The sequence below is a fragment of the Nocardioides panzhihuensis genome (genome assembly GCF_013408335.1).
Lineage (GTDB): Bacteria > Actinomycetota > Actinomycetes > Propionibacteriales > Nocardioidaceae > Nocardioides > Nocardioides panzhihuensis.
This window is the reverse complement of the sequence record NZ_JACBZR010000001.1, coordinates 2,882,262-2,995,070: the sequence shown is the minus strand read 5'-3', so window position 1 is coordinate 2,995,070 and position 112,809 is coordinate 2,882,262. Positions and strand designations below refer to the sequence as shown.

The window sequence follows — 112,809 nt, the reverse complement described above, 5'->3', positions numbered from 1 at the left end:
AGCTGAGCGAGATGATCTACCCGCGCTACAAGAACCTGATCACCGTCCTGGCCGGCACCGGGATGCGCCGCGGCGAGATCCTCGGGCTAACCGTGGACAGGGTGTCGACAGATTTCAACACCATCCGCGTCGACCGCCAGCTGCGCACGACCGAGCCGACCTGGAAGCCGCCGAAGACCCCGTCGAGCGTGCGAACCATGGCCGTGCCCGACATCGTGCTCGAGGCCATCGAGGACCAGAAGAAGACCTTCGGAATCCATGAGAGCGGTCTGATCTTCACCAACTCCTCGGGCAACCCGATCGGCAAGAGCACCCTGTGGATGGCCTGGAACACCGCCGCCAAGAAGGTCAAGACCGACGCGACACCGCACGACCTGCGACACTACTTCGCCTCGATGCACATCCGTGCCGGCACCTCGATCAAGGCGCTCCAGGCACTTCTTGGACACAAGAACGCAGCCGAGACCTGGGACACCTACGGACACCTGATCGGCGACGAGGATGAGACCGTCCGGGCGGTTCTCCAGGCAGCGCTCGGAGGTGGACCGGTGCTCAAGTCCGTTCCCGGCATCTCGGGTGATCCGTGGGCGGCAGGTTCTTAGCGCCTACCAGACGAAGGTGATGTGGTCCTCGCGCTGCAGCAGCTTGTCGGCGGTGACGATGTCGGCGCCGAGCTCGATCGCCGTCGCCAGAATGACACGGTCACCCGGGTCGTTCGGGCCCGTGTCGCGGGCAAGCGCGCCGGTTCCGAGGTGAGCGATGATCGCCGCGGACATATCGGCCACGGTGAAGACTGACTCGTCACTCGTGATCTCGGCGACGATCGCGTCGTGGAGCTCGGGGGAGATGTGGCCCTTGCGGGTCGCCGGCTTCTCGGCGGCATAGCGAAGCTCGAGAAGCGAGTACGCGCTGACATGCAACGGCTGTCCGGCATCGATGGCCTCGCGCATCCGGCTAGCTGCAACCTCGGAAAGCCGGGGGCTGTCGAGCACCCACCAGAGCACGGCATGCGTGTCGATGACCAGCGGCTTGAGATCGATCACCGGGTCCACTCGGACTCGGCTGTCATCTCCTCGCGAATCGCGCGGACGTCGTCAGTGCCGAAGTCGTCGGCGAGATGCGCAAGGTGCGCGAGCGCGCCGCGCTCGCCCGGGCGGCTGGAACCACGGCTCTGGTCGTGGATGGCTCGGCGTACGGAAAGGTGGACGACGTCCCCGGGCCGCGGTTCGTGCCCGAGCTGCGCGGCGATCTTGGCGGCTGATGCGTCGGTCAGCTGCAGGTGGCCGCGATCGGTGAACGTCGCGTCCACCTCAACCGGATCAAGCGCTGATTCGCTCATTGATCGCTCGCCCCTTTCGTCGCAGAAACCCAAGTCACTAGTGACCCTGATGAGTCTACGGGACCGAGGTCCGTCGAGGGTGTCACCGATCCTGTTTTACTTCTAGACCGGACAGTAACCGGACAGTAGAGCACCTTGAAAAGTAAAATACCAGGTCACGCCTATAAAAACGGACGGGCTGGCCTGTAAGCCGGGTTTTGTAATCGGCGACCATCCATCTCGGGCCATCGTTGCCGATGGCCTCTAGCAACCTACCCGCGCACTCGGGCGGACCGCCCTCTCAGTGAACTAACACCGTCGTACGCTGTCTGGTCTTGCTCCGGGTGGGGTTTACCTAGCTCCTCGTGTCACCACGAGGACTGGTGGGCTCTTACCCCACCGTTTCACCCTTACCGCTACCTGGTGGGTAGCGGCGGTCTGTTCTCTGTGGCACTGTCCCGCGGGTCACCCCGGGTGGCCGTTAGCCACCACCCTGTCCTGTGGAGCCCGGACTTTCCTCGATGTCTCCCCGCAACAGCAAGGAGACGACGCGATCGCCCGGCCAGCCCGTCCGCAATCAAAAGTCTAGTGGTCGGCGGGCTCGATGTGGGCATCTGGACCGGGGAAGACCAGCGACTCATGGTCGTTGTCGCTCCAGCGTACGAGGTAGGGAGGGCTGCCGTCGGAGTGGCTGACCTCGATGATCTCGGCCTCTCGTGTGTGGTCTCCGACGTGCTGGCCGAGGACCACAAGCTGGTCACCAACTGATGCGTGCATGCGTGTTCACCTCCTCACCGTCACAATGGTGCTCCCGTGGAGGTGTCGATGGAATACCGCGCGGGGGTATCATGTTCGGAGGGTGTGATGACGGAGAACGAAGAGTTCGAGTACGTAGCCCCTGCAGTTCGCCCCAGTATCGAACTCGGTCCGGGCCAGGCCGCGCACGAGGTGGCCTATCGGACGGCGCACGACCTGCTCTCGCGGCGCTTCCCCGTGGAGGCGCTGGAGGTCCTGGAGCCGGCGCTTGCCGACGACCCGGACAACATCGGGCTGCGGAGCATGCGGGCATGGGCGTACATGCTCCGGGCGCAGCTCGCCAAGGCCGAGGCCGAGCTTCGCTGGCTCGTCGAGCGCGACCCGAGCGACGCCTGGAGCCAGCATTCGCTGGGTCGGGTCCTGGAGCGCCAGGACCGTCTCGAGGACGCGCTCGGGCCGCTGCGCCTGGCTGCGGCGATGAGCGACGACTACGACCATCACGCAGCCGTCTACCGCGTAAGCAACCGGCTCGCGCAACGCCAGGAGTGAGGGTCGGCGGTGAGCCGCGTGACGCGTCGGCCACGGCGATGGCAGGGTGGGGGCATGGAACCTGACACCACGACCCTCACCGCCGAGCAGGTCGCCCAGGAGCAGCTCGAGGGCTGGACGTACGAGACGAGCGACGAGGCCGACAGCATCGTCGCCCGCGTGGAGACCGGCGACTTCGTCACCGGTCTCGCGCTCGTCAACGCGATCGGGGCGAAGGCCGAGGAGGCCAACCATCATCCCGACATCGACCTGCGCTACCCGTACGTCGAGATCCGGCTCACCAGCCACGATGCCGGCGGCGTCACCAGCCGCGACGTCGCGATGGCGAAGGTGATCAACGCGCTCTCGGCGGAGAGCACGCTCTGATCGCTCAGGTCCGTCACCTCGACGGAGTTGTCCACCCGAGCGTCTTCGAGAACGGTAAGTTGGCAGCATGAGCGACGAGCACGCAGGCGAGTACTACTACTGCCTCAAGCACAAGACCGTCGAGCCGTACGACGGCTGCAAGGCCAAGGACCGTCTCGGCCCCTACACCTCCCACGCCGAGGCCTCCATGGCGCTCGACAAGGTGCAGGAGAACAACGAGCGCTGGGACAAGGAAGACAAGGCCTGGGAGGGAGACGCCGGCACCGAGTCCGAGTGAGCCGACTGAGCTGACCCTCAGCGAGGGGTGACGCGGAGCAGGACGTCCGCGCCGCCGCCGTTGTCGGTGGTGACGAGGAGGTCGCCGTCGGCCGTCGACGAGACCGTACGCAGTCGCCCGTGGTCCCTCATGACCTCGGGCGACCGGTCGTCGGTGAGCTTCCCGGACTCGTCGAAGGCGAGGATCCGCAGCTCCTGGTCCTTGAGCACGGCGACCGCGAGCGCCCCGCCGAAGGCACCCCACCGGTCCTGGACCGGGATGAAGGTGCCGCCGCCGGTGGCGATGGTCGGGTTGCCGGACTCCCAGGCCGCCTCGATCTGCTCGCCGGGCAGGTCCTGGTCGGTCATCGGCACCGACTCGTCATAGCCGGCGCCGGGGTTCCAGCCGTAGTCACCGCCGAGGGTGATCTCGTTGACCTCGTCGTCGCGGTCCGGGCCGTGCTCCATCGACCAGACCGTGCCGTCTGCCCGCTCCGCCAGCCCTTGCACGTTGCGGTGGCCGAACGAGGTGATGTAGCGCCGCGGACCCTCGTCCCCGGCCCACGGGTTGCCCGGCCACGGCTCGCCGGTCTCCGGGTCGAGCCGGAGCGTCTTCCCGCCGAGTGAGTCGAGGCTGCGCGGGTTCTTCTCGTTCGCCGCGTCGCCGGTGCCGACCCACAGCGCCCCGTCGGCGCTGATCAGCAGTCGGCAGCCGCCATGTCGGCCGGACGATGTCGGGAGTCCGTCGATCAGGGTCCGCTCCGGGGTCGCCCGGGTCAGTCCGGCGTCGAGGGTCCAGGAGACGACGCGTACGTCCTCACCGTCGTTCCACCCCTGACAGGTGTAGATGCGCCGGCTCTGCTCGAAGGCCGGGTCGACCTCGAGGCCCATCAGGCCGGTCTCGCCGGAGACCCAGATGTCGCTGTCTTCGAGCGGGATCTCGCGCCGCTCTCCGTCCTCGACCAGAGAGAGGACCGCACGTTCGCGCTCGGTGACCAGGAACCGGCCGGCGCCGATGTCGGCGACGTCCCAGGGATGGTCGAGCTCGTCGTTGACGACCTGGACATCGAGCTCCGGGACGCGGTCGGAGGTCGGCAGCACCGCAGCCGGCGTCGACGAGGTCGCGCTGGCGGACGGGCTCGCCGAACCCGACGGATTCAGCGGCGGGGGAGTGGAGGCCGGATCGGAGTCTCCGGCGCAAGCGGCGGTCGAGAGCCCGAGAACGACGACGGAGGCGAGGGCCATGGCAGCGCGCATGGTGCTGACGCTACTGGCCACCGAAAGGTGCGACGGGACGTTTGCGCCGTACTACTGGTGGGTAACCGACCAGAATGTCCCGTCGTACCTCGCCGGGAGCGCGGGCTACGACGCCCGCGACCGGCTACGTTCTAAGGTGTGCGCTTGTGATGAAGGTCTTCTGGGCGATGCGCGACCATCCCTCCGCGGTGCTGCTGCTCGGCCAGGTCGTGGCGATCCTGGCCTATCCCTTCCTCGACGACTCCACCGCCGGCCGCGCTGTGCTGGGCGTGCTGCAGCTGTTGCTCCTGCTGGCGGCGGTCGCGGCCGTACGCCTCACCCCGGCCTTCTCCTGGGCCGCCTGCATCTTCGGCGGTCCGGCGATGATCTTCGCGGTGTGGGAGTCCGTCGCTCCCAACGAGGGCTGGGTGGTGCTGGCCTCGGCCTTCTTCCACGTCCCGTTCTACATGTTCGTCTCCTACGCGATGATCCGCTATCTCTTCCACGACGACGTGGTGACCCGTGACGAGCTCTTCGCGACCGGGGCCGCATTCACCGTGGTCGCCTGGGCCTTCGCCTACCTGTACGCCGCGGTCCAGGTGATCTGGCCGGGCTCGTTCGGTGATCACCGGCAGTGGTTCGACCTGCTCTATCTCTCGTTCACGACGCTGACCTCGGTGGGGCTCTCCGACATCGTCCCGGTGCTCCCGAACGCCCGCGCGGTCGTGATGATCGAGCAGATCGCGGGAGTCTTCTATGTCGCGATGGTGGTCGCTCGCCTGGTCGGCCTCGCGGCCGCCCGGGCCCGACGCTTCTAGGCGTCTGCGAACGAGCAGGTCATTTCGCGGCTCCCGATGGGAGCAGGATCCGAGAAGTGGTCAATCTGGGTCCGACGGTGAGCCGCCGGACGGCCCAGATTGACCACTCTGTCGGAGCAGATCCTCAGAAGGTGTGCTCGGGGCCGGGGAAGGTCGAGCCCTTGACGTCGGAGATGTAGGCCTCGGCGCCCTCGGAGAGGACCGACTTCACGTCGGCGTACTGCTTCACGAAGCGCGCCATCTTGCCGCTGCGCATCCCGAAGGCGTCCTGCCAGACCAGCACCTGGCCGTCGCAGTCAGGGCCGGCCCCGATCCCGATCGTGGGGATGTCGAGCTCCTTGGTGATCTGCGCGGCGACGTCGCCGGGGACCATCTCCATGACGACCGCGAACGCGCCGGCCTCCTGGACGGCCTTGGCGTCGTCGATGATCCGGTCGGAGGTGTCGCCGCGGCCCTGGACGCGGTAGCCGCCGAGCACGTGCTCGGACTGCGGGGTGAAGCCGATGTGGGCCATGACCGGGATGCCGCCCTCGGTCAGCTTCTTGATCACCGGCGCCATCTCGGCGCCGCCCTCGAGCTTCACGCAGTGCGCGCCGGCCTCCTTCATGAACCGCACCGCGGTCAGGTAGCCCTGCTCCGGCGAGGCCTGGTAGGAGCCGAACGGCAGGTCGCCGACGACCATCGCCCGCTTCACGCTGCGCGAGACGGCGCGGGTCAGGGGCAGCAGCTCGTCCACGGTCACCGGAAGCGACGTCTCGTTGCCGAGGACGTTGTTGGAGGCCGAATCACCGACGAGGAGCAGGTCGACCCCGGCCTCGTCGAAGATCTGGGCGGAGTACATGTCGTAGGAGGTCAGCATCGTGATCTTGTCGCCACGCTGCTTCATCTCGCGAAGATGATGCGTGCGCACCATGCGTACGGGCTTGGCCGGCGCGTTGCCGGCGGCTCCGGTCCCGTAAGGGGCGGTCTCCTCAGCAGAGGGGTTCGTGCTCATCATCGAGCCTTTCTGGTGTCATCTCGCAGCTCCCTGATGGAGTCCACGGACTATCTCCAGCGTAGGTCCAGATGATCTCGCCGCGCTGTGGCGGTGATCACGTTCATCGCCCGCACGCGGTCACAGCCGGTCGAAGGGCGCCGCGTAGGTGAACTTCCCGCGGACCGACGGGTCGTACGCCGCCAGCGGCCGTGCCTGGAAGTAGTCGCCCCACGCGGGGTCGGGCGCCTCGATCCCGAGCCCCGCGGCGGGTACGAAGCCGAAACGGCTGTAGTAGTCGGGGGAGCCGAGGAGCACGACGACCGGCTCGCCCAGCGCGTCGGCGGCGCCGAGGACCGCGTGCATCAGCGCCGAGCCGACACCGGCCCGCTGCTTGGTCGGCGAGACGCTCACCGGCCCGAGGCCGAGCGCGGTCCTGCCGGCGAGCTCACCACGCGTACACACCAAATGACCGACCACCTCGCCGTCCATCTCGGCGACCAGCGACAGCTCCGGGACCCAGCCGGCGTCCGCACGCAGCCACCCCACCAGCGTCGCCTCGCCGGGAGCCCCGTCGGCCTCGACCGATGGAGCGGAGTGCTCCACGTCGGTGAAGGCTGCGGCGGTGACCGCTCGGATATCGGCTACGTCCTCGGGACGTTCACGTCGGATCAGCACAGGTCCACGCTAAACGGAACGACAGCGGCGGCGCTCCTGGTTATCGTCGCGTCCATGCAGGTACGAGAGGCGACGGCAGGCGACCTGGCCGCGGTGATCCATGTCGGCGTGACGACCTGGCGGGCGACGTACCCGCCGATCACCGGCGAGGCGTACGTAGAGGACGGAATCGCGAGATGGTGGACCCCTGAGGCGGTGCTCCCGGGGATCGAGGCCAGACGGGTCCTCGTCGCCGAGGTCGACGACCAGGTGGTGGCGATGGCCGCCTACTCGCCCCTCGAGGACCATCTGATGCTCTGGAAGCTGTACGTCATCCCCGAAGCCCAGGGCTCCGGCGCGGGTCGCGCGCTGCTGACCGAGGTGATCGCCCGGGCCGGCGACCTCCCCGTGCGTCTCACTCACCTCGTGGGGAACGACCGGGCGCACGCCGTCTACGAGCGGTTCGGTTTCGTCGACACCGGCAAGATCTCCAGCCCTCTCGACGGGGGCCCGGAGGAGGTCGTGATGGAGCGTCCGGCCAACCGACCTCGAGGCGCGGCCGGGATCATGGCAGTGGATGATCAGTGCCGTGAGTGAGACAGATGCTGGTTGGTTCGCCGAGAAGCCCACGCTCGTCGGAAGCGCGGTCGTCCTGCGGCCGTTCGTCGACGGCGACGTCGACACGATGGCGCGGATCCTCGCCGACCCCGAGGTGCTGAGGCTGACCGGCTCGATCAACGGCGACGAAGAGGCCGAGGAGACCGACCCCGCGAGCGCGGTTCCGGACGATCAGCTGCGGGAGTGGTACGCGACCCGCAACGACCAGCCCGATCGACTCGACCTCGCAATCGTCGACCAGGGCACCGGAAAGCTCGTCGGCGAGGCGGTCGTCAACGAGGTCGACACCAGCAACCGCTCGGCGAACTTCCGCATCCTCATCGGACCCGACGGCCGCAACCGCGGCCTCGGCACCGAGGCCACGCAGCTGATCGTCGACCACTGCTTCCGCACCACGGTGCTGAACCGGATCGAGCTGTGCGTCTACGCGTTCAACCCCCGGGCGAAGCGCATCTACGAGAAGGCCGGGTTCAGCGTCGAGGGCGTCCAGCGCGAGGCGCTTCGCTACGACGACGGCTACGTCGACGCCATCGTCATGTCCCGTCTGCGTTCGGAGCATCTCGGCAGTTGAAGGCGCCGCCCGGGCTGCCAACCAAGCACCACTTTCGAAGATTGTCCGCGAAAGTCGTTCAGGAACGGTTGAAAGTCGGCGGCAGGCGGCACTAGCATCCGGCGTGACGCCCATCACAATCCATTCGGCGTCCCGACGTTCGGAGTCTCGATGTCTCACTCTCTCCCCTCACGCCGCACGCGGACCCGGCTCGCCGTCGGGTCGGCCGTCCTCGGGATCACCGCCCTGTGCCTGGGCGGCCCGATCGGAGCCGCCTCCGCGACTCCAGCCGGAGCGCCCTCGACGACCATGACCTGTGCGGCGCCCGACGCCCGCTCGAGCGTGGTCTTCCTCGATCTCGACAGCGGCGTGGCCAACAGCACCCTGAGCTCCGGCTGCACCATCAACGACGTCATCGACGACGAGCGGACGTGGCCGACTCACGGAGCCTTCGTGACGCACGTACGCAGCGTCACCGCCGAGCTGGTCGCCACCGGTGAGGTGACGCGGGCAGAGGCGAGCCGGCTGCAGTCCGCCGCCGCCCGCTCGCAGGTCGGGAAGGTCGAGGGGTACGACTGGCTCTTCGACGGCTCGGCCGACTCCTTCGACGACTGGGCGTACGCCGGCGACGGCGGGTTCGACCTGGTGTCGGACGGCACCATCCGCAGCCGTGCCGGAGCCGGCGGCGGGTTCGGGACCCTGTGGTATCCGGAGAAGGAGTACGGCGACTTCTCGCTGCGACTGCAGTTCCGCGACGACGCGCCCGGTGTGACCCGTGGGAACAGCGGCGTCCAGGTGCGCTTTCCCGAGCTGTGGGGCCCGGTCGAGGGCTGCCCGACCACGTTCAACGGTGGCGAGACCGGCAACCTCTCCTGGATCGCGGTCAACTGTGGCCACGAGATCCAGGTCAACGACTCGCCGGAGGGCGGCAGCAACGACCCCCGCAAGACCGGGTCGATCTACGGCTTCGCCGACCTCGACCTGGCTCAGGCGCGACCGACCCCGAAGGGCACCTGGAACGAGCTCGAGATCCGCGTCGTCGGGCAGCAGTACACCGTGATCCGCAACGGCGTCGTGATCAACGAGTTCGAGAACCTGCCCGGGCTGCCGTTCCCCGGTCGTCCGAACGACCCCGACTCCAGCAGCCGCGGGCTGACCGGTCACGTCGGGATCCAGGCGCACGGCAGCACCCCGGACGTGGTGTCCTACCGGAACGTCCGCATCCGCGAGCTGTCCTGAGGTCGTAAGCGGTTGGCGGCGGGCATCGGGTGGCCAGATGGCTGGTCGCGCCTAGACTCCGGGGTGTGGACTTCTACTCCGCCTACTCCCATGGATTCGCACGGGTCGCGGCGTGCACCATCCCGATCTCCGTCGCCGACCCGGTGGCCAACGCGCGCGAGGTGATCGCGCAGGCGCGCGAGTGCTCCGACGAGGGGGTCGCGGTCGCGGTCTTCCCGGAGCTGTGCCTCTCGGGCTACTCGATCGACGACCTCGTCCTGCAGCGGACCCTCCTCGATGCCGTACGCGCCGCGATCAGCGCGATCGTGGTGGCCTCCGAGGAGCTGCTGTCGGTGATCATCGTCGGCGCGCCGCTGCGCCACGGCGACCGGGTGCTCAACACCGCGGTCGTGATCCACGGCGGCGAGGTGCTGGGGGTGGTGCCCAAGACCCACCTCCCGAACTACCGCGAGTTCTACGAGAAGCGCTGGTACGGAACCGGCCACGGCACCGACGGCACCATCATGCTCGGCGGCGAGGAGGTGCCGCTCAGCAACGAGCTGCTCTTCCGGTGCACCGACGTCAAGGACCTCGTCTTCCACGTCGAGATCTGCGAGGACATGTGGGTCCCGGTGCCGCCGAGCGCCAAGGCCGCGCTGGCCGGGGCGACCGTGCTGCTCAACCTCTCCGCGAGCCCGGTCACCGTCGGGCGCTCCGACGCGCGCCGCCTGCTGGTGCAGTCGGCGAGTGCGCGGTGCGCTGCTGCGTACGTCTACACCGCCGCCGGACCGGGTGAGTCGACGACCGACCTGTCCTGGGACGGGCAGACGATGGTCTACGAGCTCGGCGAGCTGCTGGGGGAGACCGAGCGGTTCCCGGACGGGCCGCGGCGCACCGTGGTCGACGTCGACCTGGAGCGGATCCGCGCCGAGCGGATCCGGCAGAGCACCTTCGACGACAACCGCCGGTCCGAGGGCGCCTACCACTCCGAGATCGAGTTCGAGCTCAGCCCACCGCTCACCGGCGGCGGGCTGCAGCGCAAGGTCGACCGGTTCCCGTTCGTCCCCGACGACCCCGACAAGCTCGCGCTGGAGTGCTACGAGGCCTACAACATCCAGGTCTCGGGGCTCGAGAAGCGGCTCCAGTCGATCGGTCCGGACACCAAGATCGTCATCGGCGTCTCGGGCGGGCTCGACTCCACCCATGCGCTGATCGTCGCGGCCAAGGCGATGGAGCGGCTCGGTCGTCCGGCGAGCGACATCCTGGCGTTCACCATGCCCGGCTTCGCGACCTCCGACGACACCAAGTCGAACGCGATCAAGCTGATGGAGGCGCTCGGCACGACCTACGAGACGCTCGACATCCGGCCGACGGCGACCCAGATGCTCAAGGAGATCGGCCACCCGGCAGGCGACGGCGAGCCGGTCTACGACGTGACGTTCGAGAACGTCCAGGCGGGGCTGCGTACGGACTTCCTCTTCCGCATCGCCAACCAGCGCGGCGGCATCGTGCTCGGCACCGGCGACCTCTCCGAGCTCGCGCTCGGCTGGGCGACGTACGGGGTCGGCGACCAGATGTCGCACTACAACGTCAACGCCGGTGTGCCGAAGACCCTGATCCAGCACCTGATCCGCTGGGTGATCACGACCGAGCAGTTCGACGGCACGGCCGACCAGGTCCTCCAGGAGATCCTCGACCAGGAGATCTCGCCCGAGCTCGTGCCGGGGGAGGAGCTGCAGTCGACCGAGCAGAAGATCGGCCCGTACGCCCTGCAGGACTTCACCCTCTTCCACACCGTCCGCAACGGCTTCACGCCCTCGAAGATCGCCTACCTGGCCTGGAACGCCTGGCACGACGTCGAGGCCGGCGAGTGGCCGCCGGGGTTCCCGGAGGAGAAGCGGACGGCGTACGAGATGAAGGAGATCCGGACCTGGCTCGAGGTCTTCGTGAAGCGCTTCTTCGCCAACCAGTTCAAGCGCTCGGCGCTGCCCAACGGCCCCAAGGTCTCCAACGGCGGCACCATGTCGCCCCGCGGCGACTGGCGGATGCCCTCCGATGCCTCGCCGGCGGCCTGGCTCGCCGAGATCGAGGCGCGAGTCCCGGTGGAGTAGTCGACCCGAGCAGCGGTAGCGTCCGGGCCATGTCGTCCAAGAGTGTGGTCTGGCCCGTGGTGCACGCGGAACGCGAGGCGCTGATCCGGGATCTCGAGACCGTCGCCCCGGAGCAGTGGGCGACCCCGTCGCTGTGCGCGGGCTGGACCGTCCACGACGTGCTCGCCCACATGATCGACGTCGCCACGACCACCCGGCTCGGGTTCGTACGCCGCATGGTCGCCGCTCGCGGCGACTTCGACCGCGACAACCAGACCGGCGTCGACCGGGGGCGTGCGCAGGACCCGACCGACACGCTGGCGGCGTTCCGGCGGGTCGCCGGACTGACCGCGACCCCGCCTGCTCCGCTCGCCACCCGCCTCGTCGAGGAGTTCGCCCACGGCGAGGACATCCGGCGGCCGCTGGGTCTCCATCGCGACTATCCGGTCGAGCACGTCGTGACGGCGCTGGGCTACCTGGCCAAGACCTCGCAGAGCTGGGGCGGCGGCAAGGAGCGAGCCCAGGGCGTACGTCTCCTCGCCACCGACGCCGACACGGCGATCGGGGACGGCCCGGAGGTGCGGGGGACCGCGATCGCGCTCGTGCTGGCGCTGTCCGGTCGTCCGGTGGGGCGGGGCGAGCTCACGGGGCCGGGGGCGGCCGTGATGACCGCTTCTTGACGCTGGGTTTTGCTTCACTTCCGCAGAATGAAGCTCATGTCTTCATCCGGTGAGAATGAAGGTATGATCTTCAGATGACCGCTGTAGCGACCGTCATCGGTGACCTCGTGGGCTCACGCACGACGTCCGACCGTGGGCAGGTCCATGAGGCGTTCGCCGACCACATCGAGGTGATCAACCGGGAGTGGCGGCCGGTCACGCCGCTGCGGATCACCGTGGGTGACGAGTTCCAGGGGGCCTTCGAGACGGTGGGAGCCGCGATTCAGGCGGCGTTCAGGCTGCGGATCGCGCTCGCCCCGGTCGTGGACATCCGTCACGGCATCGGCTGGGGCGAGACGAGCGTGCTCCGCGACGATCCTCGGGTCGAGGACGGGGAGGGCTGGTGGGTGGCGCGGGCTGCGATCGAGACGGCGGAGGACGCCGAGAGCAAGGCAGCCTCGCGCAGCGTACGGACCTGGTATCAGCCTGCGGAGGGGGCGGGCGGGCCGGATCCGGCTGCCGTCAACGCCGCGCTGATCTCGCGCGACGAGCTCTTCTCCCGCCTGGATCCGTCCTCGGTGTCGGTGCTTTCTGGCATGCTCTCCGCCATGTCTCAGAAGGCCATCGCCGCCGAGCTCGACATCACCCCCTCCGCGGTCTCCCAGCGCATCCGTCGCGACGGGATCGCCGTGATCGTGCGTGCCGATGAGCTTCTTGGAGGTGTCCGATGAGCGAGCGCAGGCGAGCGAGCAATCAGGTCATCATGCCGTCGCGTCCGTATCCTGGCGCTTGCGCTACGGAGGCGGCGGCATGAGTTGGATCGCCCTGCTGCTGATCGGAGTCGGCACGGTCGACTTCGCCCACTCCCTCCTGGACCCGCTCAAGCGGATCCGCTGGGTGCCCGAGGCGATCGGGGCGGTGGCGGTGATCGCCTTCGGCCTGCTCGCGGCCCTCTTCGGGGGTGACCTGGCGGCGGTGATCGTGATCGCCGGGATCGCCGTGCTGTGGGGCTTCCTGGCCCACCCGCCGCAAGGCGTCGACAAGAACCCTCGCCCCGGGGTCCCGTTGGCGCTGCTGGGCGTGGCGGTGTTCCTCGGGATCCTGCTGGCCCCGGTGGCCGGCGAGGTCGCCGGCCCGGTCGCCGCCTGGGCGGAGCAGGCGCCCTGGGTCTGGGTCGAGGCGGCGCGTCCCGAGGCGGTGCTGCTCGCCTTCGGTGGACTGCTGGTCCAGATCTCGACGGGCAACGTCGTGGTGCAGCTGGTCCTCGACGTCACCAAGGTCGCCAACCCGCTCGATGGTGTCGCCGGCAACAATCTCAAGGGCGGCCGGATCCTGGGGCCGCTCGAGCGGTTGACGATCTTCGGGCTCGGTCTCACCGGCAGTCTCGCCGCGGCTGGTCTGGTGGTTGCGGCGAAGAGCCTGATCCGCTGGCCCGAGCTGCAGTCGTTCCGCGCCGAGAGCGAGGGGCCGAGCATCAACGACGTGACCGAGTACTTCCTGGTCGGCAGCTTCGTCTCCTGGATGACCGCGCTGGTGACCCTCGCCCTGGTCATCACCTAGATTTCGTGTCATGACTGTCGGTAAGGCCATCGGGCTCGTCCTCGCAGCGGTGCTTCTCTTGGCCGGAGGAGCACTGGCGCTGACCGGCATGGGCTACCTCGGGGAAGGCGGCACGAGCACCGCCTGGTCGGTCATCGGGGCGGCGCTGGCAGGCTTCGGCGTGGCCCTGGTGATCTCCGTCTTCCGGGGTGCCGGACGCTGAGCCCGGACTGAGTAGGCGTGGCGATTCCGGCTGTCAGGCCAGAGCGTTAGTGTTCACGCATGGGCAAGCAACAGGACTTCGTGCTCCGGGCACTCGAAGAGCGGGACGTACGTTTCGTGCGACTGTGGTTCACCGACGTGCTCGGCTATCTGAAGTCGGTCGCGGTGGCTCCGGCCGAGCTCGAGAGCGCCTTCGCCGAGGGCATCGGCTTCGACGGCAGCGCGATCGAGGGGTTCGCCCGGGTGACCGAAGCCGACATGCTGGCGCTGCCGGATCCGAGCACGTTCCAGATCCTGCCGTGGCGTACGGACGGCCCGTCCACCGGGCGGATGTTCTGCGACATCGTGATGCCCGACGGGTCGCCGTCCTATGCGGACCCGCGCTATGTGCTCAAGCGGACCCTGTCGAACGCCGCGGAGAAGGGCTTCACCTTCTACACGCACCCCGAGATCGAGTTCTACCTCTTCAAGGACAAGCCGGTCGGTGGCGCCGAGCCGGTCCCGGTCGACTCCAGCGGATACTTCGACCACACCGCCCAGTCGATGGGCGCCGACTTCCGGCGTGAGGCGATCACGATGCTGGAGGCGATGGGGATCTCGGTGGAGTACAGCCACCACGAGGGCGGCCCGGGCCAGAACGAGATCGACCTGCGCTACGCCGACGCGCTCAGCACCGCCGACAACATCATGACCTTCCGCACGGTCGTCCGCGAGGTCGCGCTGAGCCAGGGCATCTGGGCGAGCTTCATGCCCAAGCCGTTCACCGAGCACCCGGGCTCGGGCATGCACACCCACGTGAGCCTGTTCGAGGGCGATGCCAACGCCTTCTACGAGCCGGGGGCCGAATACCAGCTCTCCAAGACCGGCCGCAGCTTCATCGGCGGCGTGCTGCGGCACGCCCCGGAGATCACCGCGGTCACCAACCAGTGGGTCAACTCCTACAAGCGCCTGATCGGCGGGGGAGAGGCACCGGCTCACGTCGCCTGGGGCCACAACAACCGCTCCGCGCTGGTCCGGGTGCCGATGTACAAGCCGCTCAAGGGCCAGTCGACCCGGATCGAGGTCAGGACCCTGGACGCCGCCTGCAACCCCTACCTCGCCTTCGCCGTGATCCTGGCGGCGGGCATGAAGGGGATCGAGGAGGGCTACGAGCTGCCTCGCGAGGCGGAGGACGACGTGTGGGCGCTCACCGAGCGTGAGCGCAAGAGCCTCGGCATCGACCCGCTGCCGGAGAACCTCGACGAGGCGATCGGGATGGCTGAAGACTCCGAGCTTCTCGCCGAGACGCTCGGCGAGCACGTCTTCGACTTCTTCCTGCGCAACAAGCGCGCCGAGTGGGCCGCCTACCGCGAACAGGTGACCGACTTCGAGCGCGCCAGGATGCTGCCGGTCATCTGAGCCCAGATCCGCGGCTCCTCGCGGATTCGGGCGAAAGAAGTTGCGCCGACAACCTCTTTAGGGGGCGATTCCACACTTCCGATCCGGTGCTGCCACACTGGATCGAACGGGAGAGTGGGAGTGATGTCGTTGAGTCTTCCCAGGGTGCTTGTGGTCCAGCACGAGGAGACAGTTCCGCCGACTTTGTTCGGTCATTGGCTGGCCGAGGCGGGCATGTGCGTCGACGTCTGCAAGGCGTACGCCGAACCGATTCCGCAGCTCTCGTCGCTCGACGCCTCCTACTCGGGGCTGCTCGTCATGGGTGGCTCGATGGACGCCGACGCCGACGACGAGCACCCCTGGCTGCAGGTCACCCGCGAGCGGATCGCTCAGGCCGCCGAGGCCGGCATCCCGACGCTCGGGATCTGCCTGGGCCACCAGCTGGCCGCGATGGCTCTCGGTGGGTCGGTGGAGCGCAGCCCGTTCGGCCTCACCGTCGGCGTTCGCCAGGTGACCTGGGAGCCCGAGGTGCTCTTCGACCCGCTGATGCGGCTGCTGGCGGGCGACGACCGCGCCATGCACTGGCACCGCGACATCGTTGGCGAGCTTCCCGAGGGCGCCGTCAAGCTGGCCAGCTCGATCGACGGGCAGGTCCAGGCGGCCCGGCTAGCGCCGACCGTGTGGGGCGTGCAGTTCCACCCCGAGGTCGACGCCGCCGGGGTCGCCGTGTGGGCCGGTGAGTCCGCCGACGAGCTCGAGCAGATCGGCCGAAGCGTCGACGACGTGGTCGCGACGGCCACTTTCGCCGAGAACGAGCTCATCAAGACCTGGCAGCCGTTGGCCTACGGCTTCGCCCGCCTGGTCCGCGAGCGCGCCGCCGCAGTCGCTCCGGGCGGCACCCGTGGCGGCGTCATCCCGGCTCCTCGGCCCTGGAGTGCGTGAGACGCGCCGCTAGCTAGCACCGCGCCTGCTGCGTGAGAACGTCGAGTGACAGAATCGGGTCCATGACGTTGCCAGGCAAGGGCGAGCTGCTCCGGCTCGGCTTCAACGACCCGGATGCGGCCTTGGCGGATCTGGCCGGTCTCGGCCCCGGCGCCCAGGAGCTGTTGGCGATCCTGAGCCATGCCGCCGACCCTGACGAGGCGTTGGCCGGTCTGGTCGTGCTCGCCGAGTCCCAGGGAGACGGCTTCGTCGAGGAGCTCGCCGCTGACGAAGGGACCGCGATGCGGCTGGTCTCGGTGCTCGGCGCCTCGCCGGCGCTGGCCGACCACCTGGCTCGCCACCCCGGTCACTGGCGCGAGCTCGCGGATCCGACCCTCGGCACGACCAGGCCCGCGGCGTACGTCTTCCGGGCGTCGCTGCTCGAGACGGTCGGTGCGAAGTCGGAGGACGAGTGCCCGGTGGCCACGGTCCCGGACGCGGAGGCGGTCGACGCGCTGCGGGTCGAGTACCGCCGCTGGCTGCTCCGGCTCGCCGCCCGCGACCTGGCCCACCAGCTCCCGGTCGACGATGTCGCCGCCGAGCTCTCCGACCTGGCCTGCGCCACCCTCGATGCCGCATTGGCGGTCTCCCGGGCACGAGTGGGGGAAGAGGACGCCCGGGCTGTCCGACTGGCTGTCATCGCGATGGGCAAGTGCGGTGGCCACGAGCTCAACTACGTCTCCGACGTCGACGTGATCTTCGTCCACGAGGCGGCCGACGGAGTCGGCGAAGACGTCTCGCTGCGGGTCGCCACCCAGCTCGCCAGCAACCTGATCCACGTCTGCTCTGCCCACACCGGCGAGGGCACGATCTGGCCCGTGGACGCGGCGCTGCGCCCCGAGGGCAAGGCGGGGGTGCTCTCGCGCACGATCACCGGCCACGTCGGCTACTACGAGCGATGGGCGAGCACCTGGGAGTTCCAGGCGCTGCTCAAGGCCCGTCCGGCCGCCGGCGACCTCGAGCTGGGCCAGGCATATGTCGACGCGGTCAACCCGTTCGTCTGGAAGGCCGCCGATCGTGACGGCTTCGTCACCGACACCCAGGCGATGCGACGCCGGGTCATCGCTCACATCCCGTCCAAGGAGGCCGACCGTGAGCTCAAGCTCGGTGCCGGCGGGCTGCGGGATGTGGAGTTCGCCGTCCAGCTGCTGCAACTGGTCCACGGCCGCGCTGACACCGGGATCCGCGAGCCGACCACGCTCTCCGCGCTCGCTGCGCTGACCCGCGCCGGCTACGTCGGCCGTGAGGACGGCGAGGCCATGCACGAGGCGTACGCGTTCCTGCGACGGATGGAGCACCGGCTTCAGCTCCGCCGGCTCCGGCGCACCCACGTCGTCCCCGACGACGAGGCGTCGCTTCGCTGGCTCGCGCGCTCGCTGGGCTACCTTCGCGATCCGGTGGTGCGGTTGAAGAAGGAGTGGGGCCACCAACGGATCGAGGTACGCCGCCTCCACGAGAAGCTCTTCTACCGCCCGCTCCTCGACGCGGTCGCCCGGATCCCGTCGGGGCAGGTCCACCTGTCGACGAAGGCCGCCGAGGAGCGGCTGACCGCGCTGGGCTACGCCGATCCCAAGGCGGCGCTGCGACACCTGGAAGCACTCACGACGGGCGTGTCCCGCCGGGCTGCGCTGCAGCGCGCGCTGCTGCCGGTGATGCTGCAATGGCTCTCCGAGGGTTCCGATCCCGACGCCGGGCTCTTCGGGTTCCGCCGTATCTCCGACGCGCTCGGGGTCACGCCCTGGTATCTGCGCTCCCTGCGCGACGAGGGCTCGGTCGCGCAGCACTTCGCCACGATCCTGTCCACCTCTCGCTACACCACCGCGCTGCTCGAACGAGAGCCCGAGGCCCTGCGCCTGCTGGGACACGACCTGGCGCCGCTGTCGGCGGAGGCACTGACCGACGAGATGGTCGCCCGCGCTGCGCGTCGACGCACCACCACCTCGGCGGAGGAGGCCGTACGCCACATCCGGGCCATCCGTCGGCGCGAGCTGTTCCGGATCTCGGCCGCCGAGCTCCTGGGCGAAGCCGGGATCGACACGATCGGCGCCGCCCTGTCCAGGCTGACCGATGCCACCCTCGAGGCGTCGTTGCGCACGGTCGTGGCCGACGAGGTCGCCCGGCGCGGGATAGACGGGCCGCCGACGCGGATCGCCATCGTCGCGATGGGCCGCTACGGCGGGTTCGAGCTCTCCTACGCCTCGGACGCCGACGTGCTCTTGGTCCATCAGCCGGTCGAAGGCGTGGATCCTGGAGAGGCGACCCAGTTCGCGCTCAAGGTCATCGCCGACCTTCGCCGGCTGCTCGCTCTCCCCGGTGCCGACCCGCCTCTGGAGATCGACGCGGACCTGCGCCCCGAGGGACGGCAGGGGGCGCTGGTGCGGACCCTCCCTGCGTACGCCGCCTACTACGCCAAGTGGTCGGGCATCTGGGAGTCGCAGGCGCTGCTACGCGCGGACGCGGTCGTCGGCGATCCGAAGGTGCGCGAGGCGTTCATCGAGATGATCGACCCGCTGCGCTATCCCGAGGGCGGGCTCAGCGAGGACGACATCATCGAGGTGCGTCGCATCAAGGGCCGCGTCGACCATGAGCGGCTACCGCGCGGCGCCGACCCCAACACCCATCTCAAGCTCGGGCGTGGCGGCCTCGCCGACATCGAGTGGACCGCCCAGCTGCTGCAGATGCGGCACGCCTATGCCGTCCCGGGGCTGCGCACACCACGCACCGTCGAGGCACTGCAGGCTGCCCGCGACGCCTCGTTGATCGAGGCGGACGACGCCGAGACCCTCATCGATGCGTGGCGGATGGTGAGCCGGGTGCGCAACGCCGTCACCCTCGCTCGCGGGCGCCCGGCGGACTCCCTGCCCGCGGGGCCGGTCGAGCAGCAGGCCGTGGCGGCCATCCTCGGCTACCCGGCTGGCGCCACCGACGAGCTGGTCAACGACTACCTGCGGATGACCCGGCTCGCCCATGGCGTGGTCGAGCGCGTCTTCTGGGAGTGAGCCGGAAGACGACCTCGTCGGGGTAGGGCGTCCGCCCCTACCCCGACGCGCGTCTACAGGTTGTTGTTGCGCGGCGGCAGCCAGCCTGGAGGGCGCTGCGGCCGCGGCTGCGGCTCGTTGCCGGCCTCGCCGCCGGGCTGGCCGGTTTGGCGGCTGAACAGGTCCGGCTGTGGCTCCGAGAGGCTCTCGGAGGCCTGCTGGGCGTAGGGCCGAGGCGTCCAGCGTCCGTTCTGCGGTCGCAGCTGGGTGGGCCGCTGGGTGGGCCGCTGGGGGCGCTGGGCGAACATGTTGCCGATGCCTTCGCCGACGGGCTGACCCGCCTGCGGGCTGCCGGAGGCGGCCGGCTGGCGCGTGGGGAGCCGCTGCAGCGGCTGCCGGGGCTGCTGGAGCAGGTCGTGCGGCTGGCCGGGGACGGCCGGCTGCCCCATGGCTGGCCCCTGCGCCATCATCTGAGGTGAACCGGCCTCGGCGCGGGCCCGCTGCTCCGGGGTCCAGGGGTCTTCGAGGTCGTCGTTGATGCCCGCGAACATGGTGCCGAAGCCGATCACGATCAGCATGCCGGCGGAGATCGCGAAGATCGGCATCGCCAGATAGACCGGGTCGGCGCCGCTCACGTGCCCGAGCTTGTCGTCGGGCGAGCTGTGGATCTCGAGGGCGAGCATGCCGGTGTAGTGCATGACGCACACACCGATGCCCATGATGAGGGCAGCGCCCACGCGCATGAGCCGCGTGGTGACGTTGAAGGCGAAGAAGAGCGCGAGCGCCGAGGCAACCAGCGCGATGACGATGGAGATGACGACGATCGTCGGCTTCCAGACCATCTTGGCGCTCATGTCCATGGCGTACATGCCGGTGTAGTGCATCGCTCCCACGCCGGCCCCGGTGACCAGACCACCGACGATGTAGCCCGCGTTACCGCGGAGCGCCGTCGCGATCAGCATGCCGACCATCGCAGCGGCGATGGCGACCACCAGCGAGATCAGCGTGGTGCCGACGTCCAGGGCGTACGCCACGTGGCTGTCGAAGGCCAGCATGCCGATGAAGTGCATCGACCAGATCGCGCCGCCGCCGATGGAGGCCGCCGCACCGAAGAGCCAGAGCCAGGACCCGGTGCCACCGTCCACGCGGCGGGCGCGGCTCGCACAGGTCAGACCGACCCATGAGCCGAGAACGGAGATGATGAACGACATCCCGACCAGGGGTTGGCTGAACGCCCCGATCGTGACTTCTTCGATGGTTGTCACGCTGTCTGACTTCCTCTCGTTCCTCGCCGGCTCGGGTGTGGGGGATCGGCGGAAGTGGATCTGGAGACGTGGAAAATGCCCCGGGGGGTATCTCGTTGGGTGGTCGTAACGGGCTATCGTTCCGCTGTAGCGCAGGTCACAATAGAGGAACAAGTCCCCCATTTCCACGCCGGGGTAGGGTATCTCAGCTATGCCCAGTGATGTATATGTGCTCGAGCTCGACGACATGCAGCAGTCGGCCGTCGATCTGGGCGACCCCACCCGCCTCGTCTTCGACTACATGAGGCGTGTCGGCGATGTTATCGACCGTCTGCCGCCAGGGCCAGTGCGGGTGTTGCACGTCGGCGGAGCCGCGATGACGCTGCCGCGCTACGTCCACGCGACCCGTCCACGCTCTTCCCAGATCGTGCTCGAGCCGTCGGTCGAGATCATCGAACGCGTACGCCGCGAGGCGCCGCTACCGCCGCGCAGCGGGATCAAGGTGCGCCCCGTCGACGGCAAGAGCGGTATCGGTGGCGTCCGCGACGGCTTCGCCGACATGGTGGTCCTCGATGCCTTCGACGGTGGACACACTCCGGCCGAGCTCACCTCCGCCGCCTTCGTCGAGGACGTACGCCGCGTGCTCGCCCCCTCCGGAGTCTTCGTCGCCAACCTGGTCGACCGCGCGCCGTTCGCGCGGGTGCGGGACTTCGTCGCGGCTGCCCGAGACCTCGGTGACATGGTCATCGGCGTCGAGCCGGCGACGATGAAGGGTCGCCGCTCGGGGAACCTGATCATCGCGTGCGGCGCGGTGCCGAGCTCGCCGTTCGGATCGCCGTCCCCGATGGAGTACCGCATCTTCGCCGACCGAGCGGTCACCGACTCCTTCGGTGGTGGGACGCGCCACTAGGCTGGGAGCATGTCGATCGAGCTGGCCCGAGCCCACCTGGACCGATTCGGACGCGGTGGGGAGATCATCGAGTCGGAGGACTCCAAGGCGACCGTCGAGCTCGCCGCGGCTGCGCTCGGCGTCTCGCCTGCGGAGATCGCCAAGACCATCAGTCTCTACACCGAGGACCGCTCTGCCGCGATCCTCGTCGTCGCGGCCGGTGACGCCAAGATCGCCAACGCGAAGTTCAAGGCCCACTTCGGCACCAAGGCACGGATGCTCGCGGCCGAGGACGTGGAGCCCATGACCGGACACGCGATCGGGGGCGTCTGCCCCTTCGGCAACCCGCCGACCGCAGAGGTCTGGCTCGACGCCTCCCTGAAGCGCTTCGACATGGTCTATCCCGCCGCCGGCGGTGCCAACACGACGATCGCGCTCACCCTCGGCGACCTCGAGACGATCAGCGAGGCCCGGGGCTGGGTCGACGTCACCAGGCTTCCCGAGCCGTCATGACGCCGTTTACGAGGGCAACCCCGCCCCTGCCGGAGCAGGAACGGGGTTGTCGTTGCAGTCGCTTGGGTCTCGACCCGCTTCGCGGCTTCGCAAGCTCAGCCGCTGCGCTCGCTCGACCTTCTCGCGTTGCGCCGCAGCTCGTTCCTCGCTGCGGCGCAGGCTCGAAAGTCAGACCGGACGGACGTTTTCGGCCTGCGGGCCCTTCGGGCCCTGGGTGACGTCGAACTCGACGCGCTGGTTCTCGTCCAGGGACTTGTAGCCCTGGGTCTGGATCGCGGAGAAGTGCACGAAGACGTCGTCGCCCCCGTCGTCCTGGGCGATGAAGCCGAAGCCCTTGTCGCCGTTGAACCACTTCACGGTTCCCTGAGTCATGAATCTAATCCTTGTGTAAACAGGGCGACTCCGTGCCGCCCTTTGGGCGTTGAATCCACGAGTCCTGATTTCTGCTTCCGCGGAAGACCAAGTGCTGCGCGAACGGTCACCGAGCAACCGTGAAGCGCGTGGGGACGCCTCCTTCAACGCTCATAAGCGTACATGCCAAAGACCGACTTCGGGCAGCCCCCTCTTCTCGGCGTTTCAGGCGTCGGATCCGGCGCGGCCGGCAGGGCTCGGACCGTGCGGATTGACAATCCCGAGCATCGCATCGACAAGATCGGGGTATGGGTAGCCAACCGACGAGAGTGGGACACGTGGACCAGCCATGGTGGCGCGAGGCCGTCGCATATCAGATCTACCCGCGATCGTTCGCGGACTCCAACGGCGACGGGCTCGGCGATCTGCAGGGCATCACCGACCATCTGGGCTATCTCGCCGCGCTGGGTGTCGATGCGGTCTGGATCTGCCCGTTCTACACCTCGCCGCAGAACGACCACGGCTACGACGTCGCCGACTACTGTGACGTCGACCCGATCTTCGGCACCCTCGAGGACGCCGACAGCCTGTTCGCCAGGGCTCATGAGGTGGGGCTGAAGGTGATCGTCGACCTGGTGCCCAACCACACCTCGTCGGCTCACCCTTGGTTCGCCGAAGCGCTCGCCGCGGAGCCGGGATCCGCGGCGCGAGACCGCTACATCTTCCGCGACGGCCGAGGCGAGAACGGCGAGGAGCCGCCGACCAACTGGCGCTCGGTCTTCGGCGGCCCCGCCTGGACGCGGGTCGAGACGACCGGAGCGAGGTCGAGCGGCGAGCTTGCTCGTCCGCTCGCGCCGAGCGAGGGAGTGACCGCGCGAAGCGCGGAGGGCGGGCAGTGGTATCTCCACCTCTTCGACGACGACCAGCCCGATCTCAACTGGCACAACCCCGAGGTCGTCGCTGAGTTCACCAAGATCCTCACCTTCTGGCTCGAGCGGGGCGTGGACGGGTTCCGGGTCGACATCGCCCACGGGCTCTTCAAGGACCTTCGCGACCAGGTCGTCCCCGAGGGCCTCGCGCTCACCTCCGACGCCGCGGTGATGTACCAGCGGGGCGTCACCGATGCGCCGATGTGGGACAACCCGGGCGTCCACGAGATCTATCGCGACTGGCGCAGGCTGATCGACTCCTTCGACGGCGACCGGATGATGGTCGCCGAGGCCTGGACCCCCGGCCCGGCGGAGCTGCGACGCTACGTACGCGCCGACGAGTTCAACCAGGCGTTCAACTTCTCCTGGCTGCAGGCGCAGTGGTCTGCCGAGGCGTTCACCGAGGTCATCGGGTCGACGTTGAAGGCCCTCGGCCCGTCGCGGGCGGCGCCGACCTGGGTCCTGTCGAACCACGACGTCGTACGCCACCGCTCACGCTACGGTGACGGGCTCCAGGCGCTGCACCGGGCGCGCGCGGCGACGCTGACGATGCTGGCGCTGCCGGGGTCCGCGTACCTCTACCAGGGCGAGGAGCTCGGTCTGCCGCAGGTCTATCTGCCGCCTGAGTATCAGGAGGACCCGTGGTCGGAGACCGGCGAAGGTGGTCGTGACGGCTGCCGGGTGCCGCTGCCGTGGAGCGGCTTCGAGCCGCCCTTCGGGTTCAGCCAGGTGCCCGAGGAGGAGCTGCCGATGCAGCCGTGGCTGCCGCAGCCGGCCGAGTGGGTGGACCTGACCGTGGCGGCTCAGAACGGGGTCAAGGACTCCACGCTGGAGTTCTACCGGGCGGCGCTGTCGGCGCGACGTACGTATGCGCTCGGGGCCGACGAGGATGTCGAGATCCTGGACGCCCCCGAGGGCGTCGTCTCGTTCCGTCGCGGCGGGGTCGGTGGTTCCGAGGGCGCGAGGCGCGAGCTGGTCGTCGTCCTCAACTGCGGGATGGAGCCGACGCCGCTGCCCGAGGGCGAGATCGTGATGTACAGCGGCGATCCGGTCGTGGGCGACCTGCCGACCGACGCCGCGGTCTGGATCCTCGCTCCCGCCGAGTGACCCTCCTACCGCTGGGCTCCCGGTCGGCCGTGGACGTGCTGGCAGGCGGGTGTCATCGCGTGGTGGTGACGGTGGTGCTTCTCGTGGCTGTGCTTGTTGTGAAACAGGAGCGCCCCGCCGCCGATCGCGGCGAAGATCCACCACGGCACGCCCATCGCGATCAGCCCGAATGCCACGAGCAGGAAGCAGGCGACCAGCGGGAGGGCCCGCGGACGGTTCCGGCGTGGGCGGCGGGCGGCTTGGGGCGGCTGCGGCACGGTTCTGGGCAGGTCGGTGAAGAGCATCTCCAGGTCGGATCCCACCCGAGCTGACCAGACCGCATCCAGGCGCTCGTAGTAGTCGTCGCCGGAGAGGCGGCCGGTCGAGTAGTGCTCGGCGAGCCTCGCCGAAGCCTCCTCTCGGTCGGCCTCGCTCACCCGCAGGTTGTCGAGGTTGCTCATGTCGTCTCCCTATGTGCGGCCGATCGACTGTCGGCGTAGTGTCCCGATATATCGCGAGGGTACGCCGGAAGAAGTGCGCTCGCAAGGGACTTTCGTCGGGTGCGCTAGGTGAGCAGCAGGACGACCAGCAGGATCGCCGGCACCGTGGCCAGCGTGCTGACGAAGATGACGTCTCGGGCCAGCAGGGTGGCACGGTCATAGCGTTGCGCGACGACGAACACGTTCTGGGCGGTCGGCAGCGCGGACAGCACGGTCACGGCCAGCAGCGCCTCGGCGTCCAGCCCGAGCACGAACCGCCCGACGAGATACGCCGCGACGGGCTGCACCACTTGCTTGGTCGCGACCACGGCCGCCAGGTCGAGCGCCGGGACACCGCGTCCGGGCAGCGGGCCGAGCCGGAGCGCGACGCCGTAGGCGATCAGCATCGACGGGACGGCCATCCCGGCCACCAGCTCCAGGGGCGCCAAGACCACCTCGGGCAGGTCGACGTCGCTCACCGAGAGGGCCACGCCTATCGCGGAGGCGACGGTGATCGGATTGGTCAGTGGGCGGCGGACCACGGCCCAGAACGACAGCCTCGTGGTGCTTGCGTCGACGTCGAGCAACATCAGCGCCAGCGGCTGGAGCACCAGCATCTGAAGCAGCAGCGTCGGCGCGACCAGGACCGGGTCACCGAGGACGTACGCCGCGATCGGCAGCCCGAGGTTGCCGGCGTTGGCGTAGGAGCCGCACAGGACCGCGACGACCGTGTTGCCCAGTCCGCGGCGGCGCAGCGTCTCGACGGTGGCCACGAGCGTGGCGGCGACCAGCACGCCGCTCGCGACCGCGACCAGGTTGCCGGAGAGCACGAAACCGAGATCGCTGTCGTCCATGACCGTGATCAGCAGCGCCGGGCTGGCGACGTAGAACGCGACGGTCGACACTGTCCGTTGCCCGCGCTCGTCGAGGACCCGCAGCTGGGCGAGCAGGGCGCCCAGCGCGATGAGGACGCTGATCGTTGCGAAGCCGGTGAAGACCCCTGCCACTAGATCTCGCGCCGCAGGTCGAGGAGGCCGCGTGCGGCGTGCTCGGTGACGATGCGCTCGGCTTCGACGGCGTCCCGGTTGCGCAGGGCGACCACGAGGGCTCGGTGCTCGGTGTAGCGGTCGGCGCCGAACTCGTCGCCGGCGAGGAGGTGTGAGCGGGTGATCTCTCGTTGCTGTGACGGTGTGAGCGAGCGGGACTGCTCCAGGAGGCGTAGCAGCACCGGGTTGTGGGCAGCTGCGTTGACCTGGTCGTTGAAGCGGCCGAGGACGTCGAGGAAGCGATCGGCGTGCTTCTCCACCGGCTTGCCGTCGCGGTGTCGCGCCCGCATCAGAACCACCAGGTCGTCGGCCTCGTCGAGCAGCCGGTCGAGCTCGTCGAGCTCGGCGGGGGTCACGTGCCTCGCGGCGAACCGGGCGGCGAGGCCCCGCAGCGCGACCTCGACCTCGGCCAGGTCGTGGCTCGCGTCCTCCTCGATCCGGGCCACCAGGGTCGTACGCGGCCCCACTCGCTCCACCAGGCCGTCGAGCTCGAGTCGTCGGATCGCCTCGCGGACCGGGGTGGGGCTCACGCCCATGCGCTCGGCCATGCCTCGCTCGGTCACCTTGGATCCGGGCTCGAGCTCGCCGGAGCCGATCTGGCTGCGTAGGGCCTGATAGACGCGCTCGGCGACGGTCGTGGTCTCCGGAGTGCTCTCGGGGGAGGAGATCGACATGATCGAGATCCTAGGCCAGTTCTCCGGGTCTGCCACCTCTTGACTGTTTTGCTGTAGCAAAACTACTGTGAGCGCCGCCACAGCCCTCAGAAGCCATGCGAGTCGCGCAGAGTCCAGGCAGAGACCACGGAGGTCCGTTTCGTGAGCACCACCATCCCCATCGCACCGCCACGGCAGCTCGGGCCTCGCCGGATCACCCTTCTCGTCGCGCTTGCGGTCTTCGCGCAGGAGTCGATGTGGAACTTCTACGACAGCCAGGTGCCACCGCTGCTGCGCGAGCACCTGGCCAGCGCCGCACTGGTCGGGTTCATCATGGGCATGGACAACCTGCTCGGCATCTTCATCCAGCCTTGGATGGCCAACCGGTCGGACCGGACCCGGACACGGTGGGGCCGGCGGATGCCCTACCTCGCCGTCGGCATGCCCCTGGCGGCGGTGCTGTTCGTGATCCTGCCGCACACGGCGGACACGCTTCCGCTGCTCATCGCCGTCATCGTCGCGTTCGCGCTGGTGTCGAACTCGTTCAAGCCGATCGGCGAGGCGCTGGTGCCCGATTTCATCGCCCCCGAGCGCCGCAGCCGCGCCAACGCCGCGGTCAAGATCGCCTCCAGCCTCACCGTCATCGTCGCGGCCGTGGTCAGCATCCTGCTGGTCGACGACCACCCGCACCTCGCCTTTGCGGTGATCGCGCTGATCACCCTCGTCTCGGTGACCGTGCTGTGCCTCTCGATCCGCGACAGCTCCTCGTCCGGCTACCGGGCAGCCGTGGCCGAGGATGTCGCGGAGGAGTCGACTCCGGTCGGGCAGGCGCGCATCCGCGACACGATCTGGGAGATCGTGCGAGACACCGACCGCAGCCGGCTGCTGCTGATGGTGGCCATCTTGGTCTTCGGTAGCGCTTGGGCCGGCTCCCGTGCTCTGGTCACGCCCTACGGCATGGAGACCCTCGGGATGTCGCGCGGCGATGCGGGCGGGCTCACCCTGCCGAGCGGGGTCGCGTTCCTGCTCGCCGCCTACCCGTCGGCGCTGCTCGCCGAGCGCTTCGGCCGGCTGCGCACGATGATCGGCGGCATGACGGTCTTCGCGTCCGCCATGGTCCTCGGCACGGTGGTGCAGACTCCGACAGGCACCGTCGTGGCGCTCTGCATCGGCGCAGCCGGTGCCTCGGCCTTCCTGGTCAACGCCGTCGTCGTGCTGTGGAACCTGGCGCCGTCGGCGCGGGTCTTCGGGACGTACGCCGCGCTCTATGCGGTGGCGTGGCAGAGCGGTGCCTTCCTCGGTCCGGCCCTGATCGGCGGAGCGGTCGACATCCTGGGCTGGCCGACGATGCTGCTCGACATCGCGGTCGTCGCGGCGGTCGCGGTCGCGATCGTGGTGTGGATCGACCGCAGCCAGCGGCGCGGCGACGCCGAGAGGGTGGTGTGAGGGCGATGGCGCGGATCCTGATCACGACCGACCATGTGCGGTCCGGAGTCGCGCTCGACGCGCTCGCGGGCCTACCGGAACTTGCCGTCAACGCCCACCTGATCGAGGAGAGAAACAGCAGATGACCAGCGACAACGTTGAATCCGTCAGCATCATGGTGCCCAGCGGGATGCTGGGTGCCGGATTCCCGGAGGAGACGATCACCCGCGGGATCGCGTTGGGGGCAGACGTGATCGCCGTCGACGGTGGCTCCACCGACTCGGGCCCTCACTACCTGGGGGCCTCGAAGCCGAAGACGACGGCTGCGGCGGTCTCTCGTGACCTGCGGCTGCTGCTCCGGGCAGCGGCCGGGGCCGGGATCCCGCTCATCGTCGGCTCCTGCGGCACGAGCGGCACCGACGACGGTGTCGACTGGGTTGCCGGGATCGTCGCCGACCTGCTCGCCGAGGAGGGTCTGTCGATGAAGGTCGCGCGGATCTACAGCGAGCAGCGCGCGGCCGACCTGAAGAACCCGCTCGAGGCCGGCCGGATCCGTCCGCTGCCGCCGCTGGGCGACCTGGACGTCGCGACCCTCGAGGACTGCACCCATATCGTCGCCATGATGGGTCACGAGCCGATCGCCGAAGCGCTCTCGTCCGGGGCTCAGGTGGTCTTGGCCGGGCGGGCCACCGACACGGCCAACGCCGCAGCGTACGCGTTGCTGAAGGGGATGCCCGCCGGGCCGACCTGGCATGCGGCCAAGATCGTCGAGTGCGGCGGCCAGTGCACGACCAACCCGAGGACGGGCGGAGTCTTCGCGACCATCGATCGGACCGGATTCACGATCGAGCCGCTCGACGAGAGTGCCGCGTGCACGCCGATCTCGGTGGCCGCCCACATGCTGTACGAGACGGCGAACCCGTTTCAGATGCGGGAGCCGGACGGCACTCTGGATGTGCGTGACGCCGTCTACACGGCGCTCGACGAGCGCCGGGTGCGTGTCGAGGGGTCGTTGTTCCACCACGCGGAGCAGCACACCATCAAGCTCGAGGGCGCCCGGATCACCGGCTACGAGACGATGTCGTTCTCCGCGATCCGAGACCCGCTGATCCTCGCGGACATCGAGGGCTGGGCCTCGCTGATGCATGCCGTCCTCACCCACCGGGTCGAGCAGACCCTCGGCCTGACCGGCGAGGACTACGCCTACGACCTGCGCCTCTACGGCTACAACGCCGTCCTCGGCGACCTGGACCCATCCACCGAGCCGCCGCGCGAGGTCGGGGTGATGCTGCTCGTCCGCGCCGCCGACCAGGCCTTGGCCACCGCGGTCGCCAAGGTCGCCAACCCGTTGATGCTGCACCTGCCGGCCCAGGACATGGACTACCTGCCCAGCCTGGCGTTCCCAGGCTCGCCCGCGGAGGTCGAGCGAGGGGCCGCGTACGAGTTCGTCCTCAACCACGCCGTCGACAGCCTGACACCGACCGCGATGTTCCGCACCGAGATGGGAGAGAAGCACCATGGCTGAGACCACCCTGGGGGACCTCGCGATCGAGGTCCGCTCCAAGAACGCCGGGCCGTTCTGGATCACGATGGAGCTGTTCATGCGCGACGCCGACGGCTACCGGATCGCCGCCGACGAGACGTTCCTGGACGAGACCGTCGTCGCCGATCTCTACCGGGTCGACGCCGGGTCGGTCCAGATCTTCCGGATCCCGTCGCTCAACGTCGTGAAGATCTCCTACCCGCGCCCCTTCTCGCAGGGTTCGCTGCGCGACCGCGACGTCCATGCGGGCCAGCACCATGTGCCGCTCGCACAGCTCGTGGTGCCGTGACATCGGTGTCGGTCGGTCACAGGTCGAGGTGGTCGCAGATCGCCTGGGCCCAGCGCTCATAGCCCGCCGGCGAGGCGTGAAAGCCGTCGGCGGCGAAGAAGGACGGCTCCGCGGGACCGAGGTCGGCGGAGCTCACCCACTGCACCGACGTACGTCCGGCGCAGACCAGACGCGCTGCCACGTCGAGCACCTTCCCGCGCTCGGCGAGGTAGCGCCGCAGCGTGCGGGGGAGTGACGGGAACGCGTCGAACTCAGGGATCCCTGGGAGCACGGTGTGCGCGGCGTGCTCCTGGAGGGTCTCGACGATCGCGGTCAGATCGCGTGTCCAGGCCTCGACCGAGCGGCGCGCCAGGATGTCGTTGACGCCGACCAGGAGCACGGCGAGGTCCCACTCGCCGGTGACCTTCGTCAGGATTCCGTGCCGGATCCGCTCGCTGGTCGCGCCGTACTTCCCGAACGCCCGCCACTCGACCGGACCCTCGGTCCGCTGCGCGATCGCGCGCGCCATCGAACCAGCGAAGGCGAGGTCGTGCGTGGGCGCGCCACGCCCCGACGCGGACGAATCGCCGATCACCAGCAGCCGCAGCGGGCTGGATCCGTCCTCGGCCGCCGGCCACGGCACGAAACCCTTCGTCGGACCCTCCGGGCGAGGCTCTTTTCCGATGATCCGGTTGACGTACGCGGCCTGTGCGGCGACCAGTGGGAGAAGCAGTGGATTCATCGTCTCTCCCCGGGCTTTCTGTCGTGACGTACGTGCTCCTCCGTCGTTCTACAGCGCGTGCTCCGGTGGGTCTCCGACGTTGGCTGAACGGTGGGCGAATGTCCCCGGAAGGTTTGACACAGGCACTCCTCATCCCGGACTCCGTTGGGGTACAAGACAAGGGAATCAAAGACACGTGACCCGACTCACTGCGTGCCAGCCCTAGCATCACGCCCAGTTGTGAGCGCTCGACCAACAACCCTCCCCTCACTCGAAGGAATGCGAAGCCATGTCCGACTTCATCAGCGGCATCTTCAACCGTCACAAGAACGAGCAGCCGAAGGCCGGGGAGGGCGAGTCGACCGACGTCTCCGCCCCCGGCTACGGCGAGAGCCTGGCTGCCCCCGAGGCCAGCGTGTACGTCACCGAGCCCCCGGCTTCGCCGGTCGCCGAACCGGTCGTCGAGCCGGTTGCTGAGGCCACCGCCGAGCCCGTCATCGAGCCCATCTCCGAGGCCCCCGCGGTCGACCCGCTCTCCGACCCCCAGCACGTCGTCACCGACACCGAGGAGGCCCCGGCTGCCGAGGTGGCCGAGCTCGCCGTCGAGACGGTCGAGATCAGTGGCGAGGTGGACAGCGACGTCGTCGGTGAGGTCGCCGTGACCGAGCCCGTCGAGGCTGTAGACGAGGCGCCGCTCGAGGGCGTCGACGCCGAAGCCGCCGTCGCCAAGACCACCGAGGAGGTCGAGGAGCCCGTTGTCGAGGAGCCCACTGCCGAGGAGCCCGCTGTCGAGGAGACGGCGGTCGACGAGGCGCCGGAGACCGAGGCCGTTGTCGACGCGATCGACGCCGAGGTGACGGACGCCGAGGTGACGGACGCCGAGGTGACGGACGCCGAGGTGACGGACGCCGAGGTGACGGACGCCGCGGACGAGGTCGTTGCCGAGGACGTTGCCGTCGAAGGTGCGACCGAGGACGTCGCTGAGATCACCGAGCCTGACGGGGTCGAGGTCGACGCCGAGGACACCTTCGTGCCCGCCGACGCGATCGAGTCCGACGAGGTCGTGGAGACCGTCGTCGAGCCGGAGGGTGCGGCGCTCGACGAGGAGGTCGCTGCCGAGGAGCCGACCGAGGTTGAGGATGCCGCGGTGACCGCGGACGAGGGTGAGTCGTCCGAGGTCGAGGTCATCGATTCCTTCGCGTCGGCCGACGCGACCGGAACGGTCGAGGCCGACGCCGAGGTGACCGAGGAGACCGTCGGTGAGGCGGAGGACGAGCTGGCCGACGTCGAGCCCGAGGAGACGGTCGAGTCGGCCGACCTGGCCGAGTCGGAGGAGCTCGACGCCGAGCCGGCCGACGAGGTTGTCGACGAGGCTGCTGACGTGGCCGAGTCGGTCGAGGGCGACGCGGAGATCGTCGACGTCGTCGAGGACGAGGCGCCGGCCGAGGAGGCTGCTGTCGTCGAGGAGACGCTGATGGAGACCGAGGACGTCGTCCTGGCTCCCGAGGCCGATGAGGCGACCGAAGTGGAGGCCGAGGACGCCGACATGACCGTTGAGGCTGTTGACGAGCCTGCCGAGGAGGTCGAGGAGGCCGAGACGGCTGGCGAACCGACCGACGTGGTCGAGGAGGCGCCCATGGAGACCGAGACCGAGGTCGAGGTCGACGACACCGAGGTGATCGTCGACGAGGCGCCGACCGAGGACGCCACCGAGGCGCCGACCGAGGACGCCACCGAGGCGCCCGCCGATGAGGTCGCCGACGCCGTCGACACCGTGACCGAGGAGATCGTGTCCGAGACCCCCGCGCCCGGCTTCGCGCCGGAGCCGGTCGTCGAGCCGGAGCCGACCGCCGACTCGACTCTGACCGGTGTCCTGCGCGCCGCCCGTGCCGCCCGCGAGGAGCGCGGCAAGTCGACCGTGAGCGAGGGTCTCGTCGAGCGCCTGGTCCACCACATCGTGGCCAAGGTCGAGGGCGTACACGCCATCGACGACGAGGGCACCGTGGTCGACATCGCCGACGATGTCGCCAACATCACCGTGTCCTACGTGATCACCTACGGCACCCAGGTCAAGGCCAACGCTGTCACCATCCGCACCAAGGTGATCGAGGCGGTCGAGGACTACTTCGACATCGACGTGGTGGCTGTGGATGTCAACGTGAGCGACTTCCACATCGACTGACTTCGGGGGTCGAGCTTGTCGAGACCTCCCTTGAGGAAACCTCGCTAAGCGACCGTTTCTTCGTTGCGGGGTTCGCCGCCGACCCTTTCTTCGAGTGTTTCTCGATCAGTCGCCGCGTCAAGGACGGGCCTTCGGCCCGCCGGCTTCGCCGGCCGCTTCGCGGTCCTTGACTCGGCACCTGATCGAGAAAGATTTCGCCATTATCGGGGCGGCGGCGAGAGTGTGGCGCGGGGTCCAGGGTACTTGTTCACGGACTGCGCAAATCGGGTCTGACCAGCAAAAACAGGTAGCGCTACGGTACTGTTCCGCATATAATGAGGCGTATGAACGAGACCGTCGACCAGCTCCTCACCGGGCCGCCCCTGGGTGCGTCCGAGGGCGAGCTCGTCGACTGGATCGCTCGGCTCGAAGAGATCAAGTGCGTCGCTGAGGCCGTGCAAGCAGAAGCAGCCGTACGCCTCGAGGAAGCCACCCGGGCACGCCAGGCCGAGGCCGGGGTCCCTTCCCGCAAGCTGAGCGAAGGCGTCGCCTCCCAGATCGCGCTCGCCCGGCGGGTCTCACCGGCCAAGGGCGCCAAACTGCTCGGGCTGGCGAAGATCTTGGTCGCCGAGATGCCCCACACCTTCGCGTTGATGAAAGCGGGCCTGTTCTCGCAGTGGCAAGCCACCATCCTCGCCCGCGAGACCGCCTGCCTCTCACTAGACGACCGCCGAGTCATCGACTACCAGCTCTGCGCCCTCGACCCCGACGGCGAACCGCCTGCGGCGGTGACCATGGGGCTGCGACAGCTCGAGAACGCGGCCAAGACACTCGCGATCACCCTCGACCAGGAATCCGTCGTCAAGCGAGCCGCGAACGCGGAGAAGGACCGCCGGGTCAGCGTCCGGCCGGCACCGGACACGATGACCTGGCTCGGTGTCCTGTTACCGATCAAGGACGGCGTCGCCGTCTACGCTGCACTCGACCAGGCAGCCAAGGCTGCCCAGGCTGCTGGGGATGAACGAACGAGGGGTCAGGTCATGGCCGACACCCTCGTCGACCGCGTCACCGGCCGCACCACCACCGACGGCGCCAAGCCTCGGATCGAGGTCAAGATCGTGATGACCGCCGACGCCCTCACCAACGACAGTGACGAGCCGGCCGTGGTCGAAGGCTATGGCCCCGTCCCTGCAGCATGGGCCCGTGAAGCACTCAACGACGCCGAGGTCTTCGTCCGCCGCCTGTTCACCGACCCGGCCGGACAGCTAGTGGCGATGGAGTCTCGCTCCCGCAAAGCCCCCGACGGCCTGGCCGAGTTCATCACCACCCGCGACGGCGGGATCTGCCGCACCAACGGCTGCGACGCACCCATCCGCAACATCGACCACGCCCAGCGCCACGCAGACGGAGGCGAAACCAAGGCCGCGAATCTTCAAGGCTTGTGCGAAAGATGCAATCAAGCCAAGGAAGCCCTCGGCTGGCAAGCCAGACCTGCACCCGACGGCAGCATCATCACCATCACACCCACCGGCCACACCTATGTGAGTCCACCACCCGACACCTGGCAACCAGACGCGCCGCCACTGTCCCGGGCCGAGTTCGTGCTGCGCGACGTACTCCTCGACCACAGGCTCGCGGCCTGAACCACGTCGGCGTGAGCGGAGAAGAGAGCGGAGAAGAGAGCGCTCCGAGATCAGCTGAGGGGGAGCAGACCGCGTTCGGCGAAAACCTTCTTGGCTGTGAAGGTGGCGTTCAGGGCGCGGGGGAAGCCGCAGTAGACCGCGGAGTGGAGGAAGGCCTCGATGATCTGTTCGGGCGTCAGTCCTACGTTGAGGGCTGCGTTGATGTGCACCTCGAGCTGGGGTTCGCAGCCACCCAGGGCGGTGAGCATGCCGAGAGTGACGAGCTGACGGTCCCGCGGCTCCAGGCCGGGGCGGGCATAGATCTCGCCGAACCCCCAGGCGACGATCTGGTGCCCCAGCTCCGGGGCGATGTCGGCGAGGGCGTCGATGACTCGGGCACCGGCCTCACCGTCGATCGCGTCGAGGATCTCACGACCGTGGTCTTGGCGAACTGCGCGGGAGGTGGGGTCCTGGGAAGGGTTCTCGAAGGTCATGCTGCGCACGCTAGGAGTTGGAGCGCACTCGAAGTCAACGGATCGGCGCGGCCGCTAGGAGGCGATCCCGACACAGCCCTGGGAATGCGCCACGACTGGTTGAGGTTTCAACCGACATGACTGAGATCGAGTTCGGACTGGACACCTTCGGTGGGGTCACCCACGACGCCGAGGGCAAGCCGCAGCACCATGCGCAGGTGATCCGCAACATCGTCGACGAGGGTGTGCTCGCCGATCGGGTCGGGCTCGACTTCTTCGGCGTGGGGGAGCACCACCGCCGCGACTTCGCGGTCTCCAGCCCGGAGATGGTGCTCGCCGCGGTGGCGGCCCGGACCGAGCGGCTGCGGCTCGGCTCCGCCGTGACCGTGCTGAGCTCCGATGACCCGGTGCGGGTCTACGAGCGGTTCGCCACCCTCGACGCGGTCTCCAACGGTCGCGCGGAGATCGTGGCCGGGCGCGGGTCGTTCACCGAGTCGTTCCCGTTGTTCGGCTTCGACCTCGCCGACTACGAGGAGCTCTTCGAGGAGCGGCTCGAGCTGCTCACCGCCCTCATGAAGGAGGAGAAGGTCACCTGGGAGGGTCGCACCCGCGCGGCGCTCACCGACCAGGAGGTCTTCCCCCGCACCGAGAACGGTCTGACCGCGTGGGTCGGGGTCGGCGGGAGCCCGGAGTCGGTCGTGCGCACCGCCCGTCACGGCCTCGGCCTCTTCCTGGCCATCATCGGCGGGCCCGCCGACCGGTTCGCGCCCTACATCGACCTCTTCGAGCGCGCCCAGGACGAGTTCGGCGTCCCGCGCCGACGCGTCGCCGTCCACTCACCCGGGTTCGTCGCGGAGACCGACGAGCAGGCCCGTGAGACGGTCTACGAAGGCTGGCTGGCCATGCGTACCCAGATCGGTCGCGAGCGTGGCTGGCCGCCGCCGGCGGCCGGCGACTTCGAGCGCGAGATCGAGGGCGGGTCGCTCTATGTCGGTTCGCCCGAGACGGTCGCCCGGAAGCTGGCCGGCACCATCAAGGTGCTCGGCGTCGACCGGTTCGACCTGAAGTACGACCAGGGCCGTGTGCGCCACGAGGACCTGATGGGCTCGATCGAGCTCTACGGCACCCGGGTCGTACCGCTCGTCAAGGACATGCTGGGCTGAACGGTCCAGCATCTGCCCGCAACCGTCAGCCCAGCCAGCTCGAGATCGGGTGGATCGCGAAGTAGACGGCGAACAGCACCGCCACCAGCCACATCAGCGGGTGCAGCTTCTTCGCCTCGCCGCGGACGATCTTGATGAGCACGTAGGCGAGGAAGCCGGCACCGATGCCGACCGAGATCGAGTAGGTGAACGGCATCAGCACGATCGTCAGGAACGCCGGGATGGCGATGCCCGGATCGCTCCAGTTGATGTCCTTGACCTGCTGCATCATCAAGAAGCCGACCAGCACCAGGGCGGGCACCGCCGCCTCCGACGGGATGACGGTGACGAGGGGAGCCAGGAAGGTGGTGAGCAGGAAGAGCACACCGGTGACGACCGCGGCCAGGCCGGTGCGGGCGCCCTCACCGACGCCAGAGGCGGACTCGACATAGGAGGTGTTGGAGGAGACACCGCCGGCACCGCCGGCCGCGGCGGCCAGCGAGTCGACGACCAGGATCGAGCGCGTACGCGGCGGGGTGCCGTCCTTCTGCAGCAGCCCGGCCTCGGAGCCGATCGCGGTCATCGTGCCCATCGTGTCGAAGAAGTCGGCGAGCATGAGCGTGAAGATCAGCAGCACCGCGGTCACGATGCCGACGTTCTCGAAGGAGCCGAGCAGATTGAACTCGCCCAGCGTGGCGAAGGAGGGCCAGTCGACGATCTTGTCCGGCAGCGCCGGGACGTTGAGCGACCATCCCGTCGGGTTCTCGGCGCTGCTCGCGCCGAGCTTGGCGATCGCCTCGACGATGATGGCCAGGACCGTGGTCACGGCGATCGAGATCAGGATCGCGCCACGCACCTTGCGCACCCACAGGGTGATGACCAGGGCGAGACCGATGACGAAGACCAGCACCGGCCAGCCCGCGAGCTGCCCGGCCGGGCCCAGCTGCACCGGGACCGTGGTGTTCGCGGCGTCGGGGATGCGGCGTACGAACCCAGCGTCCACGAAGCCGATCACCGCGATGAACAGGCCGATCCCGACCGAGATCGCGGTCTTGAGTTCGCGCGGCACGGCGTGGAAGACGGCCTCCCGGAAGCCGGTCAGGACCAGCACGAGGATCACCAGCCCCTCGATCACCACCAGCCCCATGGCATCGGCCCAGGTCATCTGCCCCGCGATCGAGAACGCGACGAACGCGTTGAGCCCGAGTCCGGTGGCCAGCGCCATCGGGTAGTTGGCGACAAGACCCATCAGGATGGTCATCACGCCCGCCACCAGCGCCGTCCCGGCCGCGATCGCGGCGATGTTGTCGCCGCCGTTGCCGCCGAGCAGGTCACCGTTGACGTCTTCCGCGAAGCCCAGGATCAACGGGTTCAGCGCCACGATGTAGGCCATCGTGACGAACGTGACCACGCCGCCCCGGACCTCGCGGCCGACCGTGGATCCGCGGGCACTGATCTGGAAGAACCGATCAACGACATTGGTACGTGACGGGGTCGAGATGCTCACGGCCGAATCATCGCAGATGTGAGCCGCTGGGCCTTCACCTCCCGGCCACTGCCAGCTCCACGTCGTTCGAGGCCGAGGTTCCTTCTGCGGTCGGACGTGAGCAGCCGGTGCGCTACCTTCGACCGAGACGGAAGGACCCGACGATGCGAACCGGCCAGAGCATGACCGCCGAGGAGATCGACTCCAAGGAGCCCGACTCCTTCGGCAACGGTGTGCTGACTCGACGTCACCCCGAGTTGATCGCGAAGGTGCGATCGAGCCTCCCGTACCCGCCGGCGGTCCAGCGCAATCTCGACCAGCTCGGTGGGGCGATCCGGGACGTTGTGCCGCCCTTCACCGAGCCGTCCGCGGACCGAAGCGCATGGGAGGCCTGGGTGGCCCCGTACGTCGGTCGCCCTTGGCTCGAGGTCCCGTTCCTGTGGGCGGAGTCGTACTTCTACCGGCTTCTGTTGCAGGCCACCGGCTACTTCGGCGACGGTCCGTGGGCTGGTGTCGACCCGTTCAAGTCGCAGAAGGATGCTGAACTCATCTCGGGCGAGCTGGACCGGGACCTGGACCAGGTCGCGGGCATCGTCACAGCCCCAGAAGAGGAGGGGCTGCACAGTGCTCTGCTCGCGTCGTTGTGGGGCAATCGATCCGACCTCGGGTTCCGGCTCTCCAAGCCGCAATCGGCCGACGCCGCGCAGGTCGACGATCTCATCGTCGACGACGCCGACGAGGTCTGGTCCCATCTGAGTGGGCACGACGCGGGCAGGGTGGATCTGATCGCAGACAACGCCGGCCGTGAGCTCGTCGCCGATCTGCTGCTCATCGACCGGCTCTTGAGCACACGTCGGGCGGCGCGAGTGGTCCTGCACCTGAAGCCGCAGCCCTACTTCGTCTCTGACGCCACCGTCCATGATCTGCTCACGATCCTCGGCCACCTCGGCGGGCACACCGGCGCGGTGGCCGCCATGGCAGCACGACTTGCGGCTGCGATCACCGACGGGCGGATCGCGGTCCAAGCCCACGCGTTCTGGTGTAGCCCGCTGACCTTCCACGACATCCCCGCCGGCCTCGCCGGTGCGCTCGAGGAGTCCGAGCTCGTGATCATCAAGGGCGACCTCAACTATCGTCGACTTGTCGGCGACCGACGCTGGCCGCCCACCTCGAGCTTCTCCGACCTCGTCGAGCACTTCCCAGCGCCGCTGGTGGCGCTACGGACACTGAAGTCCGACCTGGCCGTTGGTATCCCTGAAGATCGCCTCGCACGCCTGGAAGCGCACGAACCTGGCTGGCGCACCGACGGGACCCACGCGGTGATCCAGACACGTCTCCAGTAACCGCCGAATGACCGGCCGCGAGATGCGGGGTTCGGGTGAGCCCGGAATGAACTCAGGCGCTCCACTCCGGGTAGTCGGTGTAACCGGCCTCGCCGCCGCCGTAGAAGGTCGCCGGGTTCTGCTCGTTGAGGGGCAGCTGCTCCTGCAGGCGCCGGGGCAGGTCCGGGTTGGCGATGAAGGTGCGCCCGAAGGCGGCCGCGTCGATCAGGTCGGCCCCGAGGAGCCTTTCGGCCTTCTCCGAGGTGTAGGCGCCCGCGGCCACGATCGGACCGGGGTGTGCGGTGCGCAGCTGCTTGCGGTAGTCGTCGCTCAGCTCCGGGCCGCCGGCCCAGTCGGGCTCGGACAGGTGCAGGAACGCGATGCCGCGCTTGCCGATCTCGGTGGCGAGGTAGAGGCCCATCTCGGCGCCTTCGGGGTCCTCGACACCGTTGAACGAGCCGATCGGGGAGATCCGGATGGCGACGTGCTCGGGGTCCCACTCCGCTACGACCGCGTCCAGCACCTCGAGGGTGAGGCGGGCACGGTTCTCCAGGGAGCCGCCGTAGGGGTCGGTGCGCTCGTTGCTGCTCGCGCTGGAGAACTGGTGCAGCAGGTAGCCGTGGGCGGCGTGGACCTCGACCATGTCGAAGCCAGCCTCGCGGGCGTTGCGGGTGGCGCGACGGTAGTCGTCGACCACGCCCGCGATCTCCTCGGTCTCCAGGGCGCGCGGAGTGGGGCAGCTGACCCGGGTCGGGGTGCCGTCCTCGCCGCGTACGGTCGTGCGGTTGCGATAGGGGAGCGCGGAGGCGCTCACCGGGAGGCCGCCGTCGTGGAAGGACTCGTGGGAGACCCGGCCGGTGTGCCACAGCTGCGCCGCGATCCGTCCGCCGGCCTCGTGCACGACGTCGGTGACCTGTCGCCACCCCTCGACCTGCTCGGTCGAGTAGATGCCCGGGGTGTCCATGTAGCCCTTGCCCTGCGGCGAGATCTGGGTGCCCTCGGAGACGATCAGGCCCGCCGAGGCGCGCTGCCGGTAGTAGTCGGCCATCAGCGTGTTGGGTACGTCACCGGGCTGGCTGGCGCGCATCCGGGTCAGCGGTGCCATCAGGACTCGGTTGGGGAGGGTCGTCGAACCCAGGCTCAACGGTGAGAAGAGTGAAGTCATGTGTCGCTCAACTGAGCGGTTGCTCATATTGTTCCCGCCCGTGCCGGAGCGGCCGAGTTCGCCATGACGAGCGCGCCCATGACGCCCGCGTTCTCGCCGAGCTCGCTCGGCACCACGTCGAGCGCCGCGGCGGTGTCGGGTTGGGTGAAACGGTCGATGGAGTCCTTGATCCCGAGGACGAAGGACTCCGAGTCCCGCATCGTGTCGCCCACGACGATCAGCGCCGGGTTGAGGTGGTTGCAGAGATCGGCCAGCACGCGGCCGACGGCACGGCCGGCGTCGTCGAGGATCCGGTTGACCCGGATGTCGCCCTCCTGGGCGAGCTCGAGGAGCCGCTCGACGCTCAGCGTCTCGGCGTAGGCGGGCTGCAGCAGCTCGACGAGCCTGGACCCGCCGAACGCCTTCTCCAGGCAGCCGCGGTTGCCGCACCGGCAGATCGGGCCGTTCTCATCGAAACGTACGTGGCCGATCTCGCCCGCGATCCCGGTGACGCCCCGGAAGAGCTCGCCCGCCAGGATCAGCCCGGCTCCGATGCCGCTGGAGGCCTTGACGTAGATGACGTCGTCGACGTCGCGCGCGGCGCCGTGCGCGACCTCGGCGAGCGCGCCGAGATTGGCGTCGTTCTCGACGTGCACAGGCATGCCGAGGCGGCGGGCCAGCTCGTCACCCGGAGTCAGGTCGATCCAGTTGGCCAGGATGGGGGAGACGACGATCCCGCTGTGCGGGTCGACCGGGCCTGGGATCCCCATGCCGACGCCGAGGACCCGGTCCGTCCTGGGGTCGATGCCGGCCGTCGCCAGGCACTCGCGCACGAGCGCCGCGGCCCGGTCGATGGTCTCGATGGGGGAGTTGTCGGCGTCGAGCCGGATCTCGTGCTCGGCCAGGGGCTTCGCTGCCAGGTCGGCGACCGCGACCCGGACGTGCCGGTGGCCGATGTCGACGCCGACGAGCGTGCCGGGAGCGCCGTTGACGGTGAGGAGCGACGGCGGCCGCCCGCCCCCGCGGGGCAGGGCGGCGCCGGTGGTCTCGACGATCTGCTCGGAGGCGAGCAGCTCTTGGACGATGCTCGACACCGTGCTGCGAGACAGTCCGGTGCGCTGGGCGAGCTCGGCGCGGCTGACCGGCGCCGACCGTCCCAGGAGATCTAGAACCTGGGAGCGATTGGCGACACGCAGCCGCGACTCCGGAGTGGTCATGCCGAGACTGTAGGTGATTATGTCGAATTGCGACAGATATCAGGTTGGAAACGTCCTGCGTTATGCGTTGACTAGGCAGAAAGGAGAGGCGTACGTTGTCCCGGCACGCGGCCGGGAGTAACCCAGATCACTCACCGACGTAGCGGTCGCGCAACCGGAGGATCAAAGATGAACGCAACGCGTAAGGCCCTGGCCGCCGGCCTGGCCGCCCTGAGCCTGCTGGCGGTCTCCGCCTGCGGGAGCGACAGCGAGAGCGGCAGCACCGACGAGGTGGAGGTCTTCACCTGGTGGGCCGAGGGTAGTGAGAAGGCCGGGCTCGACGCCCTGGTCAAGGTGTTCGACGACCAGAACCCCGATCTGAAGTTCGTCAACGGGGCCGTCGCCGGTGGCGCCGGCAGCGACGCGAAGAACGTGCTCCAGTCCCGCCTGCAGAACGGTGAGCCGCCGGCCACCTTCCAGGCGCACGCGGGTGCCGAGCTGACCGACTACATCAACGCCGGCCAGATCGAGGACCTCACCGACCTCTACGAGGAGAAGGGCTGGAACGAGCGCTTCCCCGAGGGTCTCCTCGAGCGACTGAAGCAGGACGGCGGCATCTACTCCGTCCCCTCGAACATCCACCGCGCCAACGTGCTCTGGGCCAACCCGGCCGTCCTGGAGAAGGCCGGCATCGATGCCGGCAAGACCTACGACTCGCTCGACGCCTGGATCGCCGACCTGAAGAAGATCAAGGCCGAGGGCATCATCCCGCTCTCGATCGCGACCGACTGGACGCAGGTCCACCTGCTCGAGAGCGTGCTCCTCGCCGACCTCGGCGCTGAGGCGTACAACGGTCTCTGGGACGGCACCACGGACTGGAGCGGCAGCGAGGTCGAGGCCGCGCTGGCGAAGTACAGCACGCTCCTCTCGCTGACCAACACCGACCGCCAGGGACTCGACTGGCCGGACGCGACCCAGCTGGTCATCGACGGCCAGGCCGCGTTCAACGTCATGGGTGACTGGGCCGAGGCGGCCTTCCAGGAGCAGAAGAAGACACTCGGCACCGACTACACCGCGACCCCGGTCCCGGGCACCGACGGCGTCTTCGACTTCCTGGCCGACTCGTTCACCAAGCCGGTCGACGGCCCCAACCCGGCCGGCACCGAGGCCTGGCTCGAGACCATCGCCAGCGACGAGGGCCAGGTGGCCTTCAACAAGGCGAAGGGCTCGATCCCGGCCAGCACCACGGCCGACACGGCCGACTTCAACGAGTACCAGCAGACCGCGATCAAGTCGTGGGGCGAGGACGAGATCGTCTCCTCGCTCGCTCACGGTGCAGCGACCTCGGTCAACTGGCTGACCGACATCACCGCCGCCGTCGCGAAGTTCGGCAGCAACAACGACGTCGCCGAGCTCCAGGAGGGCCTCGTCGAGGCCGCCGAGGACAACAAGCCCGAGTGACCCAGGGCTCCTTCGAGCCCGATGACCCACCCGGTCCGAGGGGCTGCGGCAGGCAGCATCCGCCGCAGCTCCTCGGCCGCCCTTTGTGAAAGGACGGACACATGTCCTCCACGGTGCCCAGCGCCGTCAAGCGACCCGGACGGTCCCAGCGGCCCAGACGCCCCAGGGGCCGCCGCCCCGGCGGTCGCGGGTGGGTCGCGCCCGTACTCCTGATCCTGCCGACCGTCATCGTCATCGGCGTCTTCGTCTACGGCCTCATCGGATCCAACATCCACACCTCCCTGCAGGACCGGCACAACATCGGGCCGTCGCAGGGCTTCGCGGGGCTGGACAACTACCGCGACCTGTTCACCGACGACGACTTCATCTACTCCCTGCGCAACCTGTTGCTCTACACCGCGACGTTCCTCGTCGGCACGCTGTCCCTCGGGTTTCTGTGGGCATGGCTGCTCGAGCGCAAGGCCCGAGGCGAGTCGCTCTTCCGGGCGATCTACCTGTTCCCGATGGCGGTCTCGTTCGTCGCCTCGGGTGTGGTTTGGCGCTGGCTGCTCAACAACGCCGAGGGCGACCGTGCCTCCGGCCTGAACCGGCTCTTCGAGACGCTTCACCTCGACTTCCTGCAGAACCCGTGGTGGACCAACGAGCGCTGGGGCATCCTCGCGATCGCCGTCCCGGCGATCTGGCAGCTCAGCGGCTACGTGATGGCGCTCTTCCTGGCCGGCTTCCGCGGGATCCCCGAGGAGCTTCGCGAAGCGGCTCGGATCGACGGCGCCTCGGAGTGGCAGCTCTACCGGCACGTCATCTTCCCGCAGCTGAGTCCGGTCGCCCTCTCGGCGATCATCATCATCGGGCACATGTCGTTGAAGGTCTTCGACCTGATCATGGCGATCGCGGGCCAGACCAACTACACGACCCAGGTGCCGGCCACCCAGATGTGGGTCGAGTTCACCCGCGGTGACTACGCCAGGTCGGCCGCCATCGGGACGGTCCTGCTCCTGATCGTGGCCATCCTGATCGTGCCCTACCTCGTCTCCACCTATCGTCAGGAGCGTCGCCAATGACGACGACCGAAGCCATCCCGGCCGCTGTCGCCTCCCGGGTCCCCGGACAGCGTTCCCGCGGAGTCGCCCGCACGATCAAGTACGTCCTGCTGATCGGTTTCGCGCTGGTCGTCCTGCTCCCGGCGTACGTCCTGTTCGTCACCAGCTTCAAGGGGATCGGCGACGCCACCCCCACCAACGCCTGGAAGCTTCCCGAGTCCTGGGAGACCGCCGGCTGGGTACGTGCCTGGGAGCAGCTCGGGCCGGCCCTGGGGCGTACGTTCGCGATGGTCATCCCGGCCTCGATCATCTCCTCGGTGCTCGGCTCGATGAACGGGTTCGTGCTCTCCAAGTGGCGCTTCCCGGGCGCTGACGTGGTGTTCACGCTGATCCTGTTCGGGATGTTCATCCCCTACCAGGCCGTGATGGTGCCGCTGGTCCAGCTGATGGGCAACCTGGGCGTCCCCTCGGGCGTCCCGAGCCTGATCGTGCTGCACGTCGTCTACGGCCTGCCGATCACCACGCTGATCTTCCGCAACTACTACGCCGGGGTCCCGGTCGAGCTCGTCGAGGCGGCTCGGGTCGACGGCGCCGGCATGCTGCGGACGTACGCCTCGATCATCCTGCCGATCTCGGCGCCGGCGTTCGTGGTGGTGCTGATGTGGCAGTTCACCTCGGCGTGGAACGACTACCTGTTCGCGCTCTTCTTCTCGACCTCGCAGAACGGGCCGGTCACGATCGCGCTCAACTTCCTGGCGAGCGGTCAGCTGCAGGACTACTCCGCCAGCATGGCGGGCGCGCTGATCGCGTCCGTCCCGACGCTGATCATCTACATCCTGCTCGGCCGCTACTTCGTGGGCGGGCTGATGGCAGGTTCGGTCAAGGGATGATCGACGCGGACGCCGAGTGCCGCCGGCTGGCCGGGTTCGCCCGGCCGTCGGCGGCCTCGCCCGCCGGTTTCTGGTGGCTGGACGAGTCCGGTCACCCGGACCCGGCCGAGCCGGTGCACACCTGGATCACCGCCCGGATGACCCACGTCTTCGCGCTCGCGCACCTGCGCGGGGATCTGCCGGGCTCCGAGGCCGCCGAGCTCGCGGCCCACGGCATCCGGGCGATGTCGGGCGCGCTGCGCGACGACGAGCTCGGCGGTTGGTACGCCTCGGTCTCGACGGACGGCGAGCCGATCGACACCCTCAAGGAGGCCTACGCGCACGCCTTCGTGATCCTGGCGGCGAGCAGCGGGGTCGCGGCCGGGGTGCCCGGGGCCGACGCGCTGCTCGACGAAGCGCTGGGAGTGATGCAGCAGCACTTCCTCGACGACTCCGGCCGCGTGGTCGACAGCCTCGAGCGCGATCTCGGATCGGGGGAGGCCTACCGCGGGGCCAACTCCAGCATGCACACGGTGGAGGCGTTCCTGGCCGCGGGTGATGTCACCGGCGACGGCGCTTGGCACCAGCGGGCGCTGGCGATCGCCGAGCACCTGATCCACGATGTCGCCCGCTCGCACGGCTATGACCTGCCCGAGCACTTCGACCTCTCCTGGTCGCCGCTGCTCGACTACAACGCCGACCGGCCGGGTGATCCGTTCCGGCCCTACGGCTGCACCCCGGGGCACCTGCTGGAGTGGTCGCGGCTGCTGCTCCACCTGGACGCCTCGCTGCCGCAGCCTCCGTCGTGGCTGGTCGAGGACGCCCGGGCGCTCTTCGCCCGTGCTGTCGAGGTCGGCTGGTCCGCCGACGGCGAGACCGGCTTCGTCTACACGACCTCCTGGGACGGCAAGCCGGTCACCCGGCTGCGGCTGCACTGGGTGGCCGCGGAGGCGCTGGCCGCCGCCGGCGCGCTGCACACCCGGACCGGTGAGACGACCTACGACGACTGGCGACAGCGCTTCGAGGCGTACATCGAGACCCACCTCGTCGACCGCGAGCACGGCAACTGGCATCACGAGCTGGACGAGCACAACCGCCCCTCGCACGTGGTCTGGCACGGCAAACCGGACGTCTACCACGCCTACCAGGCCCTGCTGCTGGCCCGCCTGCCGCTCGCGCCAGTCCTCTCCGTACAACTCCGCCAGCCCCAGGAGCCCCCGCGAGAGGTCGGTTCTTGACGCCGAGAGGTCGGTTCTTGACCGCGAGAGGTCGATTCCCGGAGGCGAGGGACTGACTCTTCGGCGTCAGAAATCGACTTCTCAGCTTCGCGAACTGACCTTTCGGCGTCAGAAACTGACGTCTCGGGGTCAGGCGGCTTGGAAGGAGCGGCGGGAGAGGCCTAGGCCGTAGCCGTCCAGCGTCGTGGTGACCGGAGCGGTCGGGTCGGTGGCCGCGCCCAGGGTGACGAAGAGCGGGGTGAAGTGCTCGACGGTCGGATGGGCGTACGGCATCCCGGGGGCGGCGGTGCGGAACCTGGCCAGCTCGGCGACGTCGCCGCGATCAAGGGCGTCGGCGGCCCAGGCGTCGAAGTCGGCGGACCAGCCGGCCGGCTTGTTCTCGGTCATCATCTCGCGGGTGATGAACGGCAGCCCGTGGGTCATGTGGCCCGAGCCGACCACGAGCACGCCCTCCTCCCGCAGCGGCCGCAGACGCTCGCCGAGCGCGAGCAGCCTGTCGGGGTCCTCGGTGGGCAGGGAGAGCTGGACGACCGGGATGTCGGCAGCCGGGTACATGATCTTCAGCGGCACCCAGGCTCCGTGGTCGAGGCCGCGGCGGGTGTGCTGGTGAGCGGTCTCGGTGTCGGGCATCAGCGCCGCGGTGGTGCGAGCGAGCTCGCCGGCGTCCGGAGTGTCGTAGCGCACCGAGTGGTAGATCGGGTCGAAGCCGCCGAAGTCGTAGACCAGCTCGTCAGGACGGGTCGCGCTGATCGAGAGGGGCGCCGACTCCCAGTGCGCGGAGATGACCAGGATGGCCTTGGGACGGGGCAACGAGCGGGCCCAGGTGTGCAGCGGGTCGAGCCACTCGGGGCTCTGCAGGGGCAGCGGGCCGCCGCCGTGGGACAGGTAGAGGCTCGGTAGCGGGCCGTCCGCCGACGTCCAGGCGCGATGTGGGTCGGTCGCCTCGCGTGCCTCGACGGCTCGCAAGTGCTGGGCGAACGGATGCGTCCGGGGGAGACGGGCGTCCGCGGCGGCGGTCGTGCTCTGAGGTGCGGTGCTCATGATCGGTCTCCTGCGACGGTGCTCAATGGTTGTTGCTTGAACTAACTCTAGGCGACGTTTGTTTGTTCCGGGCAACTTTCTGCGGCACACTCCGTGGCGTGGAGGGCAACTGGCTGTCGCCGGAGGAGCGTGCGGCGTGGGTCCGCCTGATCGCCGTCCTCGAGCTGCTCCCCGGCGCCCTCGACTCCCAGCTGCGCCGCGACGCCGGTCTGACCCACTTCGACTACGGCGTGCTGGCCATGCTCTCCGAGGCTCCCGACCGGACCCTGCGGATGACCGAGCTGGCGGGCTACACCAACGCGACGCTGCCCAGGCTCTCCAACGTGGTCAAGCGCTTGGCGGACCGTGGCCTCATCGAGCGGCTCACCTGTCCTGGCGACCGCCGGGCTACCAACGTACGACTCACCGAGACCGGCCACGAGAAGATGGCCGCCTCCGCTCCCGGTCACGTGGACGCCGTGCGCGAGTACGTCTTCGACTCGCTGAGCCCCGACCAGGTGAGCCAGCTGGCCGAGATCGCCGGGACCATGCTCGAACGGCTCGACCCGACCGGCGTGAAGAGGCCGCCCATCGACCCGAAGGTGTGCTGAGGCGTGCGGTTCGACGAGCGCTACGTCGCTCGGATCACGCTCGACCCCAGGCATGACACCGGTCGGTATCCGTTCACTCTGCCCGCGGTCCGGGAGCTGGCCGGCGGGGAAGGCATCGACTTCGACCAACGGGTGACGTTCCTCGTCGGCGACAACGGGACCGGAAAGTCCACGATCATCGAGGCGATAGCGGTCGCGTCCGGGTTCAACGCCGAGGGCGGTTCCATCTCGTTCCGCTTCGCCACCCGTGCGACCGAGTCGTCCCTTGCGGACCACATCGTGATCGAGCGCGGACTGAAGCGACCGCGCACCGGCTTCTTCCTGCGGGCGGAGTCGTTCTACAACGTCGCCACCGAGATGGAGAGCCTCGGCCTGGACACTTCGGACGCCTACGGCGGGGTCTCGCCCCACGAGCGCTCACACGGGGAGTCGTTCCTCGACCTGGTGATGAACCGGTTCTGGCCCGGCGGTCTCTACATCCTCGACGAGCCCGAGGCTGCGCTCTCGGTGAAGGGCTGTCTGGCGCTGGTCGCACGCATCGTCGAGCTCGCCGACGAGCGATCCCAGTTCATCATCGCCACGCACTCTCCGATCCTGCTCTCGGTGCCCGGCGCGAGGATCCTGCAGTTCGACGACGAGGGGCGCATCGAGCAGGTCGCCTACGACGACGCCGAACCGGTCGCCCTGACCAGACGGTTCCTGGCGGACCCGGCGAGATATCTGCGGTACGTCCTGGAAGACTGAGGCCTAGTGCCCGCTACCCCTCGTGTCCGGTGACGGCGGCGCGGGTGTGCTCGAGGGCGTGGTCGCGCAGGGCGGTGCCGCCGCCGGTGACGATGCCGATGCTGAAGCCGTCCCACATCGCCCGCAGGCGCTCGGAGACCGCCTCGCGCTCAGGCACCTGGGGGAGGGCGGCGGCGAAGAGCCGGACCAGGTCGGCGTGCCACTCGTCGTCCATCGCGCGCTGCGCGGCGGCGAGCTCGCCGTCGTACGGCGCACGGGCCCACAGCTCGAGCCACAGGAGCCAGCGGGGGTCACGCTCGTCGAGGGCGAGGTAGACGGCGGTGAAGGAGAGCAGCGCGTCGACGCCCCCGGATCCGTCCTGCTCGACCTTCTCCAGGATTGGTGCCCGCTGCGCGGCGTACTCGCTCTCGCTCCACCGCAGGGTCTCCAGAAGCAGGCCGTTGCGGGTGCCGAAGTAGTAGAGGAGGTGGCCGCCGCTGGTGCCGAGCCGAGCGGCGAGGGACGCCATCGTGACCTTGGCGAGCCCCTCCTCCGCAACCATCTCCAGGGTGGTCGCGAGCACCTGCTCTCGCGGTCGTTCCAGGCGGCGGTTGGAGCGTGTGCGCGTCACTTCACCAGTGTCCCCTCGTGCTCGCTTCGCAAAATCTTCGGTCTGCCCCCTTGACTCTAGCGGTGATCTGAGTCACTTTGAACACCGTTCAAAGTTTTGTACGGCGTTCAAAACTCGCTGTACCCTCATCCCCAAGGAGACCGCGATGATCGAATCCATGCAGGTGGGCCCGGACGAGGTGACGCCGGCGCCGGATCGGCGCAAGCTCGCGCGGGTGCTCGGGCCCGGCGCAGCGATCCTCCTCGTGCTGTCGTGCATCACGCCCGCATCGAGCCTGTTCATCATCGTCCCCGAGCTGTTCGCGATGCAGGGGAGCGGTGCGGTGCTGGCGGTCGTGGCCGGCTTCGCGGTCTCGGTCGCGATCGCCGCCTGCTACGCCGAGCTGGGCACCCGCACCGCCAGCTCCGGCGGGGAGTACGCGATGGTCACCCAGACCCTCGGCAAGTCGATGGGCTGGCTGACGTTCTCGCTCGCGGGGGTGCTGCTCTGGCTCATCCCGCCGATCTTCGCCCTCGGCACCGCCGACTACCTGGCCGATCTCGTGGAGCTCCCGCGGGCCGCGACCGGCGCGATCGTGATGCTCCTCTCGACCGCCACGGCCATCCTCAACATCAAGGCCAACGCGGTCGTCACCGGCACCTTCCTCGCGCTCGAGATGATCGCCGCCGTGGTCGTCACCGTCCTCGGTCTCGGCCACATCCAGCGCGGCCCCGGCGAGCTGGTCTCCCCGCACGTCATCGGTGAGAACGGCCTGGAGCCGTTCACCCTGGCGATCCTCATTTCTGGCCTCGCGGTGAGCACGTTCCTGGTCAGCGGATTCGGCACCACCGTCTACCTGTCCGAGGAGATCGTCGACCCGCGCCGCAACGTCGCCCGCGTGATCTTCTGGACCCTCGGACTGGGCGGCCTCGTCATCCTCGTCCCGACCGTCACCACGGTCCTCGCGGTCGACGACCTCAGCGACCTCGCCTCCGGTAATTTCTCCCAGTGGGTGGCCGCGTGGGGCGGCGATCGCGTCGCCGTCGCGGTGAACGTCGCCATCGCCATCGCCATCCTCAACGCCGTCATCGTGATGGTGCTGCAGAACGCCCGGGTCGTCTACGCCTCCGCGCGCGACCGCTCCTGGCCGACACCGATCAACGGCGTCCTCACCAGGCTGCACCCCCGCTACGCCACCCCGTGGCTGGCCACCCTCGTGATCGGCATCCCGGGAGCCATCCTCGCCGGCGCCGTCGAGATCGAGGCGCTGCTCGGGGTCACCTCGGTGGTCATCTCCACGATGTACGTCGTCGTCGCGATCGCCGCGCTCCGTGCCCGCCGCCGGGGGCCGGCAGCCCAGGGCTGGCGGATGCCGTTGTGGCCGCTGCCGCCGCTGATCGTCATCGGCGCGATCGGCTACGCGCTGGCCGGCTCCGCGCTTCTGGACATCCTGATCACGGCCGGCGTCGTGGTCGCCGCCCTCATCTACTACCACCTGTTCCTCGCCCGCCGGCCCGGCGAGCGGTTCCTCGTCGTCGAACCGACCGAGGATTGAGCCCTGAGGAATGGGCGCAGCTGTCCACCACGAGAATCGAACGAGAGAGAAGAACGACATGGCTCGCTACGGAACCCAGTTCGGCCCTGACATCACCTTCCTGGGTGTCGACCGGTGTGACTGGGCCGACCCCACGACGTACGAGGGTGCCGACGTGGTCATTCTCGGCGCCCCCTTCGACGGAGGCACGTCACACCGGTCGGGCACCCGGTTCGGCCCGCAGTTCATCCGGCAGACCTGTTACCTGCCCCACGACGGCTCGCGGCCCTCGCTCGCGATGCGCGTCGACGCGCTGCGGGACCTGAAAGTGCTCGACGCCGGCGACGTCGAGATGTACTCCGGCGACGCGGAGCGCTCGGTGCGTGACCTCCAGGAGGCGGTCCACGCCGTGACGAGCAACGGCGCCATCCCGCTGGTGCTGGGCGGCGACCACACGATCGCCTGGCCCGACGCCGCCGGCGTCGCCCAGCACCTCGGTCAGGGACGGGTGTCGATGATCCACTTCGATGCCCACGCCGACACCGGGGACATCGAGTTCGGCTCGCTCGTCGGGCACGGCCAGCCGATGCGGCGGCTCATCGAGTCGGGTGCGCTGCGCGGCGACCGGTTCCTGCAGATGGGGCTGCGCGGCTACTGGCCCGAGCCCGAGACGCTCGACTGGATGGCCGAGCAGGGCATGCGGTCCTACGAGATGACCGAGATCGTGCACCGCGGGCTGGAGGAGTGCCTCACCGAGGCCTTCACGATCGCCACCGACGAGTGCGACGGCGTCTTCCTCTCGGTCGACATCGACGTCTGCGACCCCGGGCACGCGCCCGGCACCGGCACTCCGGAGCCGGGCGGCCTCACCGCCCGTCAGCTCCTCGACGCGGTCCGCCGGATCGCCTACGAGCTGCCGGTGGTCGGGATCGACGTCGTCGAGGTCTCCCCGCCCTACGACCACGCCGACATCACCTCGTTCCTCGCCAACCGGGTCGTCCTCGAGGCGCTCTCCGGCATCGCCCGCCGCAGGCGCGACCAGGCCGACGGGACCCGCTGGGACCCGAGCCTGCCGTTGCTGGCCCAGCGCCCCGACCAGCGCCCCGACCGGCGACTCAATGAACCCGACATCCAGGAGAACTGACATGACCACCCACGACGTGATCGTGGTCGGCGCCGGGGTGACCGGCCTGACCGCGGCCTGGCGACTCGCCCAGGCAGGCAAGGACGTGCTCGTCCTGGAGGCGCGCGACCGCGTCGGCGGCCGGCTGCGCACCGAGGCGCACGGCGCACCCGGGGCGGAGGCCGACTTCGAGATCGGCGGCCAGTGGGTCTCGCCGGACCAGGACGCCCTGATCGGGATCCTCGACGAGCTCAGGCTGCCGACCTACCCGCGGTTCCGCGAGGGCGAGTCGCTCTATGTCGACAAGGCCGGTGCCGCACATCGCTTCGGGGAAGAGCTGCCGCTCGGGGAGTCCACGCTGGCGGCGATCGGGCAGCTGACCAAGACGCTCGACGAGCTCGCGGCGGCGATGGATCCGGCCCGGCCGTGGGACCTCGACGATGCCGCCCACCTCGACAGCGTCTCGTTCCGTGCCTGGCTCGAGCGGCAGTGCGACGACCCGGTGGCGGTCGACAACATCGCCCTCTACATCGGTCCGGCGATGCTGACGAAGCCCGCCCATGCCTTCTCCGCGCTCCAGGCGGTGCAGATGGCCGCCAGCGCGGGGTCGTTCAGCAACCTCGTCGACGCCGACGTGATCCTCGACCGCCGCGTCGTCGGCGGCTTGCAGCGGGTGCCGCTGACTCTGGCCGAGCGGCTGGGGGACCGGGTCCGGCTCGGCCAGGACGTCACCCTGGTCGAGTGGGACGAGGACGGTGCCGTCGTCCACGTCGGCGCAGAGATCCACGCTGCGCGTCGGCTGGTCCTCGCCGTGCCGCCGACCCTGGTCAGGCGGATCCGGTTCAGCCCCGAGCTTCCGGCGGAGCACCGGATGGCCCGCGAGCACCAGTCGTTCGGGCTGGTCATCAAGGTGCAGGCGCAGTACGAGACGCCGTTCTGGCGCGCCGAGGGCCTCAGCGGGACAGGCTTCGCGCCCTGGGAGCTGGTCCACGAGGTCTACGACAACACCCCCGAGGGCGAGCAGCGCGGGACGCTGGTCGGCTTCGTCTCCGACGAGCGCGCGGACGCGATCGGCCGGCTCCCCGACGAGGAGCGGCGCCGGCAGGTGCTCGGGTCGCTGGCGACGTACTTCGGGGACGCGGCGCTCGAGCCGATCACCTACGTCGAGAGCGACTGGCAGCACCAGGAGCTCACGGGCGGGGCGTACGGGACCAGCTTCGACCTCGGCGGCCTGACCAGGTGGGGCGCGGCGCTGCGCGAGCCGCTCGGCCCGATCGAGTTCGGCAGCAGCGATGTGGCCGGGCACGGCTTCCAGCACGTCGACGGCGGCGTCCGGGTGGGCGAGGAGATCGCCCGGGCGATCCTCGACGGCGGGCTGAGGCCGCTGGGCGCCACCAGGTCAGCGGGCGGCGACCTCCGCGCCGTAGCTCTCGACGCAGAACGCCGAGAGCCGGTCGGCCAGGGCTGAGAGGGCCTCGGCGGCGTGGTGGTGCGGGTCCCATGCCGCGTACAGCCTGATCCGCACCCGCCCGGCCGGCGCCTCGATGTGCAGCGGCACCAGGCCGAAGCGCGGGTCGTCGGAGACGATCGCGACGCCGCGGCCCGAGGCCGCGAGCGCCAGTGCGACCTGGGCGTTGGACACCTCGAGGACGTCGCCGTAGCCCACGGCGGCGTCCTCGACCGCTGCGTCCAGGAGCGGCCGGGGCCGTAGGTCCTCGGTGAGCAGGACGAGCGGCCGGGTCACCAGGTCGCGTACGTCCACGGACCCCCGACCCGCCCACGGGTCGTCGGGGCGGACATAGGCCCACACCGGCAGCACGGCAAGGGCGCGCGAGGTCAGCGAACGCCCCGGCGGCCGGGTGACGATCGCCAGGTCGGCGCCCGCGCGGACCGCGGCGACCGCACCGCGCGGATCGAGCTCGCGGACCATCGCGACCGGGTCGTCCGGCCCGAGCGTCGCCAGGAACGGCGCGAGCACGTCGGTGAGCGTCGTGGACGGCACGGCGAGGTGCAGCTCGTCGAGCCGGCCGGAGGCGAGCAGGCCGACGGCGCGCTCGAGGTCGTCGGCGTGGGCGAGCAGGTCGCGGGCGCGGGGGAGGAGGTCCATGGCCGTCCGGGTGAGCCGCAGCCGCCGCCCCTCGCGGGCGAACAGCGGCACGCCCAGGTTGGCCTCGAGCTGGCGCAGCTGCCGCGACAGCACCGGCTGGGTCACGTGCAGCAGCTCCGCGGCGCGGGTCGCGGAGCCCGCGTCGGCGGTGGCGACGAAGTAGCGCAGCAGCCGCAGATCCATGCTCATGAGGCATGATCTTAGTAGCCAAAAGGTCTTGGACGACATGTGTCGCCGAGGCCCATGCTGTTCCCATGACCGAGCTCTCGCCCCTCGAACAGTCCCGCCTCCTGCGTACGCCGCTCCCCGGCCCCCGCTCCCAGGAGCTCATGCGCCGCAAGGCCGCGGCCGTGAGCCAGGGCGTGGGCACGACGATGCCCGTCTTCGCCGCCCGCGCCGCGGGCGGGATCGTCGAGGACGTGGACGGCAACCGCTTCATCGACCTGGGCTCGGGCATCGCGGTGACCACGGTCGGCTCCAGTGCCGCCCGCGTCGTCGAAGCGGTCACCGAGCAGGTGGCGGCCTTCACCCACACCTGCTTCATGGTCACGCCCTACGAGGGCTACGTGGCCGTCGCCGAGCAGCTCGCCCGGCTCACCCCCGGCGACCACGAGAAGCGCACCGCGCTGTTCAACTCCGGCTCCGAGGCCGTCGAGAACGCGGTCAAGATCGCCCGCTCGTTCACCGGCAAGGACGCGGTCGTGGTCTTCGACCACGCCTACCACGGCCGCACCAACCTCACCATGGCGATGACGGCGAAGAACATGCCCTACAAGCATGGCTTCGGACCGTTCGCCGCAGAGGTCTACCGGGCGCCGATGTCCTACCCGTTCCGGGACGCGCCCGAGATCGACGGCAAGCTGGCGGCCGCCCGGGCGACGTCGCAGATCGAGACGCAGGTCGGTGCCGAGAACCTCGCAGCCGTCGTGATCGAGCCGGTTCAGGGTGAGGGCGGCTTCATCGTCCCGGCGCCCGGGTTCCTCGCCGCGCTGGCGGAGTGGTGCCGGGCCAACGACGTGCTCTTCGTGGCCGACGAGGTGCAGTCCGGCTTCGGCCGCACCGGCACCTGGTTCGCTGTCGAGCACGACGACGTCGTCCCGGACATGGTGGTCAGCGCGAAGGGCATCGCCGGCGGTCTGCCGCTCTCCGCGGTGACCGGCCGCGCCGACGTCATGGACGCTGTCCACCCCAGCGGCCTGGGCGGCACCTACGGCGGCAACCCGCTCGCCTGCGCCGCCGCGCTGGCCGTGATCGAGACCATCGAGGCCGAGGACCTGCTCACCCGGGCCCGGCAGATCGAGGAGCGCCTCCTCGGGCGGCTCCGCGACCTGCAGGCCGGGGACCCGCGCATCGGCGACGTACGCGGCCGGGGCGCGATGATCGCCGCCGAGTTCGTCGACCCGGCCACGGGCGACCCCGACGGTGCGACCGCCAAGGCCGTCGCCGCCTACGCTCACAGCCAGGGCGTCATCGCCCTGACCTGTGGCACCTGGGGCAACGTCATCCGCTTCCTGCCGCCGCTGAGCATCTCCGACGAGCTGCTCGACGAGGCCCTCGACGTACTCGCGACCGCACTGGAGGAGTCCAAGTGACCACGAGCACCCAGCCCATGAACACCCAGCCCAGCTACCTCGAGGCCCTCGAGCCTGGCAGTGGCGTCCTCGTCGGCGGCCGGTGGCGACCGGGTGCCGCCGGCGTCTTCACGGTGGAGAACCCCGCCACCCGCGAGCACGTCGCCGCTGTCGCCGACGGCACCACCGAGGACGCGACCGCAGCAGTCGACGCTGCCGCTGAGGCGCTGCCCGCGTGGTCGGCGCTGCCGCCGCGGACCCGCAGCGACCTGCTCAGCCGGGTGCGTGAGCTGATGCTGCGCGACGTCGACGACCTCGCCGCACTGATCGCGCTCGAGAACGGCAAGTCCCTCACCGACGCGCGCGGCGAGGTGGCCTACGCCGCCGAGTTCTTCCGCTGGTACGCCGAGGAGGCCGTGCGCCCGCACGGCGACTTCGGTCCCTCGCCGGCCGGCGGCACCCGCACCATCGTCACCCACAAGCCCGTCGGCGTGGCCGCTCTGGTGACGCCGTGGAACTTCCCCGCCGCGATGGCCACCCGCAAGATCGCCCCGGCGCTCGCCGCGGGCTGCACCGTCGTGCTCAAGCCCGCCGCCGAGACGCCGCTGACGGCGCTCGCGGTCGCCCGGCTGATCGCCGAGGCCGGTGTCCCCGACGGCGTCGTCAACGTGGTCCCCGGTCGCGACGCAGCCGGGATCGTCAGCACCTGGCTCACCGACCAGCGGGTCCGCAAGATCTCCTTCACCGGCTCGACCGGCGTCGGCCGCATCCTGCTGCGTCAGGCCGCCGACCGGGTCGTCAACACCTCGATGGAGCTCGGCGGCAACGCGCCGTTCGTGGTGACCTCGAGCGCCGACGTGACGGCGGCCGTCGAGGGCGCGATGGTCGCCAAGTTCCGCAACGGGGGACAGGCCTGCACCGCCGCCAACCGGTTCTACGTGCACGCCGACGTCGTCGAGGAGTTCACCGCCCGGCTCGGCGCCGCCGTGGAGAAGCTCCGGGTCGGGCCCGCCGAGCAGGGCAGCGACATCGGCCCGCTCATCTCCGAGAAGGCGTACGCCACGGTCACCGGCCTCGTCGACGACGCCGTGGCCGCGGGGGCCGTGATCGCCCACCGCGCCGAGGTCCCCACCACGGAGGGCTACTTCTACGCGCCGACGGTCCTGACCGGCGTACCGGCGGACTCGCCGCTGCTGCGCGAGGAGATCTTCGGGCCGGTGGCCCCGATCGTGGTCTGGAACGAGACCGAGGAACTGCTGGCCGCGGTCAACGACACCGAGTTCGGCCTGGCGGCGTACGTCTACGGCGAGATGGGCGAGGCGCTGCACGTGGCCGAGCGGATCGACGCCGGGATGGTGGGGGTCAACCGCGGTCTGGTCTCCGACCCGTCGGCGCCGTTCGGAGGGGTGAAGCAGAGCGGTATCGGGCGCGAGGGCGCGCGGGCCGGGCTGGAGGAGTACCTGGAGACGCAGTACCTCAGCGTCGCCTGGTGAGTCGGGGGAGTCGTCTCGTGATTGGCATCACGCCGACTCCATCCCCGATGATGTGACTCAGACCACCCGCACACCATGCAGTGTGGTCACTCGGGACTGCCTCACCCGGCGGTCCCGCAAACACTCCAGACGGACCACCAGTGCCGCCCGGCAGATTGAGGAGTCACCCTTATGACCGCAGTGTTCGAGCCCGGGACCTCGTTCGAGGCGTACGACCTGGCCGACCGATACCGCGTCGGAGCCGGCCCCGTGCTGCTGACCGGAATCCAGGCGATCGCGCGGATGCTCGTCGAGCAGCGCGCCCTGGACCAGCGCCGTGGCATGCGGACCGGCACCTTCATCTCCGGCTACCCGGGCAGCCCGCTCGGCGGCCTCGACCAGCTGCTCCTGGGGCTGCCGAAGGAGATGGCCGACGCCGACATCACAGTCGTGCCCGGTCTCAACGAGGAGCTCGCCGCCACCGCCGTATGGGGCTCGCAGTCGGCCGTCACGCTCGACACCGAGCGCTACGACGGCGTGACCGGGGTCTGGTACGGCAAGGGTCCCGGAGTCGACCGCGCGCTGGACGCGATGCGACACGCCAACATGTACGGCGCCCACCCCGCCGGCGGCATGCTGATGCTGGTCGGCGACGACCCGGCCGCGAAGTCGTCCACGGTGCCTGCGGTCAGCGAGCGCACCCTGGCCTCGCTCGGCATCCCCGTGCTCTTTCCGCGCAACGCCTCCGAGATCGTGGAGTACGGGATGGAGGGCATCGCCCTCTCCCGCGCCTCCGGCTGTGTGGTCGCGCTCAAGATCGTCGCCGACGTCGCCGACGGCGCCTGGGTGGTCAACCCGGAGATCGGCGTCATCGACCCGGTCATGCCGAAGACCGAGTGGCAGGGCGTCCCCTACACCTACGAGCCGACCAAGATCGAGCTCTTCCCCGACCGGATCGTCGGCGCCGAGGCGAAGCTCTACGGCCCCCGGATGAACGTCGTGAAGGCGTACGCCGCCGAGAACCGGCTCAACCGGATCGAGGTCAAGGCGCCGAACGCCAAGGTCGGCATCGTCGCCGCCGGCTCGTGCTACGACTCGATGCGACAGGGCCTGCTGGACCTCGGCCTCGACCACGACGCCCTGATGGCCGCCGGCATCCGGGTGCTGCGCCTGGGCATGATGTGGCCGGTCGAGCCGACCATCGTGTCGACGTTCGCCGACGGGCTCGAGGAGATCATCGTCGTCGAGGACAAGACCTCCTTCATCGAGCAGGGCATCCGCGAGATCCTCTACGGCGAGCCGTCCGCGCCCGTCATCGTCGGCAAGAAGGACCGTGCCGGGGTCCCGCTGGTGCCGCTGGACGGTGAGCTGACCGCCGGCCGCCTGCTCGCGCCGCTGCGTCGTGCGCTGAAGGGCCGCGCCGAGCTGAAGTCCGCCGGGCCGACCCGGATCGACCTGCCGCTGCTCTCGACCTCGCGCACCCCGTACTTCTGCTCGGGCTGCCCGCACAACCGCTCCACCGCGCTGCCCGAGGGCTCGATCGGTGGCGGCGGCATCGGCTGCCACACGCTGGTGACCGCCTCGCAGCGTGAGGACAGCGCGGTCGTCGGCATCACCCAGATGGGTGGCGAGGGCTCGCAGTGGATCGGGCAGGCGCCCTACAGCCACGCCGGCCACACCTTCCAGAACGTCGGTGACGGCACCTTCTTCCACTCCGCGCAGCTGGCCATCCAGGCGTGCGTCGCGGCGGACGTCAACATCACCTACAAGCTGCTGCACAACGACGTCGTCGCGATGACCGGTGCCCAGAAGCGACAGGGTGAGGTCACGATGGCGCAGCTGACCCACAAGCTGATGAACGAGGGCGTCAAGGCGATCATCGTGGTCGCCGACGAGCCGAAGCGCTACCGCCGCAGCAGCTTCCCCGCAGGCGTACGCCTGTGGCACCGCGACCGCCTCGACGACGCCCAGCACGAGCTGCGCGAGATCGAGGGCGTGACCGTGCTGATCTACGACCAGCACTGCGCCGCCGACGCGCGCCGCCAGCGCAAGCGCGGCACCATCGAGGCCCGCAACACCAAGATCGTGATCAACGAGGCCGTGTGCGAGGGCTGCGGCGACTGCGGCGTGAAGTCCAACTGCCTCTCCGTGCAGCCGGTCGAGACCGAGCTGGGCCGCAAGACCCGCATCGACCAGACCTCGTGCAACACCGACTACACCTGTGTCGAAGGGGAGTGCCCCTCGTTCATGGCGGTCGAGACCGACCCGACGGTCAAGAAGGCGAAGAAGTCGACGCCGGCGCCGCCCGAGGTGGCGGACCCCGGCTACGCCGACCTGGAGCGGACCTACGGCGTCTTCATGGCCGGCATCGGCGGCACCGGCATCGTCACCGTCAACCAGGTGCTCGCAACCGCGGCGCTGCGTGCCGGCTTCGGCGTGGAGTCGCTCGACCAGGTCGGGATGAGCCAGAAGGCCGGTCCGGTGACCGCTCACCTGCGGTTCGGTCCGGGTGCGATCGACCCCTCCAACCGGGTCACCCCGGGTTCGGCGGACGCGCTGCTCGGCTTCGACCTCCTCACCCTGGCCGAGGGCAAGAACCTCGCCTACGGCGACCCGGAGCGCACCCGAGCGGTCGTGTCGACCAGCAAGACGCCGACCGGGCCGATGGTCTACGACAAGGACATCTCCTACCCGGCCGACGACGAGCTGCTCACCCGCGTGAACGGCGCGACCTCCTCGCTGCGCGCCTTCGACGCGCTCACCGCCGCGGAGACGCTCTTCGGCAACACCGCCGCGGCCAACTTCCTGCTGGTCGGCGCCGCCTACCAGGCCGGTGCGCTCCCGATCCCGGCCGAGGCGATCGAGGAGGCCATCGGCATCAACGGTGTCGCGGTCAGCGCCAACGTGGCCGCCTTCCGCTGGGGCCGTGCCTCCGTGGCTGCGCCTGACGAGTTCGCCAAGGTCACCGGCACGTCCACCGCGCCGGTCGAGGAGATCGTCGTGCCGGCTCTTGACGACGCGAAGCTCGACGGTGAGGTGCGCCGGCTCGTCGAGTTCCGTGCCCCGAAGCTCGTCGCCTTCCAGAACCAGGAGACCGCTCGCCGCTACGTCGAGCTCGTCGACCGGATCTGGAACGCCGAGCGTGCGGTGACCGCCGAGACCCGCTTCTCCGAGGCGGTCGCCCGCTACCTGTTCAAGCTCACCGCCTACAAGGACGAGTACGAGGTCGCCCGGCTGCTCACTGCGCCGGCCGCCTTGGACGGTGTCCGTGCCGAGGTCCAGGGCAAGATCAGCTTCAAGCTCTCCCCGCCGGTCTTCGGGGCGCTCCTGAAGGGCCGCAAGATGACCTTCGGTCCGCGCTCGCACTTCATGCTCCGCCTCCTGGCGACCATGAAGTTCCTTCGCGGCACAATCCTCGACCCGTTCGGTCAGGCCCACGTACGCCGCACCGAGCGCGCCCTGCTCGCGCACTACTCGGCGCTGGTCACCGACCTCGCCGCGGACCTGACCGACGAGAACTACGCCCGGACCGTCCGCCTGGCGGAGCTCCCGGACATGGTGCGGGGCTACGAGAACGTGAAGATGCGCAACGTCGAGGCCTACCGCGAGGCGCTCGCCGCCGAGGGGATCGACCTGAACGTCTAGAGCACGTTGTAGGTGCTCGCCGGACCTTCACCCACACCGAACGCCTCCGCCAGCCTCGACCGCGCACCCGCGCTGTCGAGGCTGGCCTCCACCCGGCGGATGTTGCGGGTCGAGGGGTAGGCGAAGAAGGCCATCAGGGCCAGCGAGATGAGCCCGCCGATGACGTACGTCATCAGCTGGCCCTCGGTCAGGACGAAGGCCAGGGCGAGCGAGACCAGCGCGACGATCTCGCTGAGGACGAGCCGCAGGAACATCGAGGTCTGCTGTCGCTGCAGGCCCTCGCGCGTCGCCTTGTCGGAGTCCGTCCCCGGCGTGATCGGCACCGCCCGGAACCCGATCGTCGAGCAGAGCACGAAGATCACGACCCCGGCCGCGACCTGCCCGCCGATGACGTACGCCGATGGCAGCGTCAGGTCGGCCTCGGGAACGCTGAGGGCGACGACGACCCCCAGAACCACCAACATGGACATGAACGTGAGCACCAGCATCCTGGCCGTACGCATCGCGGGTGTGGGCATCGGAGCTCCTCATCGGCCAATAGGTGAGGGAAAACCTAGCGGACGCCGGCTGCCCGTCGCCGGACGGACACCGCGGCCCGAGGGGCTTTCGCCTCTCGGGCCGCGGTGACCAGGTCAGGCGCGCCAGGTGATGAGCGCGTCCAGCGCCTCGATCCGCTCGCCGGAGACCAGCAGCGGGTTGACCTCGAGCGACTCGAGATCGTCGCCGAGCGCGACCGCGATCGCGCCGAGCCTCGCCACCACACCGGCGAGCGCCTCCAGATCGACCGGAGCCTGGCCGCGTGCGCCCCGGAGCACGGCGGCGCTGCGTAGCGACTCGAGCGCCTGCCGGGCATCGGTCTCCGAGATCGGCAGCAGCCGGAGCTGGGAGTCACCGAGGATCTCGACCCAGATTCCGCCCATGGCCACCGCCAGCGTGAGCCCCCAGGACGGGTCGCGGACGACACCGACGAGCAGCTCCGTGCCACCCGAGCGCATCGGCTGGACGATCGTCGTGGTGCCGTCGTGGCCCGCCTTAGCCAGGGAGTCGGCGATCCGCGCTGCTGCGGCACGGACCGACTCCGCGTCCTGCAGGCCGAGCTCCACGCCGCCGAGGTCGCTCTTGTGCTCCAGGTCGTCGGCCGCCGCCTTGAGTACCACAGGGAAGCCGACCTCCTCGGCGAGACGGGCGGCCTCGTCGGGGGAGGTGGCGACCCGGGACAGCACCATCGGGATGCCGTTCGCGGCCAGGAATCCGGCGGCATGACGCTCGGTCCAGGTCCCGGCACGGGCCGGCAGCCCGTCCGGCACCTTCACCTCGACCGAGACCGGTCCGTCCGTGCCCGCCTGGTGGCGCCGGTAGGTCTGCGACCAGCGAACTGCGTGGCCCAGTGCGGTCATGCCGTGCTCGATGCCGCCCGCGATCTGCGGATAGCTCGCCGCCTCACGCAGGGCCCGCCCGGTCTCGCTCACGTCGACCAGGACGTTGCCGACGATCACCACCGGCTTCGGTGAGGACCTGATCACCCCCGCTGTGTGGCGATACGTCTCGACCGCCAGGTCGAAGTCCGGCGTCGCCCGGGGCATGTCCTGCAGCAGCATGATGACGTCGACACCAGGATCGGCAGCCACCACGTCGAGTGACTTCGCCATGAGCTGGCGGTCGAGCAGCACGTAGCCGGTGACGTCGAGCGGGTTGTTCGGTGTGGCGAACGGCGGCAGTACGCTCCGCAGCGCTGTCGTGGTCGCCTCGGCGAACTCCGGCAGCTCGAGCCCCTCGTCCTCGGCACGGTCGGAGATGATCTCGGAGGCGCCGCCCGAGGGGGTGACGACGCCGATCCGGTTGCCGGGGAGGGGACCGGTCTCGGCGAGCATGCCGGCGGTGACCATCAGGTCCTCCAACGAGCCCACGCGGATCACCCCGAGCTGGCGGAAGGCGGCGTCGACGGTCTTGTCGTCGCCCACCAGCGCGCCGGTGTGGGCCTGAGCCGTCCGAGACGCCTTGACGCTTCGACCGATCTTGAGAGCCACGATCGGTTTGCCCGCCGCCAGGGCCCGCCGGGCGATGTCGGCGAACTCCTCCGGGTGCCGGATGCTCTCCAGGAAGAGCGCGATCACCTTCGTCTTGGGGGATTCGACCAGCGCGTTCATCACATCGGTCACCGACATCGCGGTCTCGTTGCCCATCGAGACCAGCAGCGAGATCCCGATGTTGCGTGCCTGGGCGAAGGCCAGCACGTTGCTGGCCAACGCACCGCTCTGCAGCACGACGCCGACCGAACCGCCCAGGAGTGGCGGGGGGATCGGCAACCCGTAGGGGGTGATCGAGTCGGCCGCATTGATGAACCCGTTCCCGTTGGGACCGAGAACGATGAGGTCGTGCCGCCGGGCGATGTCGGCGACCTCCTGCTCGCGGACCGCGCCCTCACCACCGATCTCGCCGTAGCCGGCGGTGAGGATGACGTAGTTCCGGATGCCGCGGACCGCGCCCTCCTCCAGGACGCGCGGCACGACCTCGATCGGCGTCATGACGTAGGCCAGGTCGACCGGCCCGGGGATGTCGGAGAGGCTGCGGTGGGTCTCGACGCCGTGGACGACTGGCGTCTTGGGGTTCACCAGGTGCACGTCACCGGCGAAGCCGTGCTGGAGAAGGTTGTTGTAGGTGCTCGCGGACCAGCCCGACTTGTCGGTCGCCCCGACGAGGGCGACCGACTTCGGGCGGAAGAACTCCTGCAGTCGATCGGCGTCGAGGATGCTCATGGCGCCACCTCCGTAGCGCAGGCGCCAGAATACGGACGTGGCGCCCTGAAGTATCCGATGGTCGCTCGCTTGCGCTCGCTCATGCCAACGACGCTCCCACCTTGATGTGGCCCTTGAGCAGGTTTCGGGCGATCGTACGGCGCTGGATCTCGTCGGTGCCCTCGAAGATGCGGAGCAGACGCAGCTCCCGGTACCAGCGCTCCAGGGGAAGCTCCTTGGTGTAGCCCATGCCGCCGTGGATCTGGAGGACGCGGTCGACGACCCGGTTGGCCATGTTGGTGCCGTAGAGCTTCGCGATGGACGAGGTGTGCCGGGCGTCCATCTTGTTCTCGACCTGCCAGGCGGCGTGCAGGGTCAGCCAGCGGGCGGCCTCCAGCTCGACGGCGCTGTCGGCGATGTGGCCCTGGATGAACTGGTAGTTGGCGATCGGCTGACCCATCGACTGCCGGTTGTTGGCGTGCTCGATGGCCATCTCGAGCATGCGCTCGGCGGCACCGATGGCGCCGGCCGGGATCATGAAGCGGCCGTTGCCGATCCACTGCATCGCCAGCTCGAAGCCCTTGCCCTCCTCGCCGAGGATGTGGTCGTTCGGGACCCGGACGTCCTGGAAGCTCAGCGCACCCGGGCCCCACTCGCCCATGGTCGGGATGGGCGTGGACTCCCAGCCCATGGCCCGGTCGACCAGGAAGCAGGTGACGCCACCGTCGGCGCCCATCGAAGGGTCGGTGACGGCGAAGACCATGACGAAGTCGGCCTCGTTGCCGTTGGTGATGAAGGTCTTCTCGCCGTTGATCACCCAGTCGTCGCCGTCCCGGACCGCCTTGGTCCGGATGTTGCGGGCGTCGGAGCCGGCGCCGGGCTCGGTGATGGCGAAGCAGCTGCGGCGCTCACCCTCGATCGTCGGGATGAGGTACTCCTGCTTCTGCGCCTCGGTGCCGGCGTAGAGGATGTTGTCCGCGCTGCCGCCGAAGCGGAACGGCACGAAGGTGCGGCCGGCCTCACCCGCGATGATCGCCGACATGACGGCTCCCGCGGCCATCCCGCCGTACTCCTCCGGGGTGTTGATGCCCCAGTAGCCGTACTTGCGGGCCTTTGCCTGAAGGTCCTTGAGCTGGCCCGGCTCGAGGGCCGGCCGGCCGTTCCGCTCGTTGAGGAGAACCTGGTCCTCCAGTGGCATCACCTCTTTGGTGATGAACTGGCGAACCGCCTCCTTGACCGCTCGATGCTCTTCTCCCAGCGCGAAGTCGATCATGCCCGCTCCTTCAGTTAGAGTGAGTTTCTAGAATCATTTTCTAGAATGAACTATGAGAAGCGTCACGCAGTCGCGGTTCGTCGTCAAGAGGAATTGCGCATATTCTGAGAAGATCCCGCAGGATGACGAGGAGTGAACGATGTCGCTAGAGGTCGAACCACAGAGCCCCGGAGGGCGTCGTTGGGCCAAGACCGAGGAGACGCGCCGTCAGCTCTTGGACGCTTCTCGCGAGGTCTTCGCCGAAAAGGGCTACACCGTGGCCAGCGTCTCCGACGTCGTCGCCCGCGCGGACTCCAGCGTCGGCAGCGTCTACCACCACTTCGGCGGCAAGGAACAGCTCTACCTCGCGCTGTGGGACGAGTACGTCGGCCGGCTCGCCGCCGCAGCGGCTGCGAGCGTGGCGAAGCTCCGCAAGAGCGGGGTCGAGTCGCCGCTGGACCAGTTCGAGGCCGGGGCGCTGGCCTACCTCGATGCGGTCTGGGAGGACCGTGAGCTGCTGCCGGTGTTCTACGCCGGTGACGGCCCTCCAGGGTTCGAGGTGATGCGCCGACGCCGCAACACCGAGTGGATCCGCCGCAACCTGCAGGTCCTCGGTCTCGGTGGCAGCGACGAGGACAAGCTGCTCGGCGCGATCCTGACCGCTCTCATCGGTGAGGCGGCTCGGATGACGGCCGGGTGCGAGACGAAGCGCCAGGCGAGGCGGGTCGCCCGGCACGCGATCGCGCTGGCCCAGCGCCTCTTCGCCGGAGAGATCGCCGAGGGCGCGCCGCAGCCCTCCGAGTAGGGCCGCGGGTCTCGACGAGCTCGACCACCGGCGCCGACGATCAGCGCCAGGTGGCCAGGCCACGGTCGATGACCACGGTGCCGTCCTCCTTTCGGGTCTGGAAGGCGGTCGTGGTGTCGTCGACGCGCCACATCGCGACCTGAAGGGTCTCCCCGGGAAGGACCGGTGCGGAGAAGCGTCCGCTCATCGTCGCCAGCCGGTCCCCGTCGCCTTCGGTGATCGTGCGGACCAGCGCTCGGCCGGTGACTCCGTAGGTGCAGAGCCCGTGCAGGATGGGGCGCTCGAAGCCTCCCCGCGCGGAGAAGCGTGGGTCCGAGTGGAGCGGGTTGCGGTCGCCGCTGAGACGGTAGAGCAGAGCCTGGCCGGGCCAGGTCGGCATCGTCGCCAGGTCGTCGGGATCACGACCCGGGATCGGGGAGGCCACCTTCGGGCCAGGATCGCCGCCGAACCCGCCCTCACCCCGGATGAAGACCGAGCTGCGGGTGGTCACGACGGGCTCGCCCGTTGCCGGGTCGACCGCCTCGGCCTGGCTCGTGACCAGGGCTCCTGATCCCTTGTCGTACATGCCGGTCACCTGGGAGGTGAGCGAGACGGTCCCTTCCGCGGTCAGGGGGCGGTGCAGGACGACCTCCTGCTCGGCGTGGACCAGCATGGCGGGGTTGAAGTCGCCCATCCTCCTGCCGCCACGTCTGGCACCCCACGTGACCATCACCCCGAAGGTCGGCAGCACCTTCTGCTCCGGGCACGCGTCGTCGCCGTGCTCCGTGGTGTAGGCCAGGTCGGTCAGCGGGTCGTCGTGCCCGGCGCCGGCACCGAGGGCGTAGAGCAGCGTGTCGGCGCTGGTCCAGGATCGCTCCTCGGGCTCGGAGCGCACGCCGACGACGGACTGGTCGAGACTCATGCCTCGGGCGTCCTTCCGCTGGTGAGCGAGTTCGCCCGGGCCTCCGCGATCATGCTGGGGAGCACCACGTCGAGCTCCTCGACGGTCCACGGCCCGTCCTTCTCCTCCGTCGGGCCGGCGACCCAGCCCTCGGCCACGCTCACGTGCCCGCCACGGACGTTGAAGACGCGACCGGTCACCTCGCGCGCCGACGGCGAGGCCAGCCAGGCCACGACAGGGGAGACGTTCTCGGGCGCGCCCGGGTTCCACTCGCCGTCGGCCACCTGCGGCCGGTTGGGGTTGAGATTCTCCGTCATCCGGGTCAGTGCGGCCGGGGCGATCGCGTTGACCGTGATGCCGTAGCGGCGCAGCTCCTGGGCGGCGATCACGGTCATCGCCGCGATACCCGCCTTGGCGGCGCCGTAGTTGATCTGCCCGGGGTTGCCGTAGATACCGGAGGAGGACGTGGTGTTGATGATCCGGGCATCGACGTCCTCGCCCTGCTTGGAGAGCTCGCGCCAGTGCTGGGCGGCCACGCTCATCGGGGCGAAGGTGCCGCGGAGGTGGACCTTGACCACGGCGTCCCACTCGTCGATGGACATGTTGACCAGCATCCGGTCGCGCAGGATCCCGGCGTTGTTGACCAGGACGTCGACCTTGCCCCACTCGTTGAGGGCGTCCTGGAACAGCTTCTGCGCGCCCTCCGGGTCGCTGATGTCGCTGCCGTTGGCGATCGCCTCACCGCCGAGCGCGCGTACCTCCTCGACCACCTGCTGGGCGGGGTCGTCGGCCTTGCCGGTGCCGTCGAGGCCGGCACCGAGGTCGTTGACCACGACTGCGGCTCCGCGCCGCGCGAACTCGAGGGCGTGGGCTCGGCCGAGTCCACGCCCGGCGCCGGTGATGATGACGACCTGTCGGTCGGTGTCTGCCATGGGTCTGCTCCTTCGGGTGGTGGGGTCAGTGCTGGTCAGGGCTGGTCAGGGCTGGTCAGGGCTGGTTGGCGAGGATCAGGGTCGCCGCGCTCATGAACATGCCGCCGTTGCCGAGCACCAGGCTGGTGCTGACGTCGTCGACCTGCGCGGCGGCCTCGCCGCGCAGCTGGCGTACGGACTCCTGGATCGCGAACATCCCGTACATGCCGGTGTGGGTGTAGGACATGCCGCCGCCGTTGGTGTTCATGGGCAGCCGTCCGCCGGGTGAGGTGTGGCCATCGGCGACGAACGCCCCCGACTCACCCCGGCCGACGAAGCCCATGTCCTCGAGGCCGTAGAGAGGGACGTGCGCGAAAGCGTCGTAGATCATCAGGTGGTCGATGTCCGCGGGCGAGGTGCCCGACTCCTTGAACGCCGCCTGGCTGGACAGCGTGAACTGCTTGCAGCGGGTCATGTCCTCCATCTGCGAGATCAGCGGAGTGGTGGCCGCCTCGCCGGTGCCGAGGATGTGGACCAGCGGCTTGTCGCTGCCGTGCGCCTCGGCGAACTCGCGGGAGGCGACGACCAGTGCTCCACCGCCGTCGGTCACCAGGCAGCACATCAGCAGGGTGAACGGGTCGGCGATCATCTTGGCGCCTAGGACGTCGTCGACGGTGACCTCGTCCCGGAACATCGCCCGCGGGTTGCGGGAGGCCCAGCGCCGCTGCGCGACCGCGACCTCGGCGAGCTGCTCGAGGGTGTTGTCGGTCTCGTGCAGGAACCGGCGGGCGGGCACGGTGAAGCTGGTCGGCGGACCGACGATGCCGTACGGCATCTCGAACTGCGCCATCACGGAGTCGTTGGCGCGCGGATACGGCGGGGCGCCCACCCGGGACCGGCCGGACTCACCGTGGGTGATCAGCACGACGTCGGCGTAGCCGGCCTTGATCGCCGCTGTCGCGTGACGTACGTGGAAGAGGAAGGAGGAGCCGCCGACCCCGGTGCCGTCGACGTAGGTCGGGGTGATCCCGAGGGCGTGCGAGACCTGGATCGGGCCGGGGACCGAGACCGACGCGATGCCGTCGACCTGGTCCTTGGACAGGTTCGCGTCGGCGAGCGCCCGCCGCGCGCCCTCGACGTGCAGCTCGAGGGTCGAGGTGGTGGGCAGCTTGCCGATGTCGGTCTCGGCCGCGCCCATGATGACGACTTCGCGACTCATCGGGCCACCTCCTTCCCGGCGTTCTCGGGTACAGGGGCGAAGACGGGCACGGCAGCGCCCGTACGTTGCTCGAAGCGGACCTCGACCGGCATGTCGAGCTCGAGCGTCTCCGGGTCCGCATCGACGAGGTTGGTCATCATCCGAGGGCCCTCCTCGAGCTCGACCACGGCGATCACCGTCGGGACCGGGAAGCCGGGCGCGGGGCGGTGGGAGACGACGTAGGTGTGCAGCAGCCCCTTGCCCGAGCAGGTGACCCACTCGAGATCGATGGAGCCGCACTGCGGGCAGGACGAGCGCGGATAGAAGAAGACCTGGTCGCACGGTCTGCACCTCGGCAGGTCGAGCCGGCCGGCGGCGGTGGCGTCCCAGTAGGGCTGGGTCTCCGGTGTCGCCCGGGGCGCGAACCGCGCCTCCGGAGACACCTCTGGGGTCTTCGTGGTCATACGGTGCTGCCTTTCTCCCGCATCCGGACGGCGCGAGTGTCGAGGTAGTGGAGGATGGCCTCGACCGAGGCCCGGGCGGCCGGACGACGTTGGTCGTCGACCTTGGCGTAGACGTGGTCGGTGATCTGCTCGCGGGCCACCCCGTCGGCGAGCAGCCCGGCGATCTGGTCGATCCGGCGCTGCCTGTCGGCGATCCGCGCGTGCAGGTAGGTGGTCGGCTCGCGCACCGCCGGCCCGTGGCCCGGCAGCAGGATCCAGTCGTCGTCGACCAGGTCGGCGATCCTGGCCATCGAGCCGAGGATGTCAGCCACCGTGCCGTCAGGATGCGAGATGTAGGGGTTGAACCGGGCCAGGACGGTGTCGCCGGTGAGCATCACGCGACGGTCGCCGAGCGAGAAGCTCACGCCGTCGGAGGTGTGCCCAGGGGTGGAGAGGGTGCGGATCTCCGTACGCCGGCCCAGGTCGAGCCGGGTCCCGTCGGGGATGACCCCCTGCTGGACCCGTGGTCTGATCGCGGCCTGCCAACGCTCGGCGACCGCACTGGCAGCCTGGGAGTGGTCGCCGTGATGGTGGCTGAGGAGGACCGTCTCCACGCGGGCGCCCGCTCCTCGGACCACCTCGTCGATCCGGTCCAGGTGCCCGGGGTCGGTCGGACCGGGGTCGATGACCACGGCCCGACCGTCCCCGACGACGATCCAGGTGTTGGTGCCCTCGTACGTCCAGTGGTTGGCGTTCGGCGCGAGCAGGAGGTGGACGCCGGCGGCGACCTCCACCGGCTCCCCGGGTCGCGGCGGTGCCTCGCCGACGTCCCACATCGCCTCGATGCGGCACGAGTCGTCCCGACGGTACTCCTTCTGGACGGGAGGGCCGCTGCTCACTCCTGCTCCATCCAGACGTTCTGGAGCTCGCGGGAGGAGTAGTCCGGGTGCGGGTGGTAGCCGTGGACCTTGCCCGAGTACAGCGTCTGGGTGTCGTAGGCGTAGAGCGGCAGCGGGGTGGAGACGTTCTCCATGATGTAGCGCTCGATGTCCTGGAGTGCCTTCTCCCGCTCGGCCTCGTCGGTGATGATGCGCTGGGCGGCGACCATCTTGTCGAGCTCGGGGTCGTTGACCCGCGACCAGTTGCGCGTCCCGGTGCTGGTGAACTCCGAGGTGAGGTACTCGTCGGCCGTCAGCATGGGGGTCTGCAGGCCGTACATGATGTCGTACTTCGTCTCCGGCCAGGTCGAGCTGACGTAGGTGGCGTAGTCCTGCTGGTCGATGGTGAGCTTGATGCCGATCTTGCCCAGGTCCTCTTGGATCCACTGGGCCTCGCGCAGGATCGTCTCGCCGTAGCCGTCGGTGGCGACCAGGTCGGCCTCGAAACCGTTCGGGTACCCGGCCTCGGCCAGCAGCTCCTTGGCCTTCTCAGGGTCGTACTCCAACAGCTCGTCGACCTCGTCCTGGGGCAGCGAGCCGAACAGCGTCGGGGTGATCGGACCGGTGAGGCTCCCACCGGAGCGCAGAGCCTTGATCATCCCCTCCTTGTCGATCGCGTGCGCGACCGCGCGACGGACCTCGAGCTTGCTGAACGGCCCCTCGGCCGCGTTCATGAAGACCCGGGTCTGGGTGATGCCCTTCTCCGTACGCAGCTGGAGCCCGTCGATCTGGCTGAGGAGCTGCTCGACCTGGCGCTTCTCGGTGGAGAGCGAGGAGATCATCTCGAGCTTGCCGCTGCGCAGCGCCGCGATCTGTGCCTGGGCGTCGGGGAGCACGGTGGTCTGGATGCCGTCCAGGTGGGGGAGACCCTCGACGAAGTAGTCGGGGTTCTTCTCCATGACCCGCTCCTGGTCGCGCTTCCAGCTCTTCAGCATGAAGGGGCCGGTGCCGATGGCCTCCTCGGCGAAGCTGAACTCACCCGAGGTGCCCTCGCAGGGGAGGATCGACATGAACGGGTTGGCCATGGTCTGGTCGAAGGCGGTGTTCGCCGATGCGAGCGTGAAGACCACGGTGTACGGGTCGGGGGTCTCCAGCTTGGAGACGTTGGCGACCAGGCCGAGCTGGTGCCCGGGCAGGCTCTTGATCCGGTCCACCGTGCACTTCACGTCTGCCGAGGTGAGCTCGCGACCGTTGACCGGCGGCTTGTTGTGGAACTTGACGCCCTGACGGAGGTTGAAGGTCCAGGTCTTCAGGTCGTCCGACTTCGACCACTTTTCGGCCAGGTCGCCCTCGAGCTCGCTCGAGCCGTACTCGACGTCCTTGCCGGTCTTCGGCGCGACCAGTCGGCTGTAGACCGTGCCGACCGCGACGTGAGTCATGTAGGACGCCTCTTTGTGGATGTCCAGCGAAGGCGCGTCGGTGGTTGCCGCCGTGTGCAGGATGCCGCCGTCCTGGGGCGGCCCGGCATCCTCGACGATCTTGCCTTTCCCGGAGGTGTCTGTGCCCGCGCCGCAGGCGGCGGTGAGGGCGAGGCAGGCGGCGGCCACGGCCGCGCCGGCGGTCCGGACCGGTGATCTCTTGAGGCGAAGCATGGGGTGGGACATCACGGACTCCTTGGATGGGATGGGCTATCGGCGCTGTTTGGGGTCGAGGAAGTCACGCATGGCGTCACCGAGCAGGTTGAACGCCAGGACGGACACGGAGAGGATCAGGCCGGGAACGACGGTCATCCACGGAGCGATCTCGAGCTGGCTGCGGCCTTCGCTGAGCATCCGTCCCCACGACGGTGTGGGGGGAGGGGTGCCGATGCCCAGGAAGCTGAGCGCGGACTCGGCGATGAGGATGACGGCGAAGAGCAGCGAGCCCATGACGAAGAGCGGGGCCATCAGGTTGGGAAGGCCGTACCGGAGCAGGATCCGCGGGGTGCTGCAGCCGACCGAGCGGGCGGCCTCGACGTACGGCTCCTCGCGGATGCGGAGCATCTCGCCGCGTGCGACTCGGTTGATCGACGGGATCACCAGCAGGCTCAGGGCGATCACGGTGTTGCGTACGCTCGGCCCGAGGAGGGCGGCGACGAACAGCAGCAGCACGATCGAGGGGATCGCCATCAGCGCGTCCATGATGCGCTGCAGGACGGAGTCGATCCAGGTGCCACCGAAGTAGCCCGAGACGACGCCGATGAGCAGCCCGATCACGCCGCCGAGAGCGAGCGTGGCGACCGCGATCAGCAGCGAGGTCCGGGCGCCGTAGAGCGACCGGCTCAGGACGTCGCGGCCGAGCTCGTCGGTGCCGGCGGGATGACCGCCGACCCCGGGAGCGGTCAGGAGGTTGACCCGGTCCTGGGCGAGCGGGTCGTACGGAGCGATCCAGGGTGCCAGGACGGCGACGACCACGAAGAGGGTGATCAGGAAGAGGGCGACGGCGCCGAGGGGCTGCTCCGTGGCGAACCGGATCAGGCCGCCGCGGGCCTTGGGCCGGCGGGTAGCACGCGCGGTCCCGGAGATTGCGATGCTCATGCGGAGGCTCCTTCGTACCGGATCCGGGGGTCGATGACCGCGTAGAGCAGGTCGACCACGACGTTGACGAAGATGAAGATCGCGCCATAGAAGATGACGCAGCCGAGGATGACCGGGTAGTCGCGCTGCCCGACCGCCTCGAAGATCAGGGATCCCATTCCCGGGATGGCGAAGATCCGCTCGAGGATGACGGTGCCGCCGAGGATGCTGCCGACCTGCAGGCCGAGCACGGTGAAGACCGGGATCATCGAGCTGCGGCCGGCGTGCTTGAGCACGACCACGCGCTCGGAGGCTCCGCGGGAGCGGATGGTCCGGATGAAGTTGGAGCCGAGCACCTCCAGCAGCGAGGACCGCAGCATCCGGGCGATGCTCGCCATCGTCGCGGCGCCCAGGGCTATCGCCGGGAGCAGCATGTGGATGAGGTTCTGGCTGAGGTCCTCGGTCGGAGAGGCATAGACCAGGGGCGGGGACCAGCCGAACCACAGAGCCAGGAAGGTGATCAGCAGGAGCGCCAGCCAGAAGTTCGGCAGCGACATCCCGATGACCGCCAGGAAGCGCATGACGTTGTCGATGAAGCTGTGGTGGCGGATCGCCGAGATCAGGCCGAACGGCACTCCGAACAGGACGCCGAAGAGGATGGCCAGCAGGCCGAGCTCGAGGGTGGCGGGCAGGCGTTCGAGGATCTTGGTCGTCACGGGACGCCCGTCGTCGAACGAGGTGCCCAGATCGCCTTGGAGCAGCCCGCCCACGAAGTGGCCGAACTGGATCAGGACCGGCTCGTCCAGGCCGAGCTCGGCAGTGCGTTGGTCGATCTGGGCCTGGGTGACGCCGGGTGCGTCGGCCAGCTGGAGCCGGACGACGTCGCCGGGGATCAGTCGGATGATGAGGAAGACCAGGGTGGCGACCAGGGCGAGCACGAGCAGGCCGTAGGTCAGGCGTCGTCCGGCGTAGAGAAGCATATGATCACCTCGCGGGAGTGGGGTCGAAGAGGTGGCAGGCGACGCTGCTGGCCTCGCCCGGAGCGCCGATTGTCAGCAGCTCCGGCTCGTCGCGGTCACAGCCGTCGATGCTCTGGCTGCAGCGTGGGTGGAACCGGCAGCCAGAGGGCGGCCGTCGCGGGCTGGGGATCTCACCGGCGAGCGGCGTCCGCAGCTGATGATGGGCGTCGGGGGAGGGGATAGACGCCATCAGCGCCTGCGAGTAGGGATGTCTCGGTCGCTCGCTGATGTCGTCGGCGTGGGCGACCTCGGCGAGCTTGCCGAGGTACATCACGCAGACGCGGTCGGAGATGTAGCGCACCACGTTGAGGTCGTGGGCGATGAAGAGGTACGAGAGGCCGAGCTCGCGCTGGACCTCCTTGAGCAGGTTGAGCACCTGCGCCTGGACGGAGACGTCGAGGGCGCTGACCGCCTCGTCGCAGACGATCAGGTCCGGGTCGGTCGAGAGGGCGCGGGCGATCCCGATGCGCTGAGCCTGCCCACCGGAGAACTGATGAGGGTAGCGCTCCAGTGCGTAGGAGGGCAGCCCGACCAGATCCAGCAGCTCCTTCGCGCGGCGGATGCGGCTGGCCCTGTCGCCCATGCCGTGGACGACCATGGGCTCGGTCAGCACCTGCGCGATGGTCATCCGCGGGTTGAAGGAGCTGACCGGATCCTGGAAGACGAGCTGCATGCGCTTGCGAAGCTGGGTCAGCCTGCTCTTGGACAGTGCGGCGATGTCTTGGCCGTCGAAGGTGACAGAGCCGCTGGTCGGCTCGATCAGCCGAAGGATCAGGCGGCCGAGCGTCGACTTGCCCGAGCCCGACTCGCCGACCAGACCGAGCGTCTCGCCGCGCTTGATGGTCAGGGAGACCCCGTCGACGGCCCGTACGGGTGGCCGTTGGGGAGTGAAGAGGCCCTTGCCGTCGCCGAAGTGCTTGACGAGTCCGTGGGCCTCGACGAGAGGAGCCGCGTCGGGAACGATCATCGGGCCACCTCCGCCATCGGCTCGAGGAGACCGTGGTCCTCGTCGGGACGCCAGCAGCGGACCTGTCGCCCGTAGAGGGCGCGCAGCGGCTGGGGCTCTGCGCACTCGGGGCCGGCCTCGGAGCAGCGGGTGGCGAAGCGGCAGCCGCTGGGCATGTCGTTGAGCGCGGGGACCGCGCCCGGGATCGCCGGCATCTCCTGGTCGCGCGGGGTGTCGCGGCGCGGGATGGCATCGAGCAACGCCCGGGTGTAGGGGTGCTGGGGCCGGTCGAGGATCTCGTCGGCGGTGCCCGCCTCGACGACCTGCCCGGCGTAGAAGACGACCACCCGGTCGGCCATCTCGGCGACCACGCCCATGTCGTGGGTGATGAGCATCAGCCCGACCCCGGTCCGATCCTGGAGGTCGCGGATCAGCGCGAGCACCTGGGCCTCGACGGTCACGTCGAGGGCGGTGGTGGGTTCGTCGGCGATGAGCAGGCGCGGGTCGCAGGCGAGCGCGCCGGCGATCATGACCCGCTGCCGCTGCCCACCGGAGAGCTGGTGGGGATATGCCTTGACCTTGGTCTCGGGCTCCGGGATACCGACGAGATCGAGCAGCTCGACGGCGCGCCGGCGTGCTTGCCGCTTCGAGACGTCGTGGTGGATCCGATAGGCCTCGACGAGCTGATGGCCGATCGTGAAGAGCGGGTCGAGCGAGGTCATCGGGTCCTGGAAGATCACCGAGATCTCCTTGCCCCGGACGGTGCGCATGTCACTGTTGGAGGCCCCGGTGATGTCCTTGCCGTTCCAGGTGATTCGACCGCCGCTGACTCGGCCGTTGCCCAGCAGCCCGAGGACGGCGAGCGCCGTGACGCTCTTTCCTGACCCGGACTCACCGACGACGGCAACGGTCTCTCCGGCGTCGATCCAGAGGTCGACGGCGTTCAGCGCCTCGACCGTGCCACCCCCGGTCCGAAACTCCACGTGGAGGTCCTCGATGCGCAGAAGCGGCTCATTCGCGGACCCAGTCGGTGCTCTCATATCGGACCCTCCCGTTCGTTCCGCGATCGGTGCCGGCCGCGGATGCTGGTGGCTCAATCTAGAATCACGCTCTAGGATGGGATTCATCATTGGGTCGCCGAACGGGTGTGTCAAGGGTCACAATCCGGATATCGGACTTTCTTTCCAGGACGCCCTCGTGCGGCACCGGTCGTGCCGGGGCGTACGACGCACGTGGCGCCGTGCTGCACGGCGCAGGAGGTTGCATGAGCGAGTCCCAACCCGCCGAGGTGACGGCCGCAGCGCGGTCCACCTTGATCGTGGTCTGCCTGGTCAGCGCGGTGATGGCGCTCAACGCCAGCTCGCTGAACGTCGCGCTGCCGACACTGAGCAGGGAGTTCGACGCGAGCTCCACGGAAGGGAGCTGGCTGCTGCTCTCCTACATGGTCGCCAACACCGCCTGCCTGCTCCTCTTCGGTCGCCTCAGCGACGTCTGGGGGCAGCGCGGGCTCTATCTCGGTGGCTTGGTCATCTTCTCGGTGACCAGTCTCCTGGCCGGTTTCGCTCCGAACGTCGAGGTGCTCATCGGTCTCCGTGTGGTCTCCGCCATCGGTGGTGCGGTGCTCATCGGCAACGGCGCCACCCTCATCCATCAGGCCTTCCCACGCGCCTCCCTGGGGGGCGCCATGGGCCTGTACGCCGCCTCGTTCCCGACAGCCAACCTGATCGGGCCGACGCTCGGTGGCCTGATCGTCGACCACGTCGGGTGGCAGTGGGTGTTCTGGCTCAACGTGCCGGTCTGCCTGATCGCTCTGGCGGCTGGGCACCTGCTGCTGCCGCGGCCGGTTGTGGACAAGCGAGCCGTCGGTCTCGATCTTCCCGGCAACCTGGTGATCATGATCGCCGTCGTCATGCTGACGATCGGGATCACCTCGCTGACGGATCTCGGCTGGCGCCATCCCCTGGTGATCGGCGGCATCGTGGGATCGTTTCTCCTGGTCCCGGTCCTGCTGCTCATCGAACGGCGGGCCGCTGCGCCAGTGGTCGACGTCGTGGTCATCCGCCGGGTGGGGAGGCTCTTCCTCGCCGGCTTCTTCACCGGCGCCGGACGGTTCCCGCTGATCGTGCTCGCCAGTCTCTACTTCCAGAGCGTGGTCGGTGCTGCCCCTGGCACGGCCGGACTGATGCTGCTGCCGATGCCGGTCGGGATGATCCTCGCCTCGCTGACCCTCGGTCGGCTGTCCCGCCGCTGGACGGCGCACCAGATCATGTCCGGCGGGTCGGTGGTGGGCACGTGCGGCGTCGCCCTGGTGGCGCTCGCGATCCACCTCGAGCAGACCTGGTTGGTGATGGCGACCCTCGCGATCGTCGGGTTGGCGACGGGTCTGTTCATCGGGACCAACGCGACCGTCCTGCTGGAGCGGGCCCCGGAGGATGCGCTCGGCGTCGTCAACGCCACGCGTCTGATGCTGCAGAACACCGGCAACGTGCTCAGCCTTGCCATCGCCCTCACGCTGCTCACCGCTCTGCTGCCGCCAGGGCTGGGGGAGGCGGTGCTCGCCGCGAACGTGCCGGCCGACAGTGTCGCTGCCGTCACCGCTGCCTTCACGCTGGTCTGCCTCTTCCTCCTCGTGCTCGGCGCGGTCGGAGCCTGGTACTCCTTCCCGCGCCGGGCTTCATCGCCGGGTGGTCGCGTCGTACGTCGCGGCGGGCTGCGCGATGCGCGAGCGGGTGATGAGGAAGCCGAAGGCCGTGGCGAGGACGTACATCACGATGCTGTAGACCGCGGCCGGGATGGCGACGGTCGTGTTGTCGAGGACGCTCAGGGCGATGGTGAGGGCCACGGTGGTGTTGTGGATCCCGACCTCCATCGAGGTCGCGATCGCCTGCGCCTGGCCGAGCTTGAAGACCCGAGCCCCGAGGTAGCCCAGGAAGAGGCTCGCGCAGCAGAACAGCGTCACGACGACGCCGACCTCCTGAAGGTAGCCGGCGATGTTGTCCCGCTCGCCGAGGATCGCGCCGACCGAGACCATGACCAGCACGACGATCGAGAAGATCCGGACCGGTTTGTCCGCCCGGGCGGCGAACGTCTCGGACCGGCTCCGTACGAGCATCCCGATGCCGACGGGGACGAGCACGATCGCGATGACCTGGACGACCTTGCCGAACTGCAGGCCAAGGGTGTCGCCGGCATCGAAGTAGACGATCGCGGCGTTGGTGATCAGCGGGATGGAGACCGCCGCGAGCACCGAGTTCACCGCAGTCAAAGTGACGTTGAGCGCGACATCGCCGCGGAAGAGGTGGCTGAAGAGGTTGGCCGTGGTCCCGCCCGGCGAGGCGGCCAGCAGCATGATCCCGACGGCGATCAGCGGGTCCACGTCCGCGACCAGGATCAGCCCGAACGCGATCAGCGGCAGCACCAGGATCTGGAGGGTGAGCGCCACGATGACGGCTCGCGGGGTGCGTACGACTCGGCGGAAGTCTTTCGGAGTCAGGCTCAGGCCCAGCCCGAACATGATGATCGCCAACGCGATGGGGAGGCCGACCGAGAGCAGGGCCGAGTCGTTCACTTGTGTTCCTCCAGCATGCGGGGCTGCCGCTAGGGCAGCCAGAAGAGACGTGCGTCACAGTGGACCACGCGGAGGTGGCGAACCATAGCCTTATCCAGACATTTGTTCTGGAGCCGATAGAGGATCCGCCACGCTCCCGCTCACCGCGCTCAAGAGAGCTTCAAGGCGACGTCGTTGAGGTGGGCACGCAGGTTGATGTGGTAGGCACCTTCCTTGGGCAGCCGCGCGTCGCAGAAGGCGGCCAGGTCGGTCCCGGTGACCTCGATGACCTTACGACCGGCCGCGGCCTCGGTCTCGAACAGATCGAGAATCTCACGCAGGATGGCGACGACGTCCATCCCGTCACCGGCGGTGAAGGGCCACATGTAGCTCTTCATCTTGCTGTAGACGGTGCGGTAGTCGGAGGGCAGCTCGGCGGCGCGGGCCTCCATGCGCTTCCAGTCCTTCTTGCCGGCGGTCATGCGGGTGAGGACGTTGTTCATGTCGTGCTCCTTGGTTCGGTGTTTGTGTTCCTGGTCCCGTTTGGGGCCGTGAAAGAAGCGTGCAGCCCTGACGCAGGGTCAAGGTCAAGCACCGATCCGAAGAAGGTTTCGACAGCGCGACTCTCAGGCCGCGAGCGTGTGGTCGACGAGCAGATCGCGCAGCACGAACTCTCCCCGCGAGAGGGGTGGTGGGCCCGGAAGCCAGGTGTCGGGTGGTGGGCTCACGTAGATATGGCCCGTCGGTGTGATGGTGATGATGCTGCCGTCGGGTCTGGGTCTGGCTTGCCAGCCGAGGGCTTCTTTCGCTTGATTGCATCTTTCGCAGAGCCCTTGGAGGTTCGCGGCGCTGGTCTTGCCGCCGTCAGCGTGGCGCTGGGCGTGGTCGACGTTGCGGATGGGGGCGTCGCAGCCGTTGGTGCGGCAGATTCCGCCGTCGCGGGTGGTGATGAACTCGGCGAGTCCGTCGGGGGCTTTGCGGGAGCGGGATTCCATGGCGACCAGCTGCCCGGCCGGGTCGGTGAACAGCCTGCGGATGAAGACCTCGGCGTCGGCGAGTGCTTCGCGGGTCCATGCGGCGGGGACGGGGCCGTAGCCCTCGACCATCGCGGGCTGGTCGCTGTCGTTGGTGAGGGCGTCGGCGGTCATGACGATCTTGACCTCGATCCGAGGCTTGGCGCCGTCGGTGGTGGTGCGGCCGGTGACGCGGTCGGCCAGTGTGTCGGCCATGACCTGACCCCTCGTCCGTTCATCCCCAGCAGCCTGCGCGGCCTTGGCTGCCTGGTCCAGTGCGGCGTAGACGGCGACGCCGTCCTTGACCGGCAGCAGCGCACCCAGCCAGGTCATCGTGTCCGGTGCCGGTCGCACGCTGACTCGACGGTCTTTCTCCGCGTTCGATGCACGGGCCACGACGGACTCCTGGTCCAGGGTGATCGCGAGTTTCTTGGCCGCGTTCTCCATTTGCCGCAGCCCCATCGTGACCACAGCAGGCGGTTCACCATCGGATCCGATAGCGCAGAGTTCGTAGTCGATGACCCGGCGGTCCTTCATCGAGAGGCAGGCGGTTTCGCGGGCGAGGATGGTGGCCTGCCACTGCGAGAACAGGCCCGCTTTCATCAACGCGAAGGTGTGCGGCATCTCGGTGATCAAGATCTTCGCCAGGCCCAGCAGTTTGGCGCCCTTGGCAGGTGAGACCCGCCTCGCCAGCGCGATCTGCGAGGCCACGCCTTCGCCGAGCTTGCGGGCAGGGATCCCGGCCTCGGCCTGCCGGGCGCGGGTGGCTTCGTCGAGGCGTACGGCCGCTTCTGCCTGAACAGCCTCGGCGATGCACTTCACTTCTTCGAGCCGGCTGATCCAGTCGACCAGCTCACCTTCGGACGCACCCAGGGGCGGCCCGGTGAGGAGCTGGTCGACGGTCTCGTTCATACGCCTCATTATATGCGGAACAGTACCGTAGCGCTACCTGTTTTTGCTGGTCAGAACCGATTTACGCAGTCAGCGAACAAGCAACCTGAACCCCGCGCCACACCCTCGCCGCCGCCCCGATAATGGCGAAATCTTTCTTGATCAGGTGCCGAGTCAAGGATGGCCGAAGGCCACCGCGAAGCGGCGGGCGAAGCCCGTCCTTGACGCGGCGGCTGATCGAGAAACACTCGAAGAAGGGTCGGCGGCGAACACTGAAACGAAGTAACAGTCGCTCAGCGAGGTTTCCCCGACCAGAACCGTGTTGGTCTCGACACGCCTCCGCCTAGCGGCTCCGGCGGCTCGACCAGCGGGAGGCAGGTCTCGACAAGCTCGATCACTGAGGGACTGTGTTGGTCTCGACACGCCTCCGCCTAGCGGCTCCGGCGGCTCGACCGGCGGAGGCGACGGGTCTCGACGGGCTCGACCGGCGGAGGCGACGGGTCTCGACAAGCTCGACCACCGATGCGCCCGCCCACCGAGACGATTAGAGAACCCCAGAAAGACTATCTATAGTAATTAGAGTTACATTACCATCCCACCCCCCCCTCGCCCCAGGAGTCCCGCATGGAGCGGCTGATCATCTTTGCTCTCGTAGGCCTAGCGGCCCAAGCCGTAGACGGCTCGTTGGGCATGGCCTACGGCGTCACCTCCAGCACCCTGCTCGTTGCCACCGGCGTCGCCCCTGCGGTCGCGTCAGCATCGGTCCACCTGGCCGAGGTCGGCACGACGTTCGTCTCGGGCGTCTCCCACTGGCGGCTCGGGAACGTCGACTGGAAGGTCGTGGGCAAGATCGCGATCCCCGGTGGTATCGGCGCCTTCGTCGGCGCGACGGTCCTCTCCGGTCTCTCCACCGAGAGCGCCACGCCGTGGGTGGCCGGTCTCCTGCTCCTGCTGGGTCTCTACATCGTCGCGCGCTTCGTCTTCGGGAAGCCGCCGGTCTTCATCCCGGGCCGCCGGCCGGGGCTCGGCCTGCTCGCTCCGCTGGGCCTGTTCGGCGGCTTCATCGACGCGACCGGCGGCGGTGGCTGGGGCCCGGTCACGACGCCCACGCTGATCTCCAGCGGCACCCTGCACCCGCGCAAGGTGATCGGCTCGGTCTCCACCGCCGAGTTCGTCACCACCGTCTCTGCGAGCGTCGGCTTCCTCGTCGGTCTGGCAGGGGAGGCGCTCGACTGGCGGATCATCGGCGGGCTTCTCATCGGTGGCGTGATCGCCGCCCCGTTCGCCGCCTACCTCGTCAAGCACCTCTCGCTGCCCATCCTCGGCGGCCTGGTCGGCAGCATCATCCTGGTCACCAACGGACGTACGCTGCTGCGCAGCTTCGAGGCCGAGTCGGTGGCTGCGTACGGCCTGCTCTTCGCCGTCGCCGCTGTCATCGTCGCCTTCGCGGTGCTCAAGGTCAGGCGCGCGCCCGTCGAAGCTCCGGAGCCCGAGCCCACCAGCGTCTGATGACGTGGCGGGCTCGGGTCCGCGTTATCGGCGAGCTCCGATGGCGGTCCGCGAGGCGGCCTCCTGGAGGGCCTCCTTCTCCGCCTCGGTGATCACGCCGGCCTTCAGCAGGGCAGCGGTCCGCTCCGCGACGTACGCACGGAACTGGCCGGGGGAGGACCAGGCGTGCTCCTCGGCGAACTGCTCCGACAGGCACCACTGGCCGTCCGCCACCCGGTCCTCGACGCCGGAGCTGACCAGCTTCTCGGGGATCCCGAGCCACACCGTGCCCTGGCAGACCACCGCGTCGGCGGGCTGGGCGTTGATGGTGGTGTTGACCAGCCGCAGGCCTTGGACGTGCTCGGCCAGCATCGGTGTGCGGACACCGGAGAAGGAGGAGTTCAGGATGTTGATGTTGGTGATCGGAGAGCGGGCGTAGCCTCGCAGGAAGATCGCGTGGGTGCCCCCGACGCTGTGCAGGTCCTCGATGTAGACGTCCCGCACGGTCGGGGTGAAGTCGCCCGCGTCGCCCTCCTCGTAGCGGAAGTCGACCCAGACCGCCTGGCCACCCTGCTGCGGCACCGCGTTGTCACGGACGTAGATGTCCTCGACCACCCCGCCGCGTACCGAGTTGGTCTTGATCCGGACCACGCGGTCGAGGTCGGGGCTGTCCATGACGTTGTCCTGCGCGAAGACGTTGCGTACGCCGCCGGACATCTCGCTTCCGGCGACCACCGCCCCGTGGCCGGCCTGCATGTAGTTGCCCTCGATGAGGATGTTCTCGGCGGGAACGCCGATGCGGCGGCCCTCGGCGTTGCGCCCCGACTTGATCGCGATGTTGTCGTCGCCGGTGTTGAAGAAGGTGTTCTTGATGACCACGTCGCGGCTGGACTCCGGGTTCACCCCGTCGTTGTTGGGGCCGAGGCTCTCCAGGTGTACGCCGTCGATGGTCACGTTCTGCGACAGCGTCGGGTGCAGCAGCCACATCGGCGACCTGTTGAGCGTGACGCCCTGGACCAGGATGTTGCGGCTCTCGTAGAACTCGACGAAGCTCGGGCGGATGTAGTGGCCGGCGCCGAAGACCCGCTCCTCGACCGGCACGCCCTCCTCGCCCATCCGGAAGAGCTCGTTGCGGTCCGGCGTCTCCGGGCGGGGGCTCTTCGCCTTCCAGTCCCACCAGTTGTCGGCGTCGGCGTTGCCGTCCAGGGTCCCGTTACCGGTCACCGCGACGTTCTCGACCTGGTAGGCGTAGATGAAGGGGGAGTAGTTGTAGAGCTCGACACCCTCGTAGCGCGTCTTCACCACCGGCAGGAAGTCCGCCTTGTCCCGGCTGAAGCGGATCGTCGCGTCGTCGGCGAGGTGCAGGTTCACGTTGCTCTTCAGGTGGATCGCGCCGGTGAGGAAGACCCCGGTCGGCACCTCCACCCGGCCGCCGCCGGCCGCGTTCACCGCCTCGATCGCCTTACGGAAGGCGTCGGTGCTCTTCGCCTGGCCCGACGGATCGGCGCCGAAGTCGAGGATGCTGACCGCATGGTCGGGGAACGTCGGCGGCTTGACGCGTGCCCGGATCTCGTCGGCCTGTGCCCAGGCCGCTGAGGTGTCAGTCGGGTCGCCCGCCGGCGGAGGCGCCTGCCCTGCCACCGCGGCCGGGGTGGTGAGGCTCAGGGTGCAGAGGAGGGCGATCGCCAGGCCCAGCGCGCGAGCCGGCCATCGGGTCACGAAGGAGTGATGTGTGACGTACGTCTCGTTCCGAGTCATGGGTGAATGCTCGCGCCGGGCGTCCGAGTGCGTCCAATGCCGATCCGGTCTGGTGCCATACCCTCGCGACCCGAGAGGCTACGACGCCTGTTCGTGCGGGCGAGGTACGGCGGCGACGAGCTGCTGGGTGTAGGGATGCTGCGGCGAGCGGAAGACGGTGTCGGGATCGCCGTGCTCGACGATCTTGCCGGCCTTCATGACGTAGACGTGGTGGGCGACGAGGTGGACGACGGCGAGGTCGTGGCTGATGAAGAGGTAGGAGAGACCCCGGTCGCGCTGGAGATCGACCATCAGCTCCAGGATCTGCTCCTGGACGAGGACGTCGAGAGCGCTGACCGCCTCGTCCATGACGACGAGCTCGGGATCGAGGGCGAGGGCGCGGGCGATCGCGACTCGCTGGCGTTGGCCACCGGAGAGCTCGTGCGGCCGCCGGTGGGCGTACGCCGCGGGCAGGTCGACCCGGTCGAGCAGGTCGGCCACGGCCTTGCGGCGAGAGGCGGCGTCGCCGATGCGGTGGACACGCAGGGGCTCGTCGATGACCTGCCCGATCGTGTAGCGCGGGTCGAGGGAGGCGTACGGGTTCTGGAAGACCGGCTGGATGGCGCGCCGGTAGGCGAGCAGGTCCTTGCCGCGCAGGCTCGCCAGATCGGTGCCGCGGTAGCGGATGGTGCCGGCATCGGCCCGTTCGAGGCGAAGCGCGAGCCGGGCGGCGGTGGACTTGCCGGAGCCGGACTCGCCGACGATGGCGACCGTGCGTCCCTTGGGGATGGAGAGGTCGATCCCGTCGACGGCGTGGAGGTGCTCGCGCTGCCCGCGGATCCGGTAGCGGCGTACGGCGCCGCTCACCTCGAGGAGGGTCTCGGGGCGCTCGGCGGACTCGTCGTCGGCTGTCGGGATGACCTTGACGTCGGACATGGCGGGGGCGGCGGCCAGCAGCCGCTCGGTGTAGTCATGCTGTGGGGACGCGATGATCGTGGCCGCGTCACCGCTCTCGACGACCCAGCCGCGATGCATGACGATGACCCGGTCGGCGCGTTCGGCGGCCAGGGCGAGATCGTGGGTGATGAGGAGCACGCCGGTGCCGAGCTCGGCGGTGAGCTCGGCCATCTGGTCGAGGACGAGGCGCTGCACGGTGACGTCGAGCGCGGAGGTCGGCTCGTCGGCGAGGAGCACCTCGGGGCGGCACGCGAGCGCAATCGCGATGAGCACGCGTTGCCGCATCCCGCCAGAGAACTCGTGGGGATACTGGCGGAAGCGGGCGGCGGGCCGGTCGATGCCGGCCTGGCCGAGCAGGTCGATGGCGCGTTCGCGCGCGTCCTGCCCGGACGCGAGACCGTGGACCTCCAGCGCCTCGGTGATCTGCGCACCGACGGTCATCACCGGGTTGAGGTTGGTCATCGGGTCCTGCGGCACCAGACCGATGCGTCGGCCACGGATCGCGGTCATGGTCGACTCGGGGGCGCGGGTGATGTCCTGCTCGCCGAGGGTGATCGCGCCGGCGGTGATCCGGCCGTTGTCCGCCAGGAGCCGGTTGACGCAGGAGGCGAGCGTCGACTTGCCGGAGCCGGACTGGCCGACGACGGCGACGGTCTCGCCGGCGGCGAGGTCGAGGGAGATGTCGTGCAGTGCCTGGACCGGGCCCTCGCCGGTGTCGAAGGTGACCGAGAGGTCGCGTACGGACAGGACGGGGGTCATCGGTCCTCCTCGAGGCCGGCCGCGTCGAGCAGCACCGAGATGATCTCGGTGCCGGGTACGACGTCTGGGAGCCGGGTGGGATTGTGGTCGATCGGGCCGAGCGGGCCGTGCAGCCGGGTCGCGCCGCCGGCGACGACGAGGCCGGTGTCAGGGGCGACGGCGAAGAAGGTGCCGGTGAAGCCGGGATGCTGCAGGAAGCTGGTCTCGCCGGCCCGGCCGAGGAAGGCGCCGAGCGCCTGCTCGGGATGCTCGGGGTGCGGTGTCGCGAAGCGGTCGAGCACCTCGCGTGGCACGAAGGTGCCCTCGCACAGTGCCGTCCCGTAGGTCAGCAGGTCCTCGACGCTCGAGAAGAGGCCGGCGTGCCCGGCGACGCCGTCGAGGGAGTGGGCGGTGTTGCCGTCGTTGACCTCTCCCCGGAGGGGATGGTCACGCCATCGCGAGAATCGAGCCGGCGGGATGCCGACGGGGTGCGGCTCGTCGGTGGCAAGCATGGCGAACTCATAGGCGTCGCTGTCCGCGCTCGAGGCGGCGCGGTCCGGGACGACCGGTCCGAACCGGGCCGAGAGCCCCAGCGGTGCGGCCACGAGCTGCTCGTACGCCTCGTCCAGCCGGAGCGTGGTGGCCCGCTCGATCACCGCGCCGAGCAGGATCATGCCGAGGTCGGAGTACGTCCAGCCGGTGCCGGGCGGGTACGCCAGCGGGAGCTGCTGGACGTGCTGGATCGTCTCGCTGCGCCGGCCACTGGGCACGGCGGCGTAGAGCGGCCACCACGGACGCAGCCCGGCCGTGTGGGTCAGCAGCTGCTCGACGGTCGCCTCGTCCTTCCCTTCACCTCGGAAGGCGGGCAGGTGTCGGCGCACCGGGTCGTCGAGACGCAGATCGCCGGCGGCCACGAGCCGCATCGTGATCGCCGTGGTCGCGACGAGCTTGGTGACCGAGGCGAGGTCGAGCATGTGGTCGGGCTGCATGGGCACGCCGGGCCGGTCGGCAGCGGGCAGCCGGGCCCAGCCGGAGGCCGCGACCTCGGAGCCGTCCGGGGTGCGCAGCCCGACGACGGCGCCTGCCGGATGGGTGCCTTCCCTGCCGAGGGTGAGCAGGCGGTCGGCGTACGTCTGAACGGGTTGCCGGCCGGTCATCGCTCGAACACCAGGGTGCCGGGCCAGGCGTCGATCGCAGGCGGAGGCGTGTCCCTCGGGCTGATCCGGCCGAGCACGCGGGGTCCGTCGGCACCGGTGCAGCTGGGGACGTTGCCGGGGAGTCCGTGGACGCTGGCCCAGCCGATGAGGGCGAAGGCGATGGCCTCCTTGTGGTCGGACGGGACGCCGAGGGCGTCGCTGGTGGTGACGCGCACGCCGGGGAGGAGCTCGCCGAGCCGTCGCATCAGAACCGGGTTGCGTACGCCGCCACCGGAGGCCACCAGCACCTCGACGCCAGCCTGGGAGACCGCCTGGGAGACGGTGACCGCGGAGAGCTCGGTGAGTGTCGCGACCAGGTCGGGAAGCGCGGGCGTCACACCCGCGCGCTCGAGGGCGTCACGGACGTAGCCGAGGTTGAACAGCTCCTTGCCGGTGCTCTTCGGAGCCGGCTGCGCGAAATAGGGAGAGTCGAGCAGCTCGGCCAGCAGCGCCGGGTCCACGGCACCGGTTGCGGCGAGCTCGCCGTCGCGGTCGTAGGTCGCCGCTCCGGGCGCGTCGGTGACCACCGCGTCGATGAGAGCGTTGGCGGGCCCGATGTCCCATGCGACCGGGTCCGCGGCGCTTCGGCACACGGTGAGGTTGGCGATGCCGCCGAGGTTGAGCGCGGCGGCGACGGCTCCGTCCTCGACCAGCGGCGCCAGCATCCGGACGTCCAGCAGCGGCACCAACGGCGCGCCGTGACCGCCGGCAGCGATGTCGTCGGAGCGTACGTCCGAGACGACGCTCGCGCCGGTCGCCTCGGCGATCCAGGCGGGCTGCCCGATCTGGAGCGTGCCGAGTGCACGGCCACCCTCGACCCAATGGAAGACCGTCTGGCCGTGGGTGCAGACGACGTCGACGGCGCCGGCCTCCTCGACAGCCCGGCTCGCGGCCGCGGCGAACGCCTGCCCGATCCGGGTGTCGAGCTCGCAGACGACGTCGAAGCCGACCGGCGCCGGCGGCATGGCGTCGATGAGCCGCTGGCGCAGATCGACCGCGTAGGGCACCGAGGTGTGGTGGACGATCCGCGCCCGCAGCACGTCACCGTCCCTGTCATGGGCGACGTCGAAGTCGACGACCGCGATGTCGATCCCGTCGTGGGAGGTTCCGGAGATCATTCCGAGCACGCGCATCAGCCACGCTCCTCGATGACGGTCCGCAGCCGGCCGCCGGCCAGCTCCAGCGCCTGCGACGCCTCGGCAGGGGAGAGGCCGGTGAGGATCGTCGCGATCGCCAGCTTGGTGTGCCAGTCCGCCTCGTCGAGTGCACGGAGCACGGTCGCCTCGTCGGCTCCGGTGGCCTCGGTGACCATCCGGATCGCGCGGTGCCGAAGCTTGGCGTTGTTGGCCCGCATGTCCACCATCAGCGACCCGTAGGTCCTTCCGAGCTGCACCATGGTCGCGGTCGAGATCATGTTGAGCACCATCTTCGTGGCGGTGCCGGCGCCGAGCCGGGTCGATCCGGCGAGGATCTCGGGGCCGACCGGCACCTCGATCCCGTGGTCGGCGACGCGCGCCAGGGGGGTGCCCAGGTTGCAGGCGACACCGACGGTGAGGGCGCCGTGCTCCGCTGCGTACGCGAGGGCACCGAGGGCATAGGGCGTACGCCCGCTGGAGGCGATCCCCACGACGGTGTCGAGCGGCCCGACGTCGAGAGCTGCCAGGTCGGCCGCACCCGCCCCCTCGTCGTCCTCGACTCCCTCGGCTGCGCTGAAGAGTGCCGCCGGGCCGCCGGCGATGACGCCGACGACGACGCCGTCGAGGCCGAAGGTGGGCGGCACCTCGGAGGCGTCGAGCACCCCGAGCCGTCCCGACGTGCCCGCGCCGACGTAGATCAACCGGCCGCCTTCCCGCATCCGAGCGGCCGCCGCGGTGGCGGCGGCCGCGATCGACGGCAGGGCGGAACGTACCGACGTCGCGACCGTCGCGTCGCGCTCGCTCATCGTCGCGACCAGGCCGGCGACCGAGAGCTGGTCGATCTCCGGTCCGTCCGTGGTGCTCGATGCCTCGGTGGTGAGCGCGTCGAGCATGGCCTCGTCCTCTGCCTTCACTGGCTCTACCTTCACTGGCTCTACCTTCGCTGGCTCCACCTTCGCTGGCTCTGCCTTCACTGGTTGGCTCCTCGTGGATCGAGCGCGGCTCGGAGTCCGTCGCCGAGCAGGTTCAACCCGACCACGGCCAGGATCAGCGCGACGCCGGGGGCGAAGAGCATCCACGGAGCGACGCTGCTGAGCGTCTGCGCTGCATAGACCATGCCGCCGAGCGACGCCGCCGGTGGCGGGGTGCCGAAACCGAGGAAGCTCAGCGCCGCCTCGGTGAGGATCGCCCAGGACAGCGACAGGGTGACCTGCACGACCAGGATGCCGAGGATGTTCGGGAGCACGTGCTCGAAGAGGGTGGAGAGCCGGCTGCGACCGACCGCGGTCGCGGCCAGCACGTACTCGGCGTGGCGCAGCGTCAGGACCGGCCCGCGGGCGACCCGCGCGAAGATCGGCAGGTAGACCACCGCGATCGCGATCGCCACCGTCAGCCAGCTGCGGCGCAGGGTGGCGGCCAGAGCGAGGGCGAGCAGCAGTGACGGGAAGGCGAACAGCACGTTGGTGATGACGCCGACCACCCGGTCGAGGACGCCTTGGTAGTAGCCGGCCAGGATGCCGAGCAGCACCCCGCCGATCGCCGCCACGGTGACCGAGACGAGGGCGACCCGCAGCGAGTTGGCCAGGCCGGCGCAGACCCGGGCGAAGATGTCGCGGCCGAACTGGTCGGTGCCGAACCAGTGGCTCGCGCTGGGTCCCTGGAGCGCAGCCTGCACGTCCTGGGCGGCCGGGTCGGGTCCGACCCCGGCCGCGGCGAGGACCGCGAGCACTGCCACCAGGGCCATCAGGATCAGGCCGACGATCCCGCTCGGCGTACGGAACGCCTTGACCCACCGGCCGGAGGCCCGCGTCGTGGGGACCTCGGGCACCTCGTGCATGTCAGCCGCAGCACTCATGACACACGCACCCTCGGGTCGACGAGACGGTAGAGGACGTCGGTGAGCAGGTTGACCAGGACGAACATCACCGCGATCACCAGCACGGTCGACTGCACCACGGCGTACTCCTTCTGCTCCAGCCCCAGCAGCACCTGGCGCCCGATCCCGGGGATCGCGAAGATCTGCTCGACCACCAGGGCCCCGCCGAGCAGGAACCCGAACTGGAGGCCGCTCATCGTCACCACCGGGATCAGGGCGTTACGGAGGATGTGCCGCACCTGCAGCCGCCGGCCGGACACCCCCTTGGCGCGGGCGGTCCGGATGTAGTCCTCGGAACGGACGGTGAGGATCGCGGCGCGAGTGGTCTGCAGGATCGGCGGGGCGATGCTGATCCCGAGGACGAGCGCCGGCAGCAGCATCTGCTGCAGATTGAGGCCGGGGTCCTCGCCCAGCGTGCGGTAGCCCTCGCCGTTGGGATACCAGCCGACCGTGTTGACCAGCCAGTTCGACACCACGGCGGCGAGCAGGAAGGAGGGCACCGACAGCGCGACCAGGCTGGTCACCTGGCTGATCTGGTCGCGGGCGCGCCCGGGGCGGCTGGCCGCCAGCATCCCGCCCGGTACGCCGAGGGCGAGGCCGATCACGATCGCGAGCACAGCCAGCTCGACGGTGTTGGGCAACGACTGCGCGGTCATCGACAGCACGCTCAGGTGGGAGGTCGCCGAGACTCCGAGGTTGCCGGTGAGCACGCCACCGAGCCAGCCCAGGTACTGGGACAGGAGCGGCTCGTTGACCCCGTAGTAGGCCTCCAGCGCCTGCAGCTGCTCGGGGGAGAGGTCACCCGCAGCCGTCCCGTACGCCGCGGTGATCTGGTCGCCCGGGACCACCCGCAGCAGCACGAACGTGAGGATCGATACCCCGACGAGCGTCACCGCCGCTTCTCCGAAGCGCCGTGCCACCGGGTGGCGCCCGAAGGCGCCCGCCCGGTGAGCGAGGCTCGACGCGGCGCTCAGGAGACCGACGCCTTCCACAGCGTCGCGATCGAGGCGTCGGTGCGCTCCTCCAGGCCCTCCACTGCCTTGTTGGAGACGACGTACATCTCCGGGGTGAACAGCCACACCCATGCCGCCTGGTCGACCAGGTGCTGGGAGATCTCCTCGTAGATCGGCTTGCGGGCGGCGGCGTCGGTGGTGGCGATGCCGTCGGCGAAGAGCTTGTCGAGCTCCGGCGAGCTGTAGCCGGCGACCTTGTTGAAGCTGCCCGCCTTGGTGAAGTAGCGGCTGTACATCGTGTTCGGGTCCGAGCTGCCGCCGTTCATCGCGATCGCCGCGTCGAAGTCGGCCGCGAGCCACCGCTCGACGTAGGCGTTGGAGTCGAGCGCCTCGACGTTGACCTTGATCCCCACCTTGCCGAGCTGTGCCTGGATGTTCTGCGCCTCGTCCACCGCGGTGGAGTAGAGACCCTGGGAGGTCATCAGGTTCAGCGTGAACCCGTTCGGCTTGCCCGCCTTGGCCAGGTAGTCCTTCGCCTTGTCCAGGTCCTGCTCGGGGCACGGCTGGGCCTCAGGGTCCGAGCGGAACTCAGGCGAGGTGATCGGCCCGGTCGGCTTCCCCGACCCCAGCGCGGCGGAGTCGATCACGTCCTGGCGCGAGATCGCGCACTGGATCGCGAGCCGGGCGTTGGGGTCCGACAGCGTCGGCGAGGTCGCCCGCAGCTGCAGCACGTGGTAGGACAGCGAGTCGACCGTCATCGACTTGGTCTGTCCCGAGGTCGCGGTCTTCGCCGTCACCGGGTTGTCGAAGATCGCCACGTCCACCGAGCCGGTCTTCAGCGAGGACACCATCGACTGCTCGTCGGGGATGACGCGGAACTCGACGGTCGCCGCGCCGGGCTTCCCGGCGTAGTAGTCGGCGTTGCGCGTGAGCGTGATCGACTCGTTCGGGGTGCGGCTCTTGAACTGGTAGGGCCCGGAGCCCACGGGCTTGGTCTCCAGGCTCTTCGCGTCGACGTCCGAGGGCACGATCGCGGTGTTCACCCCGGTCAGCCCGGACACGAAGGAGGCGTCGGGCTGCTTCAGGGTCACCACGACCGTCTGCGGGTCGGGCGCCTCGATGCCGGCCACGTTGGCGAAGTACGACGCCGAGCTCGCGCTCGAGGCGGGGTCGATGATCTTCTCGTAGGTGTGCTTCACATCGGCGGAGTCGAGATCGGAGCCGTCCCCGAAGGTGACGTCGTCTCGCAGGGTGAAGGTGTAGGTCTTCCCGTCCTCCGAGATCTCCGGCAGCTCCGCGAGCCCTGCCTCCGGGACGCCTTCGGCGTCGGTGTTGAGGAGAGGGCTGTAGATCTGCGAGAGGACCTGGATCGACTGGGTCGAGGTCGCGGTCCAGGGGACCATCTGTGCTGGGTCGGCGGAGATCCCGAAGACCAGGGTGCCGTTGGTGCCACCGGTCTTCGCGTCGCTGCCGCAGCCGGCGAGGCCTGCTGCGAGCAGGCCGCCGGCGAGGGCGATGGCGAGCGTTGCGCGGGTGCGATGTCCGTGTCGTCGCTGCGTACTCACGGATCCTCCTAGGGATGGGCAAAGATGTCGGGCCAAGAGGTCGGGTTCGTGCCTGCAGTGGCACCGCCCGCGGATCCGTCGACTCTATGACAAAATGTTTCCGATGTGACCCGCTGCGGGTTAATTATTAACAGCTTGTTGTGGTCGAGCCGAGCGAGGAAACGATGAGCGAAGACATCCTGGTACGCCTGCGGCAGGCCCTGCCCGCGCTCAGACCGAGCGAGCGACGGCTGGCCGAGGCAGCCCTGGCCGATCCGGGCGCCGCCGCGGGACTGACCATCACCGAGCTCGCCACCCGCCACGAGACCTCGACCGCGACCGTCACCAGGCTGTGCCGCAGCCTGGGGTTCGCCGGTTACTCGGCATTCCGGCTCGCGCTGGCGCGGGCTGGCGCGAACGAGACCGGCCGCCGGATCGAGTTCGGGGTCTCCGAGGGGGACATCGACCCGGCGGACACGACGCGGGAGGTCGTGCGCAAGCTCGCCTTCCAGGAGGCCCGAGCGGTCGAGGAGACCGCGGACAGGCTCGACATCGACGAGCTCGACCGGGTCGTCGCCGCGATCACGACCGCCTCGGTCGTGGACGCGTACGGGTCGGCCTCCAGCGGCCTGGCCGCGCAGGACCTCCAGCAGAAGCTGCGGCGGATCGGCTACCAGGTCAACGCCTGGGCCGATGCCCACCTCGCCCTCACCAGCGCCGCCGTGCTCCCGACCGACGCAGTCGCCATCGCGTTCTCACACTCCGGCGAGACCGAGGAGGCGATCTCGGCGCTGCGCACCGCCGCCGGCCGGGGCGCCTTCACCGTCGCGGTCACCAACTTCCCGAACTCTCCGCTGGCCGAGCTCGCCGACGCCACCCTCACCACGGTCTCTCGTGAGACCCGGTTCCGGTACGGCGCGATGTCGAGCCGGATGGCCCAGCTCGTGGTGGTCGACGCGATCTTCCTCGGCGTCGCCCACGAGAACCCCGACGACGTCACCGCCGCGCTCGGCGCGACGTTGGACGCCGTCGCGACCCGGCGCATCCAGCCGCCCCGAGCCTGAGGGCCTGACGAGCGGCTCGTCAGGCTCCGCCGAGGTGCAGGGAGGCGTAGGTCTCCTTGACGAATCTGAGGTGGCTCCAGGTCTCGGCCTCGCGGACGCCGTCGAGGTCGCGGATGTGATCGAGGACCTCGACGAGATCACCGGAGGTGGCGGTGGTGACCGTGAGCAGGGCGTCGAAGCGTCCCAGTGTCCGGGCGACGAAGGTCACCGACGGAAGGTCGGCGACCTGCTGGGCGACCGGACGGTGGGCGGCGCCGTCGATCCGAAGGCCGATCCCGGTGGCCGTACGCCGCTCGTGTCCCGAGTGGCGCACCACGGCACCGACCCGGACGACGTTGCCGGCGAGCAGCTGGACCACACGGCGCCGTGTGCCGGCGGGGGAGAGGCCCACGCTCGCGGCCAGGTCGACGTAGGAAGCGCGGCCGTTCGACTGCAGCGCGCGTAGCAGGGCGTAGTCGGTCTCGTCGAGCGAGCCCGCGGCGGGCGCGGGGCCGACAGGAGCGGCGACGTCGCGGATGACCTCGGTGTAGAGCAGGGTCTCCGCGGCGACGATGCCGTCGATCGCGCGCACCTCGGCCAGCGCGTCATCGATCTGCACGATGGTTCCGGCGCGGAGCTCCAGGACCAGGGCATGGTGGCCGCTGGTCATCGACACCAGGGTGGTGTCATCGCGCGCCGCGGCGGCGCGCGCGATCCTGGTCGCGGAGCCGTTCACGCTGACGGAGACATGGGCGAGGACCTCATGACCGAGGACGGCCGCGTGGACGACGCCGCGGACGTCGATGTGGCCTTCGGTCAGGAGCCGTTGGACCCGCGTCGCCGCTGCCGATCGGGAGAGGCCGACCTGCGCAGCGATCCCGCGGTGCGTGAGGCGCCCGTCCTCCTCGAGCAGGCCGATGATCGCCTCGTCGGTGGCGTCGAGCGCGCCGGGCGCGATTTGATCCGACATTTTTTGAGTACCCCTCCGATGTCATATCGAGTCCCTGAGCCAGTCTTTCATTGCGATTATGACGGATCAACCGGGATCTGACGTCATATCAACAGTTGTGACAGGCAGGTTAAGAACGAAACGATTGCGCAAGAACTCCGGGTGCTCTTAGAGTGACGCGGATCTCATTCGACCCCTAGACCCGCATCCCAGGAGGTGACGAGCGATGAGCACCCGCACGCAGCACCAGCCGCCGCCCAAGGCGACCGTGGTCGAGCAGCACGGCGTCGAGCCGATCCCGGACCCCGAACGCAGCGCCCGGCCGCTCGATCTGTTCCGGCTCACCTTCGGCGGCGCCAACACCATCGCCACCGTGGTGCTGGGCAGCTTCCCGATCCTGTTCGGCCTGTCCTTCGCGCACGGGCTGATGGCCACGCTGCTCGGGCTGTTCCTGGGCGCAGTCGTCCTCGCCCCGATGGCCCTGTTCGGCCCGCGCAACGGCACCAGCAACTCGGTCAGCTCCTCAGCTCATCTCGGCGTGCACGGCCGGGTGGTCGGCTCGTTCCTCTCCCTGCTGACCGCGCTCGCGTTCTTCTCGATCTCGGTGTGGAGCTCCGGTGACGTGCTCGTCGGCGGCGCCAACCGAGCGGTCGGGCTGCCGCAGAACGACGCGACGCTGGCACTGGCGTACGGCCTCTTCGCGGTGCTCGTCCTGATCGTGTGCATCTACGGCTTCCGGTTCATGCTGCTGGTCAACAAGATCGCGGTCATCGCGGCGACCTTGCTCTTCCTGGTCGGCATCGCGGCCTTCGCCGGTGACTTCGACGCCGGGTACGCCGGTGCGTTCGGCTCGGGCGCGGAGGCGTTCGGCGAACCCGGCTTCTGGGCGGCGTTCGTCGGTTCGGCCCTGATCGTGATGTCCAACCCGATCAGCTTCGGCGCGTTCCTGGGCGACTGGGCACGCTACATCCCGCGAGGGACGCCCGGCCGCTCCTCGATGGCCGCTGTCTTCCTCGCCCAGATCGCCACCCTCGTACCGTTCGCTTTCGGTCTGGTCACGATGACGATCATCGCCACCCGGGAACCGGAGATCTTCGCGGCAGGTGCGTACGCGTCCGGGTTGCTGGCCATCGCACCGGGCTGGTACTTCGGCCCAGTCGCCCTGATCGCCCTCATCGGTGGCATGTCGACCGGCACCACCGCGCTCTACGGGACCGGACTGGACTTCTCCAGCGTCTTCCCCCGATTCAGCCGGGTGCAGTCCACCGTGCTGATCGGGATCTTCGCGATCGGCGTCATCTTCGTCGGCCGGTTCGTCTTCGACGTCGTCTCCAGCATCTCCGTCTTCGCCGTCCTCATCGTCAGCTGCACCGTCCCCTGGATGATGGTGATGATGATCGGCTGGTACGTCCGGCGCGGCTGGTACGACTCCGACTCGCTGCAGGTCTTCAACCGGCGCCAGCGCGGTGGCCGCTACTGGTTCGCCCACGGCTGGAACTGGCGCGGCCTCGCCGCGTGGCTGGTCTCTGCAACGATCGGTCTCACCTTCGTGAACCTCCCCGGCCAGTTCGTCGGCCCGCTCGCGTCGCTGGTCCCCGGCGGGGTCGACATCTCCATCCCGCTCGGGATGGGCCTCGGCGCGCTGCTCTACCTGGGTCTGCTCTTCGCCTTCCCCGAGCCACGGGACGCCTACGGTCCCGAGGGGCCGCGTCTGGTGCCGACCGGACCGCCCTCGAACATCCCGGTGATCTCGGTCGAGGACCGGCCCGAGCCCGCGGCTGCTCCCGTCGGCTGACATCCCCTGACATACCGCACCACCGAAGGAGAACCTCATGCCCGTCGGCCCAGTCGACGCCTCCAAGAACCCTCGCTACGCCGGCTTCGCGACCTTCGCGCGGCTGCCCCGCCTCGACCAGGTGGAGCACGCCGACATCGCGGTCGTCGGGGTCCCGTTCGACACCGGCGTCTCCTACCGGCCAGGCGCCCGGTTCGGCCCGTCGCACGTACGGGAATCCTCCCGGCTGCTGCGCCCCTACAACCCGGCGCTGGACGTCTCGCCGTTCGCGACCGCCCAGGTGGTCGACGCAGGGGACATCGCAGCCAACCCGTTCCACATCAACGAGGCGCTCGACACCGTGCAGGCCAGCGCACTCGAGCTCACCGCCGGAGGAACCCGGCTGGTGACGATCGGCGGCGACCACACCATCGCCCTGCCGCTGCTGCGTGCCGCCGCTGAGCGACACGGCCCGGTGGCGCTGGTGCACTTCGACGCCCATCTGGACACCTGGGACACCTACTTCGGTGCCGAGTACACCCACGGCACCCCGTTCCGACGGGCGGTCGAGGAGGGCATCCTCGACACCGAGGCGCTGTGCCACGTCGGCACCCGCGGGCCTCTGTACGGCAAGAAGGACCTCGAGGACGACCGGCGCTTCGGCTTCGGGATCATCACCTCCTCCGACGTCTTCCGCCAGGGCGTCGACGAGGTGGTCGAGAAGATCAAGCAGCGTGTCGGCAACCGCCCGGTCTACGTCTCGATCGACATCGACGTGCTCGACCCGGCGCACGCGCCCGGCACCGGCACCCCGGAGGCCGGCGGGCTCACCTCCCGTGAGCTGCTGGAGATCCTGCGCGGATTCGTCGGCCTGAACCTGATCGGCGCCGACGTCGTGGAGGTCGCCCCGGCGTACGACCATGCCGAGCTGACCGGTGTCGCCGCCTCGCACGTGGCCTACGACCTGGTCTCGCTCCTCGCGATGCGGCACGGGGGTCAGGCGTGATGAAGCGCAACGGCGGCGACGTCACCGTCGAGAGCCTGACCGCTCTCGGCGTGACCCACGTGTTCGGCATCCCGGGGCAGCACGCGCTCGGTCTCTTCGACGCCATCCGGCGCAGCGACCTGAGCTTCGTCTCCTCCCGGGTGGAGAACAACTCCGTCTTCGCCGCGGACGGCTATGCCCGTACGACCGGCCAGGTCGGAGTCGTGTTCTGCTCCACCGGACCGGGCGCGCTCACGGCGCTGGGGGCGCTTCAGGAGGCGTACGCCGCCTGCGTCCCTGTCCTGATGATCACCAGCCAGATCCCCCGCGACGGGCTCGGCGGTGCCCGCAAGGGCTATCTGCACCAGCTCGACGACCAGCAGGCGAGCGCCCGCAACGTCACCAAGTCCACCGCCACCGTCCGCGACGCGGCAGCCATCCCCGGAGTGCTCGCCGACGCGTGGGCCACCGCCCAGGAGGCCCCGGCCGGACCGGTATGGGTCGAGATCCCGCAGGACGTGCTCCTCGAGGAGGTCACGGTGCCGCCGGTGACCGGGCTGGTTGCGTCGGTGCCCCCGCCACGGCGCCCCCGGCCCGAGGTCGTCGTCGAGGCCGCCCGCCTGCTCGCGGCCGCGGAGCGCCCGGTGATCCTCGCCGGGGGAGGCGTACGCCGCTCCGCCGGTGCCCCGGAGGCGCTGATCGCCCTCGCCGAGACCCTCGACGCGCCGGTGGTCTCCACCGCCGGCGGCAACGGCGCGATCCCGCTCGCGCACCCGCTGAGCGCGGGCGCGTGGATCGAGGATCGGCACACCACCGATCTGCTCGGGGACGCCGACGTCCTGCTCGCGATCGGCAGCTCCTTCGGCGAGGTGACCAGCAACTACGGCACCTTCGCTCCGCGCGGCCGGGTGATCCAGGTCGACGCCGAGGCTCGGGTGCTGGGCTCCAACCACGACGTCCTGGGCGTGCATGCCGACGCCGCAACCGCCCTGGCCGACATCGCGGCCGCCCTGCCCGAGATCGGCCAGACGCGGTCCGGCGCGAGCGCGGCGAGCGACCTGCGTACGCGGGTCCGGGCCAGGCTCGACACCCAGGACCTCGCGGCCGAGCAGCGGCTGCTCGCCGATCTGCGCGCGGCGGTGCCCGACGACGCCGAGACGTTCTGGGACATGACGATCGCGGCGTACTGGGCCTGGTCGGCCTGGGACCCACGCACCGGCGGCTTCCACACCGCGCAGGCCTCCGGCGGTCTCGGGCTGGCCTTCCCCGCGGCGATCGGCGCCGCGGTCGGCACCGGACGGCGTACGTTCGCGGTCTCCGGAGACGGCGGCGCGATGTACTCCATCGCGGAGCTCGCCACCGCCCGCCAGCACGACGCCGAGATCACCTGGCTGGTGATCGACGACGGCGGTTACGGGATCCTGCGCGAGTACATGACCGGGGCCTTCGGCGCCGCCACCGCAACCGAGCTCGCCCGGCCGGACTTCGTCCTCCTGGCCGAGGCGTTCGGCATCCCCGTGCACGCCGCGAACCCTGAGACCGTCGGCGAGATCGTCGCCGACACCTTCGCCACCAGCGGCCCTGCCGTGGTGGTTCTTCCGACCGTCCTCCGCATGTTCGCCCCCAGCTGATCGGAACGCTCATGGATCTCGCCATCATCGTCATCTATCTCGCCGCCATGGTCGCCTTCGGCTGGTGGGGCAAGAGCCGCACCAAGGACAGCTCTGACTTCCTCGTCGCCGGCCGCCGGCTCGGTCCGATGCTCTACACCGGCACCATGGCCGCGGTCGTCCTCGGAGGTGCCTCGACCGTCGGCGGGGTCGCGCTCGGCTACGAGTACGGCATCTCCGGCGCGTGGTTGGTCACGGCGATCGCGCTCGGCGTCCTGGCGCTGAGCCTGCTCTTCGCGGGCAGGATCCAGCGGCTGCGGATCTACACCGTCGCTCAGATGCTGGCGTTGCGCTATGGCGTCGGTGCGACCGCCGCCTCGGGCGTGGTCATGATGGCCTACACGCTGATGCTCACGGTCACCTCCACGATGGCGTACGCGACCGTCTTCAACGTCCTCTTCGGCACCGACCGGGTCGTCTCCATCCTGATCGGCGGGATCATCGTGGTGATCTACTCCAGCATCGGCGGGATGTGGTCGATCACCCTGACCGACATGGTGCAGTTCGTCCTGAAGACCATCGGTGTCTTCTTCCTGCTTCTGCCCTTCACGTGGAACCACGCGGGCGGACTGGACGGGATCAAGTCCCGCGCCGCGGACTCGGTCTTCGACCTCGGTGCGATCGGCACCGGCACGATCATCACCTATTTCGTCGTCTACACGCTCGGCATGCTGATCGGGCAGGACATCTGGCAGCGGGTCTTCACCGCCCGCTCGCCGCAGGTCGCTCGCTGGGGCGGCACCGCGGCCGGCGTCTACTGCCTGCTCTACGGTGTGGCCGGCGCGCTGATCGGAGCCGCGGCCTCCACCTTCATGACCGTCGACAACCGCGACGACGCCTACGCCACCATCGCCGAGTCGATCCTTCCGGTCGGCGTCAGTGGGCTGGTGCTCGCAGCGGCGGTGGCCGCGATGATGTCGACCGCTTCCGGCGCGCTGATCGCGACCGCGACGGTGGCTCGCACGGACGTGCAGCCCCTGCTCGCCCGACTGGTCGGGCGCACCCCGGAGCGGGTCGGGGACGACGCAGAGAACCCCGAGCACGACGTGCTCGCCAATCGGATCTACGTCGTCGTGATCGGCCTCGTCGTGGTCGTCCTCGCGTCACTCCTCAACGATGTCGTCTCCGGGCTGACGATCGCCTACGACATCCTCGTCGGGGGTCTGCTGGTGCCGATCCTGGGCGGCTTCCTATGGCGCCGCGGGACCGGCGCGGGCGCGGTGGTGGCGATGGTCACCGGCACCATCGCCACGCTGACGACGATGGCGATCGTCGGCGACGTCCTCGCCAACGAACCGATCTACGTGGGCCTCCTCGTCAGCGCCGCGGCGTACGTCGTCGTCAGCCTGCTCACCCGTCCGACCGACCCTGCCGTGATGCGGGAGTGGACCAGCCGCCTCTCCGGTGAGAAGACCCTCGACGCGTCCGACGACACCCCCTCGATGGCCACGGAGGAGTCCCGATGACCAGCAACCCCGACACCACGGTCGACAACACCGTCACCACCGGCGAGGCGACCTATGCGGTGACCGACCCGGCCACCGGCGACGTCCTCGCCACCTACCCGACCGCCACGGACGCCGAGGTCGACGCCGCCGTCGAGGTCGCCCACGCTGCGGCGTCCGGTTGGGGACGTACGACCTCGGTGGCGGAGCGGGCCACCCTGCTGAGGCGGGTGGCCGAGCTGCACGCCGAACGTCGCGACCAGCTCGCCGCGATCATCGAGCAGGAGATGGGCAAGCCGCTGGCTGAGGCCGAGGGCGAGATCGACTTCTGCGTCGACATCTACACCTACTACGCCGAGCACGCCGGGCAGTTCCTGGCCGACGAGGTCCTCGAGGTGACCTCCGGTGCGGGCACCGGGATCGTACGCAGATCGCCGGTCGGCGTCCTGCTGGGCATCATGCCGTGGAACTTCCCCTTCTACCAGGTCGCCCGGTTCGCGGCGCCGAACCTCGCCACCGGCAACACCATCGTCCTCAAGCACGCGCCGCAGTGCCCCTCCTCGGCCGTGGCGCTGGCGCAGATCTTCGCCGACGCCGGGTTCCCCGAGGGCGCCTACGTCAACGTGCTCGCCACCAACGAGCAGGTCGCTCAGGTCATCGCGGATCCGCGGGTCGCGGGCGTCTCGTTGACCGGGTCGGAGCGGGCCGGTGCCGCCGTGGCCGAGATCGCCGGGCGCCATCTCAAGAAGGTCGTCCTCGAGCTCGGTGGCTCGGACCCGTTCATCGTGCTCTCCACCGACGACCTGGACGCCACCGTGACCGCGGCGGTGGCCGCGCGGCTGGACAACACCGGCCAGGCCTGCAACGCCGCGAAGCGGTTCGTGGTCGCCGAGGACCTCTACGACGACTTCGTCGTGAGGTTCACCGAGCGGCTGCTGGCCGAGGCCACTGGTGCGCCGCTGTCCTCGGTCGCCGCCGCGGAGAACCTCGCCCGGCAGGTCGACGACGCCGTCGCCCAGGGAGCCGAGCTCGCCAGCACCGGCGACCGGTCCGGTGCGTACTTCCCCGCCGGTGTCCTGACGGGTCTCACCGCCGAGAACGACATGGCCCGCCAAGAGCTGTTCGGCCCGGTCGCGATGGTCTTCTGCGCCGCTGACGAGGACGACGCCGTCCGGATCGCCAACGACACCCCGTACGGCCTCGGCTCCTACGTCTTCACCACCGACCGCGACCAGGCTGCCCGGGTCGCGGAGCGGATCGAGGCGGGGATGGTCTTCGTCAACGGCGTCGGCGCTGAGGGTGCGGAGCTGCCCTTCGGCGGGATCAAGCGCTCCGGCTTCGGGCGCGAGCTCGGCCGGCTCGGGATGGACGAGTTCGTCAACAAGAAGCTCATCCGGACAGTCACCGCCTGATCCGTGACCCTTCCACAGGCCATCTGAAAATGACTGTTGTCAGATGGGCTGCCTCGTCCTAGGTTCGGATGTGTCCGGTTCGCCTGGAGAGAGCGGTCTGTCATGGTCAAGCGTTCTGCCGTCATTCGCGCCGTCGTGCTGCTGCTCGCGGCCTCGACCCTGCTGATCGCCCCACCGGCGCAGGCGGCGGGAGGCATCAACGACGCCGCGTGCCGGCCGTCGGCCGCTCACCCCAACCCGGTCGTCTTCCTGCACGGCCTGGGAGCCAACAAGGACGAGGACCTCAACTTCCTCCAGGCCGACGTGGCGGCGCAGGGCTACTGCACCTACAGCCTGACCTACGGCACCGGTGTCTACGGCCCGTTCGTGGGCGGGGTCGCGGACATCGGCAGGTCGGCGGCGCAGATCAAGGCGTTCATCCAGGGTGTGCTGGCACAGACCGGCGCGGCGAAGGTCGACCTGGTCGGCCACTCGGAAGGAGGGTTCCAGTCGCTCTACGTCACCAAGACGCAGGGCATCTCCGAGCGGATCGACAAGGTCGTCGCCATCGCGCCGCCGACCCACGGCACCACGTTCGCCGGCCTCTACCGTCTCGGGATGGCCCTGGGGGCCGACGAGCTGGCCGGGCGGGTCCTGACCGCCTTCGGCTGCGTGGCCTGCACCCAGCTGGTCACCGATGGCAGCGCCGTACGCACGCTGACGAACGGCCCGATCGCGCAGGCCGGCGTGACGTACACGATCATCCAGTCGAGGTACGACGAGCTCGTCACGCCGCCCGAGACCGCATTCGTGCGCGAGCCGGGTGTCACCAACACCTACGTGCAGGATCTCTGCCCGCTCGACCCGGTCGGTCACATCGGCGAGGCGTACGACACCAACGTCTGGCACATGGTCAAGAACGCGCTCGACCCGGCCCATGCCGCACCGTTCGTCTGCTCGGTCGGGTCGCCCGGCTGATGGCGCAGGAGGGCCGCTCGTACGGCGGGCTGACTCGCGAGGAGCGTGACGCCCAGCGCCGCCAGCGGCTCCTCGCGGCCGCCAAGGAGATCATCGGCACGAAGGGCTACGCGGCGAGCACGATCCCGGGTCTGTGCGCCGCCTCGAAGGTGTCGACGCGGCACTTCTACGAGCTCTATCCCGGCAAGGAGGACCTCTTCGTCGACCTCTACGACCGGATCACCGCCGACTCCTACGCACGGGTGGCGGCATCCTTGCGGGCCACCGCAGGTGAGCCGATCTTCGAGCGGGTGCCGGCGGCGATGCTGGCCTATCTCGACCCGATGCTCAAGGACACCCGTGTCGCCCGGATCGCGTTCGTGGAGATCGTGGGCGCGAGCCCACGTATCGAGAAGCTCCGGCTCGGCTATCGCGAGACCCTCGTCGAGATCGTGAGCACCGAGTGCGCCGCAGCCGTACGCCGGGGCGAGATCCGCGACCGCGACTGGCGCTTCGCGGCGCTGGCGCTCGTGGGCGCCGTGACCGCCATCGTCTACGACTGGGCGCTGCACCAGCCGCGCTCGAGCCGCGAGACGCTCGAGAACCAGCTCGCCGAGCTCGCGCTCGTCCTCTTCATCTCCGACCAAGTGTATCTCCCCGGGTCATCTGGGTACCGGCCGGACGTACAACGATGAGGAGGAACGACATGTTCAAGAAACCAGCGTTGTTGACTGCATTCGGCATCGGCTACCTGCTCGGCGCCCGCGCTGGCCGCGAGCGGTACGACGCCATCGTCGCCAAGGCCCAGGGTCTGTGGCAGGACCCGCGGGTCCAGGAGAAGGCTCAGCACGCCCGGGTCGTCGCCGAGGAGACGGCGGAGACCGCCAAGCACAGCGTCCAGGACAAGATGCCTGGCCACGGCTCTTCCACGACCTCTACGACGTCGACGTCCTCTCACCAGACGACGCCGAGCGCCCCGACTCCCGCCGCGTCCGCTGACCCGGTGACCGGCACGCCGCGGGGGTGGGAGTCGTGACTACGCATCAGACGAACGCCCATCAGACCGGCACCACGCCTCAGACCGGCACCGCCCACACCGGCGGCGCCCACACCGGCACCACCCATCAGAACGACGCATCGATGGGTGAGCTCGTATCGCGGCTCTCGGAAGAGATGTCTCACCTCGTACGAGGTGAGTTCGAGCTCGCCCGCCTCGAGCTGACCGAGAAGGCCAAGCACACCGGCAGGGGTGCCGGGGCCTTCGGCGCCGCCGGCCTGGTGGCGCTGTACGGAGTGGGTGTCCTGATCGCCACGGCGATCCTGGCCCTGGCTCTGGTCCTCGACGCCTGGCTGGCCGCGCTGCTGGTCGGGGTCGTGCTCCTGGCCATCGCCGGCATCATGGCCATGGTCGGGAAGAAGGAGGTCTCCGAGGGAGCTCCGATGAAGCCCGAACGCGCCACCGAGAACATCAAGCGGGACGTCGAGGCCGTCAAGCAGCATGGTCGACCCGACGACCACACCGCGAGGAGGACGCCATGACGCACGACTCCACCAGGCCCGTGGACGCCCATGACGACACCGGCATCGCCGCTGTCGAGGCCGACCTGGACTCCACCCGGCACGAGCTCGCCGACACCCTCGACGAGCTCGCCACCCGGCTGGACGTCAAGACACGGAGCAAGGACAAGGTCCACGAGGTGAAGCAGCAGGCGCAGGTGGCCGCTGGATCCCGAGACGTACAGATCCGGGGCGGCATCGCTGTCGCGGCCGTGATCACCGTGATCCTGCTGCTGGCCAAGAGGAAGCGCCGCGTCAACGCCGCCTAGGCCGGGTCAACCGGTCCAGGAAGGCTACGAGAAGCGCCTCGCGCATCGCAGGGGTGGCCAGGTCGAGCATCGCATTGACCTCGGCCATCCTCTGCGGCAGCGCGAGGCGGTGTCCTGAGCTTGTCGAAGGGTCGCCTGAGTCGGCGCCGATCAGGCCCGCCGCGACCAGCAGGCCGTCGAAGTCGTCGTCGGAGAGGGTGAGCGGGTCGAGGCTCGCGATGAACTCAGCGACGCCGGGGTCGACCGTGACCGGACCGCCCGCCACGGCGGCCGCGACCGCCTCGCCCAGAGCCTCGAGGAACTCAGGTACGTGGGGCAGCGTCGCGGCGCTCACCGACAGGTGGATGGTGGCGGGCGCACCGGCGTAGGACATCTGCGGCTGGACGTACCAGCCGCGGGTCGCCATCTCGTCGCAGACCGTGAACGGGTCACAGCTCGCGTCGGTCCTGACGGCGATCAGCGTGGAGTCCGGAACGCTGACCTCGGTGAGCTCGGGCATCTCGCCGATCCCGGCGCGGATGCGGTCCACGGCCTCGAAGACGTCGCGGGTGAGCCGCTCGTAGCCGTCATCGCCCACGGAGCGCATCACCGCCCAGGCACCGGCCACGGGACCACCCGACTTCGTCGACTGCATCGTGGAGTTGAGCATGGTGTAGCCCGGCCACGCGGCGGAGGCGAAGAACTGCGGCCGGCGCAGCTGCGGGGTGCGGTGCAGCAGCACCGAGGTGCCCTTGGGGGCGTAGGCGTACTTGTGCAGGTCGACGGAGATCGAGGTGACGCCCTCGACCGCGAACGTCCATGCCGGTACGTCGCGACCAAGCCGGGCAGCGTAGGGCAGCACCCAGCCGCCGATGCAGGCGTCGACATGGCACCGGATCCCGCGCTCGGCCGCGGCCGCCGCGATCGCGGAGACCGGGTCGACGACGCCTTGCGCGTAGGACGGCGCCGAGGCGACGACCAGCACGGTGCGGTCGTCCATCGCCGCGGTCATCGCGGCCGCATCCGCTCGGAAGTCGGGCCCGACCGGGACGAGCACCGGCTCGACCCCGAAGTAGTGGGCGGCCTTGTGGAAGGCCGCGTGCGCGGTCGCCGGCAGCACCATCCGCGGCCGCTCGATCCCGGGATGGGCGTCGCGTGCGGTCTGCACCGCGAGCAGCACCGACTCGGTGCCACCGGAGGTGACCGTGCCGACCACGGTCTCGGGGGCCTCGAGGAGATCGGCGGTCATGCCGACCACCTCGGTCTCCATCCGGAGCAGGCTGGGGAACGCGGTCGGGTCCAGGCCGTTGGAGCCCGCGTAGGCCGCCACCGCCTCGCGACCGATCCGGTCGATGTCGGGCAGGCCGGAGTCGTAGACGTAGGCGAGGGTCCGGCCACCGTGCACAGGCAGGTCGGCGGACTGCATCGAGCGGAGCTGGGTCAGGGCGTCGGTCATGCGGTCAGGGTTCCATCCACGTCGTCGGCAGTGAGTGAGTAGCGCCTCAGCCACAGCAGGCTGAGGAGCGCCAGGAGCGCCGGCAGCACCGAGAAGCCGAGCGTGATCGCAATCAGCGCCGAGTCGGGCTGGGCGATGTCGCTCCCGGCCGAGGAACGGTAGCCGCCGAGGGCGAGCACCGCGGCGTAGACCCCGGGCCCGAGCGCCAGCCCGAGTGTCTCGCCGGCGGTCCAGACGCCGGTGTAGACGCCGATCCGGCTCGTGCCGCTGCGGCGGGCGTCGACGGCGGCCGCGTCGGGGAGCATCGCCATCGGGAAGACCTGGCACCCGGCGTACCCGACGCCGACCAGGACCACCGCGGCGTAGACCAGGGCAGCCGGGGCCACCTGGGCGGTCGAGGCGCCCAACGCGCCGACGGCGAGGACGACCGAGGCGGCGACGTACCCGCTCTTCTTGCCGACCTTGGCTCCGAGCGCCGCCCAGGCGGGGGTGAGCAGCAGCGCGGGGCCTACGAAGCAGACGAACAGCACGGTCGCCGCGCCCGCATGGCCGAGCACGTTGGTGGCCAGGTAGTCGACGCCCGCCAGCATCGCGCCGAAAGCGACGGCCTGGATCACGAACGTGATCAGCAGGCGCCGGAAGTCGGGCGCCGCCGCCACGATCTTCAGCTGATCGCGCAGGCTGCCCGCACCGGGCTCGACGGTGCGGACCGGCGCGCGGCGGGTGCCTACGTACGCACTGAACACCCCGATCAGGATGAGCACCGCCATCGCCACGCCCATGAGCCGATAGCCCTCACGGCCGCCGACGGCGTCGCGGATCATCGGCGCGCTCGCGCCGGCGAGCAGGATGGTCAACGCCAGGATCGCGACCCGCCAGGTCATCAGCCGGGTCCGCTCGTCGTACGAGTCGGTCAGCTCGGCGGGCATGGCGACATAGGGCACCTGGAAGAACGCGTACGCCGTCGCGCATGCCAGGAACAGGACCAGCACCCACAGCGCCTCGAGCCCGGTGGCCATCGACGGCGCCGCGAACAGCAGCGCGAACGCCACCGCCAGCGCGACCCCCGCCCGGCGCAACCAGGGCCGCCGCGGCCCCCGCGGGTCCACCGTCCGGTCGCTGATCCGGCCCGCGATCGGGTTCAGCACCACATCCCACGCCTTCGGCGCGAACACGATGAACCCGGCCGCCAGGGCTGCGATCCCGAGGGTGTCGGTCAGGTAGGGGAGCAGCATCAGGCCCGGGATGGTGCCGAACGTGCCGGTGGCCACCGAGCCGGAGCCGTAGCCGAGGCGTACGCCGAGCGGCAGGGTCGGGCGGGCTTGCATGGCGCAATAGTGCCGTGGCCGAGCCGTAGGTGTCCGGGAACAGCAGAATTCGCGAACCGTCACCACAGGTAGCGGCGTACGAAGGCCTCCTTGAGAGGTCCACCATGGGCGAACGCGGCGTCCACGGTCTCCTCCAGCGTGAGCGCCGTGGAACCCGCCCAGCTCGCGCAACTACCGGCTGTACTACGCCGGCGACGCGTACACCGTCTCCTCGCTGAGGTCGGGGATCGGCGGAGTAGGTTGGCGCCATGCCGCTCGAGACCGGTGCCGTTGCGCCCGACTTCACGCTCCCCGCCCAGGACGGTACGTCCGTCGCCCTCTCGTCGTTCCTCGAGAAGGGGCCCGTGGTGCTCTTCTTCTACCCGGCCGCCGAGACCGCGGTGTGTACGAAGGAGGCCTGCCACTTCCGGGACCTCGCCGGCGAGTTCGAGGCGATCGGCGCCCAGCGGCTCGGGATCAGCAAGGACAGCGTGGAGAAGCAGGCCGGATTCGCCGCCAACCACGACCTCGACTATCCCGTCCTCTCCGACCCCTCCGGGTCGGTCGCCAGGCTCTACGGCGTGAAGCCGAGCATCCTCGGCAAGCTCGGGCCGCTGCAGCGTACGACCTTCGCGATCGGCGCCGACGGCCGGATCAAGGCCGTCGTCGAGGGGATGCTCAAGGCCGAGATCCACGCCGACGAGGCCCTCGCCGCGCTCAGGGAAGAGGCGCGGTGACGGTCCGGCCCACCATCGCCGTCACCGGCGCGACCGGTTTCGTCGGTGGCCTCGTCGCTCGCGCGCTCGGAGGCTCCGACGCTGCTCTCCGACTGCTCGTGCGTGACCCCGCCAGAGCCCCCGAGGTCCCCGGTGCCGACACGTTCGCAGTCAGCTACGACGACAGAGAGGCGGCGGTGGCCGCTCTCGACGGCGTCCAGACCGTGCTCATGGTCTCGGCCGCCGAGTCGGCGGACCGCCTGGAGCAGCACCTCACCTTCGTCGACGCCGCCGCGGCGGCCGGGGTCGAGCACATCGTCTACACGTCCTTCTTCGGCGCCGCGCCGGATGCCGTCTTCACACTCGCGCGCGACCACTTCGCGACCGAGGAGCGGATCAAGGCGAGCGGGATGGGCTACACGCTGCTCCGTGACAACTTCTACCTCGACTTCCTTCCCGCCCTGGTCGGTGAGGATGGTGTCATCCGGGGTCCGGCAGCCGCCGGGCGCTTCGCGGCGGTCGCACGTGCCGACGTCGCGCGCTCCGCCGTGGCGACGCTCACCGCGCCACAGCATCACCGAGGGCTCACCTACGACCTCACCGGACCCGAGGCGCTCACGATGAGCGAGGCTGCCGACATCCTCACCGAACATCTCGGGCGCGAGGTGCGCTATCACGACGAGACGATCGATGAGGCCTACGCGTCGCGTCGTCGGTGGGAGGCGCCCGACTGGCAGTACGACGCCTGGGTCTCCACCTACACCGCGATCGCGGCAGGGGAGCTCGACGGGGTCAGCAGCGCCGTAGCCACCCTCACCGGGCGGGAGCCTCTGCGGCTTCGCGACCACCTCGCCGCCGGCGAGTAGTCGACGGAGGGGTCGCTCGCCGCCACGTCGGGTACCGCCTTCGGCATGGTTGCTTTCGGATACACACTGATGACCGAACAGGCGGGCCCGAGAGACCTGGTGCGCCACGCCGTCGCTGCCGAGGAGGCGGGCTTCGACTTCCTCGTGATGAGCGACCACTACTCGCCATGGCTGGTCGAGCAGGGGCACGCGCCGTACGCATGGACTGTGCTGGGCGCAGTCGCGCAGGCCACGCAGCGAATCCCGCTGATGACCTACGTGACCTGCCCGACGATGCGCTACCACCCCGCCGTGGTCGCCCAGAAGGCCGCCACCATGCAGGTGCTCTCCGAGGGCCGGTTCACCCTTGGACTCGGCAGCGGAGAGAATCTCAACGAGCACGTCGTGGGCGCCGGCTGGCCGGCCGTGCACACCAGGCACGAGATGCTCGCCGAGGCGATGGAGATCATCTCCGCGCTCTTCGACGGCGATCTCGTCGACTACCGGGGTGAGCACTTCCAGGTCGATGCTGCCCGGCTCTGGGACCTTCCCAGCACCCGGGTTCCTGTCGGGTTGGCGGTCGGCGGGCCCGAGGTCTCCCAGCGTTGCGCTGCCTTGGCCGACCACCTGATCGCCGTGCAGCCCGATGCGGATCTGGTGGCGGGGTGGAACAACGTGGCGGAGGCGCCGAGAGTCGGAGCCGGCGGCAACCGAGCCATCGGCCAGATCCCGATCAGCTGGGACCCTGACGACGCGGAAGCAGCGACACAGAGGGCTCACCAGCAGTTTCGCTGGTTCGGCGGTGGCTGGGCGGTCAACAGCGAGCTTCCGACCACGGCGAGCTTCGCCGCGGCCTCGCAGTTCGTGCGCCACGAGGACGTCGCCTCGTCGATCCCGTGCGGTCCCGACATCGGCGCGATCACGGACGGGATCCGGCCCTTCTGGGAGGCCGGATTCACCGATGTGGCTCTCGTTCAGGTGGATGGGTCGACCAACGACCAGTTCTTGGCCGAGGCCGGGCCTCTCCTCGACGCGCTGCGCTCGGCGTCGGACTGAGGCTCGGCCACCCGCGACTCAGGGCTTGAAGACGACCTTCACCATCCCGTCGGACTTGGTCTGGAAGGCCTTGTACGCCCACGGTGCCTCGGTGAGGGGGAGGTGGTGGGTGGCGAAGGAGTCCACGCCCAGCGGGTCGTCGTCGCCCTCGAGGAACGGCATCAGGTCGTCCGTCCAGGCGCGTACGTTGGCCTGGCCCATGCGGATGCCGACCTGCTTGTCGAAGAGCTGCATCATCGGGAACGGGTCCATCGCGCCGCCGTAGACGCCGGCGATCGAGACGGTGCCGCCGCGGCGTACGGCCTCGAAGGCGGTCTGCAGCGCGGCCAGCCGGTCGACGCCGGCGTTCTTCATCACCGGGCGGCTGACGGCGCCAGGCATCCGCGACAGGATGGTCGTGGCCATCTCCGCGATCGGCGACCCGTGGGCCTCCATCCCCACGGCGTCGACCACGGCGTCGGCTCCGCGTCCGTCGGTCAGCTCGCGCACCTGCTCGCCGACGTCGCCGGACCCGAGCTCGATCGTCTCTGCCCCGCACTGCCGCACCCGCGCGAGGCGCTCGGGCTCGCGATCCACGCTGATGACACGGTGACCCTCGGCGATCGCGAAGCGGGCCACCATGTCTCCGATCGGACCGGCTCCGAGCACCAGCACGGTGCTCTCCGGGCCCGGGTCGGCGTACCGGAGGGACTGCCAGGCGGTCGGCAGGACGTCGGAGAGGAACAGGAACCGGTCATCGGACGGGCCGTGCGGCACCTTGATCGGCAGCTGGTTGCCGAAGGGGACGCGGAGGTACTGAGCCTGCCCGCCGGGGACCTGGCCGTAGAGCGAGCTGTAGCCGAAGAGGCTGGCGCCGGTGCCCTGGTCGCGGTTCTGCGTGGTCTCGCACTGCGAGTGCAGGTCGCGTCGGCACATCCAGCAGGTTCCGCAGCTGACGTTGAACGGCACGACCACCCGGTCGCCCACGCTCAACCCGTGAACCCCGGGTCCGGCCTCGGCCACGACCCCCATCGGTTCGTGTCCGACGATGTCGCCCGGTGTCATGAAACCGGTGAGCACTTCGTAGAGGTGCAGGTCGGAACCGCACAGCCCCGACGAGGTGACCTCGACGATGATGTCGTCGTCCTCGACGATGTGCGGGTCCGGGACCTCCTCCACCCGGATGTCGCGCCGCCCTTGCCAGGTGACCGCCTTCATTGATCTGCCTCCTTCGGATCGGATGACCTCTGCGGTACCCGGATCCGGCGATTCGAGCCCGGCGATCGCACAGTGCTCAACCGGAGCGAGGTGGGTACCGGTGAAGCACACAAGACAGATCGGGCGGCGGCAGGAAGGGCGTGGAAACACATGAAGGTGGTCGTCACAGGTGCGTCGGGGAACCTCGGTAGCGCCGCGATCCGGGCTTTGACCGCCGACGGGGCCGCGACGGTCCTCGCCGTCGCCCGACGAGCCCCGAGTGGCCCCCGGACCAGCGCACACGCCTCTGTCGAATGGCGTGAGGCCGACGTGTCGACGGGCAACCTGGAGCCGGTCTTGGAAGGGGCCGACGCGGTCGTCCACCTCGCCTGGAAGTTCCAGCCGACGCACCGGCCCGAGGAGACCTGGGCGACCAATGCGGTCGGCACGCGCAAGGTCCTCGACGCCGTCGCCAGGGCCGGCGTCCCCGCGCTCGTGTGCGTCTCGTCGGTGGCCGCGTACTCGCCGGTGGACCATGACGACCACGTCGACGAGACCTGGAGGACCGACGGGGCGTCATCGGCGGCGTACTGCCGGGAGAAGGCGTACGTCGAGCGGGCCCTCGACGCCTTCGCCTGTGCCCATCCCGAGGTCCGGCTGGTCCGGGTTCGTCCCGCGTTCGTCTTCCAGCGCTCGGCGGCCAGCGAGCAACGGCGCATCTTCGGCGGTGCGTTGGCCAGGCCGGCGCTCCTGGACCGGCGGCGGATCCCGGTCGTGCCGGTGCCCGCGGGGCTGCGGTTCCAGGCAGTGCACGCCGGCGATGTCGGCCGGGCTCTGGCCACCGCCGCGACCACCGACGTGACGGGCGCCTTCAACCTGGCCGGTGGGGGCGTGATCACCCGCGAGGAGATCGGCGAGCTGATGGGTGCTCGAACGGTCGAGGTCCCCTCGAACCTGATGCGTCAGGGCTTGGAGACGGCCTGGCACGCACGCCTCGCGCCCGTCCCGGGCAGTCTCCTGGATGCGGTCATGCAGCTGCCCCTGATGTCGACGGCCCGTGCTGAGCGGGAGCTCGACTGGCGTCCGCGCCACTCCGCCATGGAGGCACTCGAAGCGGTCGTCTCCGGCATCCCGGCGAAGGCCGGGAGCGAGCTTCCGCCGCTGCATCCGTGACCTCCCGGAAAAGAAGCACCTGGGCAAACGGACCGGGCTTGCCGTGATCAAGGCATGAGGGCGATGCTCCCGGGTTACCGGTTGGCATGAAGTCAATGAGCTGTCTGATCCTGAACTGCACCCTCAAGCGTTCGCCGCACGAGTCCAGCTCCGAGCTGCTCGGGTCCCAGGTGCTCTCGGCCCTCCGGGATCACGGGGTGGACGGCGAGATGATCCGGGTGGTCGATCACGACGTGCGGTTCGGCGTGACCACCGACGAGGGAGACGGAGACGAGTGGCCGCAGCTGCGGGAGCGGATGCTGGCCGCGGACATCCTGGTGCTGGTCACCCCGATCTGGCTGGGTCAGCCGTCCGCGGTCTGCAAGATGGTGCTCGAGCGGCTCGACGCCGAGCTCGGCGAGACCGATGACGACGGCCGGATGCTGACCTACGACAAGGTCGCCGGGATCGGCGTCGTCGGCAACGAGGACGGCGCCCACCACGTCACCGCCGAGCTCTGCCAGGCGTTGAACGACGTCGGCTTCACCATCCCCGCGAGCGCGGCGACCTACTGGGTCGGCGAGGCGATGCAGGGTGTGGACTACAAGGACAAGGAGCCGACGCCCGAGGCCACCGCGGGGACGACCAGGACCTTGGCTCGCAACGTCGCCCACCTCGCAGGCCTGCTGGCTGCCTCGCCCTACCCGGCCGAGTGATCTGCTGGGTGACTTCGGAGAGGTAGGCGAAGACCAGCTGGTGGGCGGCTCGATAGACCTCGAGCAGCACTCCGAGGTCCATGCCACGTCGGGCGAGCGAGCCTCGGCGATCTGGGTGAGAAGAGCTACTCGTCCTCGGCGATGCTCTTCATCGCCTTCCAACCATGGGTGACGCCGCCGCCGGCGCGGAGCGCGGCGGCGACCATGACGGCTTCGGCGACGTCGGCCTTGGACGCACCGGCCTTGACGGCGCGCTTGGCGTGGTCCTCGATGCAGAACGGGCACTGCGTGGTCACGGCGACGCCGACTGCGATCAGCTCTCGGGTGGCCAGGTCGAGGTTGCCGGTGTTCTTGTCGAACACGGCTTTGTCGAACCCGAAAAATGCCGAGACCATCTCCGGTGCGGCGTCCTTGATGTCGGCCATGAACTTCGCTTCGTCGTTGTGAGAGTGCACCGCTGCTCCTTCTTGGTTGTTGATTCCGTTGTGTTGATTGGTGGGAGTCCTCAGACGTGGATGGTTCGAGGCTCCTCGATCGTCTGTTCCGCGTCGTCGACTCCGGCGCGAAGCGTTAGCAGCGCAAGCACTGCCGAGGCGAGCAGGATCCCCGCGCCGACGACCAGCGCGGTGCTGTATCCATCGACGAGCGAGGAGGGCGTCGTGCTGCCGGTCCCTACCGTCACGGTGGCAGCGACTCCGGCGAGGATGGTCAGGCCAAGGGCGACGCCGATCTGCTGGGCGGAGTTGAGGAGCGCTGAGGCGATGCCGGCTCGATCCGCGGCGACGCCGTAGACGGCGGCTTGCGTCAGGGCGATCGTCCCCAGGCCGAACCCGAGCGCGATGAGCACCATCGCGGGAGCCATCAACGTCCAGTAGCTGGGCTCGACGGAGATGGTGGAGAACCAGAACGCCCCGCCGGCGCCCAGAAGCGCGCCGAGTGCGGCGACGTACCGAGGAGCGATCTTCATCAGCAGCTTCGGGGCAGTTCCGGCTCCGAGAACGATGCCGAGGGCGAACGGTAGCCAGGTGAGCCCGGTCTGCAACGGGCTGAAGTCCACGACCTCCTGCATGTAGAGGGTGATGACGTAGAACGTGCCCATCGGTCCGATCGCCAGGCCCAGCATGGTCAGGTAGGCGCCGGTGCGGTTGCGGTCGCGGAACAGGCTCGGTGGCACCAGCGGGTTGCGGCTCGAGCGCTGCGTACGGACGAACATGGCCAGGAGCACGAGCGCCGCACCGATGACCGCATAGGTGATCGGGTCGGCGCACCCGCTCTCGCCGAAGCGGGTGATCGCGTAGACCAGGGCGACCATGCCGGCGGTGCCGAGGACGGCTCCGAGCGTGCCGAGGCGTCCTGTACGCCGCTCGGCTGCGACCAGCGTGCGTGTTCCGAGGAGGACGAGGACGCCGATCGGGACGTTGATGAAGAACACCCACCGCCAGCCCAGCTGGTCGGTGAGCAGACCGCCGAGGAGCAGGCCGACGACGATGCCGAGGCCTGACATCGCCCCGTAGAGGGAGAGCGCCTGGTCGCGTACCTTCCGCTCGGAGAACGTCGTCGCGATCAGAGCGAGAGCGTTCGGGGCGGCCAAGGCCGCCCCGAGACCCTGCACCGCGCGGGCCGCGATGAGCATCTCCACGCTCAGACCGACACCGCCGACCAGGGAAGCGACGACGAAGACCGCGATGCCGACCTGGAGAGTCCGCTTGCGTCCCCAGAGATCTCCGATCCGGCCGCCGAGGAGCAGGAGCGCTCCGAAGGCGAGGATGTACGCGTTGACGACCCACGGCA

At 69.4% G+C, this 112,809-nt stretch carries 105 protein-coding genes, 1 other RNA gene and 1 pseudogene (2 of these 107 running past the window's edge); 57 read left to right on the top strand and 50 right to left on the bottom strand.

The window, feature by feature from the left end; all coding sequences use genetic code 11:
* Positions 1-602: the 3' portion of a tyrosine-type recombinase/integrase gene (locus tag BJ988_RS14230; protein WP_008357796.1), read on the top strand. The gene continues 547 nt to the left of window position 1, outside the view; the window shows 602 of its 1,149 coding nt (coding positions 548-1,149); its start codon lies off the left edge, out of view; the stop codon is at positions 600-602.
* Positions 603-605: 3 nt separating this feature from the next.
* Here the strand turns inward: BJ988_RS14230 and BJ988_RS14225 are convergent, their stop codons facing one another.
* The 4 genes from BJ988_RS14225 to BJ988_RS14210 all read right to left on the bottom strand — a co-directional run bounded on the left by BJ988_RS14225 (position 606) and on the right by BJ988_RS14210 (position 2,095).
* Positions 606-1,043, bottom strand: coding sequence for a PIN domain-containing protein (locus BJ988_RS14225; RefSeq protein WP_179658590.1), 438 nt, complete (start codon positions 1,041-1,043; stop codon positions 606-608).
* On the bottom strand, positions 1,040-1,339 hold the full coding sequence (locus BJ988_RS14220) for a hypothetical protein (protein WP_008357792.1): 300 nt from the start codon (positions 1,337-1,339) through the stop codon (positions 1,040-1,042). Before BJ988_RS14220 ends, BJ988_RS14225 begins: the two co-directional genes overlap by 4 nt.
* 170 nt (positions 1,340-1,509) lie before the next feature.
* Positions 1,510-1,888: RNase P RNA component class A (gene rnpB, locus BJ988_RS14215), an RNA gene on the bottom strand.
* 15 nt (positions 1,889-1,903) lie between these two features.
* Positions 1,904-2,095 (bottom strand): DUF1918 domain-containing protein, encoded by a 192-nt coding sequence (locus BJ988_RS14210; protein WP_179658589.1) that lies wholly within the window; start codon positions 2,093-2,095, stop codon positions 1,904-1,906.
* A gap of 87 nt (positions 2,096-2,182) precedes the next feature.
* Here BJ988_RS14210 and BJ988_RS14205 point away from each other — a divergent pair, with 87 nt between their 5' ends.
* From BJ988_RS14205 to BJ988_RS14195, 3 genes are all read left to right on the top strand, one after another.
* Positions 2,183-2,623 carry a tetratricopeptide repeat protein gene (locus BJ988_RS14205; RefSeq protein WP_218860863.1) on the top strand — a complete coding sequence of 147 codons (441 nt, stop codon included), beginning with the start codon at positions 2,183-2,185 and terminating at the stop codon, positions 2,621-2,623.
* Between the two features lie 54 nt (positions 2,624-2,677).
* Positions 2,678-2,989 (top strand): 4a-hydroxytetrahydrobiopterin dehydratase, encoded by a 312-nt coding sequence (locus BJ988_RS14200; protein WP_179658588.1) that lies wholly within the window; start codon positions 2,678-2,680, stop codon positions 2,987-2,989.
* A 67-nt stretch (positions 2,990-3,056) separates the two neighbouring features.
* Positions 3,057-3,266, top strand: coding sequence for a hypothetical protein (locus BJ988_RS14195; RefSeq protein WP_179658587.1), 210 nt, complete (start codon positions 3,057-3,059; stop codon positions 3,264-3,266).
* Between the two features lie 17 nt (positions 3,267-3,283).
* Here BJ988_RS14195 and BJ988_RS14190 read toward each other — a convergent pair whose 3' ends face one another.
* Entirely contained in the window at positions 3,284-4,501 is a 1,218-nt protein-coding gene (locus BJ988_RS14190; RefSeq protein ID WP_179658586.1) for a PQQ-dependent sugar dehydrogenase, read from the bottom strand.
* A gap of 149 nt (positions 4,502-4,650) precedes the next feature.
* Here BJ988_RS14190 and BJ988_RS14185 point away from each other — a divergent pair, with 149 nt between their 5' ends.
* The gene (locus BJ988_RS14185; RefSeq protein ID WP_179658585.1) at positions 4,651-5,298 is read left to right on the top strand and encodes a potassium channel family protein; all 648 of its coding nucleotides are present in this window, start codon (positions 4,651-4,653) and stop codon (positions 5,296-5,298) included.
* A 124-nt stretch (positions 5,299-5,422) separates the two neighbouring features.
* Here BJ988_RS14185 and panB read toward each other — a convergent pair whose 3' ends face one another.
* Both panB and BJ988_RS14175 read right to left on the bottom strand, forming a co-directional pair.
* Positions 5,423-6,295 carry a 3-methyl-2-oxobutanoate hydroxymethyltransferase gene (gene panB / locus BJ988_RS14180; protein WP_179658584.1) on the bottom strand — a complete coding sequence of 291 codons (873 nt, stop codon included), beginning with the start codon at positions 6,293-6,295 and terminating at the stop codon, positions 5,423-5,425.
* A gap of 117 nt (positions 6,296-6,412) precedes the next feature.
* Entirely contained in the window at positions 6,413-6,949 is a 537-nt protein-coding gene (locus tag BJ988_RS14175; RefSeq protein WP_179658583.1) for a GNAT family N-acetyltransferase, read from the bottom strand.
* Positions 6,950-7,003: 54 nt separating this feature from the next.
* Here BJ988_RS14175 and BJ988_RS14170 point away from each other — a divergent pair, with 54 nt between their 5' ends.
* The 11 genes from BJ988_RS14170 (at position 7,004) to BJ988_RS14120 (ending at position 19,181) form a co-directional block, all read left to right on the top strand.
* Positions 7,004-7,525 (top strand): GNAT family N-acetyltransferase, encoded by a 522-nt coding sequence (locus tag BJ988_RS14170; protein WP_179658582.1) that lies wholly within the window; start codon positions 7,004-7,006, stop codon positions 7,523-7,525.
* A complete protein-coding gene (locus BJ988_RS14165; RefSeq protein ID WP_343051610.1) occupies positions 7,518-8,117 on the top strand; it encodes a GNAT family N-acetyltransferase in 600 nt (199 codons plus the stop codon). Before BJ988_RS14170 ends, BJ988_RS14165 begins: the two co-directional genes overlap by 8 nt.
* 150 nt (positions 8,118-8,267) lie before the next feature.
* Positions 8,268-9,335, top strand: coding sequence for a 3-keto-disaccharide hydrolase (locus BJ988_RS14160; RefSeq protein ID WP_179658580.1), 1,068 nt, complete (start codon positions 8,268-8,270; stop codon positions 9,333-9,335).
* 65 nt (positions 9,336-9,400) lie between these two features.
* Positions 9,401-11,425, top strand: a complete 2,025-nt coding sequence (locus BJ988_RS14155) for an NAD(+) synthase (RefSeq protein ID WP_179658579.1) — start codon at positions 9,401-9,403, stop codon at positions 11,423-11,425.
* A gap of 29 nt (positions 11,426-11,454) precedes the next feature.
* On the top strand, positions 11,455-12,084 hold the full coding sequence (locus BJ988_RS14150) for a maleylpyruvate isomerase family mycothiol-dependent enzyme (RefSeq protein ID WP_179658578.1): 630 nt from the start codon (positions 11,455-11,457) through the stop codon (positions 12,082-12,084).
* A gap of 74 nt (positions 12,085-12,158) precedes the next feature.
* Positions 12,159-12,794 carry a SatD family protein gene (locus BJ988_RS14145; protein ID WP_179658577.1) on the top strand — a complete coding sequence of 212 codons (636 nt, stop codon included), beginning with the start codon at positions 12,159-12,161 and terminating at the stop codon, positions 12,792-12,794.
* A 79-nt stretch (positions 12,795-12,873) separates the two neighbouring features.
* Entirely contained in the window at positions 12,874-13,623 is a 750-nt protein-coding gene (locus BJ988_RS14140) for a hypothetical protein (protein WP_179658576.1), read from the top strand.
* Between the two features lie 10 nt (positions 13,624-13,633).
* Positions 13,634-13,825, top strand: a complete 192-nt coding sequence (locus BJ988_RS14135) for a hypothetical protein (RefSeq protein WP_179658575.1) — start codon at positions 13,634-13,636, stop codon at positions 13,823-13,825.
* A gap of 59 nt (positions 13,826-13,884) precedes the next feature.
* Positions 13,885-15,222 (top strand): type I glutamate--ammonia ligase, encoded by a 1,338-nt coding sequence (gene glnA, locus BJ988_RS14130; RefSeq protein WP_179658574.1) that lies wholly within the window; start codon positions 13,885-13,887, stop codon positions 15,220-15,222.
* Positions 15,223-15,351: 129 nt separating this feature from the next.
* A complete protein-coding gene (locus BJ988_RS14125) occupies positions 15,352-16,143 on the top strand; it encodes a type 1 glutamine amidotransferase (RefSeq protein WP_179658573.1) in 792 nt (263 codons plus the stop codon).
* Between the two features lie 62 nt (positions 16,144-16,205).
* Positions 16,206-19,181, top strand: coding sequence for a bifunctional [glutamine synthetase] adenylyltransferase/[glutamine synthetase]-adenylyl-L-tyrosine phosphorylase (locus tag BJ988_RS14120; protein WP_179658572.1), 2,976 nt, complete (start codon positions 16,206-16,208; stop codon positions 19,179-19,181).
* 53 nt (positions 19,182-19,234) lie between these two features.
* On the opposite strand, the gene BJ988_RS14115 is transcribed toward BJ988_RS14120, so the two are convergent.
* Positions 19,235-20,425 (bottom strand): MHYT domain-containing protein, encoded by a 1,191-nt coding sequence (locus BJ988_RS14115; RefSeq protein ID WP_179658571.1) that lies wholly within the window; start codon positions 20,423-20,425, stop codon positions 19,235-19,237.
* 190 nt (positions 20,426-20,615) lie between these two features.
* Between BJ988_RS14115 and BJ988_RS14110 the strand changes: the two genes are divergently transcribed.
* Positions 20,616-21,314, top strand: coding sequence for a spermidine synthase (locus tag BJ988_RS14110; protein WP_179658570.1), 699 nt, complete (start codon positions 20,616-20,618; stop codon positions 21,312-21,314).
* Between the two features lie 9 nt (positions 21,315-21,323).
* Positions 21,324-21,806 (top strand): YbaK/EbsC family protein, encoded by a 483-nt coding sequence (locus BJ988_RS14105; protein WP_179658569.1) that lies wholly within the window; start codon positions 21,324-21,326, stop codon positions 21,804-21,806.
* Between the two features lie 168 nt (positions 21,807-21,974).
* On the opposite strand, the gene BJ988_RS14100 is transcribed toward BJ988_RS14105, so the two are convergent.
* A complete protein-coding gene (locus BJ988_RS14100) occupies positions 21,975-22,178 on the bottom strand; it encodes a cold-shock protein (protein ID WP_179658568.1) in 204 nt (67 codons plus the stop codon).
* A gap of 317 nt (positions 22,179-22,495) precedes the next feature.
* On the opposite strand from BJ988_RS14100, the gene BJ988_RS14095 reads away from it, so the two are divergent.
* The gene (locus BJ988_RS14095; RefSeq protein WP_343051609.1) at positions 22,496-24,193 is read left to right on the top strand and encodes a glycoside hydrolase family 13 protein; all 1,698 of its coding nucleotides are present in this window, start codon (positions 22,496-22,498) and stop codon (positions 24,191-24,193) included.
* 5 nt (positions 24,194-24,198) lie between these two features.
* Here the strand turns inward: BJ988_RS14095 and BJ988_RS14090 are convergent, their stop codons facing one another.
* From BJ988_RS14090 to BJ988_RS14080, 3 genes are all read right to left on the bottom strand, one after another.
* The gene (locus BJ988_RS14090; protein ID WP_179658566.1) at positions 24,199-24,633 is read right to left on the bottom strand and encodes a DUF1707 SHOCT-like domain-containing protein; all 435 of its coding nucleotides are present in this window, start codon (positions 24,631-24,633) and stop codon (positions 24,199-24,201) included.
* Positions 24,634-24,737: 104 nt separating this feature from the next.
* Positions 24,738-25,658, bottom strand: a complete 921-nt coding sequence (locus tag BJ988_RS31360; protein ID WP_179658565.1) for an AEC family transporter — start codon at positions 25,656-25,658, stop codon at positions 24,738-24,740.
* Positions 25,658-26,371, bottom strand: coding sequence for a GntR family transcriptional regulator (locus tag BJ988_RS14080; protein WP_179658564.1), 714 nt, complete (start codon positions 26,369-26,371; stop codon positions 25,658-25,660). The genes BJ988_RS31360 and BJ988_RS14080 overlap by 1 nt, the downstream gene beginning before the upstream one ends.
* 141 nt (positions 26,372-26,512) lie before the next feature.
* Here BJ988_RS14080 and BJ988_RS14075 point away from each other — a divergent pair, with 141 nt between their 5' ends.
* The 3 genes from BJ988_RS14075 (at position 26,513) to BJ988_RS14065 (ending at position 29,607) form a co-directional block, all read left to right on the top strand.
* Positions 26,513-27,796 carry an MFS transporter gene (locus BJ988_RS14075; RefSeq protein WP_179658563.1) on the top strand — a complete coding sequence of 428 codons (1,284 nt, stop codon included), beginning with the start codon at positions 26,513-26,515 and terminating at the stop codon, positions 27,794-27,796.
* A 121-nt stretch (positions 27,797-27,917) separates the two neighbouring features.
* Complete coding sequence (locus BJ988_RS14070; RefSeq protein ID WP_179658562.1) at positions 27,918-29,300, top strand: acyclic terpene utilization AtuA family protein; 1,383 nt, start codon at positions 27,918-27,920, stop codon at positions 29,298-29,300.
* Positions 29,293-29,607, top strand: a complete 315-nt coding sequence (locus BJ988_RS14065) for a DUF4387 domain-containing protein (RefSeq protein ID WP_179658561.1) — start codon at positions 29,293-29,295, stop codon at positions 29,605-29,607. Before BJ988_RS14070 ends, BJ988_RS14065 begins: the two co-directional genes overlap by 8 nt.
* A 16-nt stretch (positions 29,608-29,623) precedes the next feature.
* Here the strand turns inward: BJ988_RS14065 and BJ988_RS14060 are convergent, their stop codons facing one another.
* Positions 29,624-30,328 (bottom strand): SGNH/GDSL hydrolase family protein, encoded by a 705-nt coding sequence (locus BJ988_RS14060; protein WP_179658560.1) that lies wholly within the window; start codon positions 30,326-30,328, stop codon positions 29,624-29,626.
* A gap of 268 nt (positions 30,329-30,596) precedes the next feature.
* Between BJ988_RS14060 and BJ988_RS14055 the strand changes: the two genes are divergently transcribed.
* Complete coding sequence (locus BJ988_RS14055; RefSeq protein ID WP_179658559.1) at positions 30,597-32,489, top strand: Asp23/Gls24 family envelope stress response protein; 1,893 nt, start codon at positions 30,597-30,599, stop codon at positions 32,487-32,489.
* Between the two features lie 323 nt (positions 32,490-32,812).
* Positions 32,813-34,111 (top strand): HNH endonuclease, encoded by a 1,299-nt coding sequence (locus BJ988_RS14050; RefSeq protein WP_179658558.1) that lies wholly within the window; start codon positions 32,813-32,815, stop codon positions 34,109-34,111.
* Positions 34,112-34,161: 50 nt separating this feature from the next.
* Here the strand turns inward: BJ988_RS14050 and BJ988_RS14045 are convergent, their stop codons facing one another.
* Positions 34,162-34,584, bottom strand: a complete 423-nt coding sequence (locus BJ988_RS14045) for a carboxymuconolactone decarboxylase family protein (protein WP_179658557.1) — start codon at positions 34,582-34,584, stop codon at positions 34,162-34,164.
* A gap of 116 nt (positions 34,585-34,700) precedes the next feature.
* Here BJ988_RS14045 and BJ988_RS14040 point away from each other — a divergent pair, with 116 nt between their 5' ends.
* Positions 34,701-35,726, top strand: a complete 1,026-nt coding sequence (locus tag BJ988_RS14040; protein WP_179658556.1) for an LLM class flavin-dependent oxidoreductase — start codon at positions 34,701-34,703, stop codon at positions 35,724-35,726.
* 25 nt (positions 35,727-35,751) lie between these two features.
* On the opposite strand, the gene BJ988_RS14035 is transcribed toward BJ988_RS14040, so the two are convergent.
* The gene (locus BJ988_RS14035; RefSeq protein WP_179658555.1) at positions 35,752-37,212 is read right to left on the bottom strand and encodes a solute carrier family 23 protein; all 1,461 of its coding nucleotides are present in this window, start codon (positions 37,210-37,212) and stop codon (positions 35,752-35,754) included.
* A 143-nt stretch (positions 37,213-37,355) separates the two neighbouring features.
* Here BJ988_RS14035 and BJ988_RS14030 point away from each other — a divergent pair, with 143 nt between their 5' ends.
* On the top strand, positions 37,356-38,534 hold the full coding sequence (locus tag BJ988_RS14030) for a damage-control phosphatase ARMT1 family protein (RefSeq protein WP_218860861.1): 1,179 nt from the start codon (positions 37,356-37,358) through the stop codon (positions 38,532-38,534).
* 52 nt (positions 38,535-38,586) lie between these two features.
* Here BJ988_RS14030 and nemA read toward each other — a convergent pair whose 3' ends face one another.
* Positions 38,587-39,678: an N-ethylmaleimide reductase gene (nemA, locus tag BJ988_RS14025; protein WP_179658554.1), complete on the bottom strand. Its 1,092-nt coding sequence runs from the start codon at positions 39,676-39,678 to the stop codon at positions 38,587-38,589.
* 23 nt (positions 39,679-39,701) lie between these two features.
* Positions 39,702-40,874, bottom strand: a complete 1,173-nt coding sequence (locus tag BJ988_RS14020; protein ID WP_179658553.1) for an ROK family transcriptional regulator — start codon at positions 40,872-40,874, stop codon at positions 39,702-39,704.
* A 168-nt stretch (positions 40,875-41,042) separates the two neighbouring features.
* Here BJ988_RS14020 and BJ988_RS14015 point away from each other — a divergent pair, with 168 nt between their 5' ends.
* From BJ988_RS14015 to BJ988_RS14000, 4 genes are all read left to right on the top strand, one after another.
* Positions 41,043-42,314: an ABC transporter substrate-binding protein gene (locus tag BJ988_RS14015; protein WP_179658552.1), complete on the top strand. Its 1,272-nt coding sequence runs from the start codon at positions 41,043-41,045 to the stop codon at positions 42,312-42,314.
* A gap of 101 nt (positions 42,315-42,415) precedes the next feature.
* A complete protein-coding gene (locus tag BJ988_RS14010; RefSeq protein ID WP_179658551.1) occupies positions 42,416-43,375 on the top strand; it encodes a carbohydrate ABC transporter permease in 960 nt (319 codons plus the stop codon).
* Positions 43,372-44,244, top strand: coding sequence for a carbohydrate ABC transporter permease (locus tag BJ988_RS14005; protein WP_179658550.1), 873 nt, complete (start codon positions 43,372-43,374; stop codon positions 44,242-44,244). The genes BJ988_RS14010 and BJ988_RS14005 overlap by 4 nt, the downstream gene beginning before the upstream one ends.
* Positions 44,241-45,461, top strand: coding sequence for an AGE family epimerase/isomerase (locus tag BJ988_RS14000; RefSeq protein ID WP_179658549.1), 1,221 nt, complete (start codon positions 44,241-44,243; stop codon positions 45,459-45,461). The genes BJ988_RS14005 and BJ988_RS14000 overlap by 4 nt, the downstream gene beginning before the upstream one ends.
* 129 nt (positions 45,462-45,590) lie before the next feature.
* Here the strand turns inward: BJ988_RS14000 and BJ988_RS13995 are convergent, their stop codons facing one another.
* Entirely contained in the window at positions 45,591-46,502 is a 912-nt protein-coding gene (locus BJ988_RS13995; RefSeq protein ID WP_179658548.1) for a dioxygenase family protein, read from the bottom strand.
* Between the two features lie 98 nt (positions 46,503-46,600).
* Between BJ988_RS13995 and BJ988_RS13990 the strand changes: the two genes are divergently transcribed.
* Together BJ988_RS13990 and BJ988_RS13985 are read left to right on the top strand one after the other, a co-directional pair.
* A complete protein-coding gene (locus tag BJ988_RS13990) occupies positions 46,601-47,092 on the top strand; it encodes a MarR family transcriptional regulator (RefSeq protein ID WP_179658547.1) in 492 nt (163 codons plus the stop codon).
* Positions 47,093-47,095: 3 nt separating this feature from the next.
* The gene (locus BJ988_RS13985; protein ID WP_179658546.1) at positions 47,096-47,836 is read left to right on the top strand and encodes an AAA family ATPase; all 741 of its coding nucleotides are present in this window, start codon (positions 47,096-47,098) and stop codon (positions 47,834-47,836) included.
* Positions 47,837-47,849: 13 nt separating this feature from the next.
* On the opposite strand, the gene BJ988_RS13980 is transcribed toward BJ988_RS13985, so the two are convergent.
* Positions 47,850-48,446 carry a TetR family transcriptional regulator C-terminal domain-containing protein gene (locus tag BJ988_RS13980; protein ID WP_179658545.1) on the bottom strand — a complete coding sequence of 199 codons (597 nt, stop codon included), beginning with the start codon at positions 48,444-48,446 and terminating at the stop codon, positions 47,850-47,852.
* Positions 48,447-48,591: 145 nt separating this feature from the next.
* Between BJ988_RS13980 and BJ988_RS13975 the strand changes: the two genes are divergently transcribed.
* The 3 genes from BJ988_RS13975 to BJ988_RS13965 are packed head-to-tail and all read left to right on the top strand — an operon-like array spanning position 48,592 to position 52,550.
* Positions 48,592-49,980, top strand: coding sequence for an APC family permease (locus tag BJ988_RS13975; protein ID WP_179658544.1), 1,389 nt, complete (start codon positions 48,592-48,594; stop codon positions 49,978-49,980).
* A 58-nt stretch (positions 49,981-50,038) separates the two neighbouring features.
* Positions 50,039-51,103, top strand: coding sequence for an agmatinase (gene speB, locus BJ988_RS13970; protein ID WP_179658543.1), 1,065 nt, complete (start codon positions 50,039-50,041; stop codon positions 51,101-51,103).
* Position 51,104: 1 nt separating this feature from the next.
* On the top strand, positions 51,105-52,550 hold the full coding sequence (locus tag BJ988_RS13965) for a flavin monoamine oxidase family protein (protein WP_179658542.1): 1,446 nt from the start codon (positions 51,105-51,107) through the stop codon (positions 52,548-52,550).
* On the opposite strand, the gene BJ988_RS13960 is transcribed toward BJ988_RS13965, so the two are convergent.
* On the bottom strand, positions 52,482-53,378 hold the full coding sequence (locus BJ988_RS13960) for a LysR family transcriptional regulator (RefSeq protein WP_246321482.1): 897 nt from the start codon (positions 53,376-53,378) through the stop codon (positions 52,482-52,484). The two genes, BJ988_RS13965 and BJ988_RS13960, sit on opposite strands and share 69 nt — an antisense overlap.
* Before the next feature lie 65 nt (positions 53,379-53,443).
* On the opposite strand from BJ988_RS13960, the gene gabT reads away from it, so the two are divergent.
* From gabT to BJ988_RS13945, 3 genes are all read left to right on the top strand, one after another.
* Complete coding sequence (gene gabT / locus BJ988_RS13955) at positions 53,444-54,781, top strand: 4-aminobutyrate--2-oxoglutarate transaminase (RefSeq protein ID WP_179658541.1); 1,338 nt, start codon at positions 53,444-53,446, stop codon at positions 54,779-54,781.
* The gene (locus tag BJ988_RS13950; RefSeq protein WP_343051608.1) at positions 54,778-56,253 is read left to right on the top strand and encodes an NAD-dependent succinate-semialdehyde dehydrogenase; all 1,476 of its coding nucleotides are present in this window, start codon (positions 54,778-54,780) and stop codon (positions 56,251-56,253) included. Before gabT ends, BJ988_RS13950 begins: the two co-directional genes overlap by 4 nt.
* Before the next feature lie 171 nt (positions 56,254-56,424).
* Positions 56,425-59,877, top strand: a complete 3,453-nt coding sequence (locus BJ988_RS13945) for an indolepyruvate ferredoxin oxidoreductase family protein (protein ID WP_179658540.1) — start codon at positions 56,425-56,427, stop codon at positions 59,875-59,877.
* On the opposite strand, the gene BJ988_RS13940 is transcribed toward BJ988_RS13945, so the two are convergent.
* The 3 genes from BJ988_RS13940 to BJ988_RS13930 form a co-directional block, all read right to left on the bottom strand.
* On the bottom strand, positions 59,874-60,395 hold the full coding sequence (locus tag BJ988_RS13940) for a hypothetical protein (protein WP_179658539.1): 522 nt from the start codon (positions 60,393-60,395) through the stop codon (positions 59,874-59,876). The two genes, BJ988_RS13945 and BJ988_RS13940, sit on opposite strands and share 4 nt — an antisense overlap.
* 114 nt (positions 60,396-60,509) lie before the next feature.
* Entirely contained in the window at positions 60,510-62,633 is a 2,124-nt protein-coding gene (locus BJ988_RS13935) for an acetate--CoA ligase family protein (protein ID WP_179658538.1), read from the bottom strand.
* Positions 62,634-62,712: 79 nt separating this feature from the next.
* Positions 62,713-63,885 carry an acyl-CoA dehydrogenase family protein gene (locus tag BJ988_RS13930; protein WP_179658537.1) on the bottom strand — a complete coding sequence of 391 codons (1,173 nt, stop codon included), beginning with the start codon at positions 63,883-63,885 and terminating at the stop codon, positions 62,713-62,715.
* Between the two features lie 139 nt (positions 63,886-64,024).
* Between BJ988_RS13930 and BJ988_RS13925 the strand changes: the two genes are divergently transcribed.
* Entirely contained in the window at positions 64,025-64,669 is a 645-nt protein-coding gene (locus BJ988_RS13925; RefSeq protein ID WP_179658536.1) for a TetR/AcrR family transcriptional regulator, read from the top strand.
* Between the two features lie 40 nt (positions 64,670-64,709).
* Here the strand turns inward: BJ988_RS13925 and BJ988_RS13920 are convergent, their stop codons facing one another.
* From BJ988_RS13920 to BJ988_RS13875, 10 genes are read right to left on the bottom strand one after another with little or no spacing between them, the layout of a single operon-like run.
* The gene (locus BJ988_RS13920) at positions 64,710-65,570 is read right to left on the bottom strand and encodes a MaoC/PaaZ C-terminal domain-containing protein (protein WP_179658535.1); all 861 of its coding nucleotides are present in this window, start codon (positions 65,568-65,570) and stop codon (positions 64,710-64,712) included.
* Positions 65,567-66,481 carry an SDR family oxidoreductase gene (locus BJ988_RS13915; RefSeq protein WP_179658534.1) on the bottom strand — a complete coding sequence of 305 codons (915 nt, stop codon included), beginning with the start codon at positions 66,479-66,481 and terminating at the stop codon, positions 65,567-65,569. The genes BJ988_RS13920 and BJ988_RS13915 overlap by 4 nt, the downstream gene beginning before the upstream one ends.
* 55 nt (positions 66,482-66,536) lie before the next feature.
* On the bottom strand, positions 66,537-67,679 hold the full coding sequence (locus BJ988_RS13910; protein WP_179658533.1) for a thiolase C-terminal domain-containing protein: 1,143 nt from the start codon (positions 67,677-67,679) through the stop codon (positions 66,537-66,539).
* Complete coding sequence (locus BJ988_RS13905; RefSeq protein WP_179658532.1) at positions 67,676-68,122, bottom strand: Zn-ribbon domain-containing OB-fold protein; 447 nt, start codon at positions 68,120-68,122, stop codon at positions 67,676-67,678. The genes BJ988_RS13910 and BJ988_RS13905 overlap by 4 nt, the downstream gene beginning before the upstream one ends.
* The gene (locus BJ988_RS13900) at positions 68,119-69,000 is read right to left on the bottom strand and encodes an MBL fold metallo-hydrolase (RefSeq protein WP_179658531.1); all 882 of its coding nucleotides are present in this window, start codon (positions 68,998-69,000) and stop codon (positions 68,119-68,121) included. The genes BJ988_RS13905 and BJ988_RS13900 overlap by 4 nt, the downstream gene beginning before the upstream one ends.
* Positions 68,997-70,643 (bottom strand): ABC transporter substrate-binding protein, encoded by a 1,647-nt coding sequence (locus BJ988_RS13895; protein WP_179658530.1) that lies wholly within the window; start codon positions 70,641-70,643, stop codon positions 68,997-68,999. Before BJ988_RS13895 ends, BJ988_RS13900 begins: the two co-directional genes overlap by 4 nt.
* 24 nt (positions 70,644-70,667) lie before the next feature.
* Positions 70,668-71,555, bottom strand: a complete 888-nt coding sequence (locus tag BJ988_RS13890; protein ID WP_179658529.1) for an ABC transporter permease — start codon at positions 71,553-71,555, stop codon at positions 70,668-70,670.
* Positions 71,552-72,514 (bottom strand): ABC transporter permease, encoded by a 963-nt coding sequence (locus BJ988_RS13885; RefSeq protein ID WP_179658528.1) that lies wholly within the window; start codon positions 72,512-72,514, stop codon positions 71,552-71,554. Before BJ988_RS13885 ends, BJ988_RS13890 begins: the two co-directional genes overlap by 4 nt.
* Before the next feature lie 4 nt (positions 72,515-72,518).
* On the bottom strand, positions 72,519-73,520 hold the full coding sequence (locus tag BJ988_RS13880) for an ABC transporter ATP-binding protein (RefSeq protein WP_179658527.1): 1,002 nt from the start codon (positions 73,518-73,520) through the stop codon (positions 72,519-72,521).
* Positions 73,517-74,482 (bottom strand): ABC transporter ATP-binding protein, encoded by a 966-nt coding sequence (locus BJ988_RS13875; RefSeq protein ID WP_343051607.1) that lies wholly within the window; start codon positions 74,480-74,482, stop codon positions 73,517-73,519. The genes BJ988_RS13880 and BJ988_RS13875 overlap by 4 nt, the downstream gene beginning before the upstream one ends.
* A gap of 281 nt (positions 74,483-74,763) precedes the next feature.
* Between BJ988_RS13875 and BJ988_RS30465 the strand changes: the two are divergent.
* A pseudogene (locus BJ988_RS30465) lies at positions 74,764-75,978 on the top strand (MFS transporter); the annotation flags it as partial.
* Positions 75,979-76,173: 195 nt separating this feature from the next.
* On the opposite strand, the gene BJ988_RS13870 reads toward BJ988_RS30465, so the two are convergent.
* The 3 genes from BJ988_RS13870 to BJ988_RS13860 all read right to left on the bottom strand — a co-directional run bounded on the left by BJ988_RS13870 (position 76,174) and on the right by BJ988_RS13860 (position 78,971).
* The gene (locus tag BJ988_RS13870; RefSeq protein WP_218861492.1) at positions 76,174-77,013 is read right to left on the bottom strand and encodes a bile acid:sodium symporter family protein; all 840 of its coding nucleotides are present in this window, start codon (positions 77,011-77,013) and stop codon (positions 76,174-76,176) included.
* A gap of 203 nt (positions 77,014-77,216) precedes the next feature.
* Positions 77,217-77,549, bottom strand: coding sequence for a DUF1048 domain-containing protein (locus tag BJ988_RS13865; RefSeq protein ID WP_179658525.1), 333 nt, complete (start codon positions 77,547-77,549; stop codon positions 77,217-77,219).
* Between the two features lie 123 nt (positions 77,550-77,672).
* On the bottom strand, positions 77,673-78,971 hold the full coding sequence (locus BJ988_RS13860) for an HNH endonuclease (RefSeq protein ID WP_179658524.1): 1,299 nt from the start codon (positions 78,969-78,971) through the stop codon (positions 77,673-77,675).
* A gap of 603 nt (positions 78,972-79,574) precedes the next feature.
* On the opposite strand from BJ988_RS13860, the gene BJ988_RS13855 reads away from it, so the two are divergent.
* Entirely contained in the window at positions 79,575-80,459 is an 885-nt protein-coding gene (locus BJ988_RS13855; protein WP_179658523.1) for a sulfite exporter TauE/SafE family protein, read from the top strand.
* Positions 80,460-80,483: 24 nt separating this feature from the next.
* Here the strand turns inward: BJ988_RS13855 and BJ988_RS13850 are convergent, their stop codons facing one another.
* The 8 genes from BJ988_RS13850 to BJ988_RS13815 all read right to left on the bottom strand — a co-directional run bounded on the left by BJ988_RS13850 (position 80,484) and on the right by BJ988_RS13815 (position 90,596).
* A complete protein-coding gene (locus BJ988_RS13850; protein WP_179658522.1) occupies positions 80,484-82,196 on the bottom strand; it encodes a glycoside hydrolase family 28 protein in 1,713 nt (570 codons plus the stop codon).
* A gap of 78 nt (positions 82,197-82,274) precedes the next feature.
* On the bottom strand, positions 82,275-83,891 hold the full coding sequence (locus BJ988_RS13845; protein ID WP_179658521.1) for an ABC transporter ATP-binding protein: 1,617 nt from the start codon (positions 83,889-83,891) through the stop codon (positions 82,275-82,277).
* Positions 83,888-85,027, bottom strand: coding sequence for a serine hydrolase domain-containing protein (locus BJ988_RS13840; RefSeq protein WP_179658520.1), 1,140 nt, complete (start codon positions 85,025-85,027; stop codon positions 83,888-83,890). Before BJ988_RS13840 ends, BJ988_RS13845 begins: the two co-directional genes overlap by 4 nt.
* A complete protein-coding gene (locus BJ988_RS13835; RefSeq protein WP_218860858.1) occupies positions 85,024-86,199 on the bottom strand; it encodes an anhydro-N-acetylmuramic acid kinase in 1,176 nt (391 codons plus the stop codon). Before BJ988_RS13835 ends, BJ988_RS13840 begins: the two co-directional genes overlap by 4 nt.
* Positions 86,199-87,131 carry an N-acetylmuramic acid 6-phosphate etherase gene (gene murQ / locus BJ988_RS13830; protein ID WP_343051606.1) on the bottom strand — a complete coding sequence of 311 codons (933 nt, stop codon included), beginning with the start codon at positions 87,129-87,131 and terminating at the stop codon, positions 86,199-86,201. Before murQ ends, BJ988_RS13835 begins: the two co-directional genes overlap by 1 nt.
* 41 nt (positions 87,132-87,172) lie before the next feature.
* Positions 87,173-88,057 (bottom strand): ABC transporter permease, encoded by an 885-nt coding sequence (locus BJ988_RS13825; protein ID WP_218860856.1) that lies wholly within the window; start codon positions 88,055-88,057, stop codon positions 87,173-87,175.
* A complete protein-coding gene (locus BJ988_RS13820; protein ID WP_246321481.1) occupies positions 88,054-89,163 on the bottom strand; it encodes an ABC transporter permease in 1,110 nt (369 codons plus the stop codon). The genes BJ988_RS13825 and BJ988_RS13820 overlap by 4 nt, the downstream gene beginning before the upstream one ends.
* Positions 89,049-90,596 carry an ABC transporter substrate-binding protein gene (locus BJ988_RS13815; RefSeq protein WP_179658518.1) on the bottom strand — a complete coding sequence of 516 codons (1,548 nt, stop codon included), beginning with the start codon at positions 90,594-90,596 and terminating at the stop codon, positions 89,049-89,051. Before BJ988_RS13815 ends, BJ988_RS13820 begins: the two co-directional genes overlap by 115 nt.
* A gap of 164 nt (positions 90,597-90,760) precedes the next feature.
* On the opposite strand from BJ988_RS13815, the gene BJ988_RS13810 reads away from it, so the two are divergent.
* Positions 90,761-91,639 (top strand): MurR/RpiR family transcriptional regulator, encoded by an 879-nt coding sequence (locus BJ988_RS13810; protein WP_218860852.1) that lies wholly within the window; start codon positions 90,761-90,763, stop codon positions 91,637-91,639.
* A gap of 19 nt (positions 91,640-91,658) precedes the next feature.
* Here the strand turns inward: BJ988_RS13810 and BJ988_RS13805 are convergent, their stop codons facing one another.
* Positions 91,659-92,588 (bottom strand): Lrp/AsnC family transcriptional regulator, encoded by a 930-nt coding sequence (locus tag BJ988_RS13805; protein WP_179658517.1) that lies wholly within the window; start codon positions 92,586-92,588, stop codon positions 91,659-91,661.
* Positions 92,589-92,793: 205 nt separating this feature from the next.
* Here BJ988_RS13805 and BJ988_RS13800 point away from each other — a divergent pair, with 205 nt between their 5' ends.
* The 10 genes from BJ988_RS13800 to BJ988_RS13755 all read left to right on the top strand — a co-directional run bounded on the left by BJ988_RS13800 (position 92,794) and on the right by BJ988_RS13755 (position 102,615).
* Entirely contained in the window at positions 92,794-94,362 is a 1,569-nt protein-coding gene (locus tag BJ988_RS13800) for a purine-cytosine permease family protein (RefSeq protein ID WP_179658516.1), read from the top strand.
* Positions 94,363-94,399: 37 nt separating this feature from the next.
* Positions 94,400-95,347, top strand: coding sequence for an agmatinase (gene speB / locus BJ988_RS13795; RefSeq protein WP_179658515.1), 948 nt, complete (start codon positions 94,400-94,402; stop codon positions 95,345-95,347).
* Positions 95,347-96,957 carry a thiamine pyrophosphate-binding protein gene (locus tag BJ988_RS13790; RefSeq protein ID WP_179661498.1) on the top strand — a complete coding sequence of 537 codons (1,611 nt, stop codon included), beginning with the start codon at positions 95,347-95,349 and terminating at the stop codon, positions 96,955-96,957. The genes speB (BJ988_RS13795) and BJ988_RS13790 overlap by 1 nt, the downstream gene beginning before the upstream one ends.
* Positions 96,958-96,968: 11 nt before the next feature.
* Positions 96,969-98,462: a sodium:solute symporter family protein gene (locus BJ988_RS13785; RefSeq protein WP_179658514.1), complete on the top strand. Its 1,494-nt coding sequence runs from the start codon at positions 96,969-96,971 to the stop codon at positions 98,460-98,462.
* Entirely contained in the window at positions 98,459-99,853 is a 1,395-nt protein-coding gene (locus BJ988_RS13780; RefSeq protein ID WP_179658513.1) for an NAD-dependent succinate-semialdehyde dehydrogenase, read from the top strand. The genes BJ988_RS13785 and BJ988_RS13780 overlap by 4 nt, the downstream gene beginning before the upstream one ends.
* Before the next feature lie 102 nt (positions 99,854-99,955).
* Positions 99,956-100,810 carry an esterase/lipase family protein gene (locus BJ988_RS13775; protein WP_179658512.1) on the top strand — a complete coding sequence of 285 codons (855 nt, stop codon included), beginning with the start codon at positions 99,956-99,958 and terminating at the stop codon, positions 100,808-100,810.
* The gene (locus tag BJ988_RS13770; RefSeq protein ID WP_179658511.1) at positions 100,810-101,484 is read left to right on the top strand and encodes a TetR/AcrR family transcriptional regulator; all 675 of its coding nucleotides are present in this window, start codon (positions 100,810-100,812) and stop codon (positions 101,482-101,484) included. The genes BJ988_RS13775 and BJ988_RS13770 overlap by 1 nt, the downstream gene beginning before the upstream one ends.
* Positions 101,485-101,495: 11 nt before the next feature.
* On the top strand, positions 101,496-101,825 hold the full coding sequence (locus tag BJ988_RS13765; RefSeq protein WP_179658510.1) for a hypothetical protein: 330 nt from the start codon (positions 101,496-101,498) through the stop codon (positions 101,823-101,825).
* Positions 101,822-102,328 (top strand): phage holin family protein, encoded by a 507-nt coding sequence (locus tag BJ988_RS13760; protein ID WP_343051605.1) that lies wholly within the window; start codon positions 101,822-101,824, stop codon positions 102,326-102,328. Before BJ988_RS13765 ends, BJ988_RS13760 begins: the two co-directional genes overlap by 4 nt.
* Complete coding sequence (locus tag BJ988_RS13755) at positions 102,325-102,615, top strand: DUF3618 domain-containing protein (protein WP_179658509.1); 291 nt, start codon at positions 102,325-102,327, stop codon at positions 102,613-102,615. The genes BJ988_RS13760 and BJ988_RS13755 overlap by 4 nt, the downstream gene beginning before the upstream one ends.
* On the opposite strand, the gene BJ988_RS13750 is transcribed toward BJ988_RS13755, so the two are convergent.
* The gene (locus BJ988_RS13750; protein ID WP_179658508.1) at positions 102,602-104,050 is read right to left on the bottom strand and encodes a pyridoxal phosphate-dependent decarboxylase family protein; all 1,449 of its coding nucleotides are present in this window, start codon (positions 104,048-104,050) and stop codon (positions 102,602-102,604) included. The genes BJ988_RS13755 and BJ988_RS13750 overlap by 14 nt on opposite strands.
* Positions 104,047-105,378: an MFS transporter gene (locus BJ988_RS13745; RefSeq protein WP_179658507.1), complete on the bottom strand. Its 1,332-nt coding sequence runs from the start codon at positions 105,376-105,378 to the stop codon at positions 104,047-104,049. The genes BJ988_RS13750 and BJ988_RS13745 overlap by 4 nt, the downstream gene beginning before the upstream one ends.
* Before the next feature lie 248 nt (positions 105,379-105,626).
* Here BJ988_RS13745 and BJ988_RS13740 point away from each other — a divergent pair, with 248 nt between their 5' ends.
* Genes BJ988_RS13740 through BJ988_RS13730 form a run of 3 tightly spaced genes read left to right on the top strand, consistent with a single transcriptional unit; the run spans position 105,627 to position 107,974 of the window.
* Entirely contained in the window at positions 105,627-106,094 is a 468-nt protein-coding gene (locus tag BJ988_RS13740; protein WP_179658506.1) for a peroxiredoxin, read from the top strand.
* Positions 106,091-106,939, top strand: a complete 849-nt coding sequence (locus BJ988_RS13735; protein ID WP_179658505.1) for an NmrA family NAD(P)-binding protein — start codon at positions 106,091-106,093, stop codon at positions 106,937-106,939. The genes BJ988_RS13740 and BJ988_RS13735 overlap by 4 nt, the downstream gene beginning before the upstream one ends.
* A gap of 45 nt (positions 106,940-106,984) precedes the next feature.
* A complete protein-coding gene (locus tag BJ988_RS13730; protein ID WP_179658504.1) occupies positions 106,985-107,974 on the top strand; it encodes a TIGR03557 family F420-dependent LLM class oxidoreductase in 990 nt (329 codons plus the stop codon).
* 18 nt (positions 107,975-107,992) lie between these two features.
* Here BJ988_RS13730 and BJ988_RS13725 read toward each other — a convergent pair whose 3' ends face one another.
* Positions 107,993-109,171, bottom strand: a complete 1,179-nt coding sequence (locus tag BJ988_RS13725; protein ID WP_179658503.1) for an alcohol dehydrogenase catalytic domain-containing protein — start codon at positions 109,169-109,171, stop codon at positions 107,993-107,995.
* A 150-nt stretch (positions 109,172-109,321) separates the two neighbouring features.
* Here BJ988_RS13725 and BJ988_RS13720 point away from each other — a divergent pair, with 150 nt between their 5' ends.
* The gene (locus BJ988_RS13720; protein ID WP_179658502.1) at positions 109,322-110,323 is read left to right on the top strand and encodes an NAD-dependent epimerase/dehydratase family protein; all 1,002 of its coding nucleotides are present in this window, start codon (positions 109,322-109,324) and stop codon (positions 110,321-110,323) included.
* A gap of 95 nt (positions 110,324-110,418) precedes the next feature.
* Positions 110,419-111,018: a flavodoxin family protein gene (locus tag BJ988_RS13715; protein WP_246321479.1), complete on the top strand. Its 600-nt coding sequence runs from the start codon at positions 110,419-110,421 to the stop codon at positions 111,016-111,018.
* 125 nt (positions 111,019-111,143) lie between these two features.
* On the opposite strand, the gene BJ988_RS13710 is transcribed toward BJ988_RS13715, so the two are convergent.
* Complete coding sequence (locus tag BJ988_RS13710; RefSeq protein WP_343051604.1) at positions 111,144-111,473, bottom strand: carboxymuconolactone decarboxylase family protein; 330 nt, start codon at positions 111,471-111,473, stop codon at positions 111,144-111,146.
* 50 nt (positions 111,474-111,523) lie between these two features.
* Positions 111,524-112,809, bottom strand: the 3' portion of a protein-coding gene (locus tag BJ988_RS13705; protein ID WP_179658500.1) for an MFS transporter. 145 nt of this gene lie beyond the right edge of the window; only the last 1,286 of its 1,431 coding nucleotides appear in the window; its start codon lies off the right edge, out of view — the gene reads right to left on this strand; its stop codon occupies positions 111,524-111,526.

Coding starts and splice junctions, on each gene's coding strand:
- BJ988_RS14220 (WP_008357792.1), bottom strand. CDS start 1,339: ATGAGCGAATCAGCGCTTGATCCGGTTGAGGTGGACGCGACGTTCACC.
- BJ988_RS14210 (WP_179658589.1), bottom strand. CDS start 2,095: ATGCACGCATCAGTTGGTGACCAGCTTGTGGTCCTCGGCCAGCACGTC.
- BJ988_RS14205 (WP_218860863.1), top strand. CDS start 2,183: ATGACGGAGAACGAAGAGTTCGAGTACGTAGCCCCTGCAGTTCGCCCC.
- BJ988_RS14200 (WP_179658588.1), top strand. CDS start 2,678: ATGGAACCTGACACCACGACCCTCACCGCCGAGCAGGTCGCCCAGGAG.
- BJ988_RS14195 (WP_179658587.1), top strand. CDS start 3,057: ATGAGCGACGAGCACGCAGGCGAGTACTACTACTGCCTCAAGCACAAG.
- BJ988_RS14190 (WP_179658586.1), bottom strand. CDS start 4,501: ATGCGCGCTGCCATGGCCCTCGCCTCCGTCGTCGTTCTCGGGCTCTCG.
- BJ988_RS14185 (WP_179658585.1), top strand. CDS start 4,651: ATGAAGGTCTTCTGGGCGATGCGCGACCATCCCTCCGCGGTGCTGCTG.
- panB (WP_179658584.1), bottom strand. CDS start 6,295: ATGATGAGCACGAACCCCTCTGCTGAGGAGACCGCCCCTTACGGGACC.
- BJ988_RS14170 (WP_179658582.1), top strand. CDS start 7,004: ATGCAGGTACGAGAGGCGACGGCAGGCGACCTGGCCGCGGTGATCCAT.
- BJ988_RS14160 (WP_179658580.1), top strand. CDS start 8,268: ATGTCTCACTCTCTCCCCTCACGCCGCACGCGGACCCGGCTCGCCGTC.
- BJ988_RS14150 (WP_179658578.1), top strand. CDS start 11,455: ATGTCGTCCAAGAGTGTGGTCTGGCCCGTGGTGCACGCGGAACGCGAG.
- BJ988_RS14145 (WP_179658577.1), top strand. CDS start 12,159: ATGACCGCTGTAGCGACCGTCATCGGTGACCTCGTGGGCTCACGCACG.
- BJ988_RS14140 (WP_179658576.1), top strand. CDS start 12,874: ATGAGTTGGATCGCCCTGCTGCTGATCGGAGTCGGCACGGTCGACTTC.
- BJ988_RS14135 (WP_179658575.1), top strand. CDS start 13,634: ATGACTGTCGGTAAGGCCATCGGGCTCGTCCTCGCAGCGGTGCTTCTC.
- glnA (WP_179658574.1), top strand. CDS start 13,885: ATGGGCAAGCAACAGGACTTCGTGCTCCGGGCACTCGAAGAGCGGGAC.
- BJ988_RS14120 (WP_179658572.1), top strand. CDS start 16,206: ATGACGTTGCCAGGCAAGGGCGAGCTGCTCCGGCTCGGCTTCAACGAC.
- BJ988_RS14110 (WP_179658570.1), top strand. CDS start 20,616: ATGCCCAGTGATGTATATGTGCTCGAGCTCGACGACATGCAGCAGTCG.
- BJ988_RS14105 (WP_179658569.1), top strand. CDS start 21,324: ATGTCGATCGAGCTGGCCCGAGCCCACCTGGACCGATTCGGACGCGGT.
- BJ988_RS14100 (WP_179658568.1), bottom strand. CDS start 22,178: ATGACTCAGGGAACCGTGAAGTGGTTCAACGGCGACAAGGGCTTCGGC.
- BJ988_RS14090 (WP_179658566.1), bottom strand. CDS start 24,633: ATGAGCAACCTCGACAACCTGCGGGTGAGCGAGGCCGACCGAGAGGAG.
- BJ988_RS14080 (WP_179658564.1), bottom strand. CDS start 26,371: ATGTCGATCTCCTCCCCCGAGAGCACTCCGGAGACCACGACCGTCGCC.
- BJ988_RS14070 (WP_179658562.1), top strand. CDS start 27,918: ATGACCAGCGACAACGTTGAATCCGTCAGCATCATGGTGCCCAGCGGG.
- BJ988_RS14065 (WP_179658561.1), top strand. CDS start 29,293: ATGGCTGAGACCACCCTGGGGGACCTCGCGATCGAGGTCCGCTCCAAG.
- BJ988_RS14060 (WP_179658560.1), bottom strand. CDS start 30,328: ATGAATCCACTGCTTCTCCCACTGGTCGCCGCACAGGCCGCGTACGTC.
- BJ988_RS14055 (WP_179658559.1), top strand. CDS start 30,597: ATGTCCGACTTCATCAGCGGCATCTTCAACCGTCACAAGAACGAGCAG.
- BJ988_RS14050 (WP_179658558.1), top strand. CDS start 32,813: ATGAACGAGACCGTCGACCAGCTCCTCACCGGGCCGCCCCTGGGTGCG.
- BJ988_RS14045 (WP_179658557.1), bottom strand. CDS start 34,584: ATGACCTTCGAGAACCCTTCCCAGGACCCCACCTCCCGCGCAGTTCGC.
- BJ988_RS14040 (WP_179658556.1), top strand. CDS start 34,701: ATGACTGAGATCGAGTTCGGACTGGACACCTTCGGTGGGGTCACCCAC.
- BJ988_RS14030 (WP_218860861.1), top strand. CDS start 37,356: ATGCGAACCGGCCAGAGCATGACCGCCGAGGAGATCGACTCCAAGGAG.
- nemA (WP_179658554.1), bottom strand. CDS start 39,678: ATGACTTCACTCTTCTCACCGTTGAGCCTGGGTTCGACGACCCTCCCC.
- BJ988_RS14020 (WP_179658553.1), bottom strand. CDS start 40,874: ATGACCACTCCGGAGTCGCGGCTGCGTGTCGCCAATCGCTCCCAGGTT.
- BJ988_RS14015 (WP_179658552.1), top strand. CDS start 41,043: ATGAACGCAACGCGTAAGGCCCTGGCCGCCGGCCTGGCCGCCCTGAGC.
- BJ988_RS14010 (WP_179658551.1), top strand. CDS start 42,416: ATGTCCTCCACGGTGCCCAGCGCCGTCAAGCGACCCGGACGGTCCCAG.
- BJ988_RS14005 (WP_179658550.1), top strand. CDS start 43,372: ATGACGACGACCGAAGCCATCCCGGCCGCTGTCGCCTCCCGGGTCCCC.
- BJ988_RS14000 (WP_179658549.1), top strand. CDS start 44,241: ATGATCGACGCGGACGCCGAGTGCCGCCGGCTGGCCGGGTTCGCCCGG.
- BJ988_RS13995 (WP_179658548.1), bottom strand. CDS start 46,502: ATGAGCACCGCACCTCAGAGCACGACCGCCGCCGCGGACGCCCGTCTC.
- BJ988_RS13975 (WP_179658544.1), top strand. CDS start 48,592: ATGATCGAATCCATGCAGGTGGGCCCGGACGAGGTGACGCCGGCGCCG.
- speB (WP_179658543.1), top strand. CDS start 50,039: ATGGCTCGCTACGGAACCCAGTTCGGCCCTGACATCACCTTCCTGGGT.
- BJ988_RS13965 (WP_179658542.1), top strand. CDS start 51,105: ATGACCACCCACGACGTGATCGTGGTCGGCGCCGGGGTGACCGGCCTG.
- BJ988_RS13960 (WP_246321482.1), bottom strand. CDS start 53,378: ATGAGCATGGATCTGCGGCTGCTGCGCTACTTCGTCGCCACCGCCGAC.
- gabT (WP_179658541.1), top strand. CDS start 53,444: ATGACCGAGCTCTCGCCCCTCGAACAGTCCCGCCTCCTGCGTACGCCG.
- BJ988_RS13945 (WP_179658540.1), top strand. CDS start 56,425: ATGACCGCAGTGTTCGAGCCCGGGACCTCGTTCGAGGCGTACGACCTG.
- BJ988_RS13940 (WP_179658539.1), bottom strand. CDS start 60,395: ATGCCCACACCCGCGATGCGTACGGCCAGGATGCTGGTGCTCACGTTC.
- BJ988_RS13935 (WP_179658538.1), bottom strand. CDS start 62,633: ATGAGCATCCTCGACGCCGATCGACTGCAGGAGTTCTTCCGCCCGAAG.
- BJ988_RS13930 (WP_179658537.1), bottom strand. CDS start 63,885: ATGATCGACTTCGCGCTGGGAGAAGAGCATCGAGCGGTCAAGGAGGCG.
- BJ988_RS13925 (WP_179658536.1), top strand. CDS start 64,025: ATGTCGCTAGAGGTCGAACCACAGAGCCCCGGAGGGCGTCGTTGGGCC.
- BJ988_RS13920 (WP_179658535.1), bottom strand. CDS start 65,570: ATGAGTCTCGACCAGTCCGTCGTCGGCGTGCGCTCCGAGCCCGAGGAG.
- BJ988_RS13915 (WP_179658534.1), bottom strand. CDS start 66,481: ATGGCAGACACCGACCGACAGGTCGTCATCATCACCGGCGCCGGGCGT.
- BJ988_RS13910 (WP_179658533.1), bottom strand. CDS start 67,679: ATGAGTCGCGAAGTCGTCATCATGGGCGCGGCCGAGACCGACATCGGC.
- BJ988_RS13905 (WP_179658532.1), bottom strand. CDS start 68,122: ATGACCACGAAGACCCCAGAGGTGTCTCCGGAGGCGCGGTTCGCGCCC.
- BJ988_RS13895 (WP_179658530.1), bottom strand. CDS start 70,643: ATGTCCCACCCCATGCTTCGCCTCAAGAGATCACCGGTCCGGACCGCC.
- BJ988_RS13890 (WP_179658529.1), bottom strand. CDS start 71,555: ATGAGCATCGCAATCTCCGGGACCGCGCGTGCTACCCGCCGGCCCAAG.
- BJ988_RS13885 (WP_179658528.1), bottom strand. CDS start 72,514: ATGCTTCTCTACGCCGGACGACGCCTGACCTACGGCCTGCTCGTGCTC.
- BJ988_RS13880 (WP_179658527.1), bottom strand. CDS start 73,520: ATGATCGTTCCCGACGCGGCTCCTCTCGTCGAGGCCCACGGACTCGTC.
- BJ988_RS13870 (WP_218861492.1), bottom strand. CDS start 77,013: ATGTTCGGGCTGGGCCTGAGCCTGACTCCGAAAGACTTCCGCCGAGTC.
- BJ988_RS13865 (WP_179658525.1), bottom strand. CDS start 77,549: ATGAACAACGTCCTCACCCGCATGACCGCCGGCAAGAAGGACTGGAAG.
- BJ988_RS13860 (WP_179658524.1), bottom strand. CDS start 78,971: ATGAACGAGACCGTCGACCAGCTCCTCACCGGGCCGCCCCTGGGTGCG.
- BJ988_RS13855 (WP_179658523.1), top strand. CDS start 79,575: ATGGAGCGGCTGATCATCTTTGCTCTCGTAGGCCTAGCGGCCCAAGCC.
- BJ988_RS13850 (WP_179658522.1), bottom strand. CDS start 82,196: ATGACTCGGAACGAGACGTACGTCACACATCACTCCTTCGTGACCCGA.
- BJ988_RS13845 (WP_179658521.1), bottom strand. CDS start 83,891: ATGACCCCCGTCCTGTCCGTACGCGACCTCTCGGTCACCTTCGACACC.
- BJ988_RS13840 (WP_179658520.1), bottom strand. CDS start 85,027: ATGACCGGCCGGCAACCCGTTCAGACGTACGCCGACCGCCTGCTCACC.
- BJ988_RS13835 (WP_218860858.1), bottom strand. CDS start 86,199: ATGCGCGTGCTCGGAATGATCTCCGGAACCTCCCACGACGGGATCGAC.
- BJ988_RS13825 (WP_218860856.1), bottom strand. CDS start 88,057: ATGAGTGCTGCGGCTGACATGCACGAGGTGCCCGAGGTCCCCACGACG.
- BJ988_RS13820 (WP_246321481.1), bottom strand. CDS start 89,163: ATGGGTGTGGCTGTTCACCCCGGAGATGTACGTCGTCTCCAACAAGGC.
- BJ988_RS13810 (WP_218860852.1), top strand. CDS start 90,761: ATGAGCGAAGACATCCTGGTACGCCTGCGGCAGGCCCTGCCCGCGCTC.
- BJ988_RS13805 (WP_179658517.1), bottom strand. CDS start 92,588: ATGTCGGATCAAATCGCGCCCGGCGCGCTCGACGCCACCGACGAGGCG.
- BJ988_RS13800 (WP_179658516.1), top strand. CDS start 92,794: ATGAGCACCCGCACGCAGCACCAGCCGCCGCCCAAGGCGACCGTGGTC.
- speB (WP_179658515.1), top strand. CDS start 94,400: ATGCCCGTCGGCCCAGTCGACGCCTCCAAGAACCCTCGCTACGCCGGC.
- BJ988_RS13790 (WP_179661498.1), top strand. CDS start 95,347: ATGAAGCGCAACGGCGGCGACGTCACCGTCGAGAGCCTGACCGCTCTC.
- BJ988_RS13785 (WP_179658514.1), top strand. CDS start 96,969: ATGGATCTCGCCATCATCGTCATCTATCTCGCCGCCATGGTCGCCTTC.
- BJ988_RS13780 (WP_179658513.1), top strand. CDS start 98,459: ATGACCAGCAACCCCGACACCACGGTCGACAACACCGTCACCACCGGC.
- BJ988_RS13775 (WP_179658512.1), top strand. CDS start 99,956: ATGGTCAAGCGTTCTGCCGTCATTCGCGCCGTCGTGCTGCTGCTCGCG.
- BJ988_RS13770 (WP_179658511.1), top strand. CDS start 100,810: ATGGCGCAGGAGGGCCGCTCGTACGGCGGGCTGACTCGCGAGGAGCGT.
- BJ988_RS13765 (WP_179658510.1), top strand. CDS start 101,496: ATGTTCAAGAAACCAGCGTTGTTGACTGCATTCGGCATCGGCTACCTG.
- BJ988_RS13755 (WP_179658509.1), top strand. CDS start 102,325: ATGACGCACGACTCCACCAGGCCCGTGGACGCCCATGACGACACCGGC.
- BJ988_RS13750 (WP_179658508.1), bottom strand. CDS start 104,050: ATGACCGACGCCCTGACCCAGCTCCGCTCGATGCAGTCCGCCGACCTG.
- BJ988_RS13745 (WP_179658507.1), bottom strand. CDS start 105,378: ATGCAAGCCCGCCCGACCCTGCCGCTCGGCGTACGCCTCGGCTACGGC.
- BJ988_RS13740 (WP_179658506.1), top strand. CDS start 105,627: ATGCCGCTCGAGACCGGTGCCGTTGCGCCCGACTTCACGCTCCCCGCC.
- BJ988_RS13730 (WP_179658504.1), top strand. CDS start 106,985: ATGGTTGCTTTCGGATACACACTGATGACCGAACAGGCGGGCCCGAGA.
- BJ988_RS13725 (WP_179658503.1), bottom strand. CDS start 109,171: ATGAAGGCGGTCACCTGGCAAGGGCGGCGCGACATCCGGGTGGAGGAG.
- BJ988_RS13720 (WP_179658502.1), top strand. CDS start 109,322: ATGAAGGTGGTCGTCACAGGTGCGTCGGGGAACCTCGGTAGCGCCGCG.
- BJ988_RS13715 (WP_246321479.1), top strand. CDS start 110,419: ATGAGCTGTCTGATCCTGAACTGCACCCTCAAGCGTTCGCCGCACGAG.